The organism is Kribbella sp. NPDC006257 (genome assembly GCF_040613535.1).
Taxonomy (GTDB): Bacteria; Actinomycetota; Actinomycetes; order Propionibacteriales; family Kribbellaceae; genus Kribbella.
This window is the reverse complement of record NZ_JBEXSJ010000006.1, coordinates 57,672-171,436: the sequence shown is the minus strand read 5'-3', so window position 1 is coordinate 171,436 and position 113,765 is coordinate 57,672. Positions and strand designations below refer to the sequence as shown.

Sequence of the window (113,765 nt, the reverse complement as noted above, 5' to 3'; positions counted from 1 at the left end):
CGGACGCGGCGGACGCGCTGGCCTTGGCGATCTGCCATGTCTGGCGCGGCGGGGTGACGAGCCGGCTGCAAGAGGCGGCCGGCACCCGGGCGGAGCTGGAGGCGAAGGCGCAGGCACAGTCCCGCCTGCAGGTCGCCCGGTTGCGAGCAGCAGTCGCCGCACAAGGCGGCAAGCGATGAGCGCCGCGGTGGCGGTGAGCGCTCCGCAGTACGGGGTGAAGATGACGGCGGCGGCGCGGGTGCGTCGTAGTACGGGGAGGTCTTGATGATTGCGTTCGTGCGCGGGCCGGTGGCGGCGATCGGGCTGGACAGTTGTGTGATCGAGGTCGGGGGAGTGGGCCTGCAGGTCTACTGCCATCCGGGGACGCTGGCGACGCTGCGGCCGGGGCAGGAGTTCAAGCTCGCCACCTCAATGGTCGTGCGGGAGGACTCGCTGACGCTGTACGGCTTCGCCGACGTTGACGAGAAGGAGCTGTTCGAGCTGCTGCAGACCGCCTCGGGGGTCGGCCCGAAGCTGGCGCAGGCGGCGCTCGCCGTACTGAGCCCGGACCAGCTGCGGCAAGCAGTCGCTGCGGAAGACCTGGCCATGTTGGTGAAGATTCCCGGCGTCGGCAAGAAGGTCGCGCAGCGCCTCGTGCTGGAGCTGAAGGACAAGATCGGGGCGCCGTCGCGAACGGTTTCCGGACGCCCGCTGCAGCCGGCCGAGGCCTGGCGCGAGCAGGTGCATGCCGGTCTGGTCGGCCTCGGCTGGTCCGCGCGGGACGCCGAAGACGCCGTGATCGCCGTGTCCCCGTTGGCTGCGGGCAGCGCCGAACCGTCGGTGCCTGACCTACTCAGGGCCGCGCTCCGCGCGTTGTCGAAGGCCTAGCGATGGACGACAACGTCAGACCACTGGTGTCGGCGGACCTGGCGGATCTCGAGGAACGCAAGATCGAGTCCGCGCTCCGGCCGCGCACCCTCGCGGAGTTCGGTGGGCAGCGCCGGGTCAGCGAGCAGCTGGAGTTGGTGCTGCACGCCGCCCGCGGGCGGAACCGAGCGCCCGATCACGTGCTGCTGTCCGGTCCGCCCGGACTCGGCAAGACAACACTGGCGATGATCATCGCCAGCGAGCTGGCCGCGCCGCTGCGGATCACCAGTGGTCCGGCGATCCAGCACGCGGGCGACCTGGCTGCGATCCTGTCCGGGCTGAACGAGGGCGAAGTGCTCTTCCTGGACGAGATCCACCGGATGTCACGGCCGGCCGAAGAGCTGCTCTACATGGCGATGGAGGACTTCCGCGTCGACGTGATCGTCGGCAAGGGGCCGGGCGCAACTGCTATTCCCCTGGAGATTCCGCCGTTCACGCTGGTCGGCGCGACGACCCGGGCGGGTCTGCTGCCGGGGCCGCTGCGGGACCGGTTCGGGTTCACCGGGCATCTGGAGTTCTACGAGGCGGCCGAGCTGGAGAAGATCATCAAGCGGTCGGCCGCGCTGCTCGAGGTCGACATCACCAACGAGGCGGCGGCCGAGATCGCGTCCCGGTCCCGCGGCACACCCCGGATCGCGAACCGGCTGCTCCGCCGGGTCCGCGACTTCGCCGAGGTGCGTGCCGACGGCATCGTCACGATCGCGCTGTCCAAGTCCGCCCTGGAGCTCTACGAGGTCGACAAGATGGGCCTGGACCGCCTCGACCGCTCGGTCCTGGAGGCCCTGTGCCGTCGCTTCGGCGGCGGCCCCGTCGGCCTGTCCACCCTCGCGGTAGCGGTCGGCGAGGAACGCGAAACAGTCGAAGAGGTCGCCGAACCGTTCCTGGTCCGCTCGGGTTACCTGGCCCGTACGCCGCGCGGCCGGGTCGCCACCCCGGCGGCGTGGCGTCACCTGGGCCTCAGTGTCCCCAAGGGCGCCACTTTCGCCGACACCCTCTTCGACACCGACGACGAGTGAGCCGGGCACGATTCGGCCGGCAGGGGCGTTGGAATGGGTGACGAGTAACGCAAACGTGACCCCCTGTTATGAGGTACTTATCGTCCCTCAGGGTTAGACTCCCCGGTGGCCTGACCTCGGGCCATCCCGCCGTATCCTGCGCGCTTGAGCAGAGCGTGCGGAACACCCGTACTCTCGACGAAGGATTCTGAGCCCCGATGCAACTGATCGCCGTACCGATGGCCTCCTCCGGCGGAGGGGGCATCACGCTCCTGCTTCCGCTGATCCTGATCGTCGGGATGATCTGGTTCATGAGCCGGACCCAGAAGAAGCAGCGCCAGAAGCAGGCCGACACCGTGGCGATGCTGACGCCGGGCACCAAGGTGATCACCACCAGCGGCATGGTCGGCATCGTCGAGGAGGTCGACGACGAGTACGTGACGCTGGAGATCTCCGAGGGCGTCCTGATCCAGCTCGTGAAGGCCGCGGTCGGCCGGGTCATCCCGGACGACGCCGAGGAGCCGGCCGATGAGGCTGCCGACGCCGAGGAGCCGGTGGTCGACGAGGCGCGGGACACCGTCGACGTGCCCGAGACCGGCGACAAGGTGCAGGACAAGGCGAAGCTGCCGCCCACGCACACCGAGAACTGATTTCCCGTCCTATCGGCGTGCGGCGCGCTGGCGTCCTGGTGACTCTGCGGCGCGCCCAGTAACGCAAAGGTTGAATCTGACGTGGCAACGACGACGACATCCCGCCCGGGACGGCTACTGATCGTCCTGGCGGTCATCCTGGTCCTGCTGTTCGGGATCATGGGACTCACCAAGTCCTGGAAACCCAAGCTGGGCCTGGATCTGCGCGGTGGTACGACCATCACGCTGACCGCGAAGTCGCTGGCCGGCGGTGGGAAGGTGACCGCGGAGCAACTCTCCGAGGCGAAGAACATCATCTCCGACCGGGTGAACGGTGCCGGTGTCGGCGAGTCCGAGATCACCACCTCCAGTGGTGAGCACATCAACGTGGCCGTGCCGGGCTCGAACCGGGACGACCTGGTCAAGCAGGTCGGCCAGACCGCGTTGCTGTACTTCCGGATCGTGTACGACGCGCAGCCGGGTGGCCCGTTGCCGCCGGCGCCGACCACTACGCCGAGCAGCACGCCGTCGTCGAAGCCGAGCACCACCCCGACGAAGCCGGGTTCGACCATCAAGCCGCCGTCGACACCGGCCTCGACGCCGAAGGGCCGGGCCTGGAGCAGCGCCCTGGGCAACGCCACCCCGACCCCGACGCCGAAGCCGAGCACCACCCCGACGCCGACGGCCAAGCCGAGCACACCGGCCACACCGGGTGCCGAGCTGCCCAAGGTCACCGGTGACCCGCTGAAGTGGACCCCGGACGCCACCACCACCGCGGCCTTCGCGGCGGCCCAGTGCGCGACGGTCAAGAAGGACACCGACCCGAACCGGGACGCGCCGGACAAGCCGCTGATCTCCTGCGACCAGGCCGGCCAGTACAAATACCTGCTCGGCCCCGCGATCCTCAAGGGCACCGACCTGTCCGACGCCAGCGCGGGCATCCCGCAGGGCGGGTTCGCCTGGCAGGTCGACCTGAAGTTCACCGGTGACGGCGGCCGGAAGTTCCTCGACGCCACCACGAACATCTCCGCGCGGCCGTCCGGCCAGAACCTGTTCGCGATCGTGCTGGACGGGGTCGCCATCTCGACCCCGAGCGTGACGAACCCGATCCCGGGCGGCGCGGCGCAGATCACCGGCTCGTTCACCGAGACCGAGGCGCGCCAGCTGGCGAACGTCCTGAAGTACGGCGCCCTGCCGGTCTCGTTCGAGGTCTCCACGGTCGACACGGTCTCGCCGCAACTCGGTGGGGATCAGCTCTCGGCAGGTATCACCGCCGGTCTGATCGGCCTCGCGCTGGTCGTCATCTTCTCGTTCCTGTACTACCGCGGGCTGGGCCTGGTCGTCGTCCTGTCGCTGGCCGCGTCCGCACTGCTGACCTACTCGTCGGTCGTCCTGCTCGGCAAGTCGATCGGGTTCACCCTGACGCTGGCCGGTATCGCGGGTCTGATCGTGGCGATCGGTATCACCGCGGACTCGTTCGTCATCTACTTCGAACGGCTCCGCGACGAAGTCCGGGAAGGCCGCAGCCTGCGGTCGTCGGTGGAGACCGGCTGGACCCGGGCCAAGCACACCATCATCGCGGCCGACTCGATCTCGCTGCTCGCCGCCGTGGTGCTGTACGTCCTCGCGGTCGGCGGCGTGAAGGGCTTCGCGTTCACGCTCGGCCTGACCACGCTGATCGACCTCCTGGTGGTGTTCATCTTCACCAAGCCGCTGGTCACCCTGCTGGCCCGGACCGACTTCTTCGGTCACGGTCACAAGCTGTCCGGTCTCGACCCCGAGCATCTCGGGGTGGAACGGCTGCCAGGTCAGCTGAAACCGGGCGGCCGCGGTCCGGCCAAGCCGTCGACGCGTAAGCCGGTTGGAGGCGAGGTCTGATGTCGAAGCTCGGAAGCATCGGTGCCAAGTTGCACCGCGGTGAGGTCTCCTACGACTTCATCGGCAAGCGCAAGCTGTGGTTCAGCGTCTCGATCGCGCTGGTGGTCATCTCGCTCGGCGGGTTGTTCGCCAGAGGTCTTGCCCTCGGCATCGAGTTCAAGGGCGGCGTCGAGTACCAGGCAAATGTGAAGGTCACCAGCAGCACCGTCGAAGACTTCAGCGCCGCGGTGAAGGCGACGAACGCGAAGGACCTGGGCGACCCGGTCGTCACCACGGTCGGTGGCGACAAGGTGCGGATCCAGACCCGTCCGCTGAGCCAGGACGACACCGCCAAGGTGCGGTCCGCGGTCGCGACCGAGGCCAACACCACGGTCGACAAGGTCAGCACCCAGCAGATCGGTGCCTCCTGGGGCTCGCAGATCGCGAACAAGGCGATCCTGGCCCTGATCGTGTTCCTGATCGCGGTGTTCGCCGTGATCTGGTTCTACTTCCGGGAACCGAAGGCGTCGATGGCGGCCATCATCGCGCTGGTCCACGACGTCACCATCACGGTCGGCGTCTACGCCCTGGTCGGCTTCGACGTCACGCCGTCGACGGTGATCGGCGTACTGACCATCCTGGGCTACTCGCTGTACGACACGGTCGTCGTGTTCGACAAGGTGCGCGAGAACACCCGGGGCATCACCGCCTCGAACCGGTTCACCTACAGCGACGCGACCAACCTCGCCGTCAACCAGACCGTCGTACGGTCGATCAACACCACGTTGATCGCGCTGCTGCCGGTCGGGTCGATCCTGGTCGTCGGCACCGTCGTACTCGGCACCGGACCGCTGAAGGACCTGTCGCTGGCCCTGTTCGTCGGTATCGCCGTCGGTGCGTACTCCTCGGTCTTCATCGCTCCGGCGCTGCTGGCCACCTTCAAGGAGCGCGAGCCGGGCATGCAGGCGCTGCGCCGCCGGGTGCTCACCAAGCGCGGCGCCACCGTCACCACGGCCTCCGGTACGCCGGTGCCGGTGGCCGCCGGAGCCGCCGCGACGGTGGCGAACGAGCCGTCGACCCGCGTACAGGACCGTCCCGCGAAGGCCGGTACGCCGGTCACGTCGAGCCGGCCGGTGAAGTCGACGAGCGCGGCCGGACGCCCGCAGCCGACCCGCAAGCCGCGGTCCAAGCGCGGTAAGTGATGCGGTCGCTGGAGCAGGTGCTCAAGGACGGCATCCGCGACATCCCGGACTACCCGCAGCAGGGGGTGCTGTTCAAGGACATCACCCCGCTGCTGGCGGACCACGAGGGCTTCAGCATCGTGGTCCAGGCGCTGGCGGCGGCGGGCCGGGATGCCGACGGCAAGGTGGTCGTCGACAAGGTGGTCGGGATCGAGGCCCGTGGCTTCATCCTGGCCGCCCCGGTCGCGCTCGCCCTCGGCGCCGGGTTCGTCCCGGTCCGGAAGAAGGGCAAGCTGCCGGCCGCGACGTACGAGGAGTCGTATGCGCTGGAGTACGGCGAGGCCACCATCGAGGTGCACCAGGACGCGTTCGCCGAGGGCGACCGGGTGCTGGTGATCGACGACGTACTCGCCACCGGCGGGACGGTCGAGGCCTGCCTGCGCCTCGTACGCCGCTGTGGCGCCGAGGTGGTCGGTACGACGGTGCTGCTCGAACTCTCCTTCCTGCCGGGCCGCAAGCGCCTCGACGGGGAGCAGCTAGGCGCCCTTCTCACCGTCTGACCTGCGCTCTCCTCACTGTGTGAAGTCGGGCGTTACATCAATTCGGCGTGTTGTCCACAGCCCGTGTCTGCCTCGTTGGCCGCTGCCCCCTAGACTGGTGGTCTGTCGGCGGAGGGATACGAAGTGGGCGAAGACCCGGCGATGACTTCTGCGGTACCCGATGTGGTCCCGCACGAGCCTCCGCGCGCGCCCGCCGCCGTGCGCCCGGTGGCCAATCCTTCGCCGCCCACGCCCGCTCCACCCAGTGCTCAGCCGCCGCGGATCGCGCCCGCCCGGGTGCGGGCCCGGCTGGCCCGGCTCGGCGGCACCCGGCATCCGAACCGGGCGCCGATGCTGGAGCCGCTGTTTCGCGTCGTCCGGGCGACCCACCCCAAGGCCGATCTGGCGATCATCGAGCGCGCCTACAGAACGGCCGAGAAGTACCACACCGGCCAGCTCCGCAAGAGCGGTGACGCCTACATCACCCACCCGCTCGCGGTGGCGACGATCCTGGCCGAGCTCGGCATGACCGCACCGACCCTGTGTGCGGCGCTGCTGCACGACACGGTCGAGGACACCGACTACACGATCGACGAGCTGAAGAAGGACTTCAGCGAAGAGATCGCGATGCTGGTCGACGGCGTCACCAAGCTGGACAAGGTCAAGTACGGCGAGTCCGCGCAGGCCGAGACGATCCGCAAGATGGTCGTCGCGATGGCCAAGGACATCCGGGTGCTGGTGATCAAGCTCGCCGACCGGCTGCACAACATGCGCACGCTCGGCTTCCTGCGGCAGGAGAAGCAGGAGCGGATCGCCCGCGAGACGCTCGAGATCTACGCCCCGCTGGCACACCGGCTGGGTATGAACACGATCAAGTGGGAGCTCGAGGACCTGTCCTTCTCGACCCTGCACCCGAAGGTGTACGACGAGATCGTCCGGCTGGTCGCCGAACGCGCCCCGTCCCGCGACGAGTACCTGGCCACGGTGATCGAGCAGGTGCACGAGGACCTGCGCGCGGCCAAGGTGAAGGCGACCGTCACCGGCCGGCCGAAGCACTACTACTCGATCTACCAGAAGATGATCGTCCGCGGCCGCGAGTTCGGCGACATCTACGACCTGGTCGGCATCCGCGTGCTGGTCGAGTCGGTCCGGGACTGTTACGCCGCGCTCGGTGTGCTGCACGCGCGCTGGAACCCGGTGCCCGGCCGGTTCAAGGACTACATCGCAATGCCGAAGTTCAACATGTACCAGTCGCTGCACACCACGGTGATCGGTCCTTCGGGCAAGCCGGTGGAGCTGCAGATCCGGTCGTTCTCGATGCACCGTCGCGCGGAGTACGGCATCGCCGCGCACTGGAAGTACAAGGAAGACCCGAACTCGCCGGTCCCCGAGGCGGGGGCCGCGCCGACCACGGATGTCAGCACTCCGAACGAGATGCCCTGGGTGCGGCAGCTGGTGGACTGGCAGCGGGAGACCTCCGACCCGTCGGAGTTCCTCGACTCGCTGCGCTTCGAGATCAACAACTCCGAGGTCTACGTCTTCACCCCGCGCGGCGACGTGATGTCGCTGCCGACCGGCTCGTCACCGGTCGACTTCGCGTACGCCGTGCATACCGAGGTCGGGCACCGCTGTATCGGCGCCCGGGTGAACGGCCGGCTGGTGCCGCTGGAGAGCACACTCGAGAACGGCGACGTGGTCGAGGTGTTCACCTCGAAGGCCCAGGGCGCCGGACCGTCGCGCGACTGGCTCACCTTCGTCAAGAGCCCGCGGGCGCGCAACAAGATCAAGCACTGGTTCTCCAAGGAGCGCCGTGACGAGGCGATCGATCACGGCAAGGACGCGATCGCGAAGCAGCTCCGCAAGGAGGGTCTGCCGCTCCAGCGCCTGCTGTCGCACGAGACCCTGACCGCGGTCGCGAACTCGCTGCGGTATCCCGACGTGACCGGTCTGTACGCCGCGGTCGGCGAGAGCCACGTGAGCGCGCAAGCCGTCGTACGGCGTCTGATCGAGACGTACGGCGGAGAAGAGGGCGCGGCCGAGGATCTGGCCGAGGGGCTGCGGCTGCCGCAGACCCGGGAGCGACGTAAGCGCACTGCTCGCGGCGACGCCGGTGTCATCGTCAAGGGCGCGACGGACGTGCTGTCGAAGCTCGCCCGCTGCTGTACGCCGGTGCCCGGGGACGAGATCATCGGCTGGGTCACCCGGGGTGCCGGCGTCTCGGTGCACCGGGCCGACTGCGCCAACGTCGAGAACCTGCAGACCCAGCCCGAGCGGATCGTCGAGGTCGAATGGGCCCCGACCGCGCAATCGGTCTTCCTGGTCGCGATCCAGGTCGAGGCGCTGGACCGGGCACGGCTCTTGTCGGACATCACGCGCGTCCTGTCGGACTACCACGTGAACATCCTGTCGGCGGCTCTGACGACCACCCGCGACCGGATCGCCAAGTCCCGCTTCACCTTCGAGATGGGCGATCCGACCCACCTGGGCCACGTCCTGAAGGCCGTCCGTTCAGTAGAGGGCGTCTTCGACGTCTACCGAGTCACCCAGTAGCGCGTTTGCGAGCCCTGGGAGACTGCAACCATGGTCTCCTCGGGTGAGTTCGGCCGCCGGAGCCTCCTGATCGCCGGCGCCGGCCTGCTGGCCGGCTGCAGCAACGGCTCTGGCTCCACCAAGCCCTCCGCCTCCTTTGACGGGCCAACGCCAACAGGCCCGATGCCCCCTAGCTCGGCGCCTGGCTCCTCTCCGACTGTGTTGCCAACACCGCCCGCACCTTCACTGCCTGCGGTCCGCACCTGGTCACCGGGCGCCGGCGAGATCAAGCCCCAGGTGAAAGCCACCGCCGTAGCTGCGGTGGTCAAACTGCTACAGAAGGCCAACTCAACCGTCGAAGTGATCGACGCCCAGTACGGCGGAGTCTTGAGCAGCACCGCGAGCGTCCTGGTCCCGTGCCGCGTCTACACCCTCACCAACGGCAAGCTGACCACCAGCGGCACGACAGTCGACGTACGCCTCGTCCGCTCAGGCACGACCTGGCGCGTCACCGCCCTCCACCCCGCCCAACCCGGCGCCCCCGCCAAAAACCTCACCCGCGCGGCCGGTCAGGTCCTGGCGAGCGACCGCATCTCCCTCCCACCCGCCTCAGCCGCCGACATCCGCTCCGGCACCATCCACGACACCGTCCTCACCGCGATGCTCGAACTCGCGAACACCTACCGCATCGGCATCTCGGTCATCCGCTCCGGCCACCCCCTCGACGTCTTCGGCACCACCCGCCCCAGCGACCACCCCCGAGGCCGAGCCTTCGACACCTGGCAGATCAACAACCGCGCGGTCGTAGACCCTACGACCCCACGCTCCTTGATCACCGCCTACATGCGTGCGGCAGCCTCCACCGGCTCCTACAACGTGGGCGGCCCCATCCGCCTCCCCGGCCCCACCTACTTCTCCGACCAAACCCACCACGACCACATCCACACCGGCTACCGCACCTAGTCGGCATCCTCGCGTCACCCATCAAGCCTTGGGAGGGCACGGGATGACCGAGGCAAGCGACGACGGCCACGCGATCAAGCTGGCCAATGAGTCCTACCGGTGGTACCGAGACCGCGCTATTGCCTGCCGCCGCGGATACCAGATCCAGGAGAGGGTGACCCTGGTCGTCGCGGCCGCGATCCCCGCATCGGCGGTCCTCACCCACAACGACGCCCGGATCCCCGCCATCCTCGGCGCCCTGGTCGTGATCCTGCCCGGTCTCCGAGCCATCTTCCACTGGCAAGAGAACTACCTACGCTTCAGCGGCGCCCGCGAAGCAGTCAAAACCCAGCGCCGCCTGTACGAAACCGGCGCCGCACCCTACGACGACCCCACCACCCGCGACCGCGAACTAACCCGCGAAATCACCCGAATAGAACAAGAAGAAGCCGCCGGCTGGATCAAAGTAGCCGCCGAACACCCCAAACCCTGACTCACCACCAGCACCGCAGCAGCTTCCTGGGTAGCCCTGGTCTCCGTGGTGACAACTCGCCGCTAGGCGGGGCCAAACGTTGCTGGACTCAGCCCAGTACTGCGGTGGCCGCGAGGTTTGACGTCACCCCGCTCAGTGCCAACGCAGTAGCCGAGGCCAAATGGCGAAACATCTGCTTACCTGCCATAGCCACCACCTCCTTTCCGGTGCCTTCCTTGCGCGTTGCGTTCCGAAGGAGTTCGGTCGAGGCATAGAGGAATACAGCCGTTACCAGTACGTACGCCATCGCCAGGCCCGGTACTGCTACCGGGCTCAATCCAGCGAGTCAGCTTCGCATCGCGCCGCTACACAGGTCAAGGCAGAACGGCAGGCGGCGCGACGGCTCACCACCGACGAGGCAGGCGGGGTTGTTGGCAGAGGAAGGCGCCTACGGCTAGTTCTAGGGCGGGGTAGGAGCCCCAGAGGTCGGGGCGGCGGACGGAGATGATGTGCCAACCGAGGGCGCCCAGTTCCGTACGGCGTACTTCGTCGCGCTGCTCGTCCTTCGCCCGGGAGTGCCAGCGGTCGCTGTCGTACTCCAGGCCTAGCAGCCGGCCGTCTTCGGGGTGGTCGGGGTAGCCGACGTCGATCCGGTACTCGCGTCGCGGGCCCTGGACCCGTACCTGCAGGTCGGGTTTGCCGAAGCCGGCGTCGATCAGGCGGAGACGGAGCCAGGATTCACCGGGCGAGGCGGCCCGGCGGTCGGCGTACGAGAGGATCTGGCGGGCCTGGATGATTCCGGGGCGGCCGTCGTACGCGGTGGAGGCGGCGCGGACGGCCCAGCGATCGGCGATGCCGGAGCGGAGCATGGCGTCGACTGCGGACAGGGCGAACGGGCGGGGAAGCTGCATGGCGAGCTCGACGGTGGTGGCGATCGGGCTGGTCACCGGTAGTCCGGCGACCTCGACCACGTCGGTGGCCTCGCGGGTCCATTGCACGTCGATTTCCTTGCTGGCTTGGAGCGCGGTGGTCTCGATGCCGTGGATCCAGGCAGCGGTCAGGCCGCACGCGACTCCGCCTGGTGGTAGCAGGAGTCGGATTGCTTCTGCGCGGAGCTCGCGCGAGTCGGGTACCCGGACGTCGACGTACACGCCTTTGACTACCTGACGGATCTCGCCCGCACCTAGCAGCCAGCGGAGTTTGCCGCGGACCTGGTGGGCCCGGAACGGCAATCCGCAGAAGAACAAAGGAAACTCGGCAGGCAGCATCCGAGAAGGATGGCTGATTCACCCCGGACCATGCTTCGCGTTGTCCACAAGACATCTTGGGGCGCCGGCATCACGCTGGACCGGGTGCCGGGTGCCGGGTGCCGGGAGCCGGGAGCCGGGTGCCGGGGGTGACGGCGTCAGGTACGGCGGGAGGGGATGACCGCGCGGGTGTTGATTCGCCAGCCGTCTGGGGTCCGGATGACCTCGTCTTCGTAGATGACGGTGCCTGCTCGGCCGTCTGCCATTACCGAGAGGCCTTTGGAACGGACTGAGGCGCGGTCGTCGAGGTCGGGGTCGGGCGTGACGATCACGTTGGTGACGTGGTGCCCGGCGGGCTGGTCGCCGGGGGCGGAGGTGAAGAGGTCGATCAGGGCGGGCAGCCCTCGGACGATGCCCAGGCCATAGGCAGTCACGTCGTACGACGCGTCGGGTGTCAGCAGTAGTCCGAGGTCGTCGGAGCGCCGGTCGTCCGCGAGATGCCCGTGCAGCGACACCAGTTCGTGAATGGCCAGCCGGTCTTCGGTGGTCAGTGGCATCGGCACTCCTGGGCGATCGTGGGAGAGGATAAGACGATGACTGATCCTAAACGGGGCGAGCGCCCCGCTTCAACCGGGTATCGCCGACGGGATGCCGTTGCCAATCGCGCCAAGGTGGTGGCGGCCGCCCGGGAGGCGTTCGAGACGGAGGGACTCGGCGTGTCCCTCGACGAGATCGCCCGGCGGGCCGGCGTCGGCGCGGGTACGGTGCACCGGCACTTCAGGACCAAGGCGGAGCTCGTCGACACTGTCCTCGCCGCCGCGGTTGAGGACCTGGTGGTCGCGGCGAATTCCTATGCCGGGTCGGACGAACCAGGCGAGGCTCTGCGGGACTTTCTGGTGCGGCTGGTCACCGAGGGGGCCGCGGCGCACGAGCTCGCCGCGCGGCTGCAGGTCGGCGCGGGCAACGTCGAGGCCGCAGTGTCTGAACCGGTCGCCGAGCTTGACCGTGCGATGGGCCTACTCCTGTCCCGCGCCCGCGACGCAGGGGCCGTCCGTACCGACGTCGACGACCGCGACCTGGCAGCGATCGTCGCCGCCGCCCACGCGGCCTATGTCCACCCCACGGGCGGCGAACACGCACTCATGCTGGTGCTGCGTTCGCTTGAGACCTAGCTGAATTCGGAGAGGGCGTTTTGGGCTTGGGTCAGCCACTCTCGGCGGGCGGCGATGGATTCGCGGGCCTCGTTGGCCTTCTTGGTGTTGCCCTGGGCCTCGAATTTGGCGGCCTGCTTTTCGAGGTCGGCGATGAGCGACTGGAGTTGCTTGACAGTGGCCTCGGCGCGGGCCCGTGCTTCGGGGTTGGAGCGCGCCCAGACGTCGTCCTCGGCGGACTTGACGGCTTGTTCGACCGCGCGCAGGCGGGCGTCGATCGGGCGCATCGAGTCGCGCGGGATCTTGCCGATGGCGTCCCAGCGGTCGAGCAGGTCGCGGAGCTGGTCGCGGGCGACCTTGGCGTCCTTGACCGGCAGGATCGCCTCGATCTCGACCAGCAGTGCTTCCTTCTGAGCGAGGTTGGCGATCTGCTCCTGGTTCTCCTCGGCCTGTACTGCGTCGCGCGCGCCGAAGAACGCGTCCTGGGCGCTGCGGAACCGGGCCCAGAGCTTGTCGTCGACCTCGCGCGGCGCGGGACCGGCCGCCTTCCACTGCCGCATCAGATCGCGGAAGCGGCCCGACGTCGGTCCCCAGTCGGTGGACGAGGACAGCGATTCCGCCTCGGCGGCGAGCCGCTCCTTCACCACGGCCGCCTCGTCACGCTTCGAGGAGAGCTCAGCGAAGTGCTGCTTGCGATGCCGGGTGTACGTCGTACGGGCGGACGAGAAGCGATGCCACAGCTCGTCGTCGCTGGACTTGTCGAGCCGGGGGAGTGCCTTCCACTCGTCCAGCAGCTCGCGCAGCCGGGTGACGCCGTGCCGCCAGTCGGTGCCGGCCGCGATCGTCTCGGCCTCGGTGGCGATCTTGGTCTTGGCCTCGCGGGCCTCCTCGACCTTCGCCGCGCGTTCGGCCTTCTTCTTCTCGCGCTGCTGGGCGACCAGTGGGCTGAGCGCGTCGAGCCGGGACCGCAGGCCGTCCAGGTCACCGACCGCCTGGGCCTCGTCGATGGCCGCGGTCACCTTCTTCACGGCGGCGCGGGCGTCGTCGGGGGAGACGGTGCCGGCCTGGACCCGCTTCTCCAGCAGGTCGACCTCGAAGGCCAGCGCGTCGTACCGCCGGGTGTAGAAGGCGAGCGCCTCCTCCGGGTTCGCGTCCGGCCACTGGCCGACCGCTCGTTCGCCGTCCTTCGTCCGGACGAACACCGTTCCGTCGTCTGCTACCCGGCCCCAGCTTTCCTCGGCCACAACTCGCCCCTTCCGGCGGTATGTACTGCGCTCGTGCCCATTCTGGTCAGTCGCCGGTTCATCCGGGACAACAGGGTCCAGCCGGGCGCGTCGGGGAGCTGTCCCGACGCTTATCCCTGAACAATCACAAACTCGCCGCCGCTACGCAACGGGGTTGCCGTCACAATCAGGAACATCGGCGGACATTCGCGGCGGGTGCGGGCCCAATCCGGTTCGAAACCCACCGCGCCCGACCGGTAGCCTTGGCTGGTCCCGCTCTGTTCCAGGAAGGTCTGTCGTGCTCATCGCCGGGTTCCCCGCGGGTCCGTGGGGTACGAACTGCTACGTCGTCGCCACCGGCCAGGGCGCGGAATGCATCGTCGTCGACCCCGGCATGGACGCGGCCGCGGGTGTCGACCAGGTGGTGCGGGAGAACAAGCTGAAGCCGGTCGCCGTGCTACTGACGCACGGCCACATCGACCACATGTTCTCGGTCCTGCCGGTCTGCGGCACATACGACAGCACCGCCTGGATCCACCCCGACGACCGGCACCTGCTCGCAGACCCGATGGCCGGGATCAGCGCGGAGAGTGCCCAGATGCTGCTCGGCGGTGACTACACCTTCGCCGAGCCGGACGATGTCGCGGAACTCAAGGACGGCCAGAGCCTGGAGCTCGCCGGCCTGCAGTTCGTGGTCGACCACACACCGGGCCACACGAGGGGATCGGTCACCTTCACTACGCCGTACGACGGGCCGGAAGACGTGCCCGCCGTGTTGTTCTCCGGGGACGTGTTGTTCGCGGGGTCGATCGGCCGGACGGATCTGCCAGGCGGCGACCATCCGGCGATGCTGCATACGTTGGCCACCAAGATCCTGCCGATGCGCGACGAGATCGTCGTGCTCCCGGGTCATGGCGGCCAGACCACGATCGGCCGGGAAAGAGCGACCAACCCTTACCTGCAGGACCTGGAGATATCGAAATGAGCAAGGCGGCATGAGCAAGATCGGCCCCATGAGCGGGTTCCCCGAATTCCTTCCCGCGGATCGCATCGTCGAACAGCACTTCCTCGACGTCGTCCGCGAGACCTTCGAGCTGCACGGCTTCGCGTCGATCGAGACGCGCGCGGTGGAGCCGGTGGAGCGTCTCTCGAACCAGGGCGAGGACGCGGACAAAGAGATCTACGCCGTACGCCGGCTCGCGGCCGGCCCGGATGATGACGGCCCGGGCATCGGTCTGCACTTCGACCTCACCGTGCCGTTCGCGCGCTACGTGCTGGAGCACGCCGGCAAGCTGGTGTTCCCGTTCCGGCGCTACCAGATCCAGAAGGTCTGGCGCGGTGAGCGTCCGCAGGAGGGCCGCTATCGCGAGTTCACCCAGGCCGACATCGACATCGTGGACAGCGGCGAGCTGCCGAACCACTACGAGGTCGAGCTGCCGCTGGTGATCGCGGACGCGCTGCGCAAGCTGCCGGTGCCGGAGTTCGTCATCAAGGTGAACAACCGCAAGATCCCCGAGGGGTTCTACCGCGGGCTCGGCCTGGACGACGTGACCACCGTGCTGCGGATCGTCGACAAGATCGACAAGATCGGCCCGGAGAAGGTGGTCGAGCGGCTGATCGAGTCCGGCGCCACCGACAAGCAGGCCCGCCTGGCCGTCCAGCTGGCCGATATCTCCAGCACGGACACCTCGTTCGTGGAGAAGGTGCGGGCGCTCGGCGTCGAGCACGAGATCCTCGATGAAGGTCTCGAGCAGCTGAGCGCGGTGATGGCGGCAGCGGCCGAGCACGCCCCCGGTCTGCTGATGGCCGATCTCCGGATCGCCCGCGGCCTGGACTATTACACCGGCGCGGTCTACGAGATCTACCTGGTCGGCCAGGAGTCCTTCGGTTCGGTCGGCGGCGGTGGCCGGTACGACGCGCTCGCGACCGACGGCAAGACGACGTACCCGGGTGTCGGGATCTCCATCGGCATCTCGCGGCTCGTGCACCGGCTGGTCAGCCAGGGCCTGCTGAAGAGCACCCGCAGTACGCCGACCGCCGTACTCGTTGCCCTCAACAACGAAGACGAACGAAGCGACGCACTCCGTACGGCGGCTGCGCTGCGCGCTCGGGGGATCCCGGTGGAGGTGGCGCCGGCCGCGGCCAAGTTCGGAAAGCAGATCAAGTTCGCGGACCGACGTGGCATCCCGTTCGTGTGGTTCAGCACCGACAACGGCGCCGAAGTGAAGGACATTCGCAGCGGTGAGCAGGTGCCGGCCGATCCGGCGACCTGGACCCCGCCCGCGCACGACGTACGACCCAGTATCGAAACCCCTCAGGAGAACTCGTGATCCGTACCCAAACCGCCGGCTCGCTCAGGGCCGAGCACACCGGGCAGACCGTCACGCTGGCGGGCTGGGTGGCGCGGCGGCGTGACCACGGCGGCGTGGCGTTCATCGACCTGCGCGACTCCAGCGGCACGGTCCAGGTCGTCATCCGGGACGAGCAGGCCGCCAGCGGTCTGCGGTCGGAGTACTGCCTGAAGATCGTCGGCACGGTCGCGGCCCGCCCCGAGGGCAACGCGAACCCGGACCTGCCGACCGGTGAGATCGAGATCATCACCGAGGAGATCGAGGTCCTGAACGAGGCCGCGCCGCTGCCGTTCCCGGTCGAGGAGCACCACGCGACGCCGGTGAACGAAGAGGTCCGGCTGAAGTACCGCTACCTCGACCTGCGCCGCCAGGGCCCGGGGGCCGCGCTCCGCCTGCGCAGCAAGGTGAACAAGGCTGCGCGCGACGTGCTCGCCAAGCACGACTTCGTCGAGATCGAGACGCCGACGCTGACCAAGTCGACGCCGGAAGGCGCGCGGGACTTCCTGGTCCCGGCCCGGTTGCAGCCGGGGTCCTGGTACGCGCTGCCGCAGTCGCCGCAGCTGTTCAAGCAGCTGCTGATGGTGGCCGGGATGGAGCGGTACTACCAGATCGCGCGCTGCTACCGCGACGAGGACTTCCGCGCCGACCGGCAGCCGGAGTTCACCCAGCTGGACGTCGAGATGAGCTTCGTCGACCAGGACGACATCATCGCGCTGTCCGAGGAGATCCTGACCGAGCTGTGGAAGCTCGCCGGACACGAGATCCAGACCCCGATCCAGCGGATGACGTACGCCGAGGCGATGGCTCGCTTCGGCAGTGACAAGCCGGATCTGCGGATGGGCCTCGAGCTGGTCGAGTGCACGGACTACTTCAAGAACACGCCGTTCCGGGTGTTCCAGGCGCAGTACGTCGGCGCGGTCGTGATGCCGGGTGGCGCCGACCAGCCGCGCAAGCAGCTGGACGCGTGGCAGGACTGGGCGAAGCAGCGTGGTGCGCGCGGTCTCGCGTACGTGCTGGTCGGTCAGGACGGCGAGCTGGCCGGGCCGGTCGCCAAGAACCTGTCCGAGGAGGAGCGCGCCGGGCTGGCCGACCACGTCGGTGCGAAGCCGGGTGACTGCATCTTCTTCGCGGCCGGTGCGGTGAAGTCGTCGCGGGCACTGCTCGGTGCGGCCCGGCTGGAGATCGGCCGGCGCGGTGGGCTGATCGACGAGTCTGCCTGGTCGTTCGTGTGGGTCGTCGACGCGCCGCTGTTCGAGCCGGCCGACGACGCGACTGCTGCCGGTGATGTTGCTGTTGGTTCGGGTGCTTGGACCGCCGTGCACCACGCGTTCACGTCGCCGAAGCCGGACTCGATGGACACCTTCGACACCGATCCGGGGTCGGCGCTGGCGTACGCGTACGACATCGTCTGCAACGGCAACGAGATCGGTGGTGGGTCGATCCGTATCCACCGCGAGGACGTGCAGAAGCGGGTCTTCAAGGTGATGGGGCTGACCGACGAGGAGGCGACCGAGAAGTTCGGCTTCCTGCTCGACGCGTTCAAGTTCGGCGCGCCGCCGCACGGCGGGATCGCGTTCGGCTGGGACCGGATCACCGCGCTGCTGGCCGGCGCGGACTCGATCCGCGACGTGATCGCCTTCCCGAAGTCCGGCGGCGGCTACGACCCGCTGACCGCGGCCCCGGCACCGATCACCCCGGAGCAGCGCAAGGAGGCCGGCGTCGACGCCAAGCCGGAGCCCAAGGGCGAGGCTGAAGCCAAATAGCAGTGTGTGTGATCACTCAGCGTGCCGTGGCAGTTACCTGCCACGGCACGTTGCATTGCGGTGGAAAGGCTTGAGGATCAGCCGGTTTGGGCGGAAAGTAACTGTTTAGCTACTCCCAATAGACAGTTTTTCACTGAACCTTCCCAGACCGCCCCGCTCGGGAGATCTCATGCCGCATCCTAGATTCCGCCGATTGCTCACCTCAGTCCTGGCCCTGGCCGGGCTCATCGTCGGCGGCCTGGTCGCCGCCACCCCGGCCCACGCGGCCGTCTTCCAGACCTACGGCAGCGGGGTGAACGTCCGCGCCGACGCGTATCTCTCGTCGGCAGTGGTCCGGACGCTTCCCGGCCCGACCTCCATCGACGTCGATTGCCAGAAGGAAGGCGATCTCGTCACCGTCTCCGGCGGCTCCAGCAGGTGGTGGGCGCACATCCCCGCCTTCGGTGGGTACGTGACCGTCGCGTACGTGGCGATCCCCGAGGACAAGCTGCCCGGCGTACCGGAGTGCGGTACGCCGCCGCCGACCGGTGGCGACATCACGCTGGCCGATGTGCAGGCGATGTTCCCCGGCAAGATCGCGAACCCGTCGATCGTGCAGACCGGGTTGCCGTCGCTGAACCAGGCGATGCGGGACGCGAACATCAATACGCCGTACCGGAAGGCCGCATTCCTGGCGACGCTGGTGCACGAGTCGCGGCTGGAGTACAACATCCGCGAGATCGGCGACACCCGCGTGTACGGCGGTCGCGGCTATATCCAGCTGACCGGTGACTTCAACTACGGGCCGGCCGGCAACTACTTCGGCATCAACCTGCTCGGCAACCCTGACCTCGCGCTGTCGCTGCAGTGGAGTGCACCGATCGCTCGCTGGTACTGGACGGTCAACCGCAACATCAACCCGTACGCCGACGCGCTGAACATGGGCAAGGTGAATGCAGCGATCGGCTACCCGGCGGGTGCCGAGGACCAGCGTCGCTGCGACTCCTTCAAGGCCGCGATCAACTACCTGACCGGATCCATCCCGGCCGGCGTGATCTGCACCCGCTCGAAGGCCCTCGCCGGCGACACCAGCAAGCTAAGCCGCTCCCAGTTCGACGCCCTGGGCAGGGTGGGCGGCGGCCTCGGCTGACCCCCTTCCGAACCTGCCGGCCGGGCGCTACTGAGGCCCGGCCGGCTCCGCCGCTTTTCCGTACGACGGTCGCCCGGCACCGCCGCACTGCGGATCTACTGGGTGCCCTCGAAGATTTGTTTGCCTGAGGCATCGAAGGCGCGGATGTCCGTCTCGGCCCGCTCCTGGTCGTGAACGAGTTGGGACGCCTGGACGAATCCGGCGCCGCCCTTGACCGTCACGCCGTACCAGGGGGTGGCGCCGCCCGACCAGCGCAGCCGGAGCTCGACCCGTGCCACCTGCGGAAGCGCGTCGAAGGCGAAGTCGGTGTAGAAGGTCGACTTGCCGCCGCCGCTGGGATTGTTCGAGACGCTCCACTGACCATTGACCGGGAAGTCGAAGCTGGCGCTCCCGCTCGCGGGCCGGTTCTTCTCCAGCCGCTGGTAGTGGTTGTCGATGCACAGCACCCACACGCCCTTGACGGTGGTGAAGGTCTGGATCAGCGCCTGCTGGCCCGGATTGAACGTGCGGTCGTAACCAGGCAGGGTCCGCACCCAGCGTGCGTCGTGGACGGTCGCGGTGTCAGCTTCGGCCGGCACCGGCACCGCCACCCGATCCCCGCTGCCGTCCGTCACGGTCGTCTCGCCCGCGTTCGCGGCCGCCGCGTCGGCCAGGCATTCCCGCGCGTCGGCGAGCGCTATGTTCCGGCTGGCCGGTCCGAGATCCAGCGAGACCTGGGAGGAGGCGTTCGCGGGGACCTTCTGTACCTCTCGGAGGGTGGGCTGGGCGCTGCTCGGCGTCGAGGCGACGGGCGGTGCCGAACCGTCATGGCCGGACCGCGTCAGCAGGGCGATGCCGGTGGTGATGACGGCGATGCCGCAGGCGGCGGCCAGCACGGGTACCCAGGCCGGCCGGCTGCGCTGGGACAGTCGGGCGCGCCGGATCAGGTCCGCGCGGATCTCGTCGGCGCCGGCGAGGTCTTCGACCGGCGGTGGCGTGGTGAGGTTCATCAGGACTCCTCCGGTCCGGGGTGGTCGAGCAGGGCGGGCAGGCGACGGCGGGCGCGGGACAGCCGCGCCTTGACGGTGCCTTCGGCGACACCCAGTACTACGGCGGCTTCGGCGACCCGCAGTCCGGCCCAGTAGACGAGTTCGATCGTCTCCCGCTCGTGCGCCGGCAGCTGCCGCAGCGCTTGCCGTACGGCGCGGATGTGCTGCTCCGAGTCCAGCCGGGCGGCGATCGCGTCGGCGTGATCCGGCTGGTGGCCCGGTTGCGGTTGCCGACTGACGAAGTGCGTCAGGCGGCGCTTGGCCCGGGCGACGTTGCGGAGCTCGTTGCGGGCGATCGTGAGCAGCCAGGCCTTGGCGGTCTCGTGCTGGAGCGGGCCGGGGTCCGAGCGGGTGAACTGTCGCCAGGCGTTGATGAAGGTCGTCTGCACGGCGTCATCGGCGACGGCGTACGACCCGGTGTGGCGTACGGCGTACGCGTGAACCACCGCGGAGTACCGGCTGAAGAGTTCGCCGAGGGCTTCGGGGTCGCAGCGGCGCAGCGCGTCCCACAGTTCGCGGTCCGACGGCTGCGGAGGCACGGCGGGAGGCGGTCTGTCGGGCCGACTCGAAGTCATGGTCATACCCAACAGGGTCCGCAGGCCTTTGCAGGGTTGCCTACTGCGCGCGGAACCAGGTTTTGTCGGGAGTGAGATAGTCGATCAGCGTGAGGCCGGCCTCGGCGAGCTGGGCTTCGAGCTGCTGCTCAGTGAGGTTCTGGACCAGGATGTGCTGGGACCAGGTGCGGCCGTCGACCGTGTGGGTCATCGTCGCCGACTGGCGGTCGCCGGGGAGTTGCTTGGTGTCCGAGATGACGAGGCGGTGGGCCGGTCGGTCGAACGTGGCGTCCTCGGCGAACGAGGCGCGGTCGTGCTGCTGGAGGAGTACGGTGCCGCCCGGATTCAGGTGGTTGGCGCAGGTGGCGAGCATGCGCCGGCGTACGGCGTCGTCTGGGACGTTGATCAGGTAGGACATCAGCAGGACGAGATCGAACCGGCGGTTCAGCCGGAGGTCCTCGATGGTCGAGCACACGGTCTCCGCCCCGGTGACCCCGGCCAGCATTTCGGGCGACTCGTCGACCGCCACCACTTCGTGGCCGAGGGCAACCAATGGGTGGGTGATCCGTCCGGTGCCACAGCCCAGTTCGAGGATGCTCGCGCCCGGCCCGGCCGTTTCGTGGATCAGCTGCTCCTCGCCGCGAGAATCAGCCAGCAGGTACAGCTCCACCGGGCTTCCGTCGGGGGTGATGGCACCCGGGCCTGTTCCGCTCTGTCCAACACTTTTGCGCACAGTCATGCGTCTACCTCAGCCGGTGGTCCGGTCCGTCGCCAGAGTTTCGGGTCAGGCCGAAAGGTCAGGCGGACCGCCAACACTCACCAAGCTAGGGGAGTGGGCGAACGCTGAGCGTGGCGGCTGCCGGTCGGAGTGGTGTTTTCAGGTTGGTGAGTGTTGGCGGTCCGGGGATTAGGCTCGGGGGATGGTGGGTGTGCCGGTGGAGTTGCTGCCGCATCTGCGGCGGGCGCGGGATGTGGCGGACCGCGACTTCGCGGAGGCGCTGGATCTGGAGGCGTTGGCGACAGCGGCCGGCGTCTCGAAGTACCACTTCCTGCGGTGTTTCGCCGCGACCTACGGCGAGACGCCGATGCAGTACGTCAGCCGCCGCCGGATCGAGCGCGCGACCGATCTGCTCCGCGCCACCAACCTGACCGTCACCGAGGTCAGCCTGCTGGTCGGCTACTCGAGTCTGGGCTCGTTCTCGCAGCGGTTCACCGAACTCGTCGGGATCAGCCCGTCGGAGTACCAGCGGACGCAGTCGGGGGCGCGGATCCCCGGCTGCTACGTCTTCATGCTCGGGCTGAAGTCCGCAATTCCGGAGAAGCCGCCGGCGCCGGGGTCGCCGTAGCGTCGGAGCATCACTCACCGCCGAGGAGGAACCTTGATCACCAATGTCAGCCTGATCACCGTCTATGTGAACGACATCGACGAGGCGAAGGCGTTCTACACCGACAAACTCGGGTTCGTGCTGAAGGACGACATCACGCTGAGCCCGGAGTTCCGCTGGTGCACGGTGTACCAGGCCGACCACCCCGAACTCGAGATCGCCCTGCGGATCCCCGGCCCGCCGCTCGACGACGAGTCGGCCGACGCGATCCGCCGGATCGTCGCGAAGGGGATGATGCCGGGCTTCGGCATCGCCACCGCGGACTGCCACAAGACCTTCGAGGAGCTCGTCGCGAAGGGAGTCGAGTTCATCCAGGAGCCGTCGGACCGCCCGTACGGCGTGGAGGCGGTCCTCCGCGACAACTCCGGTAATTGGCTAGTTCTGGTCGAGTCCAAGCCCTACACCCCCGAAGACTTCAGTTGACCCTGACCTCGCCCCCACCCCGCCTTCCCTCCCTTGCCTGTGCTTGACCCGGACTGTTTTGTCTCAATACGGTCTGAGACAAACAGCGCGAGGAGACGTGAATGCAGATCTCGGTTGATCCGGCCGCCGCGAAACCGCCGTACGAGCAGGTGAAAGAGCAGATCGAAGGGTTGATCCGGCGCGGGGAGCTGGCGCAGGGGAGCAGGCTTCCGACGGTGCGGCAACTGGCCGGCGATCTGGGGCTGGCGGTGAACACGGTCGCCCGGGCGTACAAGGAACTCGAAGCCGACCGCCTGGTCGAGACCCGCGGCCGCAACGGCACCTTCGTGCTCGCCTCCCGCAGCCAGGTCGACGACGCGGAGACCCTGGCAGCCGCCGCCACCTTCGCCCGCACCGCCCACCAAGCCGGCCTCAGCCTCCCCGAAGCCACCAGGATTCTCCAGAACGCTTGGTGATCCGAGGGAACTCCGCCCCCGCGGCCTCCGCTGTCGCTCCCACGTCGCGACGGCTTCGCCTGCTCCCCGCCCCCAGGTCCCGCCCTCCTCCGTCGCGCCTCCGCTGCCTAGGTCTGCTGTGCCAGAGGATGCGTCTGGTTGGCTCGCGGGCAGCCCTGCTCAACCATCCCGTGCCCCTGCCAACAGCCGGCCGCGCTCTGTTGTCCCGATCGACAGGATCAATGAGGCAGATCGCCCTCCACCCGGGCCAGGCTGAGCGTGAACTCCTGCGCCCGGCATCGATTGATCCTGTCGGTCGGGACGCTCCACCCGGCGAGGCGGAAACGATTCCAAATTGCTCAGTGGACAACGTTGTCGAGGTCTCGACAGGTGGCATTGCCGTTGTTAATCTCGCCGGCATTTGACAGCGATGTCAGCGACAGGGGAGTGGTCACGATGGTCTCGAGACGAACGTTCTTGGCGAGTGGCGCGGTGGCGGCGGGTGGGTTCGGGCTCGTTCCGGCCTTCACCGACGCGGCGCAGGCTGCCACCTCATCGGCGTCCGGCAGTCCCGCCCGGCTGCTGCCGGCCTTCGGTCGCCCCAAGCACTTGCACTACGGCGATGCCAGCAAACTCAACGGCGCCGATCAGACGCTGTTGACCACCTTGCAAGGTGTCGTCAACCGCACTGAGCCCGAGCTCTACTTCAGCTTCGACACCGGCACCATGAGTACGCCGGACGCCAAGTGGCTCGCCGACATGCACTTGCCGACAACGACGTACAAGAACCCGTTGGACCTGATCGCCAAGTACCGGCATCGCGTCCGCGGCGCGATCATCCACGACCCCGCAGTACCGGACTCCTTGAACGTCGCCACAACCCTTGCAGGGTTGGAGAACGCGGTCGTCGCCGACGCCGACCAAGCCAAGGCCCACGGTCTGCGGATCGTCCAGGACCTGCGCGGAAAGTTCGACGACGACCGGGTGAAGACCTACCGGTGGCAGCTCGACAACCTGTTCCCGCGCGTCACTCACAAGCTGCTCGCGGGTCTGCCGCCGACCAAGGTGGTCGCGGTGGAGAACGTGCAATGGCAAGAGATCGCCCGCGAGACCAGGCAGATCCGCGACTCGTCGAACCGCGGCAGCTACGACCTCGACGTCTCGGCCAAGCTCGGCAAGGGCGAGGTCTTCGTCCGGTTCGCCGACTCGTTCACCGACGACGGCTGGGGCGCCTCGGTCTCCGAGATCACGGTCAAGGCGAACGGCGCCCAGATCGCACACTTCTTCCCCGGTACGCCGGAGGAGGCGCCGTACCTCTTCGACGGCGTCAACTCGTCGATCGGCGGCGAAGCCAACCGCTTCTCAGACGGCGGCGGCTACTTCATCTACCGCTTCGAACCCCCAGCCGGTACGACGTCCCTCGTGGTGACCGTGACGATGTGGAACCAGTACCTCGTCTCCGCGACCGACACCTCGCCGACCAGAATCGAGCCATTCGCATACTTCCGCGACTACGTGGTAGCCACCAAGGCCCTGGTGAGCTGGCTGCCACCCGGTGGTGAGACCGGCGAGCTGCTGGTCGAGCACTTCGCGAAGTACCCGACACTCGCGCCGTACATGGGCTGGTTCGCCAACGACGTCTCCGGCGAGTGGGACGGCGTGGACCTCGCATCGCAAGGCGGTTCGCCGGTAATCGCCGCCGACTTCTACATGAACGGGACCGTGCATGCCGGCTTCACCGCGCCAATCTCCGACAAGGTCCGGCCGGTGCGCAAGATCAGCAAGCCGAAGAACAAGGTCTATCTGACGCTGACCTTCGGTGAAGGCGACAACATCCAGTACTGCCAGCGGCACATGCGCGACCTGTGGGACGACCCGAAGCGTGGCGAGGCTCCTGCCAACTGGACGATCAGCCCGCTGCTGCTGGAAACCGGTCCGGGACTGTTCAGCCACTATCAGCGGACAGCAACAGCCAACGATCTGTTGGTCTGCGGCCCATCAGGTGCGGGCTACACCTATCCAGGCTCATGGGTAGCCAGTCAGTTCACCCAGTTCCTCAAGCTGACCGGGTCGGTGCTGCGCCGGACTGGAATGGACCTGGTCTACTCCTACAGTCACCGTGAGAACGACAAGTGGGTCCTGCTTTCGCCGGAGATCGCCAGCGGCTTCAACAAGTACACGCCGTTGAAGGGGATCATGCAGACCTGGGACGGCGACCTGCTAGCGGTCCGCCGAGGCGGCCTGCCAATCGTTGGTCAATGGGGCGCTCCCGGCAAAGCAGCGGAGTACAAGGCCGCTCTAGACGCCCGCGTAGCCCAGTGGGACGGCACGAAACCACTCTTCATCTCCGGCGGCATCAACGCCTGGTCCTGGACCCCCTCAGACATCGCCGACCTGGCAGCCCTCCTCAAAGAGCCCTACGAACTAGTCCTAGGCAACACCTTCTTCGACTTGCTCAACCGCGTGCTCTAAGCGGAGACATGGTCGGGCGGGAAGGGGCCGCGTCCTTCCCGCCGGACCGTGATTCAGCGGAAGAGTTTGCCCGCCCGAAGCAGGGTGTTGGCGGCCACTTGCTTGCTTAGGGCAACGCCGACCGTGTCGGCCGTGCGGGTTGAGAATCTGCTCGGCCGAACCGGCGTACGTGTTGTGGCCGCTCGGGTAGTCCGGGTGTGCCGTGGTGTCGTGCAGCGGGGTCCACGCCACGTCTTCCGTCGCGCGGATCGCAGGGCGGTGACATGGAACAACGCGACCACCTGGGCGCGCTCAGCCAACGGCTGCCGAGCGGTCGCGGCCAGAGCGTGCGGCGTACGAAGCAAGGCGCGAGTGGCAGCCGGCGGGCTGTATTGCTACTTGGACGCTAGACATTCAGCCCTGCCGGATCAATGGGGATGACGGTGGGCGCGGCAAGGGGCAGGATGGCGTTTGATGACTCCTGATGAGCTTCTTGAGGTGTTTCACCGTCGGATCCGGTTGCCGGACGCTGACACGATTCCGGGGTGGAAGGTCGAGCATGTCGGCCTGATCCATCGCTCGTACCTTGAAGGGCCGGGTGGTGGCGGATTCGTCGAGGCGCCGCGTGGTCTCGGTGACGACCCCGACGCGGTGATCGCCGCCGAGGTCGCGTTCTTCCGCGAGCGTGGGTTGTCGTTCGAGTGGAAGACCTACGCGTACGACGAACCCAAGGATCTCGGCGCGCGCCTGCTCGCCGCCGGATTCATCCAGGACGACCCCGAGACGCTGATTCTCGGCGAGGTTGACCGGGTCCTGGCCAGGCCGTCCGCCCTGCCGTCGAAAACGGTCCTCCGCGACGTCGAGGAGCAACACGATTTCCACCGGATCGCAGTACTCATGGATTCGCTCTGGCACAACGGCCTGGCCGGCGTCGAGGAGCGGCTCGCCGCCGAGGCCCGGATGTTCCCCGACCGGCTGGTCGTCAGCCTGATCGAGGAGGCACTCAAGGGCCCCGACGGCCCGGCCCTGACCGCCGCCTGGATCCGGTTCCATCCGGGGACGGGCTTCGCGAGTCTCTGGGGCGGCGGCACGCTGCCGGAGTGGCGCAAACAGGGCCTGTACTCCGCGATCCTGGTGCACCGTGCCCGGATCGCGAAGGCGCGCGGCTACGAGTTCCTCCGCGTGGACGCCTCGGACGATTCCCGCCCGATCCTGCAGAAACTGGGGCTGCACGCGGTCACCACGACCACGCCGTACACGTTCACTCCGCAAGGCGTGCAGGGCCACTAGACGAAACACGCGGGGTTGGTGCACGGAACGACCGGTTGAGGTTGTACGTTGCGGAGACCATGGCACTGACGAAAATCACCTCGCGCTTCCGCCGGCTCCTGCAGCGCCCCGGCTCGATCGACCTCGGCCCGTACGAGCGGCTGACCCAGTTGGTCGCCGAGGCGGAGGAGTCGGTCCAGTCCCTGTCCGACGAAGAGCTCACCGAGGTCGTCACCGAGATGCGGACGACCGGTGGGCTGGACGAGGACGACCTGATCGAGTTCCTCGCGCTGGCCCGGGAGGCCGGCAAGCGGGCGATCGGCGAGCGGGCCTTCGACGGCCAGATCGTCGGCGCGCTCGCGCTACTGCGCGGCCGGATCGTCGAGATGGCCACCGGTGAGGGCAAGACGCTGGCCGGTGCCTTCGCGGCCGCCGGATATGCGGTCGGCGGCCGGCGCGTCCAGGTGATGGCGGTCAACGACTACCTGGCTCAGCGCGACTCGGAGTGGATGGGCCCGATCTACGCCCTGCTCGGCGTCACGGTCAGCCACATCGGTCAGGCGTCGACCCCGGAGGAGCGGCGTACGGCGTACCAGGCGGACGTCTGCTACGCGCCGGTCAGCGAGCTGGGCTTCGACGTACTGCGGGACCGCCTCGTCACCGACGTCGCCGACCGGGTCACCGTGAAGCCCGACGTGGCCCTGGTCGACGAGGCCGACTCGGTGCTGATCGACGAGGCCCGGGTGCCGCTGGTGCTGGCCGGTGCGACCCGGACCGAGGAGCTCGACGACGACGTGGTGGCGCTGGTCCGCACGCTGCGCGCCGGGGTCGACTACGAGATCGACGGTGACGGCCGGACGGTCGCGCTGACCGACAAGGGCACGGACAAGGTCGAGAAGTCGTTCGGCGACATCAACCTGTACGAGGACGAGAACCTCGACCGGCTGACCCAGATCAACGTCGCCCTGCACGCCGAGGTGCTGCTGCGCAAGGACGTCGATTACCTGGTCCGCGACGGCAAGGTCAGCCTGATCAACAACAGCCGCGGCCGGATCGCCAAGCTACAGCGCTGGCCTGACGGCCTGCAGGCGGCTGTGGAGGCCAAGGAAGCCGTCCCCGTCAGCGACTCCGGTGAGGTGCTCGACAGCATCACCGTGCAGGCGCTGGTCAGCAGCTACCCGACGCTGTGCGGCATGACCGGTACGGCGGTCGTCGTCGGCGAGCAGCTCCAGGAGTTCTACAACGTCGAGGTGGCCGTCGTGCCGCCGAACAAGCCGAACATCCGGATCGACGAGCCGGACCGGCTCTACCTGACCGTCGAGCAGAAGAACAAGGCGCTGGTCGAGCACATCAAGGAGATCCACGAGACCGGGCGGCCGATCCTGATCGGGACGCACAGCGTCGAGGAATCCGAGCAGCTCAGCGACCAGCTCGAAGCCGCTGAGGTGCCGCACGTCGTACTGAACGCCAAGAACGACGCCGAGGAAGCCGCGATCGTCGCCGAGGCCGGCGTACCGGACACTGTCACGGTCTCGACGCAGATGGCCGGCCGCGGTACGGACATCCGGCTGGGCGGGCGGGACGGTTCGCACGACAAGGACCGCGCGGCCGAACTCGGTGGGCTGTACGTGATCGGCACCGGCCTGCACGCCTCCCAGCGGCTCGACGACCAGCTGCGTGGCCGGGCCGGCCGGCAGGGCGACCCGGGTGGCTCGCTGTTCTTCGCCAGCCTCGGCGACGAACTCGTCACCCGGTACTCCGTCACCAGCGGGCTGCGGCCGCAGCCGGACGAGAACGGCCGGCTGACCGACCGCAAGGCGATCGCGATGCTCGAGCACTCGCAGCGGGTGGCCGACGGCGCGAACGCGGAACTGCACCGTACGACGTGGTCCTACCACCGGCTGACCGGGCAGCAGCGAGCCATCCTGCTCGACACCCGCGAGAAGGTGCTCACCGAGGACCTCGCCGCCGAGAAGCTCGCCGAGCTGGCGAAGGAACGGTACGACGAGCTGGTCGAGGAACTCGACGAGGACACCGTCAAGGACGCGGCCCGGCGGATCGCGCTGCACCACCTGGACCGCAAGTGGACCGATCACCTCGCCTACCTGGCCGACCTGCGCGAAGGCATCCACCTGCGCTCGCTGGCCGGCGGCATCGTGCACATGAAGCCGATCGACGAGTTCAACAAGTCGGCGATCGCGTCCTTCGACCCGCTGATCGCGGACGCCTGGAAGGAAGCGGCGGAGACCTTCAAGGAAGCCGAGATCACCGCGGACGGGTTCGACGAGGAGGCGTCCGGCGTACCGCGGCCGACGGCGACCTGGACCTACCTGGTCAACGACAACCCGTTCGGCACCGAGGCGGACCGGATCCTCGGCCGGCTGCGGAATGCGATCAAGCCGGGTTCGGGTGCGCAGGCCGAGGAGATCCTGCCGGAGGAATTCGACGAGGACGAGCTGCCCGAAGAACTCCGCGACCTGGACGATTTGCCGGAAGAACTTCGGGAGTCCGATGACGACGAGGAAACGCCGGACACCAAGAAGGCCGACGACAAAGACTGAAAAGAATCGGTAAAGAATGAGGCCCCGGAGGTTTGACTCCGGGGCCTCATTCTTTGCTGGACCGGTTTTGTCAGGCGGCTGCCGCGGGGGCAGTGACGACCCGGTTGCGGCCGGCGTTCTTGGCGGCGTACGTCGCGGAGTCGGCGGCCAGCAGAAGGGCGTCGAGGCTCTGTCCCGAGGCCGGGTAGGTCGCGGCGCCGATCGAGCAGGTCAGCCCGTCCACGGTGGTCTGGCCGGTGTGGGTGGCGACGTTGATCGAGAGGGCAGCGATCCGGCGCCGGATCCGCTCGGCCGCCTGCGCGGTCTCGTCCACGCTGGTCTTCGGCAGCAGGATCGCGAACTCCTCACCGCCGAGCCGGCCGACCAGGTCGTCGGTCCGGATCTCGCGCTTCAGCTCGGCCGCGATCGCCTTGAGGATCTGGTCGCCGGCCGGGTGGCCGTAGGTGTCGTTGATGGCCTTGAAGTGATCGAGGTCCAGGTAGAGCACGCCGAGCGCTGTGTGGTCGTGCATGGCGCGCTCGAGCTCCTTGGTGGCGATCTCGTGCCAGAATACGGTGTTCGTCAGCCCGGTCTGCGGGTCGGTGCGGGCCGCGAACTGGAACTGCCCGACGAGCAGCGAACGGTGCAGGCCGAGCACGGTGATCAGCAACGTGACGGTCAGCCAGGGCTGGTCGAGCAGCAGGGCCGCGGTCGCGATCCCGAGCCCGAGGGCACCGGCAACGATGAACTGGTCCGAGAGCCGGCCGAGCACCTTGCGGGCGGGGCTGTCCGGGGTGGAGAGCATGATCGCGCCGACGACCAGCGCGTAGTTGACGAACCAGTACGCCGTCGCCGCGGCGACCACCGCGATCAGGCCGACCAGGCCACCGGTGTAGCTGGGATGGGCATCCGGGTTGATCGCGTTCAGGCAGACGGCTGCGGCGCCGGCCGCCAGCACGACGGTGGCCGCGGAGAAGACGCTGCGGTACGGCGAGATCCGGCGGAGCCGCCACCAGGAGTGCAGGAAACTCAGCGCGATGATCGCGACCGCCAGCGGTGGCGGCAGCACCAGCACCCCGGCGAAGGTCCACATCCCCTTGAGATTGACGTACGGCGTACCTTCGGCCGCGCTCCGGCGGAGTCGCTCGATCTCCCGGCCGGCCTCGATGTGGATCGCCGAGCCGACCGCCAGCACGGCGAACCGGACCCAGTCGCCACCGGCGATGTCGACCCCGATGAACGAGGCCGCCAGTACGCCCAGGGCGAGCAGATCAACGGCCAGCACGTAGCCGACGACGACGGAGGGTGCTGACCACAGCGCCCAGCGTGTCGGTGTCCAAGCGGATCCGCCATCGCTCTCGCGGCGGCGTCTGCGCTTTCGTCTCCAATGGCGGATACTCGGCATTAACGTGCCCCCAACCTCACAATTTTCCTCACGATCAGCGTAAACGTGATATCACCCATTGTCACTGCGCCGAGCAGAAATGCGTCCGGCGATCCAGCTCCGGGAAGGAGGTGCGTCGAGATGCGGAACAACGAGTGGTGATTCTTTTTCTTCGCCTCGCCGTAGCCTCACCCCACCCACCAACACATTACGCGCGTTGGTAGCCACGGGCGGCACCGGCCGCGAAGGCGACTCCCAGAACACCCGCGGCCGCGACCACCAGAGCCGGCCGCCAGTGGTCCGCCGCCGCCCCGGCGACCAGGACCCCTATTCCCTGCGAGACGATCAGCGCAGTGCGGGCCAGGCCGATGGCCTGACCCCGCTGCGCGTCAGGAACGTCCTGTACGAAGGTCGCCTGCGTGGTGACCAGGTACGACGCCGCCACCCCTGACAACGCCCAGAGCGCCACGGTCACCCAGAGGCCGGGCTCGAAGACACAGAAGATCAGTGGAGCGCACGACATGATCGCGAGCCGTCCCATCAACGACAGCCGCCGGGACGGGCTCGCGCGGGAGAACAGCAGGATCCCGACCACCTGGCCGGCCGGGTTGGCCGCGAAGAGCACGCCGACTGCCAACGAACCTTCACCGAGCGCCGCGGCGTACGGAGCGGCAAGTCCTTCGATGGTGATGTAGAAGCCCGGCACGCAGGCCAGGGCCGCCAGGTACCGCAGCTTCTTGTCCCGCCAGACGAGCCTCGCTCCGGCCGCCAGCGATCCCCACCAGCTCGGTTTGACCGCCGCATCGGTGTGCGCGGGCACCGGACGTTCCTGGACGCCGAATTGCAGCAGGACCGCCGACAACGCGAAGGAGACCGCGTTGAGAAGCAGCGCCTCGCTCGTGCCGAGGGTCGCGACCAGCGTTCCACCGGTGACGAATCCGATCAGCTGGGCGCTCTGGGAAGTGACAGTCGAAAGGCCGGTGGCTGCTTTGTACTTGTCGCCGGTCATGATCGTCGCCAGCATCGCCGACCGGGCCGACTGGAAAGGCGCCGAGAGCAGTTGTACTGCGACCAGCAGGACGCAGAGGATCCAAAGGGGCGCGCCTGGGATCGCCAGCAAGGCCACTAGTACTGCGCGGGCCGCGTCGCAGGTCACCATCACCTGTCGACGGGGGTAGCGGTCGGCCAGACCGGACAGCAGCGGGCCGCCGGCGATGTCCGGCAGGAATGTCAGTGCATAGGTCAGTGCGGACAGCCCGGCCGAGCCGGTGCGGTCGAAGACGAGAATGGCGAGTGCCACGCGGGCGAGCTGGTCGCCGATCACCGAACCCAGCAACGCCGCCCACAGCCACCGGAACTCGGCGACCGCGAAAACTTCGCGGTACGTGGCGGGCCGGTCGGCAGGGTCGGTCAAGGGCGGGTCAGTGGGGCGGACCATACCTTTCAAGTTACCCAGCGTCCCTTACTCGACGCTTACCGCTTGGTGAGCCGTTACCGCTTCGATGCCAGATCCCGAAAAAACCCACCCATACGTCAGTACAAGCTCACCCTTCACCCCCGCCCTCCCCACCCCCCACTAGCTGTCCCCACCCCCGAGTCCGGTTGCCGAGGTGACCAGAACCGGGGGTCCGGACACCGTGCCGGGACTTCGGACAGCGCGTGACGGGTGTCCACTCCCGACGAGGTGTCCCCACCCCCGAGTCCGGCTGCCCAGTGCTCCGCCTTCGTTCGCTTGGGTCTTTCTGTTTTGTCTGTGGGCGTCTGTAGGCTCGTCGGGTGAGTGATGGTCTGTTTGATCTGCCTGGAAGTCCCGCGCCTGCCAGGGGTGGCGGGAGTCTGGCGGATGTCGACCACACGGCGGCTCCGCTGGCGGTCCGGATGCGGCCGCGGAGTCTGGACGAGCTGGTCGGGCAGCAGCATCTGCTGGCACCCGGTTCGCCGCTGCGGCGGTTGGTCGAGGGTGACCAGCCGATGTCGTTGCTGCTCTGGGGCCCGCCCGGGACCGGCAAGACCACGATCGCCGCAGTCGTCTCGCACGCGACCAATCGGAAATTCGTTGAGCTGTCGGCAGTCACCGCCGGGGTGAAGGACGTTCGGCAGGTGATCGACGGAGCTCGCCGGGATCTGTCGCGCCCGGGCAACACCGTCGAGACCGTGCTGTTCATCGACGAGGTGCACCGCTTCACCAAGGCCCAGCAGGACGCGCTGCTGCCGGGCGTGGAGAACCGCTGGGTCACCCTCGTCGCCGCGACCACCGAGAATCCGTTCTTCTCCGTCATCTCCCCACTCCTGTCCCGCTCGCTCCTCCTGACCCTCGAGTCGCTGACGGACGAAGACATCGCAGTACTCATCGACCGCGCCCTCACCGACGAACGCGGCCTGAACAACGAGTACGAACTGGCCCCCGACGCCAAGGACCACCTCCTCCGCATGGCCGGCGGAGACGCCCGCCGCGCCCTCACCTACCTCGAAGCAGCCGCCGGCGGCGCGAAGGCCAAAGCAACAAGCGATGAAAGCGCTGAAGGTGCCAAGGCGTTTATTGATTTGAAGACGTTGGAGACGGCGGTTGATCGGGCTGCGGTGCGGTATGACCGGGCGGGGGATCAGCACTACGACGTGGCGTCCGCGTTGATCAAGTCGATCCGCGGGTCCGATGTCGATGCCGCGATGCACTACCTGGCGCGGATGGTCGAGGCCGGTGAGGACCCGCGGTTCATCGCCCGCCGGCTGGTGATCTCGGCCAGTGAAGACATCGGCATGGGTGACCCGACCGCGCTCGGTGTCGCGATCGCAGCCGCCGAGGCGGTCCAGTTGATCGGTATGCCGGAAGCCCGGATCAACCTCGCCCAGGCCGTCGTCGCGCTCGCCCTGGCACCGAAGTCGAACGCGGTGATCATGGCGATCGACGCCGCCATCGCCGACGTGAAGGCCGGCAAGGTCGGCCCGGTCCCGGCCCACCTGCGCGACGCCCACTACGCCGGCGCGAAAAAGATCGGCCACGGCGCCACCTACCAGTACTCGCACAACGACCCGCGCGGCGTCGTCCCGCAGCAGTACGCTCCCGACGTCGTCGACGACGCGGAGTACTACAAGCCCACCCGGCGCGGCGGCGAGGCGACGTACGCCGATCGCCTGGCCGGTATCCGCAAGATCCTCAAGGACCGCTGACGGACCCGGCCAAGGCTCACGTCGAGGCATTCAACCAGGCGGTCGCGACCGGCGACTGGGACACCTTCGCGACCCGCTTCGCCGCGGACGCGGTGATGTCGTTCCCCGGCCCGCCGATCACCTTCGACTGACCCGGATCTCAGGGAGAACCCGCTCCCGGCTCCCGACGGGCGTACCGATGGACATGAGGTGCGCGGGGGGAGGGGGTTTGCCGGTTCAGCGGGGAGCGTGGGGCAGAGGACGTCAGGCGGACACCTCATGTCCGGCGGTACGCCGGGTGCGAAATCCATGGGGTGAGCTGCGGAGAGCCCTACTCGGGCACTCCGAGTCGGGATGGCGCCCTCAAGATTTGTTCGCAGGGGAGCGGTCGCTTCTGCCGTCATCGTAGGAGGCGGTTCGTGCGTGACTGCCAAGGGGTTGGGGGAGTTTGGTGAGTGACTGTGATGTGGGGGATGGTGTCCAGTGGGGGAGCGGCCGGGAGCGCGCGATAAAGTCGGGCGGTCCACGAGGTGTCAACGGAAGGTGGATCGTTTCCCATGAGCGTCGGTGAAGTCGCGGGGCTGATAGCTGCCTGTGCGCTGCTCATCCTGGTCGGCCTGCTGGCCTACCCGATCCTGAAGCTCGGCAAGGTGCTGGACGAGACCCGGATCATGGTCAAGGGCGTCTCGGATTCCAGCGTGCCGCTGCTCGGTGAGGTGACCAACACCGTGGCCACCACGAACGCCCAGCTGGCGAAGGTGGACGTGATCACCGACAACGCGAGCACCGTGACAACCAACGCGGCCGCTCTCACGTCTTTGTTTGCGGCGACCGCCGGTGGCCCGCTGGTCAAGGCGGCCGCTTTCACGTACGGCGTACGGCGTGCGCTGGGTGAGAGTCAGCGCAAGGACGTCTCCCGCCGGGTGAAGGATGAGATGAAGGCCGAGCGCAAGGCGAAGAAGCGGTGAAGCGGATCCTGTGGTTCGTGATCGGCACCGTCGTGGGTGTCTACGTGGTGACCCGGCTGAAGAAGCGGGTCCAGGCGATCGCGCCGGAGAGCCTGCAGCAGTCGGCGGAGAAGGTGGCTGCCGCGATCCGGCACTTCGGGGACGAGGTCCGGGTCGGGATGGCCGAGCGGGAGACCGAGTTGCGGGACGCACTAGGTATCGAAAATGCAGACACTCAGCGTGAGGACTACCGGTAACACCCATGGAAACCAGTGAGATCAGGCGGCGCTTCCTCGACTTCTTCGAGGAGCGGGGCCACACCGTAGTACCGAGCGCGCCGCTGCCGTCCCCGGACCCGAACCTGCTCTTCAACGTCGCCGGGATGGCCCAGTTCGTCCCGTACTTCGTGGGCCAGCAGACCCCGCCGTACCCGCGCGCCACCAGCGTGCAGAAGTGTGTCCGGACCCTCGACATCGAGGAGGTCGGCAAGACCACCCGGCACGGCACGTTCTTCCAGATGAACGGCAACTTCTCCTTCGGCGACTACTTCAAGGAACAAGCCGTCCAGTACGCCTGGGAGCTGGTCACCAAGCCGCAGAGCGAAGGCGGCTACGGCTTCGACGAGTCGGTGCTCTACGCCTCGGTGTACTACGAGGACGACGAGGCGATCGACATCTGGAAGCGGGTCGCCGGGCTGCCCGACGACCGGATCGTCCGGCTCGGGATGAAGGACAACTTCTGGTCGATGGGGATCCCGGGTCCGTGCGGCCCGTGTTCGGAGATCCTGATCGACCGCGGCCCGGAGTTCGGCGCCGACCGCGACTGGGAGGCGGGCGACCGCTACCTGGAGTTCTGGAACCTCGTGTTCATGCAGAACATCCGCGGCGAGGGCGGCGGCAAGGAGGGCTACCCGATCCTCGGTGAGCTGCCGAAGAAGAACATCGACACCGGCCTCGGCCTGGAGCGGGTCGCGTATCTGCTGCAGGGCGTCGACAACATGTACGAGATCGACGAGATCTACCCGGTGATCGAGCGGGCGTCGGAGCTGACCGGCCGCAAGTACGGTGTGGACCAGGTCGACGACGTGCGCTTCCGGGTCATCGCCGACCACGTCCGCAGCGCGCTGATGCTGATCGGCGACGGCGTCACCCCGGGCAACGAGCAGGGCGGTTACGTACTGCGGCGCCTGCTGCGCCGCGCGATCCGTTCGGTCCGGCTGCTCGGCTACGAGGACCCGAGCCTGGTCGAGCTGCTCCCGGTCAGCCTGGAGCAGATGAAGAAGTCGTACCCCGAACTGGTCGCCGACTTCGGCCGGATCAGCCAGGTCGCGTACGGCGAGGAGGATGCCTTCCGGCGTACGCTCACCGCGGGTACGAGCATCTTCGACCTGCAGGTGAAGAACCTGAAGTCCGAAGGCAGCGCCCAGCTGGCCGGTGCGCAGGCGTTCCAGCTGCACGACACCTACGGGTTCCCGATCGACCTGACCATCGAGATGGCCGCCGAGCAGGGCCTGCAGGTGGACACCGACGGCTTCCGCGCCCTGATGAAGGAACAGCGCGATCGCGCGAAGGCGGATGCCCGGGCCAAGAAGGCCGGCCACGCGGACACCTCCGGCTACCGCGAACTGCGGGAGAAGGGCGTCACCGAGTTCACCGGCTACCAGGAGCTCTCGACCGACTCGTCGGTCCGCGGGCTGCTGCGCGACGGTGTGGTGGCCGACGCGGCCGAGCAGGGCGAGACCGTCGAGGTCGTGCTGGAGAAGACCCCGTTCTACGCCGAGTCCGGCGGCCAGATCGCCGACGAGGGCCTGATCGTGGCCGACGGCGTGCAGCTGAAGGTGCTCGACGTCCAGCGTCCGGTCAAGGGCCTGATCGTGCACAAGGTCGAGGTCGTCGAGGGCGTCCTCCGGCCAGGGCTCGACGTGCACGCGCAGGTCGACCACGAGTGGCGGGTCTCGGCCTGCCAGGCGCACTCGGGCACGCACGTCATCCACGCTGCCCTGCGCCAGGTGCTCGGCCCGAACGCGCTGCAGAGCGGTTCGTACAACAAGCCCGGTTACCTGCGGCTCGACTTCGCCTGGTCGTCGGCACTGGACCAGGCGACCCGGAGCGAGATCGAGGAGGTCGCGAACCTCGCCGTACGGCAGGACCTCGCCGTCTCCGCGCAGTACATGACCCTGCCGGAGGCCCGGGAGTGGGGTGCGCTGGCGCTGTTCGGCGAGACGTACGACGAGCAGGTCCGCGTCGTGGAGATCGGTGGACCCTGGTCGCGTGAGCTCTGTGGTGGCACGCACGTGAAGCACTCCTCGCAGGTCGGTGCGCTGACCGTGACGAGCGAGTCGTCGGTCGGCGCCGGGGTGCGCCGGCTCGAGGCGTTCGTCGGCATGGAGGCCCTGCATTACCTGGGTCGCGAGCGCGCGCTGGTCCGGCTGTTGTCGGAGAACCTGAAGACCCGGCCGGAGGAGCTGCCGGCGAAGGTGGCGGACCTGGCCGAGCGGCTGCGGGTCGCCGAGAAGGAGCTGGAGAAGGTCCGGGCCGGCCAGGTGCTGGCCGCCGGTGCCGAGCTGGCGTCGAAGCCGAAGGACGTCTTCGGGGTCGCGTACGTCGGTCACCGCGCACCCGACGGCGTGAACGGTGGGGACCTGCGCAAGCTGGCCCTCGACGTCCGCGGCCGGATGCCCGCCGACAAGCCGGCCGTGGTCGCGCTGCTCAGCGTCAACGACGGCAAGCCGGCCGTCGTGGTCGCGCTGAACGACGTCGCGCGCGAGTGGCGGCTGAAGGCCGGCGACCTGGTCCGGGTCGCGGCCGAGCAGCTGGGTGGCCGTGGCGGCGGCAAGGACGACGTCGCGCAGGGTGGCGGGACGGACGCGAGCGGTGCCGACCAGGCGCTGGCCGCGGTCGAACATTCCGTCGGCCAGCTCGTCACGGGCTGACATGCGCCGGGGGGTGCGGGTCGCACTGGACATCGGTGACGCGCGGATCGGGGTGGCCAGCTCCGATCCGCACGGCATCCTCGCCACCCCGGTGGAGACGGTCAAGCGGGGTCCGGGCGACCTGGACCGGATCACCGCGCTGGTCACCGAACTCGAGGCGTTCGAGATCGTGATCGGCCTGCCCCGGTCGTTGTCCGGGGGCGAGGGGCCGGCCGCGGCGAAGATCCGTGCGACGGCGGAACTGGTCCGGCAGAATGTCCTGACCCGAACAGTGGGGGAGACTCCCGGCGTACGGCTGGTGGACGAGCGGTTCAGTACGGTGACCGCTGAACAGCAGCTGCGGGAACGCGGGAAGAAGGGCTCCAAGCGGCGGGCCGTGGTCGACCAGGCCGCGGCGGTCGTGATTCTGCAACACGCGCTCGACTTCGAGCGCGAGACCGGCAACCCGCCTGGGAGGCCCCTGTGAACGGACCGATGGTGGACCAAGACCTCAACGAAGACCCGGACCTGAACGACCATCTGGGCCTGCGCCCGGAGAGCCGGGTCGAGCGGCGGGCGAACCGGCGCAAGGCCCGGACCCGTCGTGGCTTCGGCTGCTTCGCCGGGATCGTCTCGTTGCTGGTGGTCGGTGGGCTGATCGGTGGCCTCGCGTTCGGCTTCGGCAAGGGCCGCGACGCCCTGGAGAAGATGTTCTCGGCCCCCGACTACGAGGGCGCCGGGACCACCGCGGTGACGGTCGAGATCACCTCCGGGCAGAGTTCGCAGTCGATCGCGGACACGCTGGAGAAGAAGGAAGTGGTGAAGAGCGCCCGCGCCTTCGAGCGGGCCGCCCGGGACAATCCGAAGTCCCGCCAGATCCAGGCCGCGACGTACACGCTGAAGAAACACATGTCGGCGAAGGCAGCGCTGGAGCTGCTGCTCGACCCGGCCAAGTCGGTGCTGGTGACCCGGGTCGGGTTCCCGCCCGGCCGGACCAAGAACGAGATCATCGACATCCTGCAGAAGGCGAAGGCGGTCAAGCTGCCGCCGGGTTCGGTCGCGGCCGCGATGGCGAAGCCGTGGTCGCTCGGGCTGCCGTCGTACGCGAACAACAACCCGGAGGGCTTCCTCTACCCGGGCACGTACGATGCACCGAAGAACGCGACGGCGTACACGATCCTGAGGCTGATGACGGCTCAGTTCGCGCGCACCTCGCAGGAGATCCAGTTGCCGCAGATCGCGCAGCGCAAAAAGGTCGATCCGTACCAGGTGGTGATCATCGCCAGCATCATCGGCGCGGAGACCAACCGCGAGGAGGACTACGGGAAGGTCGCCCGGGTCATCTACAACCGGCTCCACGACGGCGCCCGGCTGCAGATGGACTCGACTGTGCACTACGTGACCGGGCGGAACGGCAAGGTCTTCACCTCCGACGCCGACCGGCAGATCGATTCGGCGTACAACACCTACAAGCACACCGGGCTGCCGCCGACGCCGATCAACTCGCCCGGCCGCGATCTGCTGAAGGCCGCGCTGAACCCGACGCCAGGCGGCTGGAAGTACTTCACGCTGGTCAACCTGGACACCGGCGAGACCGCGTTCGCGTCCACCCTCTCGGAGCACAACGCCAACGTGCGCAAACTCCAAGCGTGGTGTTCGGCCCACCAGGGTCGCTGCTGATGACTCGTTGTGCGGTGCTGGGGTCGCCGATCGCGCACTCGTTGTCGCCGGCGATGCATCGGGCCGCGTACGCCGAACTCGGACTCGACTGGACCTACGAGTCTCATGAGGTCGGCGAGGACGAGCTCCGGGGATTCCTCGCGACCCTTGGTGACGACGTGCGTGGGCTCTCGCTGACGATGCCGCTGAAGCGGGTCGCGCTGGAGCTGGTGGACACCGTCGACCCGGTGGCGGAGTTGATCGGTGCGGCGAACACGATGCTGTTCGAGCCCGACGGATCGCGGTCCGCCCACAACACCGACGTACCGGGTCTTGTTGCTGCCTTTGCCGAGCAGGGGATCACGGTTGCCGACACAGCTGTAGTGCTTGGTGGTGGGGCGACCGCGGCGTCGACGTTGGCCGCGTTGCGCGGACTCCGGGTGTCCGAGGTGACGCTGGTCGTGCGGGACATTTCGAAGGCAGCGCGGTTGCTCGATCTCGCGGCCGAGCTAGGGTTGAAGACGTCGGTCGCGGACTTCGGGCAGGTCGAGCAGATCGGTGGGTTCGACCTGTGCGTGTCGACCCTGCCCGGCGGTGCCGTCGACCCGTGGGCCGAGCACTTCGCGGCCGTCGCGCCGGTGGTCTTCGACGTCGCGTACCACCCGTGGCCGACCCAGCTGGCGATCGCCGCGCACCGGATCGGTACAGAGCTGTTGAACGGCCTTGATCTCCTTGTGCATCAGGCGACCCTCCAGGTGGAGATGATGACCGGTAGGTCGCCTGCACCGCTGGCGGCCATGAGGGCCGCCGCGCGTGAGGAGCTCGACGAACGTGAGCCAAGTTGACCGCCGCACACTTCTGAAGGCCGGCGGTGCGCTGGCCGCCGTCGCCCTGACCAGCTGTTCCGACACCAAACCGGCCAGCGCCGGACCGGACGGGCTGACCGCGGCCGCGCCGGACTGGAACGGCTTCCGCAAGGGCCTGACCGGCAAGCTCTACCGCCCGGGTGAGACCGGCTACGCGACCGCGCACCAAGTCTTCAACCCGCGGTTCGATTCGATCCAGCCGGCCGGTGTGGTCCGCATCTCGACGATCGACGACGTGCGCGAGTCGGTGCTGTTCGCCCGGAAGAACAAGCTGGTCTGCGTTCCGAAGGGCGGCGGGCACTCGTACGTCGGCGGCTCCACGGTCTCGAACGGGCTCGTCGTCGACGTCGGCTCCGCGCGCGGGATCAGCTACGCGAACAACATCGTCACGGTCGGCGCCGGGGCGAAGCTGTACGACGTCCACGTGCTGCTCGATAAGTACGGCCGCTCGTTGCCGACCGGGACCTGCCCGACCGTCGGCATCGCCGGGCTGACGCTCGGCGGCGGGATGGGGATCCACACCCGGACCTACGGGCTGACGCTCGACAGGGTGGTGTCGATGCAGGTCGTCACCGCCGACGGGGTGTTCCGGAACGTCAGCGCGACGCAGGATCCCGAGCTGTACTGGGCGCTGCGCGGCGGTGGCGGCGGCAACCTCGGGATCGTCACGTCGTTCCGGCTGGCGACGATCCCGGCGACCAAGCTCGGGTTCTTCCGGCTCACCTGGCCGGAGGCGAAGGCGGCTGCCGTCGTACGGGGCTGGCAGCGGTTCGCGCACGAGGCGCCGTCATCGTCCTGGGGCAATCTGCATATCGATGCCCAGAGCAACGGAACCTTGTCGATCCATATTCTCGGGATCTCCACCACCGGTTCCGCTGCGGCCGCCGCTGCGCAGGTGGAGTCGTTCGTCGGATCGAAGGCGACCACCCGGTCGATCACGGTGAAGACGCACATGGAGGCCGTTCGCTACCTCGGCGGTGGTACGACGAGTCCGCGCACCGGGTTCCTGGCGGGTTCCGACGTACTGCGCGGGCCGATGGACGCGGGGACGATCAACGGGCTGCTCGGTGCGGTGAAGGCGGCGGCCCGGGCGAAGGTACCGGCGGCCGCGATCCTCGACCCGCTCGGTGCCCAGGCCGCGAAGGAGCCCTCGGGCGGTACGGCGTGGCCGTGGCGATCCGCGCTCGGCGTCATCCAGTGGTACTGCGGGACCGCGGCGCACCCGTCGTCGGCACAGCTCGCCGCGGCGCAGAAGTTCATCACGTCCGGACATCACGCGGTCGCCAAGGCGTCGGCCGGCGGTTACGTGAACTATCTCGAAGCCGGCCGCTCGGTCAACTCGTACTACGGCGCTCACCTGTCGCGCCTCCGGGCCGCCAAGAAGAAGTACGACTCGACCAACTTTTTCCGGACGTCCTACACCCTTACGTAGTTACTGTTCCGCCATGAAGCTGTGGCGGTTGGTTGCGGGTGTGCTCGGGTTTGCCGCTGTGGTTGTGGGGGTGACACCCGCCTGGGCTTGTGCCTGCGGTGGCTACCTGGCGGATGCGGCGTCGCGCGCTCGTGTGTTCGGGGAGAACGCGCTGGTCCGGTTCGACGGTCAGCGCGAGGAGATCGTGCTGTCGATGGCGGTGCAGGGTGTTTCGAAGAAGGCCGCTTGGATCATGCCGGTGCCGTCCGCGGCCGAGGTGAGTCTCGGCGACCAGGACACGTTCTACCACCTCGAGACGGTGACCGCGCCGAAGGTCGTCCTCCGCAAGACCTACTGGCCGTTCCGCGGTCTCGGGAGCAGGGACGGCGCCTCCGCGGGTGCGCCTCCTCCTGGTTCAGCGGTGGACGTCCGGCAGCAGATGACGCTCGGGCCGTTCCAGGTCGTCCGGCTCGGTGGGACGAGCGCTTCCGCGGTGACCGATTGGCTGCGGACCAACGGGTACGTCGTACCGGCGACGCTGGGCACCAACCTCACGCCGTACCTGATCGAGAAGTGGGAGATCGTCGCGGTCAAGCTGGCGCCGAAGTCCGCGACCGGGCAGCTCTCCGGCGCGACCCCGCCGCTGCAGCTGAGCTTCGCGTCGTCGCGGATCGTCTACCCGATGCGGCTGAGCAAGGGCGCGACGAGCGAGCAGACGGTCACCGTCTACGTCGCCTCGGAGCATCGTGTGGACGCCTCCCAGCTGCCCGATCCGGCCGTCCAGCCGGAACTCCTGTACGCCGGGAGGGTCACGGATCGGCCGGAGCTGACCGGTTCGTCGAACTTCCTGACCGCGTACTCGGTCACCTACACCGACCCGTCGCGGATCACCAACGACTTCGGATTCACCCGGGCGCCGACCGACGACGCCTTCCAGCGAACCACCTACATCACCGAGAACGACGGCCTCCTCAGCACCATCGCCGTCGTCTTCGCAGGCCTGCTCCTCCTCGGCCTCCTCGCAGCCCTCATCGCCCGAACCCTGGTAGGACGTTCACCTCGCTGATGAGTTCGGGCAGTTGATCCACAGGCTGGGTGGATCGGAGGCGCCTGGGGGGTCGCCGATCGTCTAGGCTGCTTGCTCGTGTCGGCAGAGAACGTGGTGCTTGCCGCAGGTGCGGGCGTGGTGCTCTGCGGACCTGCGGCGTTCCTGCTCGGCCCCTGGCTGATGCGGTGGATCCCGGAGCCTGAGCTGGACGACGACGAGAAGACCAAGCCGTCGTACGCCGAAATCGCGGGGCGCGGGGCGGCGTACTGGTGTGGTGGGTCGGCAGCGATCGCCGGCGGACTGCTCGGCTGGAGCCTTGGTACGTCGGCCGGCCTGGTCGCCTGGTTGCTGCTCGCCGTCGCGGGCGCGATCCTCGGGTACATCGATGCCCGGACCCGCTTTCTCCCGTCGGCGATCATCTGGCCGACGTACGGCGTGGTCGGCGCCGCGCTGATTGCCGGAGCAGCCGTCTCAGGGGAGTGGGGCTCGCTGCTGCGGGCCGTAATCGCCGGGGTGATCGGGTTCGGCGTGTTCTACCTGTTGTGGTTCGTGGTCCCGAGCGGCGTCGGCTTCGGTGACGTCCGGCTGTCGGGGCTGCTCAGCATGGCGCTCGGCTGGCTCGGCTGGGCGCAGGTCGTCACCGGCCTGTACGGCGGATTCTTCCTCGGCGCGGTGATCGGCGTCGTGCTGATGGCGGCGAGGGTGCTCAAGCGCCGGCAGATGTTCCCGTTCGGGCCGTTCATGCTCGTCGGCGCCGTGGTCGGCGTCCTGATGGGCGGACCGCTGGAGCACCTTTATCTAGGGTGACGTGGGCGAAGAGATGCCGGTGAGACTTCCGTGAGATGCGTGCCCGGGATGGTTGTCGTACGCACCCGGTGATCCGGGATTCCACTCTTGTCGGGGGAGAACCCATGAGAATTCTTCGCGCCCATTGCGCGCTGACCGTCGTACTGGCCGGTGCCGCACTGACCCTGACGGGCTGCTCGGACAGCCCGGCCGCGAACGGGCCTGTTGCCAACGGCACCCAGCCCACGCAGCCCTCCCAGCCGACGCAGCCGGTGAAGTCGGACGATGTACCGACCGACGACGAGTCGACGCCACCGGCTGACAACGGTGGGAGCAGCGATTACTGCTCGGTGCTCGAACACAGCGGCGACACCTTCGCCAAGTGGCAGTCGGCCGGCTCCGAAGCGGGCAACGAGCGGGAGATCATCGCGAAGTCGTTCGACAACCTGGCTGCGAAGGCGCCCGCGGACATCAAGCCGGCCATGACGGATATCGCCACGGGCTACCGGCTCGTCTCGAGCGGGCAGGTCGATGAGAGCGACCAGGCCCAGATCACCAAGTTCGCGACCGCGATCCAGACGTTCAACAAGTGGCTCCCGGCGCACTGTCCGGACCTGGACCTCAAGGTCGAAGGCCCGGCCAGCTGACCATGGGCGATCGCACAGAAAGAGAAACCATGATGCGGGGAGGAAGCACGATGAGGCGGTTGGTGGCAGCCGGTCTGTCGCTCGGGTTGCTGGCTGCCGTCGCGGCCTGCGGCGATTCGAAGGACGCGGTGGCGCCGACGCCTGGAGCACAGGGGACTCCAGGCCCGACCGGTACGCCGATCATCCTCGGCGATCCGGAGACGCCGATCACGCCCGACGATTCGGAGACGCCGGGGACGCCGACCGGTACGCCGGGTAGCAACGACACTCCCGGTGAATCTGGTACGCCGGGCGCAGGCGGGTTGCCCGCCGCGTGCATCCCGCAGTCGTCGCTGGCGATCTGCCTCACCTTCGACTTCAAGGGATCCACGACGCTCAAGGGTTCGAACTGGGCGTTCGCGGGAGTGGACGATCCGGGGCTGCCGGATTCCACCTGCGCGGAGTACGGCGCGAGCATCCTGAAGTCGAAGCAGGTCGGGCTGAAACACCTCAGCAAGGTGATCGGCAGCCACCTGATCGAGGCCCAGTTCGACACCGCCTGGCCGCCGGCCAGGTCCGGCATCGTCGACTACCCGGCGACCGGTTCGATCCGGATCGACGACGTCGCGTACGAGGCGCGCAACAGCAACACCACCGGCATGCTCGAACTCCAGCCGAACGGCTCCGGCAAGTACACCCTCAACAAGCTCGTCCACACCGGCGGCGGCGACACCAACGGCACCGGCTCCATCTCCGGCACCATCACCTGGACCTGCATGGAGCCGAAGAACTGAGTCTCACCAGCCGGGGTAGCGGTAGGTCCAGTCGATCGGTAGCGGGTAACCGTCGGGAGAGACCTTGGTGAACTCCAGCGCCAGGTCGTCGGCCAATTGCAGGATCGTGGCGCGGCCTTCGACCGTGGACGCGAGCTCGGCCGGCAGCGCGGCCTCTCCGTGCAGGGCGCCGAGGATGTTGCCGCAGATCGCACCGGTCGAATCGCTGTCACCGGAATGCACCACCGCCAGCGAGAGGGCGTCGAGGAACTGCTCGGGCTCGGGATACGCCAGCGCGGCGTACACCCCGATCGCGAGCGCTTCCTCGGCGATCCAGCCACCGCCGAGCTGCTCGACCTTCGGCGGATCAGTAGCCGGCCGACGCGCGGCAGCGAGCGCAGTACTGGTTTCTTCGTGGTCCGGATACCCGGTGAGCAACTCTCCGGCCGTGTCCAGGGCTGCGTTGAGCTCAGCGCCCGCGCAGAGCTGATGAATGATCGCGGCGAGTGCGCCCGAAGCGAGCTTGCCGGTCGGATGCCCGTGGGTGAAGCCGGCGGCCTCCGCGGCGGCGTCGAACGCCCAGGCCGCGTCGAACGAGGTCGTGGGCAGCAGACCGAACGGCGCGGACCGCATCACCCCACCGCAGCCCTTCGAGTGGTTCCTCGCCTGGTCGCCGAACTGGCCGATCCGGTCCGTGCCTTTGCGGGCCAGGTAGAGCGCCGACAGGCAGGTGTTGCCAGGCGCCCGGCGAGCGTAGAGCCATTGCTCTTTCTGCAACCAGCCGTCCCGCTCGCCGCTGGGACCAGGCAGCCGCTGAGTGTCCAGCCACCGGTCGTAGGCGTGGTGCACGACCGCCATCGTGAACCCGTTCCCACGATCGGTCCGTACGCCGGCCCGTATCAGCCCCTCGACCGTGAACAACGTCATCTGGGTGTCGTCGGTGACCGTCCCCGGCGGCCAACCGGGGCCGCCGGCAACGAATTCCCGCAGCCCGCCCGGATGCGCGGCGACGATCTTCTCTCCGCTGTCGAACTCGATCGGCCCTCCGAGCGCGTCCCCGATCGCGCCGCCGAGGAGGCATCCTCGGATACGACTTCGATACGCCTCGCTGTCTGCTCGTGTCATCGGTGCCTCCCGGGTCGTTGTGGGCAGAGAGTATCCGGGGGTAGTGCTAGCGCTACCCCCAAGACGGGTCCCAAGGCCAGTTCGCCCGAGGCTGCCGACTTCTAGGTTCGTAGTACAGGACAAACGGACCATAAGGAGCACACCATGAGCACCTCCCTCCGCCGCAACGCCGCGCGACTGGCGGCCGCCGGCCTGGCCACGATCGCGCTCGGCGGTGCCGCGGTGGTCGGCGCCCAGGCAGCCCTCCCGTCCACCACCCCCTGCAGCGCCAACCCGGTCAGCAAGACCCTCGACGTCCTGCTCACCCTCCGCTCGATGGAGAACGACACCCCAGCCTGCCCCACCCGCTGACGACACACGGCGTACGGCGTCGAGCGGATGACTGGACCAGAGGTCGAGCCCGCCTTCTGACCCTGCAGCCCCGGCCCGGATTTAAGGGTTTCTGAAGCTTCCTGATCACCATCGGTGATGAGGACGTCAGAGAGGCTGGGGGCCCGGGGTATGAAGCACAGACGAGTCATCGCGATCGCGGCCGTACTACTGATGCTGCTGAGCGGCTGTGGCAAGCACAAGACGCCGAGCGCCGGCGGAGCAGGCGCACCGCAGGACAAGGACGGCAAAGCGACCGGTGCGCCGATCAAGATCTCCACTCGCGATCTCGACCAGGGGCAACCGCTGGACGGGATGCAGGCCTTCCTGGAGTCGGAGATCCGTCGGCAGTGTGGCGGAGAGCTCTGCGTGAAGGTGAAGGTGGTCCACAAGGACGACGGGTTCCAGACCTGTCAGTTCGTCAAGACCGAGCCGGCTCAGGGCAAGACGGTCAAGCGCGGCAAGACGGTGATCATCGTGGCGGGGACGAAGCCCTGCGAGGAGTCATGAGTCAAGCCCCTTCGGTCTCTTTCGCCGTTGGGCTCCCGCAACTGGGGAAGGTGGTTGGTGGCATCGTCGCACCGACCACCTTGCTGACCGCCCTGCTCTTCTACTTCGGCTGGCAACGGGGCTACTGGTTCTACGACTACCTGGGCGTGGACACGACGGTGCTGGGTTTGAGTACCGCTGACTATCTCCGGCTCGCAGTGGACGGCCTGTTCGTACCGCTGATCGTCTGTGCTTTCCTGCTGCTACTGGTGCTGTGGGTCCGTCCCCTGCTGCGCGGTAAGGCGTCCGCCAGGCTGCCACTCATCTGCCTGATCGCGGGCGCGGTACTGGGTGGCCTCGGCCTGCTCTCGGTCTTCGTCGAGCCGCTCCGTGATCGGATCGAGCTTGCGGCGCCACTCGGTCTGGCCTGCGGCGTACTGCTGCTGTCGTACCGCGTGCATCTCAGCCGGCCGCCGGCCTCGGCCGACGTCCTCGACCTGCGGCGAGTCGTTGAGTGGGCCGGGGTATTCGTGGTGGTCGGTATCTGCTTGTTCTGGGCGGCGACCGACTATTCGTCGGCAGTCGGGCGATCCCGGGCCGAGCAGTTCGTGGCAGAGATGCCGGGATACCCCGGCGCTGTCGTCTACAGCACAGGTGGGCTGAACCTGCATGCGCCTGGTGTTACCGAGACGCGCTGTGGAGGCACCGACCCGCTCTACCGCTTCCGGTACGACGGATTGACGCTGGTGCTGCAGTCGGATGACCAGTACCTGTTGTTGCCCACGGCATGGACCCAGTCCCGGGGAACAGCCGTCCTGTTGCCTCGGAACGACGCGGTGCGGCTGGAGTTCACCCGCGGCCCGGCGATCGGCGTACCGGGCTGTTGAGCGAGTTGAAGGTTTTCTGAAGATCGGTCTGGAAGATCCAGGGGGTCTGGTTCAGACGAAGGGATCGGGCCGATGTCTCTGCAGCGGCGGGGATCACGGCCACACGACGACTAGGGGGCGACATGAGTCAGGTAGAGGTGTGGTTTGTCGGTGTCGAGTGCAGGCAGCGGCAGGAAGGTGAAGACGAAATATATGGGACCGTCAACCTTGTATCGGCTGACGGCAGCCAGAAGAGCTCGATCGCGTTTCCGCGGGGGCAGCAAACGTGGGACTTCGGCCCTGACAACAAGCGGATCGGAACGCTCCAAGAACTTCTGTATCGCGGCGAACCGCAGGAGCTAGCCATCGTTGCCAGCGTCATCGAGCACGATTCCGGCAACGTCGATGGCTACAAGGCTGCGGCCGCGGGCGTTGTGACGACAGTTGCGACCAGCGCCGTCGCTGCCGTGAGTGCAGGAGCTGCGGCGCTTGCCGCACCGTTGATTGCGTTGTTGTCGAACGAGCTTGTCGATGCGGCGACCAAATTCCTCGGCGCTGCAGACGACATCTACGGCCCGAAGTCACTCGTCCTCACCCCTGCGTCGATGGAGGGTGCGAATCAACGACGCAAGACACTCCACCGGCCGGACGACCCGAAGACGCTGGACTGGACCGACGCCATCGTCCAGACAGGGACCGACGACGGCGGCGACCTCGGTGAGTACGCGATCTATCTCGACGTACGGCTGACCCCCGCAGCGCCACAACCACAACCCCGGCCCCGGCACGCCGGATCGTCGAGCGGTGCGGTCTCGGTGGTGTCGCGGATCCCGAACAGTATGGAGCTGTGGTGGATCGGCCGGGATGGCTCGGTCGAGGACGGTTTCTGGTACGAGGGTAGTAACTGGCAGCGGTTTCAGTTGGCGCCGATGGGGAGTGCGTCGTCGACTGGTGCGGTCTCGGCGGTGTCGCGGATCCCGAACAGCATGGAGTTGTGGTGGATCGGCGCGGACGGGGCGGTGGAAGCTGCTTATTGGTACGAGGGCGGCAGTTGGCAGCGGTATCAGTTGGCACCGGCGGGCAGTGCGTCGCCGAGTGGATCGGTCTCGGTGGTGTCGCGGATCCCGAACAGTATGGAGTTGTGGTGGATCGGTGCGGACGGGGCGGTGGAAGCTGCTTATTGGTACGAGGGCGGCAGTTGGCAGCGGTATCAGTTGGCACCGGCGGGCAGTGCATCGCCGAGTGGTGCGATTTCGGTGGTGTCGCGGATCCCGAACAGCATGGAGCTGTGGTGGATCAGCCCGGACGGGGCGGTGGAAGCCGCTTATTGGTACGAAGGTGGCAGTTGGCAGCGGTATCAGCTCGCCCCTGCGGGGAGCGCGTCGCCGACTGGTGCGGTCTCGGTGGTGTCGCGGATCCCGAACAGTATGGAGTTGTGGTGGATCGGTGCGGACGGGGCGGTGGAAGCTGCTTATTGGTACGAGGGCGGCAGTTGGCAGCGGTATCAGTTGGCACCGGCGGGCAGCGCGTCGCCGACTGGTGCGATTTCGGTGGTGTCGCGGATCCCGAACAGCATGGAGCTGTGGTGGATCAGCCCGGACGGGGCGGTCGAAGCGGCCTACTGGTACGAAGCTGGCAGCTGGCAGCGGTATCAGCTCGCCCCGGCGGGCAGCGCGTCGCCGAGTGGATCGGTCTCGGTGGTGTCGCGGATCCCGAACAGCATGGAGCTGTGGTGGACCAGCCCGGCCGGAGCGGTCGAAGCCGCCTACTGGTACGAAGGCGGCAGCTGGCAGCGTTACGAACTCGCCCCGCCGGGCAGCGCCTCAAGCCAGTGACCTCTTGCTGACGAGTGGATGAGGGCGTTGGGGACAGGCAGGGCTGGGTCAGCCTGCCCGTTCTCCCGCGTCGCCGGGCGGCCGCGGCTGCCGGCGAAGGCTCACGGGGTGCGGCGAGGCTCACGGAGTGCGGCGAAGGCTCACGGAGTGCGGGGAAGGCTCACGGAGTGCGGCGAAGTGAGACTGATCGCGGGTGCGGAAGGGCGGCGTGAAAGAATCGGCGGCATGCTGCGCTGGCTTACCGCCGGCGAGTCGCACGGACAAGCGCTCGTCGCCGTACTCGAAGGTCTTCCCGCTGGGGTCCAGGTCACCACTGATGATGTGGCCGATGCCCTGGCCCGTCGTCGTCTCGGCTACGGCCGGGGTGCCCGGATGAAGTTCGAGCGGGACGAGGTGACGTTCGTCGGCGGCTTCCGGCACGGGCTGTCGCTCGGTTCGCCGGTCGCCATCCAGGTCGGCAACACCGAGTGGCCGAAGTGGGAGCAGGTGATGTCCGCGGACCCGGTCGACCCCGCGATCCTGGCCGATCTGGCCCGCAACGCCCCGCTGACCCGCCCGCGGCCCGGGCACGCCGACCTGGCCGGCATGCAGAAGTACGGTTTCGACGAGGCCCGCCCGGTGCTCGAACGCGCCAGCGCCCGGGAGACCGCCGCCCGGGTCGCCCTCGGTGAGGTCGCCGCGCGGTTCCTCCAGCAGGCGTACGGCGTGACGATCGTCAGCCACGTCGTCGAGCTCGGCACCGTCAAGGCCCCGTACGGCGTGATCCCGTCCGCCGCCGACGTCGCGAAACTCGACGCGGACCCGGTGCGCTGCCTCGACGCGGACGCGAGCAAGGCGATGGTCGCCGAGATCGACGCCGCGCAGAAGGCCGGTGACACCCTCGGCGGCGTCGTCGAGGTGATCGTCGACGGCCTCCCGCCCGGCCTCGGCAGCTACGTGCACTGGGACCGCCGCCTCGACTCCAAGCTGGCCGGCGCCCTGATGGGCATCCAGGCGATCAAGGGTGTCGAACTCGGCGACGGCTTCGACCTGGCCCGTACGCCGGGTTCGCTCGCGCACGACGAGATCGTCGCCGAGGACGGTGAAGTACGCCGTACGAGCGGTCGCTCGGGCGGCACCGAAGGCGGCATGAGCACGGGGGAGACCCTGCGCGTCCGGGCCGCGATGAAGCCGATCGCGACCGTGCCGCGGGCCCTGCGCACGATCGACACGGTGACCGGTGAGGCCGCGTCGGCGCACCATCAGCGCTCGGACGTCTGCGCCGTACCGGCCGCGGGGATCGTCGCCGAGGCGATGGTCGCGCTCGTTCTGGCGGACGTCTCGATCGAGAAGTTCGGCGGCGACTCGGTGGCGGAGTCCTCGCGCAACCACAAGTCGTACCTCGCCAACCTGCCCACGACGATCACCCCGCGCGAGTGGGGCGACGAGTGACCGGTACGACGGAATCTCGCGGGCCGGTCGTCGTTCTGGTCGGGCCGCCCGGATCGGGCAAGTCGACCGTCGCCGGACTGCTGGCGGCCAAGCTCGGCAAGAAGCACCGCGACACCGACACCGACGTCGAAACCCAAGCAGGCAAGGCGATCTCGGACATCTTCGTCGACTCCGGCGAAGCCGCGTTCCGGGCGCTCGAGCGGGCCGCGATCGTCGCGGCGCTGACCGACGACGGCGCCGTACTGTCGCTCGGCGGCGGTGCGATCCTCGATCCCGACACCCGCGCGGACCTCGCCGGGCACAACGTCGTCTTCCTCAACGTCACGGTCGGCGAAGCCGCCAAGCGCGTCGGCCTCGGCGTCGCCCGCCCGCTCCTGCTCGGCAACGTCCGCACCCAGCTCCGCAACCTCCTCGAAGCCAGACGCCCGTACTACGAAGAGGTCGCCAAACTCACCGTCGACACCGACAACCGAGCCCCCGCCGACATCGCCGCCGAAATCCTGGAGCACCTCGGATGACCGAGCAGAACGTCGCCCCCGGCGCCGAGCCGCGCCGCATTCGGGTCGCGGCGGCTGCGCCGTACGACGTTGTCATCGGCAACAATCTGCTAGGTGAGCTTCCTGCTCTGCTGGGCGATGACGTGCGCCGGGTGGCTGTGATTCACCCGCGCGCTCTGCGGACGAGTGGCGACGCGATCCGTGACGACCTCACCGCGGCCGGGTTCACCGCGCATGCGATCGAGATCCCGGATGCCGAAGAGGCCAAGTCCGCCGAGGTTCTCGCGTACTGCTGGTCGGTCCTCGGCCAAGCCGGCTTCACCCGTTCGGACGCGATCGTCTCGATCGGCGGCGGTACGACCACCGATCTGGCCGGCTTCGTCGCCGCCACCTGGCTGCGCGGCGTACGGGTCGTGCACATCCCGACCACCCTGCTCGGCATGGTCGACGCGGCGGTCGGCGGCAAGACCGGGATCAACACCGCCGAGGGAAAGAACCTCGTCGGCGCGATCTGGGAACCGGCCGGCGTGCTCTGCGACCTGGCAGCTCTGGAAACCCTGCCCCGCAACGATTACGTGAGCGGCCTGGCCGAAGTGGTGAAGTGCGGGTTCATCGCCGACCCGGCGATCCTGGACCTGGTCGAGAAGGACCCGGCCGGCGCGTCGACACCGGCGTACGAGCACACCGAGGAACTGATCGCGCGCGCCATCCAGGTGAAGGCCGACACCGTCGGCGGCGACCTGCGGGAGCGGACCACCGCGATCGGCGGAGCGATCGGCCGCGAAGCGCTGAACTACGGCCACACGCTCGGCCACGCGATCGAGCGCCTCGAGCGCTACAAGTGGCGCCACGGTGCCGCGATCAGCATCGGCATGGTGTTCGTCGCCGAACTCGCCCGGGCCGCCGGCAAACTCGACGACCCGACCGCCGACCGGCACCGCGTCGTACTGGACTCCCTCGGCCTGCCGACGTCATACCGGGCCGACGCCTGGTCGCATCTGCAGGACGCGATGAAGCTGGACAAGAAGACTCGCGCCGATCGCCTGCGCTTCGTCGTACTGGACGGCCTGGCCAAGCCCACCATCCTCGAAGCCCCCGACCCGAGCCTCCTCATCGCTGCCTACGCCGAGATCAGCTGACGGTCATTTCTCGAAGTCCAGCGTGGTGTAGCCGTCGCCGGAGGTGCCCTTGACGACGACCCGGCGGTCGATCACCACGGGGCCGACCACGTTGCCGTCCTTGTCGAGCCGCCGGGTCTCGACCTGCGCCTTGTCGCCCAGCCTGAGCGTGGCGGAACTCCAGGAGCGGATGTAGGCGAGACCATCGACCACGTCGGTGGTGAACCACGGCCCCGGCTTGCCCTTCATGATCATCCGGCGCTGCACGGTGGTGACACCAGGCACGACCGTCACCCACCGGCTGGACGAGAAGCCGGTCAGGGTGCCGTCCGGTTTGCCGATGTTTCCGGGGTGGTCGCCTGAACCCCCGAGGCCGTCGGGATATTTCCGGCTGAAGGTGCCGAAGTCGTAGTTGCGCCGGACGCGTCCGTCGGGGTCCTTCGTGGTGATCGTGCCGACGCAGGCATAGGTACGGCCGCCGGAGTCCACCGCGACTGTCCAGTCCGTGCTGCGATCGGAGTCGGCGACCTTGGTCGCGTGCCGGATCTTGTCGACCTTGGCGCCCATACCGGGCCAGTCGAGCGGCGCGGTTTCGTAGGTCTGCCCGGGGACGTCGTGCGAGCCGACCCACTTGATGCACTCGGTCGCGAACGCCTTCGCCTGGGTGGCGGTCAGCTGGCCCCGGTCGACCGAAACGGTGTTCTCGGCGGGCTTGCTCGTTGTCTTTGTATTGGTACTGGCCTGGCCGGCGGGCGGCGGGGTGTGGTCGGAGGTGAGCAGCTGGGGGACGGTGAGGGCGCCGGTGGCGACGACCGCGATCGCGGCCGCGGCGGCGACCGGGAGGGCCCAGCTCGGGCGGTGCCGATCGGCGCGGGGATCGGAGCCGGATTCTTCCAGGATCCGGTCGAGGACGAGTTGCTTGTTGGGAAGCGGACGCTCCGCCGGGATCTGGCTGGTCATGCGAGGCCCTTCACGGTGTCGAGATCGAGGAGGCCGGCCAGCCGCGTACGGGCCCTGGACAGCCGGGATTTGACGGTGCCTTCCGGTACGCCGAGGGCCGCGGCCGCTTCGGCGATCGAGCAGTCCGCCCAGATGACGAGTTCGACCGCTTCGCGCTGGTTGGCCGGGATCCGGTCCAGCGACCGGCGGATCTCGCTCATCGCGCGTTCGTCGTCGACCCGGGCGGCCGCCTCGGACGACGGGTCGGGCACGGTGCCGGGGGCATCGATCAACTCGATCCGGTTCGTCAACGCTGCTTGCCGCCGGGTCGACCTGAGGACGTTGCCGCACTCGTACCCGGCCATCACCAGCAGCAGCGGGCGGGCCGAGTCGAGGGTCAGCCGGTCGATCCGGCCGGTGCGCGCCCGTCGCCAGAGCGCGACGAAGGTTGCCTGGACGACGTCCTCGGCGCTCGACCAGGACGTCGTACGGCGGAACGCGAAGTTGTAGACCGCGTCGCTGTGGCGGTGGAACAGGCCGGCGAGTGCCTGTTCATCGGCAGCACGGAGCCGTTCCCACAGATCACGGTCGTCGACCGCGTACCCGGGTCTGGCCTCCATCCGCCGCACTCCCATCGTTGCTGGATATGTGCTCACACCGGGAAGAGTCCGGCACCCACGGCCTGGGTTCCCGTTCAGCTCATCTCGGCCGGCAGCGGACGGCTGTGCAGAACGTCCAGGCGGGAGACCGCTCTGGTCAGCACAACATAGAGCCGGTTCAGTCCCCGCACCTCAGCCTCGACAATGGCAGCCGGCTCCACCGCAATCACATGGTCGTACTCCAGCCCCTTGGCCGACCCCGCCCCGACCACAGCAACCCGCCCGTCGCCGTCCGCGGCTACTGGGTCGATGCCGTCGCGGCGGAGGGCTTCGACGAGAGCCTCGACGGCGTTGTCAGCGGCGATCACCCCGATCGAGCCCTCTTCCTTGAGGGCAGCCCTGGTGGCATCGACGCAACTGCCGAGGATGTCGTTGGTTTTGGTGAGCGTGTAGCGCCCGTCGCTCCGGAACGACCGCGTCGGCGGCACCTCGGTCCCCAGCCCAGCCAGCACCCGGTTGGCGATCGCGACCACCGCCGCCGGCACCCGATACCCGGTGGTGAGCGCGATCACCTCCGCCTCGGGCTTGCCGAGCTGGGTGAGCTGCTCGACCCAGTCCCGCGCCGCCCACGCCGTCGTACCCTGCGCAAGATCCCCCAGCACAGTGATCGACCCGTGCTCGCTCCGGCGTGCGATCGCCCGGCACTGCATCGGCGACAAATCCTGCGCCTCATCCACAATCACATGCCCGTACGTCGTACCTCGTCCGAGCAATGCGCTCAGCTCGTCCTGCAACACCAGATCCGCAATCGTCCAGAGAGCGCTCCCCGCCTTTCTCGGCCGTTTCCAGGTGATGGCCGCCCGCTCCTCCTCGCTCAGGATCCCCTCGCCTGCTGATGTCGGATCGCTGAGGAATTCAGCCAGTACTTCGTCCGCCTTCACCGCCGGCCAGACTGCATCGACAGCCGGAGTCACCGCCCGAGCCATCCGCTTGAGCCAGACGCCGTTGCAGTTCTGCCCGCGCGCCTCCGCCTGCCGCTGAAGCGCCGCAACGAGCCGTGCGATCACACGTTCCCGCCCCAGCCCGTACGCCGTGGCCTCCGCCCGCGCCTCGTCGACCAGCTGCTCGAACTCGGGCTGGTCGACCCGCCACCGATAAGAACTGTCCGGTACGACGACCGCCTCTTTCGGCACCCCGAGTCGCGCATAGAGCGCTCTCCGAAGGATCTCGGCCATCCGCAGATCGTGTTTCACCAAGGCCGCCGCAGGCTCGTCGGTTGCCCTGACCTTGTGCTTCTCGTTGATCAGCAGATCGTCGACGGTGGTCTGCTCGACATCCACCTCACCCAACGTCGGCAACACCGCCGAGATGTAATGCAGGAACGCCCGATTGGGCCCGAGCACCAGCACCCCGTTGCGCTGCAACCTCGCCCGATGCGCATACAACAGGTACGCCGCCCGATGCAGCCCCACCGCGGTCTTCCCCGTCCCCGGTGCCCCCTGCACACAGATCGATGCCTCCAACTCGGCCCGAACCAACTCGTCCTGCTCCGGCTGAATAGTCGCCACAATGTCCCGCATAGGCCCCACCCGAGGCCGCTCAATCTCCGCCCGAAGAATCCCCCCGCCCCCGACCCCACCCGACGCCACGCCCTCACCCGGTGCCACGCTCTCACTCGGTGCCACGCTCTCACCCGGTGCCACGCTCTCACTCGGTGCCACGCTCTCACCCGGTGCCACGCTCTCACCCGGCGCCACGCCCCCACCCGGCGCCACGCCCTCACCCGGCGCCAGGCCTCCGCCCTCACCCGGTGCGCCCCCGGTTGTGCCCGATGCGAGGCCTTCGGCCGCAGCTGATCCCGGTGTGCCAACTGGACACCACTCCGACTCTGCGCCGTCCAGAGGTGCTTCCCCCGCGGGGGTGTTTGTTGGGTGGGTGTGGTTTTGATGGAGGTGCTCGTCTTCGTAGCTGGTGAGGGTGGTGGCGGACCAGCCGTAGCGGCGCCGGGTGGCGACGCCTTGGGGGTCTCTGATGCCGGCTCGGTAGAACGCCGTCGACACCGGTGCCCGCCAGTCGATCACCAGCGGCGGCCGGCCGATCGCGTCCGAGATGTGCCGCCGGCCGAGGTAGTACGCCTGCCCGCGATGCTCCCCAGCCGCGTCGTCCACGCCGTACTCGATCCGTCCGAAGAAGGGCGGACTGTCACCCTCGTCGCCGAGCTCACGGGCGAGGCTCTTGAGGTAGTAGCCGAGCCGTTCGGCCGTGTACCGATCTCCCCAGGTGACCTCACCGACCACCACGTTCTCCCGCGCCCCGGCGACCATCGCCTGCAACGCGTCGCGGCAGCGCCGGGCGTACTCCTGCTCCTCCTCGAGCCCCCGCATCCATCGCACCCTTCATTCACAGAAAACTTAACCCGGTTAAATCTTTGCCTAGGTTAACACTTTGCTACTCTTCACTGCATGGCCGAACTCCGCGACCGCAAGAAGCAGCAGACCCACGACGCGCTCTCCGAGGCGGCGATCGGGCTGTTCCTCGAGCACGGCTTCGACCAGGTCTCGGTCGCCGACATCGCCGCCGCCGCGAACGTCTCCAAACCGACCCTCTTCAAGTACTTCGCCACCAAGCAGGACCTGGTCATCCACCGCATCGCCGACCACACCCACGAGTCAGCCCGGCTGATCCAAGCCGCAGCCAGCTCACTCGCAGGCGAAGAAAACAAGCGCGTCGTGGTTCCGGGTTTTGAGGGGGAGGGTGGGCGGCGGGTTTGGGCGGCGGGGGTTTTGCGGGACGGGTTCTTGGATGGGTTGAAGAGGCGGGATCCGGTGACGGGGTTGAACGATCATCCGGCGGTGCTGGCGTATTACCGGCTGGTGTTCGAGACGCCGTCGCTGGCGATCCGGGTGCAGCAGTTCATCGCCGAGGACCAGGCGGCCCTCGCCGATGCCCTCGGCAACGATCTGACCGCTCAGGTCGCCGCCGCCCAGCTGATCTCGACCCAGCAGGTGCTCGCGAGGCGCAATTACGTGGCGATGGCCGGCGGGATCAGCGCCGACCAGCGGTACCCGACCGCGCGGGCCGAGGCGATCACGGCGTACCGGACGTTCCTCGGTGCGGACAACAGGTCGGGCAAGCGGCCGGACGACGGCTCGGGCAAGAATCCGGGCAAGAGGCCGGACGACAGCTCGGGCAAGAATCCGGGCAAGAGGCCCGACGACAGGTCGGGCAAGAATCCGGGCAAGAGGTCGGACAACGGGTCGGGCAAGAAGCCGGGCACTAAGGTGGGATCGTGACTGAAGCTGGTGGGCGGCGCGTGCTCGTACTGAACGGACCCAATCTGGGCCGGCTCGGCTCGCGGGAGCCGGATGTGTACGGAGCGATGACGTTCGCGGATCTGGTCGCAGACTGTGAGAAGACCGGCGCCGAGCTCGGGCTCACCGTCGAGGTCCGGCAGACCGACGACGAGGCGGAGCTGGTCGGCTGGCTGCACGAGGCCGCCGACACCAAGACCCCCGTCGTTCTCAACCCGGCGGCGTTCACGCACTATTCGTACGCGCTCCGCGACGCGTGCGCCCAGCGCACGGCCCCGCTGATCGAGATCCACATCAGCAACCCGGCCGCCCGCGAGGAGTTCCGCCACATCAGCGTCGTCGCCGCCGTCGCCACCGGCACCATCGCCGGCTTCGGCGCCGACTCCTACCGCCTCGCCCTCCGCGCCCTCACCACCCTCGACAACTAGCTCCGCGTTCCACCTAGCTGGAACAAAACTTGAAAATGGCGATTGAAAATATCCACCTGAAGTGGCCGACCCGACCCTAGGGAAGGTGGTCGTGGACCACCTCGCGCTGGTGCTGCACGCAGTTGTCCGGCGCGCGGCGGCAGGGGGAGTTGGGGGGTCACCTGGTCGGGGGTGGGGTCAGGGCAGGTGTTGTCCGGGGTCCCGGGGAGGTGTCCGGTCCCTCGGTTGTGGGTGTCTGGGTGGCTGGACTGGGGAGTGGGGCAGGCTGGCAGGCGGCTGCGTCCTCGCCGGGCTGCTCAGGTGTTGGGCCGCCCGACCCCGATGCACGGGTCGCAGGTGCCGGAGGGTGGGCTTCGCGTCGGTGAAATCGGGGTCGGCGCCGTGAAATCGGGGGGTTCGCGGGGGAGGTCGTGAGGCCAGTGGGGGAGTGGTCTGGTCGGCGTCAGGGGCCGAAAGGGACGAGAGATGGGCATGAGACGCCGGTGAAACGCGCAAGGTTCACTCTGATCGTGGGTCGGAAACCGGCCCAGGCGGTCGGGAGACCCGGACCGGATCGGCGCCCTCGCCGAGCCGGCCGCCGGTGAAAACGATCGGAATCGACGATTTTGGGGGTTCGCCATGACTGCGGATTCGATCCGTTCCGTTCAACGCTCTGGGGGAGTGACGTACATGACGCAACAACGCATACCCGTCTGGGTGAAGGCACTGGACCCGCTGTCGCAGTTCGGGTTGGTGCACGCGCTCAGGCAGCGGCCGGAGATCGTGCTGATCAGCGACGCCGAACTGGCCGAGCTGCAGCAGGGCCAGCAGACCGATCAGCGCACCACCCCGCCAGTGGTGGCTCTGATCGCCGTGGACTCGCTCGACGCCACGGCAGTGCAGGTTCTCCGCGCGGCCGCCCAGCGGGGATGTCGCCGGACCGTGCTGATCGGCAGCACGATCGACGACGACGCACTGATGACCGCGGTCGAACTCGGGGTGTCCGGCGTGCTTCGGCGTACCGATGCCACGGCCGACCGGATCGTGCACCTTCTGCAGGCCGCCGCAGCGGGAGACGGCAGCCTGCCGCCGGACCTGCTGGGCCGGTTGCTGGGCCAGGTGTCGCGCATGCAGCGGCACGTGCTGGCTCCGCGGGGTCTCTCCCACACGGGGCTGTCCGACCGTGAGACGCACGTGCTGCGGCTCGTTGCGGACGGCAAGGACACCCAGGAGATCGCTCGCGAGCTGTCCTACTCGGAGCGGACGGTGAAGAACGTCCTGCACGACGTGACGAGCCGCCTGCAGCTGAAGAACCGCTCGCACGCCGTCGCCTACGCACTCCGCGAGGGCTTGATCTAGCCACAAAGAAGGAGAACCGCCGGACCGACTCACTCGGTCCGGCGGTTCAGGTCAGTGGTTGGCTAGGTAAGCCGTGACGACCGGGGCCAGTGGGACGTCCTGGGATCCAGCGGTGATGGTTTTGAACTCGTCAGGCGTAAGGGCGGCGCGGGCTGCGGTGAGGGTGGCTTCGATGTCGGCGACCTCGTCGGGGACCTGGACCGGTGAGCCGATCCGGACCCGGTGCTGCGCGGTGATCGTCAGTACGCGCAATGCCGAAGCTGGTTCGCCGGTCATCGCGTCCAGGTGAGCGAGCGCCTCCAACGCGCCGCAGACTCCGGACCCGAAATCGTTCTCCCATGCGATCCGCAGGCTCTCCCCAGCCAGTTCGCGGGCCCGTTCCAGCTCCCCGCGACGACGCACCACGGTGCTGAGATTCTCCAGCCCGATGGATGCCCCGGCGAGATCACCGTTCTGACGGTACTGCCCGATCGCCACGCTGAACAGATCAGCCGCCTTCGTCAGATCGCCGCCGATCCGGTGCGCGATCCCGAGATAGATCAGCGCCGCGGCCCGGGCATAGCCGGAGACCCGGTCGTTCGCGCGAGACCGCTCCTCGGCCTCCTCCGCATACTCGATCACCGCCGGAATGTCGTTCTGTGCAAGGCTGATCCGGATCAGCGTCATCAGGGTGACGGTCACCCGGTCTTCGTTGCCCAGGGTTCGGTACGCCGTGAGACAGCGCTCGGCGAGACCACGTGCCTCGGCGTACAGGCCGCGGTTGCGGGTCAGGCTGGCCAGCGTGCTGAGCCCCGCGGCGTACTCCTCCGAGTCCTCCGGCAGAGCCTCGATCGAACGCTCCAGCCAGCCGGACACCTCGGTCGCCAGACCGCGCCCCGGCCAGTACCACCAGGCGGGAGCGAGGATCGGGCTGACCTTCTCCGGCGCCTCACCCGCACCGAGACACCACTCGACGGCGCTGAGCAGGTTCGCCTCCTCGAGGCTGACCGTCCGATCCGTCAGCGCCCGCGGCGACCGCCCACTGACCGACCGGAACTCGCTCATCAGATCGATGCACCAGCCAACATGCCGCTGCCGTACGACGGCCTCTTCGCCGGCCGCCCGGAGTTGTTCGAGGGCGTAGTCGCGGACCGTCTCGAGCAACCCGAATCGCTGTCCCTCGGGCGTGTTCACGACGGTCAGCAAGCAGCGATCGGACAGTTCCGCGAGCAGCCCGGCGATCGTCTCGGCCGGGAAATCATCGTCGGCCAGGACCTGTTCGGCCGCCTCCACGGTGAAGCCGCGAGCGAAGACGGCGAGCCGGCGAAGGGCAAGCCGGGCCGGTTTCTCGAGCAGTTCGTGACTCCAGTCGAGCGCGGCCCGCAGACTTGTATGCCGAAGGCCGGCGTCGCGCGGGCCGCGGACGAGCAGCCGGAGCCGGTTCTCGATCCGGGCGGCCAGTTGGGCGATCGACAGCGTCCGGGTCAGACCGGCGGCCAGCTCGATTCCGAGCGGGAACCGGTCGACGGCCGCGCAGATCGCATCGACCGCGGGTCCCGGCTCGGCGTCGCTTCGTGCGCAGAACAGTTCCGCTGCGGCTTCCGCAGGCAACGGACCCAGCCGGCGGTCTTCTTCGCCGGCGATCCGGAGCGGCCGCTGCGAGGTGACCAGGATCGAGATCTGGTTGGTCTGCCAGTCGAGATCGCTGACCAGCAAGGCGGCAGCCTCGACCAGATGCTCGGCGTTGTCGACGACGAGGAGCGCGCCGCGCAGCGCCTCCGTGCACTGACCGAGCGGATCGGCGGCGCTACCGTCCTCGCCGACCGCGGCGGCCAGCGCGGAAACCAGATTGTCGCCGGGGCCGAGTGGAGCGAGGTCGAGCCAGCAGACCAGCCGGTCGCGCTCCTGCTCGGTCGCCGCGAGTTCCCGGGCGAGCCGCGTCTTGCCCGCGCCGGGACCGCCGATCAAGGTGATCTCGCCCGGCTCGGCCAGCCGGGTCAACAGCTCGGCGTACTCCTCGCTCCGGCCGATGAAGCTTTTGGATGCCTGAGGCAACGAGATCTTCGGCTTGGCGGCGGCCGGCACCGGATCGGCCCGGAGCCGTTCCTCGAGCGTGACGGTCTCCGGCGACGGGTCGATCCCAAGTTCGTCGGCCAGGGTTTCGCGCAGTCGGTCCAGCTGGGAGAGCGCTTTCTCGGTGTTCCCGGCGGCGGCCAGCGCGGTCGCGGAGAGGCCGATCAGCCGTTCGTGCAAGGGGTGGAGCTCGACCAGTCGATCGAGTTCCGCCTGGACGTCGTCGCGGCCGAGTGCCAGACCGGCCTGGATCCAGGCGAGCTGGAGTTCCAGACGGAGGGACTCGAGACGCTGTTGTTCCACAGCAGCGAACGGAATCTCGCTCACGTCGGAGAGCGGTTCCCCGCTCCACTGGGCGAGCGCGGTCTGCGCAGCGGCGTACGTGCCGGCCTGGTTGCCGTCGCGGCGGGCCTTGTCGAGGGCGGCCATCGCTTCCTCAACGGCGATGAGATCGACCGGGAGCGCGTTCAGGCAGAACCCCGCAGCGGTCCGGCTCAGTGCGGCTCCGTGGTCGCCCAGGGCGCCCCGCAAGCGAGAGGCGAGTACACGCAGGCGTGCGGTCGGGCGGGCGAGTTCGACATCGCCCCACAGGTCGCGGATCAAGATGTCATCGGCAACGGCTTCGCCTCTGGCCAGTCCCAGCCGGACGGCCAGCGCCCGGGCGAGCGGCTGCTTCACCACCAACTCCGCACCAGCGGACGAATCCGATCCGGCGTCGGAGGTCAAGCGGGCCGGTCCCAGCACGTGCAAGGAGAGCGATCGGTCAGGTACTTGCGACGTCGTTCCCACCCCCAGTGCGAAGAGCTGCCTACCGGCGGCATCTTCGCACGAATACCCTTTCGGGAACTGCGGAGGTCCCTCGGTTCGAGCGCCTCGGCGCGGGTGCATCTTTAATCGGCAGCGCGCCCCGATGAACCACACGTAGCCAACCGCCCAACAGGAACAGCTGGTACGCCGTGCGCCGGGAGTGCCGGAGTCCTCTTCAGTTGGGCGGTGATGAGGGCTGCCAGGACGATCAGGCCACCTATCAGCTGGGCGGTGGTGAGGTGTTGGTCCAGGGCCAGCCAGCCGAGGAGAGTGGCGACGACCGGGCTGAGTAGGCCGAGGAAGGTGACGTCGGTGGGGGACAGGGCGCGCAGTCCGCGGAACCAGAGGGCGTAGGCGACCGCCGACCCGATGATCGTCAGGTACGTGTACCCAGCAAGGTTCGCAGCCGTGAGAGACGAAGGCAGTCGGCCCTCGACGATCAACGCCACAGGAAGCAGCAACAGGCCACCAGCCACCAACTGCCACCCAGTCATCGCGAGCAACGGCGCCGGCGACTTCCACCTCTTGCTGAGAACGACACCAGTTGCCATCACCATCGCACCGCCGACCGCGGCCATGACACCCCAGCCATCCAGCCGTGCACCCGCCCGCAGTACGAGCAGACTCACACCAGCAACACCTGCCAGCGCAGCCACCGTCGTGCGCGTGGTGAGCCGCTCGGCGAGCAGTCCAGCAGAGAGAACCGCGACCAACAGCGGCTGCAGAGCGCCGACCGTCGCGGCGACACCTCCCGGCAGCCGGTACGCCGCGACGAACAGCAATGCGAAGAAGGCGCCGATATTGAGCGCACCCAGCACGAACGCCCGGAACCACCAGATCCCCGTCGGAAGCCGGCGAGTGAGCGCGACCAGCAGAAGCCCGGCCGGGAGAGCGCGGATCACACCGGCGAGCAGCGGACGCCCGGGCGGAAGCAGCTCCGTCGTCACCAGGTAGGTGCTGCCCCAGAGGGCAGGCGCGATCGCGGTGGTCAGGACGAGGCCGAATCGATTGCTTAGCACTAAGGCAATGTATCTCAGTGCTAAGCAATTTCCTAGATCTCTCACCGCTAAGTGATCTACCTCACCGCTAAGAGATCAACTAGGCTGGCCGAATGGCAGATCACGTCGACCTCGTGCTCGCGCAGTGGGGCGAGCGGCGCCCGGACCTGGACGCTTCGCCGATGGCGGTGATGGGCCGGCTCAAGCGGCTCGGCCAGCTGATCGACACCGAGCTCCGGCGCAACTTCGCCGCGCACGATCTCGACTCGGCCTCGTTCGACGTCCTCGCCACGCTCCGCCGCAGCAACGCCGAGCACAGCCTCACCCCGGCCGGCCTGATGCGCTCGTCGATGGTGACCTCCGGCGCGATCACCCAGCGCCTCGACCGGCTGGAGGCACGCGGCCTGGTGACCCGGAAGCCGAGCGAAACCGACGGTCGCGGTGTCCAGGTGACGCTCACCAAGGCCGGACTGGACCTGATCGACGCCGTCCTGCCGACCCACGTGGCGACCGAGGACCGGCTGCTCGCGGGGTTGTCGGCCGACGAGCGCACCAAGCTGGCCGACAGCCTCCGCGCCTTGCTCGAATCTCTCGGCGACAAGACGGACTGAGTTCATGGATGCCCAGGGCAACCAGTACGCCGAGTCGCTGCGTACCGCCCTGGTCGCCCGGATGGTTGCCGAAGGCGCCCTTCAGGACGAGCGGGTGACGGCCGCTTTCCAGCGGGTGCCGCGGCATGAGTTCGTGCCGTTGGTGCCGCTCGAGGTCGCGTACGCCGACGACGTCGTACTGATGAAACGTGACGAGGACGGGGTGGCGATCAGTTCGGTGTCGCAGCCGTCGGTGGTTGCGTTGATGCTCGAGCAGGCGGCGATCGAGCCGGGGCACCGGGTGCTCGAGATCGGCTCCGGTGGGTACAACGCCGCCTTGCTGAGCGAACTGGTCGGGCCCGGGGGAGCCGTCACCACGATCGACATCGACCCGGACGTGATCGAGCGGGCTCGGCGTGGGTTGGCGGCGACTGGGTACGACGAGGTTCGGGTCGTGCTTGCCGATGGGGAGTTCGGATCGCCGGAGAGCGCTCCCTTTGACCGGATCGTCGTCACCGTGACGGCCTGGGACATCGCGCCGGCCTGGGTCGAGCAGCTCGCCGAGCACGGGCGGATCGTCGTACCGCTGCGCCTTCGTGGTCAGACGCGGTCGGTGGCGCTCGATCTGGTGGACGGGCGGTTGGAGAGCCGGTCGATGAGGCTCTGCGGATTCGTCTGCATGCAGGGCGCCGGTGCGAGCTACGAGCGGGCGGTCCTGCTGGAGAAAGACACCGTGCGGCTCAGCTTCGACATCGACCAGGAAATCGCCGAACCGCCTGCCGACATCCTCCGCCAACCTTCCACTGTGATCTGGTCCGGAGTCTTCGCAGATCGCGAGGAACCGCTCGCCGACCTGAACCTCTGGCTGGCAACCACGCTCAACCAGTACTGCGTACTCGCCGCCGACCGATCCGCCGTCAAGAAACGCCGAGTCTCACCCACCCCACGCTGGGGCACCTCGGCCACCTTCGCCGACAACACCCTCACCTACCTGACAGCCCGCCCCGCCGGCACCAAGAACACCGTCGAACTGGGTGCCCTGGCCCACGGCCCCGCCGCCGCAGTCCACGCAACCCAAATGACCCACCAAGTCCAAGCCTTCGCCACCGCCGGCCGGCCGGCTCCCACACTCACGATCTGGCCGTCCGGCGCCGTCGGCCCGGACTACGCCTCGGGCCCAGGCTCCAGGCCGGACTCAGCGTCCGGGCCCGGCCCAGGATCCGGCCCGGGGGACGGTGGTTTCGGGTGGTTGGAGGTTGGGCGGCGGCATAGTTGGGTTGTGGTGGGGTGGTGACGGGTTAGTTCTGGGGTGGGGGTTTGGGGCGGCCGGCGTTCTGGACTGTTTGCCAGAGTTCGTCCATGTCGGTGCGGTCCTCGGGTTCGGGTTTGTCGACCCAGCCGCTGGCCCAGCTGTTCTCGTCGCCTCCGGTGTCGAAGAGCGACTCGGCGAACGCGGCGGAACCGACGTACCGGAACTCCTCGTCCTTCCGGGGCTCCGTGCTGTCCGGATCTGAGGCGGCGGCTGCGGTACTGCGTGCTTTCTCCGGACCGGCGACCAGGGAGCGGGCGTACTTCTGGGCTTCGATGATGCCCAGATCCCGCTCGTCGCTCAGCAGCCGGACTGCCGTCACCTCGTTGCCGGTCGACATCAGTTGGCGGACCCGGGCCTCCAGATCGCCCTTGCTCTGCTGTGGACGCCTGGCCTGCGGGGGCTGCTGATAAGCCGGAACCCACGGCGGCGGTTGTGGCGGTTGGAACTGCCCCTGGTACTGCGGCGGCTGGAACTGCCCAGGAGGCGCGTAGCCGGTCTGCGGTCCCGCGTACTGCGGCGACCCCGACTGCATCGGACCTGCCTGGATCGGACCGGGCTGCAGCGAGCCGGTTTGGCCTGGGCCGGTGATCGGCTGGCTGAAGTGGCCGGTGGTCTGGCCGGCCTGCATCAATTGCTGGATCATCCCGGCGAGCTGAGCTGATGCCTGGGCGCGGCCGGAGTTCTGCACCGGTCCGGCCGGGCGGACGACCTGGCCGGCCGAGTTCGTCACCTGTCCCTGCATCGGCGGCCCGGAGGTCGGCTGGGTGAACTGGCCCTGGAACTGGATCGGCCGGTTGGTGCCCTGCTGGGCCTGGAGCCGCTCGATCACCTTCTGCATCCGCGGACTCGGCGTACCGGGATTCCGCCCGCCACCCTGAGCCGCCTTGTTGTTCGCCTTCTTCGCGAGGAACGCGATGATGAAGAAGACCGCGACGATGACGAGCCCCGACATTTTGCCTCCTGGTATTCCCTGGACCTCAGCGTAGAGGGCGTCGGGGCGAGCGAGTCACCTGTAAGGTGCGTCGACCGCTACAATTCGGCGTACCGCTGATCACTTTGTAAAGGAATCTTCGCGTGGCCTCGACGAACGACCTCAAGAACGGCATGGTGCTCAACCTGGATGGGCAGCTGTGGTCCGTCGTCTGGTTCCAGCACCACAAGCCCGGTAAGGGCGGTGCCGTGATGCGCACCAAGCTGAAGAACGTGCTGTCCGGGAAGGTCGTCGACAAGACCTTCAACGCCGACGTCAAGGTCGAGGTGGCCAACGTCGACAAGCGCGACATGACGTACCTGTACAACGACGGCGGCTCCTACGTCTTCATGGACAGCTCCACCTACGAGCAGGTCCACATCACCCCCGAGGTGGTCGGAGACGCGTCGCACTTCCTGCTGGAGAACCAGGACGCCGTCGTTGCCGTGCACGACGACCTGCCGCTGTACATCGAGCTCCCGGCCTCGGTCGAGCTGCTCGTCGAGTACACCGAGCCCGGCCTGCAGGGCGACCGCTCCACCGGTGGCACCAAGCCGGCGAAGCTGGAGACCGGCTACACGATCCAGGTTCCGCTGTTCCTGACCACCGGCGAGAAGGTCAAGGTGGACACCCGTACCGGTGACTACCTCGGCCGCGTCACGTCCTGAGCCCGTACGCCGACACAGGAGAGCTGACAACCGAACATGTCTGCCCGGAGCAAGGCCCGCAAACGCGCCCTCGACGTGTTGTACGAGTCGGAGGTGCGGGGGCTGCCGGTCGGCGGCACGCTGGCCGACCGGGTAGCTGACGGCGACCCGCCGGTGAACGAGTTCACCGTGGCGCTGGTCGAGGGCGTCTCGAAGCACATCGACCAGATCGACGAGCTGCTGAGCGCCCACTCGGTCGGCTGGACGCTGGACCGGATGCCGGCCGTGGACCGCAACATCCTGCGGATCGGGGCCTACGAACTGCTCTTCGACGAGCAGGTGCCGGACGTGGTCGCGGTGAGCGAGGCGGTCTCGCTGGCCCGGGACCTGTCGACCGACGAGTCGCCGGCCTTCGTCAACGGCCTGCTGGCCCGGCTGCTACAGCTCAAGCCGACCCTCGGGGTCTGAGACCCCGGCTGAAACTCAAATAGGCCCGGTACCGCCACGGTGCGGTGCCGGGCCTTCTCAGGCGTCCCCGTTCGTCGGCGCGGGGGGAACGGCCCCGGCCTGGTGGTGCTCATTCAGTTGTTCTCGACCTTCTCTGCGGCCCGTCCCTGTGAAGAGGGGCGGGCAGGCGGCCGCGGGCAAGCTGCTACGAGCCCCGGCCGTCTCTCATTCCCGCGGACTCAGGCGCCGGCTGCTTCGGCGTCCTCGACCTCTCCACGGGCCTCCGGGTTCAGAACTCCCCAGGAGATGAAACGCTCGGTCAGGGTGGTCGGCGACTCGTCGTAGATGACCGCCAGAGTGCGGAGGTCGTCCTGACGAATCGAGAGCACCTTGCCGTTGTAGTCGCCGCGCTGGGCCTGGATGGTGGCCGTGTAGCGCATCAACGGGCCGGCCTCGCTGGTGTCGAGGTGCTGAAGCGCCTCCAGGTCGAGGATCAACCTGGGCGGTGCCGCAGCGGCCGCGGCCGCACTGGCCGAGCCGGGCAGCAGCTCACGCATCGGCACACCGAAGAAATCGGCGAGCTCGGCGAGCTTCTGAACGGTGACGGCACGGTCGCCACGCTCGTACGAGCCGACGACGACCGCCTTCCAGCGACCCTTGGACTTCTCCTCGACCCCGTGCAAGGACAGGCCTTGCTGTTGACGGATGGCGCGTAGTTTGGCGCCGAGTGACTTCGCGTATTCGCTAGGCACGCTGGATCTTCCCTCCAACTTTGTCTTGTCCGGGCCCGTTTGAAACGGGCCGGTTGGTGAAACCCCCCACGATTACACAGAGTAACAATATTCTGGTCCGGAGGCCAGCGTCAAGACGGCGTGTCACTTCCGATACGATGTCAAGCGGTCCGAACGTCCTTTAAAGACCCGTCCAGAGAGGCGGGAAAGGAGGAACGGTAGCGATGAGCCCTGCCTCGGTACCTGTACCGCGCACAGTGCTGGATGCTTCCGACATTTCCCGGGCACTGACCCGGATCGCGCACGAGATCCTCGAGCGCAACCGGGGTGCCGACCCGGTGGTACTCCTCGGCATCCCCACCCGTGGGGTAGGCCTGGCGGCCCGCATCTCCGAGCGGATCGCCGCAGTCGAGGGGCAGAGTGTGCCCACAGGGTCACTCGATGTGACGATGTACCGCGATGACATCGGCCTCAAACCGGCCCGTGCGCTCGAGCACACCGACATCCCGCCCGGCGGGATCGACGGCAAGGTCGTCGTCCTGGTCGACGACGTGCTGTTCTCCGGCCGGACGATCCGCGCCGCACTGGACGCGATCGGCGACATCGGCCGGCCGAAGGCGGTCCAGCTGGCCGTCCTGGTCGACCGCGGGCACCGGGAACTGCCCATCCGGGCGGACTACGTGGGCAAGAACCTGCCCACCTCCCTGGTCGAGCGGGTCACCGTGCACCTCACCGAGTACGACGGCGCCGACGCGGTGCTGATCGCCGACAAGACGGGAGCGTCGGTCTGATGCGCCACCTATTGAGTGCCGGCGACCTCAGTCGCGACGAGGCCAACCTGATCCTGGACACCGCCGAGGAGATGCGCTCGCTGGCGGACCGGCCGATCAAGAAGCTGCCCGCCCTGCGCGGCCGGACCGTGGTGAACCTCTTCTTCGAGGACTCCACCCGGACCCGGATCTCGTTCGAGGCGGCGGCCAAGCGGCTGTCGGCCGATGTGATCAACTTCTCCGCCAAGGGCTCCAGCGTGAGCAAGGGCGAGAGCCTCAAGGACACCGCCCTGACCCTGCAGGCGATGGGCGCCGACGGCGTCGTCTGCCGGCACGGTTCATCCGGCGCCCCGCACCTGCTGGCGACCTCGGGCTGGATGACCGGCTCGGTCGTCAACGCCGGTGACGGCACGCACGAGCACCCGACCCAGGCGCTGCTCGACGCCTTCACCATGCGCCGCCACCTCGGCTCGCTGGACGGCCGCCGGATCACCATCGTCGGTGACGTCCTGCACAGCCGGGTGGCCCGGTCGAACGTGCTGCTGCTGGCAACGCTCGGCGCCGAGGTCACCGTGGTCGCGCCGCCGACACTGCTGCCGGTCGACATGTCCGGCTGGCCGTGCGCCACGTCGTACGACCTGGATGCGACGCTGCCGAAGAGCGACGCGGTGATGATGCTGCGGGTCCAGCGCGAGCGGATGGGTGACGCGTTCTTCCCCAGCGCCCGGGAGTACACGAGGCGGTACGGACTCGATGTGCACCGGATGGCGCAGCTGCCCGACGAGGCGATCGTGCTGCACCCCGGCCCGATGAACCGCGGCATGGAGATCAGTGCCGAGGTCGCCGACTCCACCCGCTCGGTGATCGTCGAGCAGGTCACGAACGGCGTGGCCATTCGGATGGCCGTCCTTTATCTGCTGCTCTCAGGTAGCAACGACACGAACCCGAACGAGGAGCCCAAGGCATGACCGCCTACCTGATCACCGGAGCATCGATCCTCGGCGGCGAGGTCGCGGACATCCGGATCGACAACGGCGAGATCGTGGCCATCGGCAACGACCTGGCGCACGACGGTGCCGAGGTCGTCGACGGCAGCGGCAAGATCGCGCTGCCCGGCCTGGTCGACCTGCACACCCACCTGCGCGAGCCGGGTCGCGAAGACGCCGAGACCGTGCTCACCGGCACCCGGGCCGCCGCGATGGGCGGCTTCACCGCGGTGTTCGCGATGGCCAACACCGACCCGGTCGCCGACACCGCCGGCGTCGTCGAGCAGGTCTGGCGGTTGGGCCGCGAGGCCGGGTACGCCGACGTGTACCCGATCGGCGCGGTCACCGTCGGCCGGCAGGGTACCCAGCTCGCCGAGCTGGGCGCGATGGCCGACTCCGCGGCGCGCGTGCGGGTGTTCTCCGACGACGGCGACTGTGTCTGGGACGCGGCGCTGATGCGGCGCGCGCTCGAGTACGTGAAGGCCTTCGACGGCGTCGTCGCCCAGCACGCGCAGGAGCCACGGCTGACCCAGGGCGCGCAGATGAACGAGGGAGCGCTCTCCGGCATTCTCGGCCTGACCGGCTGGCCGAGCGTCGCCGAAGAGTCGATCATCGCCCGCGACATCCTGCTGAACGCGCACGTCGGTTCCAGGCTGCACATCTGCCACCTGTCCACCAAGGGCTCGGTCGAGATCGTCCGGGCCGCCAAGAAGCGCGGACTCGAAGTCACCGCCGAGGTGACGCCGCACCACCTGCTGCTGACCGAGGACCTGCTGACTTCCTACAACCCGGTCTTCAAGGTGAACCCGCCGCTGCGGACGAAGGCCGACGTCGAGGCGGTCCGCGAGGGGCTGGCCGACGGCACGATCGACATCGTCGCCACCGACCACGCGCCACACCCGGTCGAGGACAAGGACTGCGAGTGGAGCGCGGCGGCGTTCGGGATGACCGGCCTGGAGACCGCTCTCTCGGTGGTCCAGCACGCGATGATCGACACCAAGCTGATGACCTGGGCCGATCTCGCCGACCGGATGAGTTACCGGCCGGCCGCGATCGGCCAGATCGGCGAGCACGGCCGGCCGCTCGAAGTCGGTGCGCCGGCGAACGTGACCCTGGTCGACCCGGCCGTCGAGCGCACCGTCGTACCGGGGGAGTCGAAGTCGCTGTCCCGGAACACGCCGTTCGACGGCATGAAGTTGCCGGGTCAGGTCGTTGCCACCTTCCTGAGGGGTACACCGACCGTTCTGGACGGGAAGCTGACCCGGTGAAGACTGTTCTCGCAATCCTCGGCACGCTTCTGGTGATCGGAGGTGGCTGGTACGGCATGTACCGCGGCTGGCGCAATCGCCAGGCGCGGCAGTCCGACCTGGCCCCGCTGCCACCCGTGCCGCCGACCGACAAGATCACCGGTGTCGAAGGCGTGTACGTCGCGACCACCGCGGCCGGCGACTGGATGGACCGGATCGCCGTGCACGAGCTCGGTGTCCGCAGCAACGCCGACCTGGACGTCAGTCCGGCCGGCCTGATCTTCCACCGGCAAGGTGCCGCCGACGTCTTCATCCCGGTCGACCGGCTGACCGGCGTACGGACCGACCGGGGCATCGCAGGCAAGGTGACCGCCGAGGCCTCCGGGCTGGTGGTGGTCACCTGGAACCACGACGGTCACGCACTCGACACCGGGTTCCGCCCGCGCCGCAAGGCCGACACCGCCGCTTTGACCGATTCCATCTCGACCCTGATCGGAGCCGAGCAATGAGCCAGGCAGCCCTGCTGGTCCTCGAAGACGGCCGCGCGTTCGCCGGTACGTCGTACGGTGCGACCGGTGAGACCTTCGGCGAGGCGGTGTTCACCACCGGGATGACCGGCTACCAGGAGACGCTGACCGACCCGTCGTACCACCGCCAGATCGTCACCCAGACCGCGCCGCACATCGGCAACACCGGGGTGAACGACGATGACGACGAGTCGGGCAAGATCTGGGTCGCCGGGTACGTCGTGCGCGACCCCGCCCGGGTGCCGTCGAACTGGCGCGCCAAGCGCTCGCTCGACGAGCAGCTCAAGAACCAGGGCGTGGTCGGGATCTCCGGCATCGACACCCGCGCGCTGACCCGGCATCTGCGCGAACGCGGTGCGATGCGGGCCGGGATCTCGACCGAGATCCTCGACCCGGCCGCGTTGCTGGCGAAGGTGCTCCAGCAGCCGCAGATGGCGGGCTCGGATCTCGCCTCCGAGGTGACCGCGACCGAGGCGTACGTCGTACCGGCTGAAGGTTCGAAGAAGTTCACCGTGGTGGCGCTCGACCTGGGGATCAAGTCGATGACGCCGAAGCGGATGGCCGAGCGGGGCATCGAGGTGCACGTGCTGCCGGCCACGGCCAGTCTCGAGGAGGTGCTCGCGGTCAAGCCCGACGGCATCTTCATGAGCAACGGCCCGGGTGATCCGGAGACCACCGAGCACCCGACGACACTACTGAAAGCCCTGCTGGAGAAGGGGGTTCCGTACTTCGGGATCTGCTTCGGGAACCAGGTCTTCGGGCGCGCGCTCGGGCTCGGGACGTTCAAGCTGAAGTACGGGCACCGGGGGATCAACCAGCCGGTGCTCGACCGGGCCACCGGGAAGGTCGAGATCACTGCTCAGAACCACGGGTTCGCTGTGGATGCGCCGCTCGAGGGCACCGTCGATACGCCGTACGGAACCGCTGAAGTCAGTCACATCTCGCTCAACGACAACGTCGTCGAAGGGCTGAAGCTGACCGGTCGCGACGGGAAACCGCTCGCGTTCTCGGTCCAGTACCACCCGGAGGCTGCCGCCGGTCCACACGACTCGGCGTACCTCTTCGATCGTTTCGTCTCGTTGATGGAAGGGCAGAGCTGATGCCACGCCGTACAGATATCGAGTCGGTGCTGGTGATCGGCTCCGGCCCGATCGTGATCGGCCAGGCCTGTGAGTTCGACTACTCCGGCACCCAGGCCTGCCGGGTGCTCAAGGAGGAGGGCTTCCGGGTCATCCTGGTGAACTCCAACCCGGCCACGATCATGACGGATCCGGAGTTCGCCGACGCGACCTACGTCGAGCCGATCACCCCGCAGTTCGTCGAGAAGGTGATCGAGAAGGAGCGTCCGGACGTCCTGCTCGCCACGCTGGGCGGTCAGACCGCGCTGAACGCGGCGATCGCGCTGCACGAGAACGGCGTGCTGGAGAAGTACGGTGTCGAGCTGATCGGCGCCTCGGTCGACGCGATCCAGCGTGGTGAGAACCGCGAGTCGTTCAAGGCGATCGTGGACAAGCTGGGCGCCGAGACCGCGCGCTCCCATGTCTGCCACACGATGGACGACGTGCTCGCCGCGGCTGCCGAGATGGGCTACCCGCTGGTCATCCGGCCGTCCTTCACGATGGGCGGCGTCGGCTCCGGGATGGCGTACGACGAACCGGACCTGCGCCGGATCGCCGCGGCCGGCCTGACCGCCAGCCCGACCACCGAGGTGCTGATCGAGGAGTCGATCGTCGGCTGGAAGGAGTACGAGCTGGAGGTGATGCGCGACAAGGCGGACAACGTCGTGATCATCTGCTCGATCGAGAACGTCGACCCGATGGGCGTGCACACCGGCGACTCGGTCACCGTCGCGCCGGCGATGACGCTGACCGACCGCGAGTACCAGACGATGCGGGACCTTGCCATCGGCATCATTCGCGAGGTCGGCGTCGACACCGGCGGCTGCAACATCCAGTTCGCGGTGAACCCGGCCGACGGCCGGCTGATCGTGATCGAGATGAACCCGCGGGTCTCCCGGTCGTCCGCGCTGGCCTCGAAGGCGACCGGCTTCCCGATCGCCAAGATCGCGGCGAAGGTTGCCATCGGCTACACCCTCGACGAGATCCCGAACGACATCACCAAGCAGACCCCGGCCAGCTTCGAGCCGACGCTGGACTACGTGGTCGTGAAGGTGCCGCGGTTCGCGTTCGAGAAGTTCCCGGCCGCCGACGCGACGCTGACCACGCACATGAAGAGCGTCGGCGAGGCGATGGCGATCGGCCGCAACTACACCGAGGCGCTGCAGAAGGCGCTGCGCTCGCTGGAGAAGCCCGAAGCCCGGTTCTCCTGGGCGGAGGCGCCGGCCTCGGAGCTCGAACCGTTGCTGGAGGCAATCAAGACGCCGCACGACGGCCGGCTGCGGACCGTGATGGACGCGATCCGGGCCGGCGCGACGCCGGAGCAGATCTTCGACGCGACCAAGATCGACCCGTGGTTCGTGGACCAGATGTACCTGATCCACGAGACCGCAGGTGCCGTCGCGGCGGCTCCCCGGCTGACTCCGGAGATTCTGAGGCTGGCCAAGCGGCACGGTTTCTCGGATCTCCAGCTGGCCGAGATCCGCGGTCTGACCGAGGACGTCGTACGGGGTGTCCGGCAGGCGCTCGGGATCCGGCCGGTCTACAAGACGGTGGACACCTGTGCGGCCGAGTTCGCGGCGGCCACGCCGTACCACTACTCGTCGTACGACGAAGAGTCCGAAGTCGCTCCTCGGGAGCAGCCGGCCGTGCTCATCCTCGGCTCCGGGCCGAACCGGATCGGGCAGGGGATCGAGTTCGACTACTCCTGTGTGCACGCGTCGATGGCGCTGCGCGAAGCCGGCTACTGCACGGTGATGGTGAACTGCAACCCGGAGACGGTCTCGACCGACTACGACACCTCCGACCGGCTGTACTTCGAGCCGCTCACCTGCGAGGACGTCCTCGAGATCGTGTACGCCGAGATGCAGGCCGGCCCGGTCGCCGGCGTGATCGTGCAGCTCGGCGGCCAGACCCCACTCGGACTCGCGCAGCGGCTCGCGGACGCCGGCGTACCGATCGTCGGGACGTCGCCCGAGGCGATCCACCTCGCGGAAGAGCGTGGTGCCTTCGGCAAGGTGCTCGCGGACGCTTCGCTGCCCGCTCCCAAGCACGGTACGGCGATGTCGTTCGACGAGGCGCAGGAGATCGCGGCTGAGATCGGTTTCCCGGTGCTGGTGCGCCCCTCGTACGTGCTCGGCGGTCGCGGCATGGAGATCGTGTACTCCGAGTCGGAGCTAACCGCTGCTCTCCGGCGGCTCAGCGGCGACGCGCTCGCTGCCAACTGGGAGCACCCGGTGCTGATCGACCGGTTCCTGGACGACGCGGTGGAGATTGACGTCGACGGGCTGTTCGACGGGACCGAGCTGTTCCTGGGTGGCGTGATGGAGCACATCGAGGAGGCCGGGGTGCACTCGGGCGACTCGTCCTGCGCGCTGCCGCCGATCACCTTGGGGAACGCAGACATCGAGAAGATCCGGGTTTCCACCGAGGCGATCGCTCGGGGCGTCGGCGTACGAGGTCTGCTGAACGTGCAGTACGCGCTCGCCGGTGATGTACTCTACGTGCTGGAGGCGAACCCGCGGGCATCGCGGACGGTTCCCTTTGTGTCCAAGGCAACGGCCACGCCGCTGGCGAAGGCTGCCGCCCGGGTGATGCTCGGGGCAACGATCGCCGTACTGCGCGAGGAAGGCATGCTGCCCGCGGTTGGTGACGGTGGCACCCTGCCGGTCTCGACGCCGATCGCGGTGAAGGAAGCCGTGATGCCGTTCAACCGGTTCCGGACCATCGACGGTTCGTCGGTCGACACCGTGCTCGGGCCGGAGATGCGCTCCACCGGCGAGGTGATGGGCATCGACGAGACCTTCGGTACGGCGTTCGCCAAGTCGCAGGCCGGCGCGTCGCAACCGTTGCCCAGCTCGGGCAAGGTGTTCGTGTCGGTCGCCAACCGGGACAAGCGGCACATGATCTTCCCGGTCAAGCGGCTGGCGGATCTCGGCTTCCAGATCTACGCGACCGAAGGCACTGCCGACGTACTGCGGCGCAACGGCGTCGAGTCGGTCACGGTTCGCAAGAGCAGCCAGGGTCCGGGGCCGAACGGTGAGCCGACGATCGTGCAGATGGTCCAGGACGGTGAGCTGAACCTGATCGTCAACACGCCGATCGGGATCACCCAGGGTGGGTCGCCGCGAATCGACGGCTACGAGATCCGGAGCGCGGCGGTGGCCCGGAACATCCCGTGCATCACTACCGTGCAGGGATTGGCGGCCGCGGTGCAGGGGATCGAGGCGCAGCAGGCCGGAGACATCGGAGTGCGCTCTCTGCAGGACTGGGCTTCGCGCATCCGCGGGATCGCTGACACTGCGGTCGTCGACGCTGCGGCAGTCGACACTGCGGTAGGCGACGGAGCGGTTGTCGGCGGGGTGGTGGAGAGCTGAGCGCCGTGGATGCGTTTTCCCTGTACCGCAAGGTGATCCGGCCGGTGCTGTACCGGCTGGGCAAGGGTGATGCCGAGATCGCGCACGAGCAGACGCTGCACGGGTTGCAGCGGCTGAGCCGCGTTCCCGGCGCAGTGAGCGCTCTCTCGCGGTCGTACGGTTCGTTGCCGGCGGGTCTGGCCCGGACGGTCTTCGGGGTGCGTTTCCCGGGGCCGATCGGGCTGGCCGCCGGGATGGACAAGAACGGGATCGCGCTGCCGGCCTGGCGGGCGCTCGGGTTCGGCTTCGTCGAGGTCGGCACGGTCACGGCGCAGGCGCAGCCGGGGAATCCGCAGCCCCGGTTGTTCCGGCTGGTCGAGAGCGAAGCCGTGATCAACCGGATGGGGTTCAACAACCTCGGCTCGGCCGCGCTCGCCGACCGGCTGGCGGCGTACGGGCCGCTCGGTTATCCGCTCGGGATCTCGATCGGCAAGTCCAAGGTGACGGCGCTCGAGGACGCGGTCGAGGACTACGTGACCTCGCTGCGCCGGCTCTACCGGTACGGCGACTACTTCGCGGTCAACGTGAGCTCGCCGAACACGCCGGGATTGCGCTCTCTGCAGGACTCCGGACATCTCCGCGAACTGCTGACTGCCCTGCATGCCGAGGCGTCGTCGCTGGCCGTCGGTGGTCTGGCGCCCAAACCGATCCTGGTCAAGATCGCACCGGATCTGACCGAGCCGGCGATCGACGAACTGCTCGGTGTCTGCACCGACGTCGGCGTCGCCGGGATCATCGCCACCAACACGACCATCGGCCGCTCCGGTCTCGCCGCGGTCGATGAACGGCTGGCTTCGGAGTCCGGGGGCCTGTCCGGCCGGCCGCTGACCGAGATCGCGGCCAAGGCCGTCGCGCACATTCACTCCGAGACCGGGGGAGCGCTGCCGATCATCGGTGTCGGCGGGATCCTCGATCCGTCCGACGCCGCGCGACTGATGGATGCGGGCGCCAGCCTGGTCCAGCTCTACACCGGCCTGATCTATCGCGGTCCCGGCCTGGTACGCCGGTCGAACCGTCTCCTGGAGCATCGATGAGAGAGCGAGTACGTCCCATGAGCGACCAGCCTTTCGGTACCCGTCTGCGCGCGGCGATGGACGCGCGCGGCCCACTCTGCGTCGGGATCGACCCGCACCAGCACCTGCTCGACCTCTGGGGCCTGCCGGACACCCCCGAAGGCCTGGCGACGTTCACCTTCGGGGTCGTCGATGCGCTGGCCGACCAGGTCGCCGTGTTCAAGCCGCAGTCGGCCTTCTTCGAACGCTTCGGGTCGGCGGGCATCGCCGTACTGGAGCAGGCGACGATCCGCCTCCGCGAGGCCGGCGCCCTGGTGATCATCGACGCGAAACGCGGTGACATCGGTAGCACGATGGCCGGCTACGCGGCCGCCTACCTGTCCGAGAAGGGCCCGCTGGCCTGCGACGCGCTGACCGTCAGCCCGTACCTCGGCTTCGGCTCCCTCCAGCCCGCGATCGACGAGGCACGCGCAGCCGGCGCCGGCCTGTTCGTCCTCGCGCTCACCTCGAACCCCGAGGGCCCGCAGTTCCAGTCCGCCCGAACGACGGCCGGCCCGACCGTCGCCGGCGCCGTCCTCGACGGCCTCCGCGACCTCAACGCCGACGCCGACGACCTCGGCTCCTTCGGCGCCGTCGTCGGCGCCACCATCGCCCCGACCGACGAGAACCTCGACATCCGCGGACCTCTCCTCGCCCCCGGCATCGGCGCCCAGGGCGCAACCGCCGAAAGCCTGACCGCGATCTTCGGCGCCGCCGCCCGCAACGTCGTCCCCTCCAGCTCCCGCGAAATCCTCGCCGCCGGCCCGTCGGCGACCTCTCTCCGCGACGCCGCCACCCGCACCAACGACGCCTTCCGCACAGCCCTCGGCTACTGAGCTCTGGCCGAGATGCGTGCCTCAGCTCTCGCCGTTGATCCGATCGATCGCGACGTCGGCATCGCCACGCGCCTCGGCCGCGCGGGCTCGCCCGAAGGGGTCCGCTCCTCCCGGCGGGGTTCACCCCCTCCCATAGCAGGGGGTGAACCGGCAGATCAGGAGTTGGCCACCGTCTTCGCCGCACTGGCCGCCATCGCGAAGGCCTGCCGGATCCGGCGTACGAGGCGCTCGGGGTGGTCGAGGTCGTCCCAGTCGACCCTGATGACCAAGTAGCCGGCGGCACGCAGCTGGTTCTCCCGACGCTTCTCGCGCATGACTACATCGATCGCCTGGTCGCGGTACTTGACCAGTCCGTCGAACTCGACGATCACCCGCTGCTGCCGAAACAGGAAATCAACTCTCGCGACGATGCCGTCGTCGAGGTGGACGACGACTTGAAGTTCGGGCGTGGGCAGGCCATGGGTGTCCATCAACACCCGGAGCCGCGACTCGCCCACGGACTCGGCCCGCTGATCAGCGAAGGCGACCGCCGCAAGCGCAGTACCCGACCCGGGCCAGCCCGACATCCAGTCGAGTACTTCCTGTAGCTCGGCCTTCGTCACCAGCTTCTGCCGCAGCGCGGCGTCGCAGAGCACAACTGCAGCCTCGTACTGCGCTGTGCACGCCGACTCGATCACCGCTCTGGCAGCCGTCGTCGTGATGAGCCCTTCGGTCGTGGTCATCGCCGTCTTCGGCAAGGCACCGACATGATGGCTCGTGCCCGCAAGGATCCGGCCTCGGCCGCGCTTCGTGCGAGTGACATGAACGCGGCCAAGATCCAGTCCCCAGGTCGGCAGTTTGTGGAGGACTACCGCGGATTGATGGCTGATCACCACCGCGCTCCCCGAGAGTGCCCGGGCGGCGGCGTGCACAGCGAGCCGGTGCCGGGCAGCTTCTCGCACCCACGGTGGACTACCGGCAAGGCTCGCCGGCTCGGCGTACAGGCCTCTCCTGAGAGAGATCCATCGCCCACACCGGAGCCGTTCACGAATCTGGCTAGCTGTGTAACCGGAGGCCAACGCATCTTGACGAGTGAATGTGTCGCCGTACTGGGAGGCGCGGTGTCGAAGTTTTGGGTTCATACCCCACAACTTGCCGAGACTCACCCCGCCGGCCCCCACAACTTCGCCCCCTGTGGACAACCTCCCCCATCCCCACCCGTCCCGCCCCATCCCCACCCGTCCCGCGCTTCGCCCACCCGTCCCGCGCTTCGCCCCCGTCCCCGTGCTTCGCCCCCGTCCCCGTGCTTCGCCCCCGTCCCCGTGCTTCGCCCCCGTCCGCGGGGTTCGCCCCTGCTGGTGGGGTTCGCTCCTGGTGTGTGGCTTAGCCCCCTGCTATAGGAGTGGGCTAAGCCCGCGAGGGGGAGCGGAGCACACTCGAGGCGGTGTGCGGAGGCGAGCGGTGGGGTGGGAGTGGGGGTTGGGGCGGTGGGGTGCGCCGGGGGGCGACGGGGCGGTGGGGATGCGTTGGGGATGGGGCGGTGGGGATGGGGTGGGGTGGGGCGGCGGGGTGGGTCAGGAGTTGTAGAGCTCCGTGGCTAGGGCTATGGCGGCGTGGGTGGCTGGGTGGGGGTCGTGGCGGCGCCAGGCTAGGTGGACGGGGACGGGTGGGGCGTCTCGGACGGGGCGGTAGACGATGCCGTCGCGGCGGTACTGGGTGGCGGTGGATTCGGGGGTCATGCCGACGTAGCGGCCGGTGGCGATGGCGGCTAGCCAGTCGTCGATGTCCTGGATGTATTCGAGCCGCGGCCGCAATCCCTCCGGCCAGAGGTCGACGCTGGTGGTGCCGGTGCGACGGTCGATCAGGAGGGTGCGTTCGCGGATCTCGTCGAGGGTGAGGGATCGCCGGCGCGCCCAGGGGTCGTCGGCTGCGAGTACGCAGTACCGGCGTTCGTCGGCGATGGTGACGTGGGCGAACCGGTGGCTGTCGATCGGGACTCGCACGATCGCGAGGTCGCAGAGGCCCTCGGCGAGGCCGCCGGTCGCGGTGTTGGTGCGGACCAGGAGGAGTTCGACGTCGGGATAGCGGGTCGCCCAGATCCGCTGGAACTCGGCGGTATACGATCCCAAGGCCGACCAGGCGTGCCCGATCCGCAGTCGCGCATGCCCGGTCGTTGCCTCCCGCACCAGATCGTCGGCCTCGGCGAGCAGATGCCGGGCCCGATTGAGCACCTGTACGCCGGCCGTGGTCGGCGTGATCGTCCGGCTGGTCCGATGCAGCAGCCGGACGCCGAGCACGCGCTCGAGGCCGAGCAGATTGCGCGAGACGGCCGCCTGCGAGACGCCGAGCTCGATGGCGGCATCGGTGAACGTGCCCGCGTCGACGATCGCGACCAGGCAGCGCAGTTGCCGCAGCTCCAGATCCATGACTTCAGCGTATAGATGGCCGCAACGATGCATTTTGCGCATAGCCAAGGCCGGTGGACGCTCAGCAGGTGAGGCACAACGAGAACAGGCCAGTAGGCGTGGCGATGATGCTGGGAAGCGGTCTGTCGACGCAGGTAGGTGCCGCGACGGCCGCACTCGCCTTTCCCGTGATCGGCCCGGCCGGCGTGGTCGCGATCAGGCAATGGGTGGCCGGTGTGGTGCTGCTCGCGATCGGGCGACCACGGTTCCGCTCCTTCACGGCCAGACAGTGGCGCCTGATCCTCGGCCTCGCAGCCGTGTTCGCGACCATGAACCTCTGTCTCTACACGTCCATCGATCGCATAGGCCTCGGGTTAGCGGTCACGCTCGAGTTCCTTGGCCCACTGGGAGTCGCACTAGCCGGCTCACGACGAAAGCTTGACCTGTACTGCGCACTCGTGGCCGCCCCGGCTGTCGTAGTACTGACTCGTCCGCAGGCAAGCACTGACTACCTCGGCATCGCACTGGGAGTCGTAGCGGCCGCGTGCTGGGCTTGCTACATCCTGCTCAATCGAGCGATGGGCAGAGAGCTACCCGGCGTACAGGGCTCTGGTGCCGCAGCTGCGGTCTCTGGACTCGCCTATATGCCGATCGGGATCGTCATGCTGATCAAGCATCCGCCGACGCTTGCCACTGTCGCCTATGCGTTGACAGCGGGAGTGCTGTCGTCAGCGGTCCCGTTTCTGATGGACGTACTTGTGCTGCGGCGAGTCCCGGCGCAGTTCTTCGGGGTCTTCATGAGCGTGAACCCAGTACTGGCCGCGCTGGTCGGCCTGGTGATGCTGCACCAGCGGCTGGATCACTGGTCCTGGGCTGCCATCGGTGTGATCGTCACAGCGAACGCTGTGGCGGCCTCCACGAACGGGCGACGCGGGAGGTTACGGGGTGGTTCCAGTCCGGCGGTGCGACGTTCTTCACGGCGTGGCCTCCGGGCAGTTGACCCCGGAATTCGGAATGGTTGCCGCGACGGGGAGAGAAGGTCTCCCCGCGGGCAGTTAGGAACGGAATGCGTAAGGTTGCGGCCCTCGCGGCGGTAGTGACAATGAGCGTCGGCACGTTGACGGCGTGCTCGGGCGGCAACTACTGCAGCGAGCTGCAGAACTATGCCGAGGCGGTCAAGGGCCTCGACATCAAGGACACCGCCGCGGTCGACAAGATGCGCAACGAGGCGAAGAAGCTGTCCAAGTCGGCGCCGGACGACCTGAAGGACGACTGGAAGATCGTGCTCGACTACGCCGACAAGGCGAAGGACGCCAAGGGCGACACGGCCAAGCTGACCGAGCTGGCCAAGAACGACGGCACCAAGATCGCGGCCGCGTCGGCGGCGATCACCAAGCAGGCCAAGGACACCTGCAAGGTGAACATCCAGGACAACTGATCCCACCGGACCCCGCGGGCAGCAACTGAGCCCGCGGGGTTGATCGCGCCAGGTAGCGTCGTGGGTTCACGCCCCCGACCACTGACAGCGAGGACGAGAACCTGATGCGCAAAGTAGTGATGACCGCCGTGCTGATGACGACGGCAGCCGGACTGACCGCGTGCACCGAGGAACAGGCCTACTGCGTCGATCTCGCCGGGTACGCCGCGAACGCGGTGAACGTCGATCCGCAGAACCCGGCCGACTACGTGAAGATCCTGGCCGACGCCAAGAAACTGCAGGACTCCGCGCCGCAGGAGATCAAGGACGACTGGGCCGCGATCGTGACGTTTGCGGAGAAGGCCCAGAAAGCCGGGTCGGACCGGGTCCAGCTCGCCCGGTTGAGCAAGGAAACCGGCGCCGTGACGACCGCTTACAAGGAAATCGCCACGCACGCCAAGGATTCCTGCAAGGTGGATGTTCCGGCGTTGAACTGACCCGGTCCGCTGCGGTGTGCGGCCCTTATCATCACCCGGCTTCCGGCCGCCCTCCTGAGCCTGTCCCGAGGCCGTCGTGAGCCGTGTTAGGTTCACGTTCGAAGCCACATAACGGGACAGGTGAAACGGTGCCACTTCCTTCTTTGACCCCGGAGCAGCGTGCGGCGGCTCTGGACAAGGCCGCGGCGGCGCGGCGTGAGCGTGCGGAGATCAAGAACCGGATCCGGCACTCCGGAGCGTCCCCGACGCAGGTTCTGCACGAGGGGCAGGTCAACGACGTGATCGGCAAGATGCGGGTGAGCGCGCTGCTGCAGTGCATCCCCGGCGTCGGCAAGGTGCGCGCGCAGCAGATCATGGAGCGGGCCGGCATCTCCGAGACGCGCCGGGTGCGTGGTCTGGGCACGAACCAGATCGCCGCGCTCGAGCGCGAATTCGCCGAGTGATGTCCACGGAGCTGATCGAGAACCAGGTGGGAACGGACCGGGAGATGGATTCGGGCACGGGGAACGCGACGGGACACGAGACCGGTACGGCGACGCCGCGCGGCAACCCGTCCGGCCGGACCGGCCGCGGACTCGGCGGCGCCCGGCTGACCGTGCTGGCCGGCCCGACCGCGGTCGGCAAGGGCACGGTCGCCGCGGACATCCGGGAGCGGTTCCCCGATATCTGGATCTCGGTCTCGGCGACCACCCGCAAGGCCCGCCCGGGCGAGGTGCACGGCGTGCACTACCTGTTCGTCAGCGACGCCGAGTTCGACCGGATGATCGCGAACGACGAGCTGCTCGAGTGGGCCGTCGTGCACAAGGCGGCCCGCTACGGTACGCCGCGGCAGCCGGTGCTCGACAAACTGGCCGAAGGCAGGCCGGCGTTGCTGGAGATCGACCTGCAGGGCGCCCGGCAGGTCCGGGAGACGATGCCGGACGCGCATTTCGTCTTTCTGGCCCCGCCGAGCTGGGACGAACTGGTCCGCCGACTGGTCGGCCGGGGCACGGAAACGGCCGAGGAGCGGGAGCGCAGACTGGAGACGGCTACTCTGGAGCTGGCGGCCGAGAAGGAATTCGACGTCACGATCGTGAACGCCTCCGTTCGGGAAGCGGCCGATCAGTTGGTAAAGTTGATTCGATAACCCTCTCCATCTCTGGAAAGAGCTGAACTTGTCTGGCAACCAGCCCGTCGCCATCGGTATCACGTCCCCGCCGATCGACGACCTGCTCACCCGTACCGACTCGAAGTACAAGCTGGTGCTGTACTCGGCCAAGCGGGCGCGGCAGATCAACGCCTACTACTCCCAGCTCGGCGAAGGCCTGCTGGAGTACGTCGGACCGCTGGTCGAGACCCACGTCCAGGAGAAGCCCCTCTCGATCGCCATGCGCGAGATCAACGAGGGCGTGCTGACCTGCACGGACATCGACCCCGAGGCCGAGGCGGAAGCCGCCGCAGCCGCGGAGAAGTCCCAGTAGTACCGGTCGATGACGCAGCCACCTCCGACCCCCGGCGAAGCTTCGGCCCCGGGGGGTTCGGTCGTTCCCGCCGCCAAACCGAATGTGGTGCTCGGCGTCGGTGGTGGCATCGCGGCGTACAAGGTCTGTGATCTGCTGCGGCGGCTGACCGAGTCCGGGCATCGGGTCCGGGTGGTGCCGACCGCGGCCGCGCTGGAGTTCGTCGGCGCGGCCACCTGGGCGGCGCTGTCGGGTCAGCCGGTGACGGCCGACCCGTTCGGCGACGTGCACGAGGTCCCGCACGTCCGGATCGGTAAGGGCGCCGACCTGGTCGTCGTCGCGCCCGCCACCGCGAACCTGATCGCCAAGGCCGCGCACGGCCTGGCCGACGACCTGCTCACCAACACGCTGCTGACCGCGCGCTGCCCGATCCTGTTCGCGGCCGCGATGCACACCGAGATGTGGGAGCACCCCGCGACGCAGGCCAACGTGGCCACCCTGCGGTCGCGCGGTATCACCGTGCTCGACCCCGCGGTCGGCCGGCTGACCGGCGCCGACACCGGCCGCGGCCGGCTGCCCGAACCCGCCGAGATCTTCGCGATCAGCCAGCTGATGCTCGCCGACGAGACCGCCCGGGCCGCGGGCCAGTCGGTCGCCGATCTGACCGGCAAGCACGTCCTGGTCAGCGCGGGTGGAACTCGCGAGCACCTCGACCCGGTGCGCTACCTGGGCAATTCGTCGTCCGGCAAGCAGGGCTACGCGCTGGCCCGGATCGCGGCCGCCCGTGGTGCCAAGGTGACCCTGGTCGCGGCGAATTCGGAGCTGGCCGATCCGGCTGGTGTCCAGGTCGTCCCGGTGACCAGCACCCGCGAGCTGTACGACGAGATCACCGGCCGCGCCGTCGACGCCGACGCGATCGTGATGGCCGCCGCACCCGCCGACTTCCGGCCGGCCGACGTCGCCGGGCACAAGATCAAGAAGACCGCCGACGGTTCGGTGCCCGCGGTCAACCTGGTGCAGAACCCGGACATCCTGGCCACCATCTCGCACGACCGGCAGCGCACCGATCAGGTGATCGTCGGCTTCGCCGCGGAGACGGGCGATGCGGAGCACAGCGTGATCGAGCTGGCCCGCGCCAAGCTCGAACGCAAGGGCTGCGACCTGCTGGTGGTGAACGACGTCTCCGGCGGCAAGGTCTTCGGCAGCGACACCAACGAGGCCGTCATCCTGGACCGCGACGGTGGCGCTCTGCCCTTCCCCTCCGGCAGCAAGGACGCGCTCGCCGGCGTCATCTGGAACTTGGTCGCCACCCACTGGAAATGAGGCCAGATCCTGGCCGCTTCTCGCTCTAGCGTTCTGGTCATGAGCGAGTTGGCGTGGGAAGCGATCGTGGCGCGGCGAATGCGGCGGCACCACCTGGACGTACCAGCGGCGGGTAGCCCGGCGGACGTCGTACGGGCGATGTGTGGGGCGCATGCGCAGGTGCTGTCCGCTGCTGAGATATCCGTCGCGCTGCGGCTCGAGCAGGCCACGCGGGTTGATGTGCAGCGGGCGTTATGGGACGACCGGACGTTGGTGAAGACGTTCGGTCCACGAAGCACCGTCCACCTGCTGCCGGCCGATGAGCTGCCTTTGTGGATGGCGGCGTTGTCGGCCTTGCCAAGGACAGGTGGTCAGCCTGCGCCGGACGCGCGGATGACGGCGGATCAGATCGCCGAGGTGATCGAGGCCATCGGGGCAGCGCTGGCCACCGACGATCTGACGATCGACGAGCTCAGCGAACAGGTGGTGGCCCGGACCGGTTCCTGGGCTGGTGACCTGGTGATGCCGGCCTTCCAGGAATTCTGGCCGCGGTGGCGGCAGGCGATCTCGGCCGCGGGCCAGGCCGGTGTCCTTTGCTACGGACCAAATCGTGGCCGCAAGACCACCTACACGAATCCCCAGCGGTTCGTGGCGTTCGCGTCTGCTCTGAGCGGTGAGGACGCGCTGTCCGAGCTGCTGCGGCGATTTCTGCACTCGTACGGCCCGGCGACTCCGCAGCAGTTCGCGAAGTGGCTGAGTACGCCGCCGCGGTTCATCACGGAGCTGTTCGCGGCGACTCCCGGCCTCGAGCAGGTCGAGGTGAACGGCGATGCGGCGTGGGTGGTCGCGGGGGACACCGAGTTTTCGGATGAGCCGGTCCGCGGCCTACGGCTGCTTCCGTACTTCGATGCGTACGCCGTGGGCAGCCATCCGCGCGAACTGCTCTTCCCTGGTGCCGCCGCCACCCGCGCGCTGGCCGGAGGCCAAGCCGGCAACTTCCCCGTGCTCCTTGTCGACGGCATCGTCGCCGGCGTCTGGCACCAGAAACGCACCGGCCGCCGCCTCCAGGTGACGGTCGAACCCCTCCATGACCTGACAGCAGCCAACCTGCGTGCGCTCGACGATCAAGTAGCGCGTCTCGGCGAAATCCTTGGCGCGACGCCCGCCCTGACCATCGGCACCGTCACCGTCGGCGCCCACGCCTGATGGACCTCATTGGGGGAAGCGGGCGGCCCAGGGTTCCAGCGGGATCTTGGCGGCATTGATCAGCGTGGACAGGGTTCGGTACCAGCCGGTCAGCAGGATCAACTCGATCAGCCGGGCGTCGTCGTACCGGACTCGCAGCAGTCGCCATGTCTCATCCGACACCGTGGCGGTGTCGTGCAACTCGTCCACCACGGTAACTAGCAGCAGGTCGTCGTCATCGAAACCTGTGCGGTCTGGATCAGCCAATCTGTCGACGATGTCGCGCTCGATCACTTCGGCGAAGAACACCGCATGGACACCCCATTCGTACTCCGCGCCCGCGCGAGCCGTGGTCCGGCCGATCAGCACTTCGCGGTCGCGGGCGGGCAGCAACCCCTTGTTCAGCAGGCCGGAAGCCATCGGATGGGCTCGGCTCGCCAGCTCCGGGTTCAGCGCGAGAACCCGGAACAGCAGCAACGGTTCAAGCTCGGTACCAGGCGGCATCATCTTCGCCAGCAACCGCTCCACCGCATCGCTGTACGGCGGTTCGACGGGCTGCAATCTCGGGGGCATCCGGATCTCCCTGCTACGGTTTTGGTAGCGAACGATGTTCAGCATGCCGCTACGGATTCAGTAGCGCAAGACCTGGAGGTGTGATGACCCCGATTCCCGGGCGGCCGGTGCGCGGGTCGCAGAGCGGGCGGCCGATCATGGCCGCGTTCGATCTGCTCGGCCGGCGGTGGGTGCTGCGGATCCTCTGGGAGCTCCGCGACGGTCCGGTCGGATTTCGTGCCCTGCAACAGCAATGCGACGACATCTCGCCGACCGTGCTGAACACGCGCCTGGGTGAATTGCGGGCGGCGGGGCTGATCTGGCAGGACGACGCCAAGGCGCATGCGCTGACCGCGCTCGGCCAGGATCTCCAACGGGCGCTCAAGCCACTGCAGGCCTGGTCGGAGCGGTGGTCAGCACAGACCTGATCTCAGCATCTGGGTGTGAAGTCCGTGATGTGGACGGATTGGGGATGTCGACCTGACCGTTGACCGTGAGCCTGGCATACTGCCCAGGAGCGTCGCTGGAGTCGATGCGAGGTGGGGTAGGCCGCCGATGGTGTGGCCGGTCCGCTCATTTGGAGACCAGAAACCTGAGGGAGAACCGTGGCGAGGCGCCTTTTCACGTCCGAGTCGGTGACGGAAGGTCACCCGGACAAGATCGCTGACCAGATCAGCGACTCCATCCTCGACGCTCTGCTGGCCGAGGATCCGAAGAGCCGCGTCGCGGTGGAGACCCTGGTCACGACCGGCCTGGTGGTCGTGGCCGGCGAGGTCACCACCTCGGCGTACGTGGACATCCCCGGGATCGTGCGCAAGCGGATCCTGGAGATCGGCTACGACTCGTCGCTGAAGGGCTTCGACGGTGCCTCCTGCGGCGTCTCGGTCGCGATCGGCAGCCAGTCGCCGGACATCGCCCAGGGCGTCAACACGGCGTACGAGACCCGCGCGGACTCCTCCGTCGACGAGCTCGACCTGCAGGGCGCCGGCGACCAGGGCCTGATGTTCGGCTACGCGACGAACGAGACCCCGGAGCTGATGCCGCTCCCGATCACCATCGCGCACCGGCTGTCGCAGCGGCTGTCCGAGGTGCGCAAGGACGGCACGATGGCGTACCTGCGTCCCGACGGCAAGACCCAGGTCACGGTCGAGTACGACGGTGACAAGGCGGTCCGGATCGACACCGTGGTGGTCTCCAGCCAGCACGCCGCCGACATCAGCCTCGACTCGATGCTGACCCCGGACGTCAAGAAGCACGTCGTCGACCCGATCCTCGAGCAGTTCGACATCGACTCGGCCGACTACAAGCTGCTGGTGAACCCGACCGGCCGGTTCGAGATCGGCGGCCCGATGGGCGACGCCGGCCTGACCGGTCGCAAGATCATCATCGACACCTACGGCGGCATGGCCCGCCACGGTGGTGGCGCCTTCTCCGGCAAGGACCCGTCGAAGGTGGACCGCTCCGCGGCGTACGCGATGCGCTGGGTGGCGAAGAACATCGTCGCCGCCGGGCTCGCCGCGCGGGTCGAGTGCCAGGTCGCGTACGCGATCGGCAAGGCCAGCCCGGTCGGCTTCTACGTCGACACCTTCGGCACCGAGACGGTCCCGGTCGACAAGATCAGCGACGCCGTCCTCGAGGTCTTCGACCTCCGCCCGGCCGCGATCATCCGCGACCTGGACCTGCTCCGCCCGATCTACACCCAGACGGCCGCGAACGGCCACTTCGGCCGCACCGGCGAAGACTTCACATGGGAACGCACCGACCGAGTAGAAGCCCTCAAGGCCGCTGCCGCCAAGTAGTCCTCACGACTGCCCGCCACCCTTTCCGGGGTGGCGGGCAGTGTGTTGTCCACAGGCCTGCGGGTAAGTGTCGTTGGGCGGGACTAGAGTTCAGCGGTGGCATTGAACGGGGAGTCTCCGGAGCAGTTGACGCTGCTTCGGGAGACTGTTCGCCGGTCGCGGACGAAGGAGCCGGCGGGGATCACGTCCGAGCTGCCGGTGGCGCGGGTGGCGGTGGATGTTTCGTTGCCTCATCTGGATCGGCCTTTTGACTATTTGGTGCCGGATGATCTGGCCGAGGCGGCGCAGCCTGGGGCTCGGGTGAAGGTGCGGTTCGCGGGCAAGGATCTGGACGGGTTCGTGCTGGAGCGGCTGGCGGCGTCGGATCATGACGGGAAGCTGGCTCGGATCCGGAAGGTCGTCTCGCCTGAGCAGGTGCTGACTCCGGAGGTGGCGGAGCTCTGTCGGGACGTCGCCGATCGGTACGCCGGGGTGCTGGCCGACGTGACCCGCCTCGCCGTACCGCCCCGCCATGCGAAGGTCGAAGCCGAGGCGCTGCGGTGCACGTTGCCCCCCAAGCCAGTGGTCTCGTCCTCCGTCTCCGAGTGGGCGCCCTACCCGCAAGCCCCGGGCTTCTTGGAGGCGCTGGGGCGGGCTGAAGGGCCGCGGGCTATCTGGACTGCGGTGGCCGGTGCGGACTGGGCGTTGGCGTTTGCCCAGGCTGCTGCGGTCTGCGCATCGGCTGGGCGTGGTGCGCTGCTGCTGGCGCCCGACGCGCGGGATCTCGAGCGGCTCGCCGCCGCCTGCGCCGCAGTACTGGGGTCTGACGGGTATGTCACCTTGTCGGCCGACCTCGGCCCAACCGCCAGGTATCGCGCGTTCCTCGCCGCACTGCGCGGTTGCACGCGCGTCGTCATCGGCACGCGCGCGGCCGCTTTCGCACCCGTCACCGATCTCGGACTGGTCGCGCTGTGGGACGACGGCGACGACTCGTACGCCGAAGCGCGCGCGCCTTATCCGCATGCGCGCGAAGTGCTTCTCCTGCGGGCGTACCGGCAGAAATGCGCCTTCCTCCTCGGCGGTTTCGCGCGATCGGCCGAGACTGCCGCGTTGCTGGAATCCGGGTGGGCCGGTGAGCTCATCGCGGATCGCCCGGTGATCCGGGCGGCGGCGCCGGCCATTCATATCGCGGGGGAGTCGGATATGGATCTTGCGCGCGATCCCCAGGCTCGGGCGGCGCGGTTGCCGCACCGGGCGTTCGAGATCGCTCGAGAGGGACTTCGGTCCGGTCCGGTGCTCGTCCAGGTTCCGCGGGCCGGGTACCTGCCGAGTTTGGTGTGCCAGACCTGCCGGGCACCATCGAGATGCTCGACGTGTGGGGGGACCTTACGGCGTACGGGGGGATCGGGGCCGGCGAGCTGCAGTGTGTGCGGGCGACCTGCTGCCGACCACCGTTGTCTCGAGTGCGGCGATACCCGGATGCGGGCGGCGATCGTTGGTGCGCGGCGGACCGCGGAGGAGCTGGGGAGAGCGTTCCCCGGCGTTCTCGTCCGCACGTCGGGCGGCGACAACATGCTGGATGCGGTGTCGGACCAGCCGGCGTTGATCGTCACGACGCCGGGCGCGGAACCGGTTGCCGCTGGTGGCTACAGTGCGGCGCTGTTGCTCGACACCTGGTTGTTGCTCGCGCGGCAGGATCTCCGGGCACCGGAGGAAGCTGTTCGCCGGTGGTTCAACGCGGCGGCGCTGGTTCGGCCTGCGAGGGAAGGCGGGACGGTGATCATGGTGGGGGAGCCGTCGGCGACGCCGTTGCAGGCCGTCGTCCGGTGGAGCCCCGAGGGATTCGCGAGCCGCGAGCTGAGCGAACGCCGTACGGCGCGCCTCGCACCCGCCGCCAGGCTCGCCGAACTCACCGGCCCGACCGAAGCCGTCGCCGACCTGGTCAGGGGATTGAAGCTGCTGATGGATCCCCAAGCAGGGTTGGAAGTCCTCGGCCCGGTGGCGCTGGACGACGAGACCAGCCGCGCAGTCGTCCGTACGCCGCGCGCGGCCGGCTCGGCTCTCGCTCGCACGCTCAAGGAAGCCCAAGCCGCGCGCACCACGAAGAAGTCTCCCGGCTCAGTCCGTATCCAAGTAGACCCAGTCCACTTCGGCTGATCAGGCTGTGTCGGCTAGTTGGATGGGGGTTGAGGTGGTGAGGAGCTGGGTGCCTAGTGGGGTGCGGTAGTAGAGGACGGCGCGGCCGTCGCGGCGGGAGTCGACGACGCCGGCTGCGCGGAGGATGCTCAGGTGGACGCTGAGCGTTGGTGCGGAGACGCCGAGTTGGTGCGCCAGATGAGTGGTCGACATCGGCAAATCGAGATGACCCATGATCGCCGCGCGGGTCCGGCCGACCAGATCGGCCAGCGGTGACTCGCTGGCGTCCTGCTGGCTCTCCCACAACCGCCCGAGACCCCGCGGCGGATAGGTGATCGTCGGAACGTGCGGCGCAGCGGTCACCGGCAACGCGGCCGGCCAGGTGAAGACGCACGGCACGAGCAGCAGACCTTGGCCTGGCAGCGGAACGCCGTCGCAACAGTACGGCCGGTCGATCTCGATCCGGTCGCCCCTGAAACGAACCGAAGGATGCAGGTTGCGGAACAGCCGATCGACCCCACCGGCCGCGAGTTCGTCCAGCCGGAAGGCGAGATCCTCCTGCAGCAGAGCCCGCATCCGCCGCCAGTCCGGCTCGATCGTCCGTCGCCAGTAACTGTCCAGCGCGCCCGTGATCCGGTCCAGCGCCTTCGCCGGATCAGCCATCAACTCCGGCAGCATTGGGTGCGGATGTTCGTCGTGCAAGGTGCCGATCTCGCGGACCACCAGGTGATGCGGTGTCGAGGCGATCGCGGCCAGTCCGGACTCGAAGCTTGTCGATCGCCGCGGTGGAGCAGGTGTGATGAAGTCCGGGATGTAGCCGACCGGCGGGATGAGTGCCCTGAGCAACTGAAGGTCGTCGCCGTCGGCGATCGGTGCGATCTTGTGCAGCCACGGGCCGTGCACGCTGCGCGCCGAATTGTTGCTGAGCGCCCGGACACTAGTCGCGGCCTCCCAGACGGGCGAGAACGCGAACCGGATCCGGCTCACGTCGTCCGCACTGAGCCTGAGGGTGATCACCCGAGCACTCTAACCCCCAAATCGTCGATTAGTTGTGTGCCTAATATTCGACAGGTCCTCGCCGGGCGGCGAAGGTAGTCCCATGACCGTTGCCGCGCCGGAGAGCGCTCCCCGCCTGCCCCGGGCCTTCTGGGCACTCTGGGTCTGCCAGCTGGTGAACCGGCTCGGGAGCTTCGTCCAGCCGTTCCTCGTCCTCTACCTGACCCAGGACCGTCACCTGTCGGCCGGTACGGCTGGCGCGGTCGTGGCCGCCGTCGGTGCCGGCTCGGTCATCTCCCAGCTCGTCGGCGGCTGGATCGCGGACCGGTTCGGCCGGCGCCGGACGATGCTGATCGGCTTCCTCGGTACGGCGGCCGCGCTGATCCTGCTCGGTTCGGTGCGCTCGATGGCGATGATCTGGCTGGCCGCGTTCGTGGTCGGCCTGCTCGGCGACATGTTCCGCCCGGCCGTACAAGCGACTGTCGCCGACCTGCTGCAGCCCAAGGAACGCGTCCGCGCATACGGTCTGCTCTTCTGGGCGATCAACCTCGGCTTCTCGGTCTCGACGGTCAGCGCCGGGGTGCTCGCCAGCGTCGGGTACAGCCTGCTGTTCTGGATCAACGCCGGTACGGCGGTTGTCGCCGCGCTGGTGATCTGGCGGATGGTGCCCGAGACGCGGCCGGTGCTCGTCGACGGGCCGCGGCGCCAACTGTTGCCGGTGGCGTTGCGGGATACGACGTTCCTGCTGATGATCCTGCTGCAGATCGGGTACGCGACGATCTATTTCCAGGGTTACTCGACGCTGCCGCTGGTGATGGCGGACGACCACTTGACGAGTTCGACGTACGGGCTGGTGATCGCGTTGAACGGCGTGGTGATCGTCGTGGTGCAGCCGTTCGTCAACAAGCGGCTGGCGACGTTCGACCGGCCGAAGCTGCTCGCGGGGTCGATGCTGATCGTGGGACTCGGGTTCGGGCTGGGTGCGGTGGTGCACAGCTGGTGGGGATATGCGGCGTCGGTGGTGGTGTGGACGATCGGCGAGATCGGTTTCGCGGCGGTGATCGGTGCGATCTTCGCCGATCTGGCGCCGGTGGATCTGCGCGGCGGCTACATGGGCCTGGCCGGCAGCATGTCCTTCGGCCTCGGCTCGGTCATCGGCCCGCTGCTCGGCACCAACACCCTCGAACACGCCGGCCGAACCACCGCCTGGCTCGGCTGCGCAGTCCTGGGCGCCATCCTCTTCGTCGGCCAGCTCGCGCTGGCTCCCGCCCTTCACCGTCGGGCCGAAGCCAACGCGCTGGCCGAAGCCGAGGTCGCCTAACCTCGCCCGCGGCGGTTGCCTGTCATGAAGGCGGCCGCGGCGGTGGTTGCGGCGGTGAGAGCGAGGGCTGCGTAGAGGGCGGTTGTGCTGCGTGGGCTGGTCTCGCGTTGAGGAAGATCGTGCCGAGGAGAGCGATCCCCAGCGTTCCTCCGAGTTGCTGTACTGCGTTCAGCAGGCCGGCCGCCGAGCCCGTCTCGTGCGGCTGCACGCGATGCAGCGCAGCAGTGAAGAACGGTGTCGTGAACAACCCGATCCCTAGCCCACAGACCCCGAGGGCGGCGAACAACTGCCACCCGATCCACGCATTGTTGTACACGGCAACGGTCGCCAGCAGCCCCACGAACACCACCGCGACGCCGCCGAACATCACCCTCGTCCCGTACCGCGGAATCAGCACCGCCCCGGCAACCCACGAGGCGATCCCCGAGGCCGCCGACCACGGCAACAACGTCAGACTGGAACGCAGTACGCCGAGGTGCAGGCCGACCTGCAGCTGCAGCACCACGACCAGCATCAACCCGGTCGTCATCGCGAAGAACAGCGTCGACGTCACCAACGCAGGCGCGAACCCACGATTGCCGAACAGACTCGGCTCGACCAGGATCGCGCGTCCACCCCGCCGCCGGCTGCGCTGTTGCAGCGCGCAGATAGCCAGTACGACGAAGCCCGCCGGTAGGTAGAGCCAGTTCTCCGTCTGGATCAGCGGATCGAGCACGAGAACGGACCCAGCAACCAGGAGAGCGCTCCCCAACAGGTCCAGTCCAGGTCGGTACGGCGAACGGTCTTCCCGCAGCAGGGGAGTGGCAATCAGTACTGCTATGCCGAGCGGCAGGTTCACCGCGAACACCGAACGCCACGAACTGCCGAACAGGTCCGCATGAGTCAGTACGCCGCCGAGCAGTGGCCCGCAGAGGCCGGCCAGCCCCATCACCGGCCCGATGCTGCCGAGCGCCTTCGGCAACTCGGACGCGTCGAACATCGCCCGGATCAGCCCGATCGTCTGCGGGATCACCAACGCGGCGGCCGCTCCTTGGAGCGCTCTCGCGGTGATCAGCACCGAAGGGTTCGGCGCCAGCGCGCAACAGGCAGACGTCAGCAGGAATCCGACGATCCCGATCCGGAACACGCGTTGCCGACCCGCGATGTCGCCGAGACGGCCGCCGGTGATCAGGAGGACCGCGAACGGCAACGTGTACGCCGCGCTGAACCACTGGATGTCCGATTCCTGCCCACCGAGCTCCGAGTGGATCACCGGCGCCGCGACCTGCACGATCGTCGCGTCCAGCAGATTCATCGCCTCGGCAACCAGTAACACCCCCAACGCCATCCATCGCCACTTGTACGCCGTTCGCTGCTCGACAGCTGTGTTCGTCATGTGAAGCAGCTTGCGTATTCGGCGCAGCCGGATTCCACAAAGTCGCCCACGATGATCGATATCTTCCATCGCTGGCGTCTTTGAGCGAGGATTGTCACGTGTTGGACGAGATCGATCGCGGGCTGATTCATGCGTTGCGGGTGGACGGGCGGGCGCCGTTCAGTCGCATCGGAGCCGTGCTCGGGGTGTCGACGCAGACGATCGCGCGACGCTATCGACGACTGACAGCCGAGGCAGGGCTGCGCGTCGTCGGCCTGCCGGATCCGCAACGAGCGGGGCAGACGCAATGGTTGGCCCGGCTGACCGCGACTCCACATGCCGCGCAAGACCTCGCTCAAGCCCTCGCCAGACGCTCCGACACATCCTGGGTCCGCCTCGCCTCCGGTGGAACGGAGATCGTCGCAGTCATCCACACCACCGCGGCCGACGGCAACTCCCTCCTCCTCCACGACATCCCGCGCACAGCCGGCATCACCGCCGTTTCCGCCCACTGCATCCTCCACACCTACCTAGGCGGCCCCACCACCTGGCAAGCCCAAACCGCCGCCCTCACCAAAGACCAGGAGAACGCCCTCCGCGCAGCTTCCGGGCAGGGGACGGGGGCGGGCGCCACCAGCGCGACGACGGATCGCGCCGGAGATGGGGGAGGGCCAGCCGGGGCGGCAGATCGCGACAGTGAGCGGGGGAACTCGTCCGGGCAGGGGCGGACAGCGGTGGATCGCGGGCGGGTGCCGGGGATTCGTGCGGGGGATGGGGAGCTGCTTGCGGGGTTGGGGAGGGATGGGCGGATGAGCCTTGCGGACTTGGCGAAGGTGACCGGGTGGTCGGTGGGGACGGTGGGGCGGCGGCTGGCGGAGTTGCAGGGGAGTGGGGCGATCTTCTTCGATGTCGATGTGGATCCGCCGGTGCTGGGGGCGATGACGGCGGCGATGTTGTGGATGTCCGTGACGCCAGCGCATCTCGATGAGGTCGCTCGGTCGTTGGCTGAGCATGAGGAGCTTGCGTTCGTCGGTGCGACGACAGGGCCGACCAACCTCGCAGTACAGGCGCTTTGCAAGGATCCGGCAGCGTTGCACGAATACCTGACCCACCGGCTGGCGGCGTACGAGTCGATCCATGCCTTGGAGTCCGCTCCCGTACTACGGACGGTCAAGTCGGCCGCGCCGTTCGTGAGCCGCGCCGCGAGCCGTCGTACGGGGGTTTCGTAAGGTTGCCGCATGAGTGAGCAGAGGCTGGATGCGGTCGTGTTCGACATCGGCGGGGTCCTGCTCGACTGGAGCCCCACCTACTTGTACGACGAACTGATCCCGGATCCGGCCGAGCGCGAACACTTCCTGACGCACATCGCGAACGGCGAATGGAACAAGCAGCAGGACGCCGGCCGGAGCTGGTCCGAGGCGGTGGCTGAGCTCTCCTCACTGCACCCCGAGCACGCGGAATGGATCGAGGCGTACGACACGGGCTGGCTGAAGATGGCGAAGGGGATCATCGAGGACACCGCCGAGCTTGTCGTCGAGCTCCGCGAGCTGGGCATCCCGAACTACGCGCTGACGAACTTCTCCGACGAGAAATGGCAGGTGGCAAAGGCGGCGTTCCCGATCCTCGCGGGCTTCGACGGCGAGGTCGTGTCCGGCGCCGAGTTCACCCTCAAGCCGGAGGAGAAGATCTACCGGATCCTGCTGGACCGGTTCGACCTGGATCCGGCCCGCACCTTCTACACCGACGACGTCCAACTCAACGTCGACGGCGCCCGAGCCGTAGGCATCATCGCCGAGCGCTTCACCACCGCCACAACCCTCCGCCAGCAGCTGGTAGCACACGGCCTCCCGCTCACCAGCTGAGCCCGATCCCTAGGCTTCACCGCCGAACAGTTCACCAACGCCGCAACCTCCTCCAGCAGCTAGTAGCGCACCGCCTCCCGCTCACCAGCTGAGCCCCGCGGTTCTCTCCGCGTCCCCCGGAACCGTCGCCGAGGGCGACCTTCGCCTGCTCGGCACGCTGCCCGCCCGCTCCCCGCGCCTCGCCGGCTGGCGCGATGTTCGCCCAGTGGCGCGAAAATAGCCCGTCAGTGGCCGAAGTACTCGCCAGCGGCCGAGACCTGCGGCGCTGATCCTCGCGCGCCTGGTTCCGCGTTACCTGATCCCGGCGGCGGCTGGCGCGATGTTCGCCCGGTGGCGCGAAATAAGCGTGCTAGCGACGGAAGGAGGCGGCAGAGGCTGGATATCTTGTCAGCGGTGGTGAGGGCTGGAGGCCTGGTGATCGACGGGATGGGTGGCGCCGCGGCCGGTGAGGGGCCAGCGCGGCGCGGTTGGGAAGGAGGTCCGCGTCGACGGGTAGAGGGAATTCGTCAGGCGGTGGTTGCTTGGAGGGCTTCGGTGTACTTCGGGCCGGTGCCTAGGTGGGCTGCTTCGACGATGAGGGTGTTCGCCTGGCAGGTCGGGGCGGTCAGGGCGACCTCGGGGGCGGTCGAGTAGATCCGTTGCGGGCGGCCGATCCCGGGTTGCCAGCGCTGGATCTGGAAGGCCTCGGCGCCGTTCGTGACGGTCCGCACCTCCCAGTGGATCCAGTTGCCACAGGCAATGATGGTGCCGGTGACGATCTGGCCGAGTGACTCGGTCGGGCTGTCGGAACCGGAGCGCACATAGGCCTTGCTCTGGTACTGATCGGGATCCGTCGCACTGACCTCCGACCAGACGGTTGCCCCGCGCAACGACGTGCCGCTCCACTGGATGCAGTTCTTCGCGGCTGCGATCGGCCGGGCGGCGCCACCTGAGAGCGGAACCGTGAAGAGCCGCTTGCAACGTTGCGGTGTCGAGGGCGCGGTGATCTCGCTGAACGTGACCGAGTCGGCCGAAACCGCCGGGTCGGCGACATAGCCGGGGTCGGCCACGCAGGTGACATTGCGGGATTTGAGCGACGCGAGTTCGGCGATGATCAGGCAGGACCGCTTGCGGCTGTCGGTCGAGCTGTAGGCGAACACCCCGTCGTACGCGCCGATCTCCGGCTCAGAGATCGGCGGGAGCGCTCTCTGTCTCGCGAGATCGGTTCGCGCGCCGGTGGCGAGGTCGTAGCGGTAGACGCGGATCTCCGGCGACGGCCCGTCCGAGCGGATCTCCTCGACCAGCGCCCAGTTGCCGTCGATCACCACCGGCGACTGAGCGACGAACCCGGCCGGCGGAACATGCCGTACGACGGCGCGCTTGCTGGTGCGATCGGTGATGGTCGTCGTCCCCGCCTCGTCGCTGCCCCGCGTCACCAGGTACTGCGGCAGCGCCGTCACCACATGCTGCCCATCCACCGGTTGCCTCAGTAACTTCGTCCAGGCCGGTGGCCCACCCGGCTTCCCCGAACTACCGGGCGGCGTCGAAGGCGTCGACCCGGGCGTGCTGGACGGCGGCCCGCTCGGCGGCTGCTGATTGCTCGGCGACGAGGACACCGATGGGCTCGGCGGGGGAGCGCTCTCCGGTGACGAGGAGCATGAGCTGACCAGCAATCCGAGCGAGACAAGGCCAGCGGCGAGACCCGGGACCCGCCGCAAGCGAGGAGCGGCGACACGACCCGCGGCGTCGGTGGTGCGAGGCGAGACGCGGGTCGCGGTGTCGGTGGTGCGAGGCGAGACGCGGGTCGCGGTGTCGGTGGTGCCGGGGGAGGCGCGGGTTGCGGCGTTGGTGGTGCTGGGCGAGAGGTGGGGTGCGGCGTACGTGGTACTGGAGGGGGTTTTGTTCGGGTGCACTTGGTTAGAGGCCGATGTTCTTGAAGGAGTTGGCGAGGGTGGCGTTGAGCATGGCGGAGGCGGGGATGTTCTTCGGGCCGTTGGTGGTGTTGCCGCGGCTGTTGAAGCGGCGTTCGTTGAAGACCTCGAAGATGCCGATCGTGCCCTTGTTCATGTCGTAGCCGCGGCCGACCTGGTAGTGCCCGCTGTGGTTGAAGGCAAGGTACGGGAAGTAGCGCTTCAGCAGCTGGACGTGCTCGATCACCGGCGCCGGCGCGGCGTCACCGAGGTGCCGCTGGTGGACGGCGAGGAACTTCTGCGCGGTCCAGCCCTTGACGCTCTGCACGATGTACGTGCCGGCCGCGAGGTCCCACTTCGTCTTCAGGTTGGTCTGCTCGACCATCGCCGAGATCCCGGTCCCCGAGGTGGTCGAACCGAGGTCCTTCGCCCACGACGCCTGGGTGTCCTTCTGCTGGTCGTCGGCCCAGTCGATCGACTGGAACGTCGCCGGGCCACACCAGTAGCCCTTGTCCTGCGAGGTCTGGTAGCCGTTCATGATGTACGCCGAACTCGGCAACGGCTTCGGCGCAGTCGGACTCGCCGGACCCGAAGGCGTCGAGCGAGTCGGCGTCGGCCCGGTCGTGGTCGGCGGTGCGGTCGGGGTGGCCGGAATGGTCGGCGGAGTCGCGGTCGTCGCCGAAGGAGCATCGAACAGGCGCAAAGCACGAGCCTTGTCCCGCCCGTCCCACGCGGTCTGCATCTCGTCGAGCTCGGCCGCGATTCTCAGTCCCTTCGGCATGGCAGCGCGCTGCGAGACGAACGCCACAGGGGACTGGTCGCCGGTGTCGATGTCCTGCTCGACTCCCACTTCCTCAGCTACCTCAGGAGACGTCACCGCAGCGCTGATCTGCGCACCCGTCGGAATCTGGTCGACGAACCCCAGCCCGAGGCAGTAATTCTCTTCCTCGAGCTTGAAGCAGCGCATCACCTGCGCCGCCTGCTCGGCGGTGCTGACCCGAAGCATCGGGTCGCTCGGCGAGGTCTGCTCGACCTGCTGCGCCAGCTCGCTCCACGAATGCGCGACCGGCGGGTACTTGTCATCGACCGAGGTCGGCTGCGGGTCCGGCGGGACCGAGGGCGTTGACGTCGGCACAACGGTCGGTACTGCGGTAGGTGCCGAGGTCGGCGCCGTCGACGGATCCGGCGGGCTCACGACCGGAGCGGAGCGGTAGCCGGGATCGTTCGGTTGATACGCGGCAGCCAGCGGCGCCTGCGCGAGCAGAGCGCCGAGGAGGATCAGTGCTGCTGCCCCCCGTGTCGCTGTGGGCATGGTGGTCTCCCGTTGGGCGTGTGTGACTGTTGTGACTGTAGGTACGCCTGAGAACACAGTACGTGCTCACAGCAACAATCAACACCCCCATCAACCTCACCACCCCCACCCACCCCGCCGAGCACTCACCTCACTCTCGTAGCAGCCAACAGCGCACTAGACTGTCTCGGTCCCCCTGTCTGTGACTGCCGTGGAGTCTGTGTGTCGGTCCAACCCATCCGTCTGTTCGGCGATCCCGTGCTGCTCACCAAGGCCGACCCGGTCGTCGACTTCGACGCCGAGCTGCGCCGCTTGGTCGCCGACCTCACCGACACCATGCAGGCCGCGCCCGGCTCCGGCCTCGCCGCGCCGCAGATCGGCGTCGGCCTGCGCGTCTTCACGTACTTCGTGGAAGGCGAGCTCGGCCACCTCGTGAACCCCGAACTCACCCTCTCCACCGAGGACCAGTTCGGCCCCGAAGGCTGCCTCTCGATCCCCGGCCTGACCTTCGACTGCAAGCGGGCGCTGACGGTGATCGCCAAGGGCTTCAACATGTACGGCGACCCGGTGGTGATCGAAGGATCCGACCTGCTCGCCCGTTGCATCCAGCACGAGACCGACCACCTCGACGGCGTCCTGTTCGTCGACCGGCTCGACACCGTCACCCGCAAGGCCGCGATGAAGGCGATCCGCGAGGCCGAGTGGTTCGGTGCGCCGCCGCAGCTCAAGGTCTCGCCGCACCCCACGAACGGATTCGGTCTGTGAGAGTCGTCTTCGCCGGCACCCCCGAGGTGTCCGTCACCGCACTGAAGGCCATCGTTGCCAGCAGCCACGAACTGGTCGCCGTCGTGACCCGGCCCGATGCGCCGGCCGGTCGCGGCCGCAAGCTGGTCGCGTCCCCGGTCGCGCAGTACGCCGAGGAGCTCGGCGGCATCGAGATCCTCAAGCCGGTCAAGCCGAGCGACCCCGCGTTCCTCGCCCGGCTGACGGAGATCGCGCCGGACTGCTGCCCGGTCGTCGCGTACGGCGGGTTGCTGCCGCAGGCCGCGCTCGACATCCCGCCGCATGGCTGGATCAACCTGCACTTCTCCGTGCTGCCCGCCTGGCGCGGTGCCGCGCCGGTGCAGCAGTCGATCATCTCCGGCGACGACGTCACCGGCGCGAGCACGTTCCGGATCGTCAAGGCCCTCGACGCAGGACCCGTGTACGGCGTACTCACCGAACGCATCGGCCCGAAGGACACCGCCGGCGACCTGCTCACCCGGCTGTCCATCTCCGGCGCGAAGCTGCTGGTCGACACCCTCGACGGCATCGAAGCCGGCGTGCTCGAAGCCCGCGAACAACCGGCCGACGGCATCACCCTCGCGCCGAAGCTCACCGTCGAGGACGCCGAACTCGATCTGAAGGCGCCCGCACAGCGCGTCGACCGTCTCGTCCGCGGCTGCAACCCGTCACCGGGTGCGTGGACGACCTTCCGCGGCGAGCGTCTCAAGGTGCTCCAGGTCAACCTCACTGACGAGGAGCTGAAGCCGGGCGAGATCCAGGCCACCAAGTCCTCGGTGCTGGTCGGCACCGGCAGCAAGGCGCTCGAGCTGGTCACCGTCCAGCCGCAGGGCAAGAAACCCATGGCTGCCCCCGACTGGGCGCGCGGCGTACGGATCGTCGATGAAGATCGTCTGGGCTCCGAGTGAGCGACCGCACTCCCCGCAACCGCGCGCCGCAACGCCGTCCGGACCAGGTCCGCCAGCTCGCCTACAAGGTGATCCGGCAGGTCACCTCCCAGGACGGCTACGCGAACCTCGTCCTCAACAAGGCTCTCCGCGACCAGCGGATGAGGGGCCGCGACGCCGCGTTCTGCACCGAACTCGTGCACGGCACGCTGCGCTGGCAGGGCACGTACGACGCGGTGCTCGCGCGCTGCGTATCCCGTCCACTCCCCGAGTTGGATGCGAACCTGCTCGACCTGCTCCGACTCGGCACGCACCAGCTGCTCCGGATGCGCGTCGACTCCTACGCGGCCGTCAACGAGATGGTCACCCTGACCCGCGCCGAGGCCGGCCAGAGCCGCAGCGGCCTGGTCAACGCCGTACTGCGGAAGGTCAGCCAGCGCACGCTCGACCAGTGGATCACCACGATCGCGCCGAAGCCGGAAGACGACGAGTACGGCTATCTCGCGATCGCCAAGGCGCATCCGCGCTGGGTCATCGAGGCCTTCGACGACGCACTGGGTGTCCGTGGGCTCGACCGGGAGCTGGTGGACCTCCTCGACGCCGACAACGATCCGCCTCGCGTGACGCTGGTTGCCCGTCCGGGGCTTGCGGAGCTGGACGAACTGGTGGAGGCGGGAGCAACGCGCGCCCGCTGGTCGCAGTACGGAGCAGTGTTGCTGGGCGGTGGTGATCCGGGACGGATCGGAGCCGTCGCGACCGGGCGTGCTGGAGTGCAGGACGAGGGGTCTCAGCTAGTTGCTACCGCACTGGCTACTGCGCAAGTAGAAGGCGACGACGCTCGCTGGCTCGACCTGTGCGCGGGCCCTGGTGGCAAGTCGGCGCTACTGGCCGCACTGGCGAATCAGAAGGAAGCACTGCTCACCGCTGTCGAGCCCCTGGAACATAGGGCCGAGCTGGTGCGCTCCAACCTGCGGGCGATTCCTGGTGATCACCAGGTGATTGTCGGCGACGGTACGAAGCCCACGTGGGATGCCGGCTCGTACGACCGGGTGCTGGCCGACGTACCGTGCAGTGGGCTCGGAGCACTACGCCGTCGCCCGGAAGCACGCTGGCGTCGTACGCCGGAAGACGTCGCCGAGCTGCAGCCGTTGCAGCAGGCTCTGCTGTCGTCGGCGATCGACTCGGTGCGTCCTGGTGGAGTAGTGGCGTACGTGACCTGCTCGCCGCACTACGGGGAGACCCGGGCAGTGGTGGACGCAGTACTGGACAGCCGGAGTGATGCCGAGGTCGAGGACGCACGGGAGTTGTTCCCCGGAGTGCCCTCGCTCGGCGGTGGGCCGGACGTGCAGCTCTGGCCGCACCTGCACGGCACGGATGCGATGTACCTGGCGCTCATCCGTCGGACCTGATGTCAGGTGTGTGGCGGCGAACGGTCATGATAGAGGTGTGACAACGACCGCCACTCGCCCTGCCCGTAGTACGCAACAGAGCCAGCTCGTCGGGCTCACGGCTTCGTTCGGCATCGGCATGCTGGTCGCGATCCAGTCCCGGATCAACGGCGACCTCGGCAAGCGACTTGGCGATGGCGTACCGGCTGCGCTGGTCTCGTTCGGCTCAGGGCTGGTGATCCTGCTCGTGATCGCCGTGGTGATCCCGCGGATCCGTACGTCCTTCGGCAACGTGTGGCGAACGATCAGAACCAGTAGTGGCGAGCTCCGGTGGTGGCAGTGCATCGGGGGAGTGGCCGGTGCTTTCCTGGTGGCTACCCAGTCGATCACTGTGTCGGTGATCGGTGTAGCTGTGTTCACCGTCGCTGTAGTCGCAGGGCAGGCGGTGAGCAGCCTGGTAGTCGACCGGCTCGGCTTCGGCCCCGCTGGACCCCAGCCGTACACGCCGCTGCGAGTGTTCGGTGCTGTCCTCGCGCTAGTCGCCGTAGTGCTTGCAGTGTCGGACCGGTTGAACCACCCGTCCGGCCTGCTGATCGCAGTACTGCCCGCACTCGCCGGGATCGGTACTGCTGTGCAGCAGGCAATCAACGGCCGGGTAGCCCGGACAGCGTCAACGGATGCCTACGGTGCACTCGCTGCCGGACTCATCAACTTCGTCACCGGCGCGATCGCGCTCACGGTGGTCTTCGCGATCGACCTGCTGGTTCGCGGCGTACCGAACAGCCTGCCGACCGAACCCTGGCTGTACTTCGGTGGCGCGTGCGGCGTGATCTTCATCAGCTCGGCCGCCGCCGTCGTCCGGGTGGTCGGCGTCTTCCTGCTCGGCCTCGGAACAATCGCCGGGCAGCTGATCGCCAGCCTCGTGATCGACATCTTCGTGCCCGCAACCGACCAGGCAGTCACGTTCCCGGTCGTCGCCGGAACCCTGCTCGCCCTGGTTGCCGTGGTGGTCGCCGCACTCCCCAACCTCAGGCGCGCCGGCTGATACTGGCCGATCACGGTACTGCGGCTGTCGTCGGTTCGGCCGGGATTTTCGGCTTGCGGCCCCATCGGGCAGCGCGCAGGACCCCTTGGGACACGGCGACTCCGAACAGCACGATCAGCGCGCCGACCGGCTGGTACCAGGTGAGGTGCTCGTGCAGCACCAGTACGCCGACGATGATGGCGAAGATCGGCATGATGTAGGTGACCATCGAGGTCATGCTGGCGCCGACCAGCCGGATCACCCGCAGATTCAGGACGAACGCGATGCCGCTGCCGAGAGCACCGAGAGCGATGACGCTGGCGACCACCTTGAGCGAGAGGTTCCACGGCATCGGCGGGGCATGACCGGCCACGATCGGCGCGACGACAGCGAGCTGGACGGTTGCGCAGAGCAACAAGCTCGCCGACAGCGCAGTACCGGACAATTTGCTGCCGGCGATGAAACGCTTCTGGTAGGGAATGGCCACGCCGTACGAGCAGGCGGCGGCCATGCAGAGCAGCTGGCCGGTGAGATCGGAGCCACCGTGCAACTGCCAGGCACCCAGTACGACGAGCATGCCGGCGAATCCGAGCAGCAGCCCGATCACGCGCTGGGCGTTGAACCTCTCGGTCCGGAAGACGAGCACCGCGATCGGCAGGACGACGAGTGGGGTGATGCCGTTCCAGATGCCGGCCAGCAGCGACGGGACCCGCTGTTCGCCGTACCCGAAGAGGGTCCAGGGCACCGCGGAGCCGATCGCGCCGAGCACGAAGGTGTGCGCCCAGATCCGCGGCTCGCGCGGCAGCGACTGGCGCTTGAGGGCGAGGATGACGAGCAGCACGGCCGAGCCGGCCAGCACCCGGCCGAGCGCGAGGTACGCCGGATGCAGCTCGCGGACTCCGACGGAGATGAACAGGAAGCTGCAACCCCAGATCGCGGCCAGCAGCAGCATGGTCGGTAGCCAGGCGCGGAGGGGTGGCATGTCAGGAGTCGTCTGGGTGCTCACTCCTGACATCTTGCAGTACATCGCCGACGATTTCTTCTTTCTGCCCGCAATTGGGCAGTGGATCGCAGCTGCGAACACGCAGACAGCCCTGGTCGCAGGCTCAGGAGTTGGGGAGGATGAGCGGCATGGCCGGCTTCGAGGTGGATACAGTCCGCAAGCAGTTCCCCGCGCTGAACGAGGGGGCCGCGCATTTCGACGGCCCGGGAGGGTCGCAGACACCGCAGGTGGTCGCGGACGCGGTCGCCTCGACGATGGTCTCCGCGCTGGCGAACCGCGGCCGGCTGACCCCGGCCGAGCGCCGGGCGGACGACATCGTGCTCGGCGCCCGGCAGGCGATGGCGGATCTGCTCGGGACCGATCCGGGCGGCATCGTCTTCGGCCGGAGCATGACGCAGCTGACCTACGACTTCGCCCGGACGCTCGCCAAGAACTGGGGTCCGGGCGACGAGATCGTCGTGACCCGGCTCGATCACGACGCGAACATCCGGCCCTGGGTCCAGGCCGCCGAAGCGGTCGGCGCCACGGTGCGGTGGCTGGCCTTCGACCCGGCGACCTCCGAGCTCGACGATCTCGGGCCACTGCTGTCGGATCGCACCCGGCTCGTCGCCGTCACCGGCGCCTCCAACCTGCTCGGCACCCGTCCTGACACACAGGCCATCGCGGAACAGGTGCACGCGGCCGGTGCACTCGTCTATGTCGATGGTGTGCACCTGACTGCCCACGCTCCAGTGGATGCGTCGTTCGCCGACTTCTACGTCTGTTCGCCGTACAAGTTCTTCGGGCCGCATTGCGGTGTGCTCTCGGCGTCGCCCGCGCTGCTGAACGAACTGAAGCCTGACAAGTTGCTTCCAGCAACAAACGTCGTACCGGAGCGGTTCGAGTTCGGCACCTTGCCCTATGAGTTGCTGGCTGGAACCACTGCCGCCGTGGACTTCCTGGCCGGGCTCGGCGGAACAGGAGAGAGTCGGAGAGAGCGTTTGCTGAGTTCTCTGATGTTGCTGGAGATCCACGAGGACGTGTTGCGCGCCGAGTTGGAAGCGCGACTGGCCGACCTCGACGGCATCACGCTCTACGGCCATGCGCAACGCCGTACGCCGACGTTGCTCTTCTCCGTCGCCGGTCACGAGTCCCGGGATGTCGCAGCGAGCCTCGCCCAGATCGGCGTCAACGCTCCGGCCGGTTCGTTCTACGCCCTCGAAGCCTCACGGCATCTCGGCCTCGGCGACACCGGCGCGGTGCGAGCCGGCCTCGCGCCGTACACGAACCAATCCGACATCGACCGGCTGATCGAAGGCGTCACGCGCTTGATCCCATAGACCCTTGAGGAGACCGCCCCATGCTCACCAAGCTCCTGACCTGTATGACGGCCTTGCTCGTCGCCGCCCTCGTCATACCTCCAACGGCCACAGCCGCCGGTGCTCCCTCAGATCCGGCCCGCGCCGAGCTGCGCGGGATCGTCGAGAACGTCACTGGCGCGACCGGCAAGCGGTACGGCGCACACGACGATGCCGGTCACACGATGGACACCGTCAAGATCATCCAGGACACCACCGGTGGCTATCTGGCCGTCTCGCACCACATGGCGAGCGACGGTCATTTCCGGGTCAACCTCGCCACCTCGACCGACCTGCTCAACTGGCACTGGGTCCGCGAACTCGCCGGCAGCAACACCGGAGCCGCCTCGCAGCCGACCATCGCCCAAGCCTCGAACGGCGGCTTCGTGATGGCCTGGGAGCAGGAGAATCCCGGCGGCGGGAACAACCATCTCGCCTTCCGGTACTTCGCCAGCAAGGCGGACCTGCTGGCCGGCCGGGTCGGCAAGTCGTTCGACGCCGCCCGGCGGTTGTCGACTTGCGCCGAGGGAACGCCGAACATCTACAAGATCACGCTCTCTCCCGATATCGAGCACTCCACGATCGACGTTGGCGGCCATTACTACTGGAACTGCGACCGGGACCGGCAGCAGCGCGGCACGCTGAAGAACTTCAACTCCTGGACCAACTCGGCCCAGTCCGACTACGACAACGCCCTGCTCTACTGGGGCGTCGGCGGCAACATCGGCGACCGCGATCAGGTGTCGTTCCGCGGCTACAGCTTCGGCCTGATCGAAGGTCAGTACACCAAGGGCGACTTCGGCTCCTGGCGCACGTTCGTCTACGACTACCAGACCGGCAACGCCGACAAAACGGCGATCCACACCGACGCAGGCAGTACGGCGTTCGCGAACCCGACGGTGACGGCGCTCCGTGCCCCGAACGGCCAGAACGCCATCCTGGTCACCCTCTTCATTCCCAGCGAAGGCGCCGGCCCCGGCGAATCAGGCGAGTTGATCTACTACCGGACCGTCTCTTGACTGGTCAAGAACTTAATAACTAAAGTCAATGGGGAAAGTCCGCCCCGAAGGAGCTTCTGTGAGTGAACCGGCCAAGGTCTTCATCCAGGCCGGCGACTCCTTGATGGCTGCCTCCCGGACCGAAGCCGGCATCTGGACCGCGGCAGGAGTCCAAGTCACCTGGACCGACCCCGACATCCTCGTGAGCGCGACCCGCGAGATCTCGCGGGTCGCGCTGCGCTGGGAACAGACCTTGTCCGCAGAGGCTTTGATCCTCGGAGACGCCTGGGAACGCTCGTACGGCGATCTCCAGTGGCGCCACCTCCAGCCGGAGCGCCTCCTCCCGTGGTACTGGCTGGCCCACGACCGCCGTACCGGCACCACCACCGGCATGGGCGTCGACGTGCACCCGGCGGCCTTCTGCGCGTGGACCGTCGACGGCGCCGGTGCCACCCTCTGGCTCGACCTCCGCAACGGCGGCGGACCGACCCACCTCGGCGGCCGTTCATTGGTCGCCGCAACCGTCCGACACTTCACAGACGCCGGTACGCCGTGGCTCACGCTGCACGCGGCCGTCGAGTCGATGAGTTCCCGCCTACCGGCGCACCCCGAGCCCGCGCCGATCGTCGGGGCGAACAACTGGTATTACGCGTACGGCGAAGGCTTCGACCAGAAGGCCGTTCTCCAGGACGCAGCGACCGTGGTCGAGCTGGCCGACGGGCATCCGGTCAAACCGTTCTCCGTGGTCGACGACGGCTGGAACCCCGGTGGCAACGCGTCGGGCGGCCCCTGGGAGAGCGGCATCGAAGGGGTCTTCGATGACATGGCCGGCACCGCCGCGGCCATCAAAGATCTCGGTGCCCGGCCGGGGCTCTGGTTCCGCCCGTTGCTCTCGCGCGAGGACGGCCCCTGGCGGCGTACGGGACAGACCGACGGCTTCGGGCGCGCGCTCGACCCGTCGTACCCGGAGGTCCTCGACCTGGTCCGCGCCGACCTGCACCGGTTCCGCGACTGGGGCTACGAGCTGGTCAAGCACGACTTCAGCACGTACGACGTCTTCGGCCGGTTCGGCCCGGCGATGGGTGCCCGACTGACCGATGACGGCTGGCAATTCCACGACGCGACCCGTACGACGGCCGAGATCGTGCTCACCTTCTACCGGGAGATCCGTGAGGCCGCCGGCGACGTCGTACTGATCGGGTGCAACACCGTCGGCCATCTCGCGGCCGGGCTGGTCGACATCCAGCGGACCGGGGACGACACCTCCGGACGCGACTGGGAGCGGACCCGGAAGATGGGGATCAACTCACTGGCCTTCCGGCTACCGCAGCACAACCGGTTCTTCACTCTGGACGCGGACTGCGTGCCCTGCACGCCGCAGACGCCCTGGGAGCTGAACCGTCAGTTCCTGGACCTCGTCGCTCGGTCAGGGAGCGCTCTCTTCGTCTCCGTCGACCCCGCCGCGAGGACGGAGCAGACGGATCGCGATCTTGGCGACGGTATACGGTTGGCTCTCAGCGGTGGTGACGCGGCAGTGGGTGGGATCGAGCCGCTGGACTGGCTGGCGAACACGACGCCGAACGTCTGGCGGACCGGCGACGGCGAGGTCCGCTACGACTGGTCACTGGCGTGGGGCGCCGACCCAGCAAGCCGCTGAGGACAGGGGGAGTGGTGAGCACCGAGCAGCCTCCGGTGGTAGTACGCCGGGGTACCAACCTGGATCGGGTGGGCGGCTTCAACGACACCGTGGTGCTGGACGCGATCCGCCGCGCTGACGAACGCCTCAGCCGGGTCGAGATCGCGGCCGCGACCGGTCTCTCCGGCCAGGCCATCTCCAACATCACCCGCCGGCTGCTGGACGCCGGCCTGGTCCGCGAAGCCGGCCGCCAGAAGAGCGCCGGCCTCGGCAAACCGCGGACCCTCCTCGAACTCGAACCCACCGGCCAGTACGCCGTCGGCGTGCACCTGGATCCGGCCGTCGTCACCGTCGTCGTGCTCGACCTGACCGGCCAGGTAGTCGCGCGTCGGCGGACCGAAACACCTGCAAGCACCGACGATCCGGATGTCATGATCGCCGGCATCGCCGCCACTGTCGAAGAGGTCATCGTGGCGGCCGGCGCACCACGGGAGCGAGTGGTCGGTGTCGGGATCGCTGCCCCCGGTCCGATCGACGTCGAGCGCGGTGTCGTGGTCGACCCGCCGAACCTGTCGGCCTGGCATCTTGTTCCCCTTCGCGACGCCTTGCGTGACCGGACCGGGCTCCCGGTGCTGCTGGACAAGGACGTGACCGCCGCGGCGTCGGCGGAGAAGTGGGCCGGTGGACCGAACGGCCGCGGCAGCTTCGTCTTCTTCTATCTCGGCACCGGTGTCGGCGCCGGGCTGGTGATCGGCGACGAGGTGGTCCGCGGCTCGTCCAGCAACGTCGGCGAGATCGGGCATGTGATCGTCGACCCGGACGGACCGCTCTGCTTCTGCGGCCGCCGTGGGTGCGTCGGCCAGACCAGCCAGCCGCGCTACCTGGTGCAGCAGGCGATCCAGGCCGGAGTGCTTGCCCAAGGCATCGACCTCGACGATCGGCATGCGGTCGACATCGCTTTCATCGAGTTGTGTGCACGGGCCGGTGCCGGGTTCGGTGCTGCCCGGGACATCATCACGACGCTGGCCGGCCGGATCGCGAAGGTGGTCGAGGACATCGCGAACCTGCTCGACCTGGAGCGGGTGGTGTTCGGCGGCCCGCTCTGGGACCAGCTCGCGCCGTTCTTCGACGAATTCGTCCGGGCCGCGCTGGTAGAGCGCTTCCTGGTGCGTTCCGTGCATCCGTTCCAGGTGACCGGGACGTCGCTCGGCGCGGATGTCGGCGCGGTCGGTGCGGCCGCCCTGGTGCTCGACCACACGTTCTCTCCCAACCCCTCTGTCCTGCTGCTCGGACCTCCTGAGCTGGCCTCGGCCACGGTCCAGCTCGGCTCTGCTGAAAGGTGATGTGTTGATGACCGGTATCGATCGCGACGTTCTGGCTCGCGCCGTCGAGGAGGTCCGCCGGGCGACCGGCGACCCGGTGATCGCGGGGATGTTCGAGCGCTCGATGGCAGAGAACCTGCCCGCGGTCGCCGAACGGTTGCCGGACGGGACGACCTTCGTGCTGACCGGTGACATCCCCGCGATGTGGCTGCGTGACTCGGCCGCCCAGCTCCGCCCGTACCTGGTGCTGTGCGGTGACGATCCGGCCTTGCAGGACACGCTGATCGGGGTCCTGCACCGCCAGCTCGAGTACATCGCGATCGACCCGTACGCGAACGCGTTCAACCGGGCTGCCGACGGTGCCGGGCACACCGGCGACGAGACCGAGATGTCGCCGTGGGTGTGGGAACGCAAGTACGAGATCGACTCGCTCTGCTACCCGATCGAGCTGGCCTACCGGCTCTGGCGGATCACCGGACGCAAGGACGTGATCGACCACCGGTTCGTCGCGGCGGCCAACGCGACGCTGGAGCTGTGGACGATCGAGCTCGATCACGAGAACAACTCGCAGTACCGGTTCCAGCGGCATGACGACCGGCCCTCGGACACACTGGTCCGGGAGGGACGCGGGCGGCTCACCCAGCCGACGGGGATGTCGTGGAGCGCATTCCGGCCGAGCGACGATGCCACCGAGCTCGGGTTCAACGTGCCGGGCAACATGTTCGCCTCGGCGGTGCTCAGGTTCCTGCAGGTGATCGCGACCGAGGTGCTGGACGACGACTCGCTGGCTGCCCGGGCGAAGGAGCTCAAGGCGGGCATCGACGACGGGATCGCCCGGTACGGCATGGTGGACCATCCGGCGTACGGGCGGGTTTATGCCTATGAGGTGGACGGTTTCGGTGAGTACCTGCTGATGGACGATGCGAACATGCCGAGCCTGTTGTCGGCGCCGATGTTCGGGTTCACGGCGGCCGACGACCCGGCGTATCTGGCCACCCGGAAGTTGCTGCTCAGCCCGGAGAATCCCTACTACTACAGCGGATCCGCGGCGGCTGGTATTGGTAGCCCGCATACTCCGCCGGACTACGTGTGGCCGATCGCGCTGTCTGTCCAAGGTCTGACGAGCACCTCTGCCGAGGAGCGGCAGCACCTGCTGGAAGTGCTGCGCGACACCACCGGCGGGACCGGTCAGATGCACGAAGGCTTCCACACCGACGACCCCACGAAGTACACGCGGGAATGGTTCTCGTGGGCGAACGCCATGTTCTGCGAACTGGCCCTCGCCCACGCGGGTCTTCGACTTCCCGACTAAGCCACATCCCGGCGGCGGGTGGTGAAGGCGGCGAGCGCGATGAAGACGGCGGCGTACCCGAGCAGTGTCAGGAGAGCGCGATCTCCGCTCACCGCATCCCGTACGCCGGGTGGCGCGTCGCCTGCGGCAATCCCGGTGACCGCGTAGATCAGCGACCCTGCGTTCGCGCCTGGCATGGCATCGGACAGGAACTCCAGACTCGGCAGCAGGCTGCTCACCAACCCGGCCAGCAACGCCTCGATGCCGAGGACCCAGACGACGCCGAGCCCGATCGGCAGGGCAACGTTGCGGAAGGCAATGGCTAGAGCAGCCCCCGCGAGACACCACATCGTCAGTACCAACCAGCCGCCGGCCAGCCCCTGCAGCAGGTCGACGGGACTCGGCCAGTTCATCGCAGCCCCTTCTTTTGCGGCGATTCCGATGCTGCACAACGAGCAGGCGACGAAGATCCCGAGCACCCAGACGGCGACCGCTGTGAACAGTCCGAGGAACTGACCGGCCAGCAGCGAGCCGCGACCGGGGCGTTGGGTGAGGATTGTCTTCAGCGTTCCCCAGGTGTACTCGCCGCCGATGACGATCGCGCCGAGCACCAGGGCAAGCGCTCCCGCGAACACCGGGAAGCCGCCGAGGGCGTTGTCCAGCACGCGTTCGGGCAGCATGCCGCGCAGTACTTCGGCCCGTGGGATCCCGCCGGTCTGCTGGTCGCCGGTCGCATAGCCGAGGTACGGCACGATGTAGCCGAAGATGAGGCTCAGCACCAGGCCGGCACCGAACAGCACCCAGACCGCGGATCGCTTGCGAAGCTTGAGCAGCTCCGCTCGATAGCTAGCCAACATCAGCCTTCTCCTTGCTGGTGAGTTCGAAGAACACGTCCTCGAGTGCTCGTTCGGTACTGCGAAGTTCGGAGACCTCGATCCCGGCTTGCACCAGAACCCGGTTCACCTCGGCCGCGCGGGCCGGCGGCAGGCTCACTCGCAGCGTGTCGTCATAGCGATGAACGACGTCGCCGAGAGCGTTCCGTAGTACGGAGTGAGCGCTCTCCAGTGGTGCTGCGCGGATCACGAGTTCCTGTTGTTCGCGGAGCTCCTCGACGGCGTGCTCGGCGACCATCCGGCCCTCGCTGATGATGCCGACCCGGTCGCAGATCTGCTGCACCTCGCCGAGCAGGTGACTCGACAGCAGTACGGTCCGGCCGTCCGCACCGAGTTCGCGGATCAGCCGCCGCATGTCCCGCATGCCGGCCGGGTCGAGGCCGTTGGTCGGCTCGTCGAGGATCACCAGCTCGGGATCCTTGAGCAGCGCGGCCGCGACCCCGAGGCGTTGCTTCATCCCGAGGGAGTACGTCGAGAAGCGGTCGCGGGCGCGATCGGTGAGGTCGACCAGCGCGAGGACCTCGGCGATCCGGGTCCGCGGCACCTCGGCGTACTCGGCGAGGAGCCGGAGATTGTCGAGTCCGGAGAGGTAGGGATAGAAGGCCGGCGACTCGATCATCGAGCCGGTCCTGGCGAGGACCTGAGCCTGGCCCGGTGATCCGCCGAGCACCCGGACGGTGCCGCTGGTCGGCGCGATCAGGCCGGTGAGGATCCGCAGCGTGGTGGTCTTGCCGGCGCCGTTGGGACCGAGGAATCCGTACACCTCGCCGGGGTGGACGAGCAGATCGACACCATCGACCGCAAGGGTGTCGCCGTAGCGTTTGGTCAGGCCGGTGATCTCGACCAGCGGGGCAGTTTGTGTCATACGACGAGCCTGGCGGTCGGGCCGGTGTTCCCGCGTCGCCCCAACGGAGTGACCCCGGCTACCGCCGGGGGAGTACGAACCCTGGCCCAACCCCGGTCCGCGGCGTAGGAAGCTGCCGACCCTGCCGACCTGCACGCGGAGCCGAGGTCAGCCGAGCCAGCCTGGGCGGACGAGACCTGTCTGATAAGCGACGACCACCAACTGCGCGCGGTCCCGAACACCGAGCTTCACCATCGCCCTGCTGACGTGCGTCTTGGCTGTCGCCGGACTCAGCACCAACCGCGCGGCGATCTCGTCGTTCGACAACCCTTCGCCGACGAGCGCCACGATCTCGCGTTCTCTCTCCGTCAGGACGTCGAGTTCCTTGCTCGCGTGCGGCTGACGGCTCCGCGTCGCGAACTCCGCGACCAGCCGCTTGGTCACGCCAGGGGAGAGGAGCGCATCCCCGCGCGCCACCACCCGCACGGCTTGCAGAAGCTCAACCGGCTCGGTGTCTTTCACTAAGAACCCACTGGCCCCGACTCGCAGCGCCTCGAACACGTACTCGTCCAGATCGAACGTCGTCAGGATCACCACGTGCACATCGGCCAGCGCATCATCCGCGCCGATCTGCCGAGTCGCCTCCAGCCCATCGGTCCCAGGCATCCGGATGTCCATCAGCACCACATCAGGCTTCTCCGCCCGGGCAACCTCCACGGCAGCAGCCCCATCGGCCACCTCACCGATCACCGTGATGTCGTCCTCGGCATTCAGCAACGACCGGAACCCGGCCCGCACCAACGCCTGATCATCCGCCAGCAACACCCGAATCATGCGCCCACGCTAAGCCATCGTCAGGCCAGTCCCGCATCGTGCGCCAGCAACGCGATCTGCGTCCTGTTGCCCAGATCCAACTTGGTGAGGATGTGCGAGATGTGCGCTTTCACCGTCGCCACACTCATGTACAACTCGGTCGCGATCTGCGCATTCGCCTTGCCCTGCGCAACGGCCAGCATCACGTCGTACTCCCGCGGACTCAGCTGCTCCAGCGCCGCCCGTGCTTTGGTATGCGCATCCGCCTCGGTCGCCGCCCGATCCATCAACCGGCGCGTGATCGCCGGTGACAGGATCGGATCGCCCGCCGCCACCCGGCGTACGGCCTCCACGATCTGTGCCGGCGGCGTGTCCTTCAGCAAGAACCCGCTCGCCCCGGCCCGTAGCGCGTGCAGCACGTTCTCATCGGTGTCGAACGTCGTCAGCACGACCACCTCCGGCGGATTCTTGCGCGCCCGCAGCCGCCGCGTCGCGACGATCCCGTCCACCCGCGGCATCCGCAGATCCATCAGCACCAGATCGGGGAAGTGCTTGTCGATCGCCTCTGGTACCTCGTCGCCGTCGGCCGCCTGACCCACCACGGAGATCCCGTTCGCCCCGTCGAGCATCATCTCGAGACTTGCCCTGACCAGGGCATCGTCGTCCACGACCAGGACCCTGATGGACTCGCTCATGCGGGCCACGGTAGCGAGGCATGCAGGCGGAACGCGTCACCGGC

Annotated in this window: 109 protein-coding genes and 1 pseudogene (2 of these 110 cut by a window edge); 78 read left to right on the top strand and 32 right to left on the bottom strand. The window is 68.1% G+C overall.

Features of this window, described 5'->3' with window-relative positions; translation table 11 throughout:
* The 10 genes from ruvC to ABZ004_RS10025 all read left to right on the top strand — a co-directional run.
* On the top strand, nt 1–179 hold the final stretch of the coding sequence (gene ruvC, locus ABZ004_RS10070) for a crossover junction endodeoxyribonuclease RuvC (protein WP_355679441.1). The gene continues 418 nt to the left of window position 1, outside the view; only the last 179 of its 597 coding nucleotides appear in the window; its start codon lies beyond the left edge, outside the window; the stop codon is at nt 177–179.
* Nucleotides 180–264: 85 nt separating this feature from the next.
* Nucleotides 265–867: a Holliday junction branch migration protein RuvA gene (ruvA, locus tag ABZ004_RS10065; protein WP_355679440.1), complete on the top strand. Its 603-nt coding sequence runs from the start codon at nt 265–267 to the stop codon at nt 865–867.
* Between the two features lie 2 nt (nt 868–869).
* The gene (ruvB, locus tag ABZ004_RS10060; protein WP_355679439.1) at nt 870–1,922 is read left to right on the top strand and encodes a Holliday junction branch migration DNA helicase RuvB; all 1,053 of its coding nucleotides are present in this window, start codon (nt 870–872) and stop codon (nt 1,920–1,922) included.
* Between the two features lie 197 nt (nt 1,923–2,119).
* Complete coding sequence (gene yajC / locus ABZ004_RS10055) at nt 2,120–2,551, top strand: preprotein translocase subunit YajC (RefSeq protein WP_355679438.1); 432 nt, start codon at nt 2,120–2,122, stop codon at nt 2,549–2,551.
* Nucleotides 2,552–2,632: 81 nt separating this feature from the next.
* Entirely contained in the window at nt 2,633–4,408 is a 1,776-nt protein-coding gene (gene secD / locus ABZ004_RS10050) for a protein translocase subunit SecD (RefSeq protein WP_355679437.1), read from the top strand.
* Entirely contained in the window at nt 4,408–5,589 is a 1,182-nt protein-coding gene (gene secF / locus ABZ004_RS10045) for a protein translocase subunit SecF (protein WP_355679436.1), read from the top strand. Before secD ends, secF begins: the two co-directional genes overlap by 1 nt.
* Nucleotides 5,589–6,128, top strand: coding sequence for an adenine phosphoribosyltransferase (locus ABZ004_RS10040; RefSeq protein ID WP_355679435.1), 540 nt, complete (start codon nt 5,589–5,591; stop codon nt 6,126–6,128). Before secF ends, ABZ004_RS10040 begins: the two co-directional genes overlap by 1 nt.
* A gap of 330 nt (nt 6,129–6,458) precedes the next feature.
* On the top strand, nt 6,459–8,657 hold the full coding sequence (locus tag ABZ004_RS10035; RefSeq protein ID WP_355679524.1) for a bifunctional (p)ppGpp synthetase/guanosine-3',5'-bis(diphosphate) 3'-pyrophosphohydrolase: 2,199 nt from the start codon (nt 6,459–6,461) through the stop codon (nt 8,655–8,657).
* A 198-nt stretch (nt 8,658–8,855) separates the two neighbouring features.
* Nucleotides 8,856–9,599 (top strand): hypothetical protein, encoded by a 744-nt coding sequence (locus tag ABZ004_RS10030; protein ID WP_355679434.1) that lies wholly within the window; start codon nt 8,856–8,858, stop codon nt 9,597–9,599.
* A 43-nt stretch (nt 9,600–9,642) separates the two neighbouring features.
* Nucleotides 9,643–10,071, top strand: coding sequence for a DUF4231 domain-containing protein (locus ABZ004_RS10025; RefSeq protein WP_355679433.1), 429 nt, complete (start codon nt 9,643–9,645; stop codon nt 10,069–10,071).
* An 88-nt stretch (nt 10,072–10,159) separates the two neighbouring features.
* Here ABZ004_RS10025 and ABZ004_RS10020 read toward each other — a convergent pair whose 3' ends face one another.
* The 3 genes from ABZ004_RS10020 to ABZ004_RS10010 form a co-directional block, all read right to left on the bottom strand.
* The gene (locus tag ABZ004_RS10020; protein WP_355679432.1) at nt 10,160–10,387 is read right to left on the bottom strand and encodes a hypothetical protein; all 228 of its coding nucleotides are present in this window, start codon (nt 10,385–10,387) and stop codon (nt 10,160–10,162) included.
* 67 nt (nt 10,388–10,454) lie between these two features.
* Nucleotides 10,455–11,318, bottom strand: coding sequence for a hypothetical protein (locus ABZ004_RS10015; protein WP_355679431.1), 864 nt, complete (start codon nt 11,316–11,318; stop codon nt 10,455–10,457).
* A gap of 137 nt (nt 11,319–11,455) precedes the next feature.
* Nucleotides 11,456–11,854, bottom strand: coding sequence for a nuclear transport factor 2 family protein (locus ABZ004_RS10010; protein ID WP_355679430.1), 399 nt, complete (start codon nt 11,852–11,854; stop codon nt 11,456–11,458).
* Nucleotides 11,855–11,890: 36 nt separating this feature from the next.
* Between ABZ004_RS10010 and ABZ004_RS10005 the strand changes: the two genes are divergently transcribed.
* Nucleotides 11,891–12,469, top strand: a complete 579-nt coding sequence (locus ABZ004_RS10005; protein WP_355679429.1) for a helix-turn-helix domain-containing protein — start codon at nt 11,891–11,893, stop codon at nt 12,467–12,469.
* Here ABZ004_RS10005 and ABZ004_RS10000 read toward each other — a convergent pair.
* Complete coding sequence (locus tag ABZ004_RS10000; RefSeq protein ID WP_355679428.1) at nt 12,466–13,692, bottom strand: DUF349 domain-containing protein; 1,227 nt, start codon at nt 13,690–13,692, stop codon at nt 12,466–12,468. The genes ABZ004_RS10005 and ABZ004_RS10000 overlap by 4 nt on opposite strands.
* Nucleotides 13,693–13,969: 277 nt before the next feature.
* Between ABZ004_RS10000 and ABZ004_RS09995 the strand changes: the two genes are divergently transcribed.
* From ABZ004_RS09995 to ABZ004_RS09980, 4 genes are all read left to right on the top strand, one after another.
* Entirely contained in the window at nt 13,970–14,656 is a 687-nt protein-coding gene (locus tag ABZ004_RS09995) for an MBL fold metallo-hydrolase (RefSeq protein ID WP_355679427.1), read from the top strand.
* A 10-nt stretch (nt 14,657–14,666) separates the two neighbouring features.
* Nucleotides 14,667–16,001 (top strand): histidine--tRNA ligase, encoded by a 1,335-nt coding sequence (gene hisS, locus ABZ004_RS09990; RefSeq protein WP_355679426.1) that lies wholly within the window; start codon nt 14,667–14,669, stop codon nt 15,999–16,001.
* Nucleotides 15,998–17,785 (top strand): aspartate--tRNA ligase, encoded by a 1,788-nt coding sequence (gene aspS, locus ABZ004_RS09985; RefSeq protein ID WP_355679425.1) that lies wholly within the window; start codon nt 15,998–16,000, stop codon nt 17,783–17,785. Before hisS ends, aspS begins: the two co-directional genes overlap by 4 nt.
* 193 nt (nt 17,786–17,978) lie before the next feature.
* Entirely contained in the window at nt 17,979–18,914 is a 936-nt protein-coding gene (locus tag ABZ004_RS09980) for a glycoside hydrolase family 19 protein (protein ID WP_355679424.1), read from the top strand.
* Between the two features lie 95 nt (nt 18,915–19,009).
* Here the strand turns inward: ABZ004_RS09980 and ABZ004_RS09975 are convergent, their stop codons facing one another.
* The 3 genes from ABZ004_RS09975 to ABZ004_RS09965 are packed head-to-tail and all read right to left on the bottom strand — an operon-like array spanning nt 19,010 to nt 21,235.
* Entirely contained in the window at nt 19,010–19,903 is an 894-nt protein-coding gene (locus ABZ004_RS09975; RefSeq protein WP_355679423.1) for a hypothetical protein, read from the bottom strand.
* Complete coding sequence (locus ABZ004_RS09970) at nt 19,903–20,523, bottom strand: sigma-70 family RNA polymerase sigma factor (protein WP_355679422.1); 621 nt, start codon at nt 20,521–20,523, stop codon at nt 19,903–19,905. The genes ABZ004_RS09975 and ABZ004_RS09970 overlap by 1 nt, the downstream gene beginning before the upstream one ends.
* Nucleotides 20,524–20,557: 34 nt before the next feature.
* A complete protein-coding gene (locus ABZ004_RS09965; protein ID WP_355679421.1) occupies nt 20,558–21,235 on the bottom strand; it encodes a class I SAM-dependent methyltransferase in 678 nt (225 codons plus the stop codon).
* Nucleotides 21,236–21,416: 181 nt separating this feature from the next.
* Here ABZ004_RS09965 and ABZ004_RS09960 point away from each other — a divergent pair, with 181 nt between their 5' ends.
* From ABZ004_RS09960 to secA2, 6 genes are all read left to right on the top strand, one after another.
* Entirely contained in the window at nt 21,417–21,842 is a 426-nt protein-coding gene (locus ABZ004_RS09960; RefSeq protein WP_355679420.1) for an AraC family transcriptional regulator, read from the top strand.
* 33 nt (nt 21,843–21,875) lie between these two features.
* Nucleotides 21,876–22,304, top strand: a complete 429-nt coding sequence (locus ABZ004_RS09955) for a VOC family protein (protein WP_355679419.1) — start codon at nt 21,876–21,878, stop codon at nt 22,302–22,304.
* Between the two features lie 101 nt (nt 22,305–22,405).
* On the top strand, nt 22,406–22,759 hold the full coding sequence (locus tag ABZ004_RS09950; protein ID WP_355679418.1) for a GntR family transcriptional regulator: 354 nt from the start codon (nt 22,406–22,408) through the stop codon (nt 22,757–22,759).
* A gap of 435 nt (nt 22,760–23,194) precedes the next feature.
* Nucleotides 23,195–25,210, top strand: a complete 2,016-nt coding sequence (locus ABZ004_RS09945; protein ID WP_355679417.1) for a GxGYxYP domain-containing protein — start codon at nt 23,195–23,197, stop codon at nt 25,208–25,210.
* A 453-nt stretch (nt 25,211–25,663) separates the two neighbouring features.
* On the top strand, nt 25,664–26,479 hold the full coding sequence (locus tag ABZ004_RS09940) for a GNAT family N-acetyltransferase (RefSeq protein ID WP_355679416.1): 816 nt from the start codon (nt 25,664–25,666) through the stop codon (nt 26,477–26,479).
* Between the two features lie 59 nt (nt 26,480–26,538).
* Nucleotides 26,539–29,019 (top strand): accessory Sec system translocase SecA2, encoded by a 2,481-nt coding sequence (gene secA2, locus ABZ004_RS09935; protein WP_355679415.1) that lies wholly within the window; start codon nt 26,539–26,541, stop codon nt 29,017–29,019.
* Between the two features lie 70 nt (nt 29,020–29,089).
* Here secA2 and ABZ004_RS09930 read toward each other — a convergent pair whose 3' ends face one another.
* Complete coding sequence (locus ABZ004_RS09930; protein ID WP_355679414.1) at nt 29,090–30,283, bottom strand: GGDEF domain-containing protein; 1,194 nt, start codon at nt 30,281–30,283, stop codon at nt 29,090–29,092.
* 307 nt (nt 30,284–30,590) lie between these two features.
* Entirely contained in the window at nt 30,591–31,820 is a 1,230-nt protein-coding gene (locus ABZ004_RS09925) for an MFS transporter (protein ID WP_355679413.1), read from the bottom strand.
* 338 nt (nt 31,821–32,158) lie between these two features.
* Between ABZ004_RS09925 and ABZ004_RS09920 the strand changes: the two genes are divergently transcribed.
* The 12 genes from ABZ004_RS09920 (at nt 32,159) to ABZ004_RS09865 (ending at nt 44,577) form a co-directional block, all read left to right on the top strand.
* Nucleotides 32,159–33,550: a replication-associated recombination protein A gene (locus ABZ004_RS09920; RefSeq protein WP_355679412.1), complete on the top strand. Its 1,392-nt coding sequence runs from the start codon at nt 32,159–32,161 to the stop codon at nt 33,548–33,550.
* 536 nt (nt 33,551–34,086) lie between these two features.
* On the top strand, nt 34,087–34,497 hold the full coding sequence (locus ABZ004_RS09915) for a DUF948 domain-containing protein (protein WP_355679411.1): 411 nt from the start codon (nt 34,087–34,089) through the stop codon (nt 34,495–34,497).
* The gene (locus tag ABZ004_RS09910; RefSeq protein ID WP_355679410.1) at nt 34,494–34,733 is read left to right on the top strand and encodes a DUF6167 family protein; all 240 of its coding nucleotides are present in this window, start codon (nt 34,494–34,496) and stop codon (nt 34,731–34,733) included. The genes ABZ004_RS09915 and ABZ004_RS09910 overlap by 4 nt, the downstream gene beginning before the upstream one ends.
* A gap of 5 nt (nt 34,734–34,738) precedes the next feature.
* The gene (gene alaS / locus ABZ004_RS09905; protein ID WP_355679409.1) at nt 34,739–37,408 is read left to right on the top strand and encodes an alanine--tRNA ligase; all 2,670 of its coding nucleotides are present in this window, start codon (nt 34,739–34,741) and stop codon (nt 37,406–37,408) included.
* A 1-nt stretch (nt 37,409) separates the two neighbouring features.
* Complete coding sequence (gene ruvX, locus ABZ004_RS09900) at nt 37,410–37,874, top strand: Holliday junction resolvase RuvX (RefSeq protein WP_355679408.1); 465 nt, start codon at nt 37,410–37,412, stop codon at nt 37,872–37,874.
* The gene (mltG, locus tag ABZ004_RS09895; RefSeq protein WP_355679407.1) at nt 37,871–39,067 is read left to right on the top strand and encodes an endolytic transglycosylase MltG; all 1,197 of its coding nucleotides are present in this window, start codon (nt 37,871–37,873) and stop codon (nt 39,065–39,067) included. The genes ruvX and mltG overlap by 4 nt, the downstream gene beginning before the upstream one ends.
* Nucleotides 39,067–39,891 carry a shikimate dehydrogenase gene (locus ABZ004_RS09890; protein ID WP_355679406.1) on the top strand — a complete coding sequence of 275 codons (825 nt, stop codon included), beginning with the start codon at nt 39,067–39,069 and terminating at the stop codon, nt 39,889–39,891. The genes mltG and ABZ004_RS09890 overlap by 1 nt, the downstream gene beginning before the upstream one ends.
* Nucleotides 39,878–41,344, top strand: a complete 1,467-nt coding sequence (locus ABZ004_RS09885) for an FAD-binding oxidoreductase (RefSeq protein ID WP_355679405.1) — start codon at nt 39,878–39,880, stop codon at nt 41,342–41,344. The genes ABZ004_RS09890 and ABZ004_RS09885 overlap by 14 nt, the downstream gene beginning before the upstream one ends.
* Nucleotides 41,345–41,357: 13 nt before the next feature.
* Entirely contained in the window at nt 41,358–42,389 is a 1,032-nt protein-coding gene (locus ABZ004_RS09880; RefSeq protein ID WP_355679404.1) for a DUF2330 domain-containing protein, read from the top strand.
* A 78-nt stretch (nt 42,390–42,467) separates the two neighbouring features.
* Nucleotides 42,468–43,178 carry an A24 family peptidase gene (locus tag ABZ004_RS09875; RefSeq protein WP_355679403.1) on the top strand — a complete coding sequence of 237 codons (711 nt, stop codon included), beginning with the start codon at nt 42,468–42,470 and terminating at the stop codon, nt 43,176–43,178.
* A gap of 104 nt (nt 43,179–43,282) precedes the next feature.
* Nucleotides 43,283–43,804: a hypothetical protein gene (locus ABZ004_RS09870; RefSeq protein WP_355679402.1), complete on the top strand. Its 522-nt coding sequence runs from the start codon at nt 43,283–43,285 to the stop codon at nt 43,802–43,804.
* Between the two features lie 50 nt (nt 43,805–43,854).
* Nucleotides 43,855–44,577, top strand: coding sequence for a hypothetical protein (locus ABZ004_RS09865; protein ID WP_355679401.1), 723 nt, complete (start codon nt 43,855–43,857; stop codon nt 44,575–44,577).
* Nucleotides 44,578–44,580: 3 nt separating this feature from the next.
* Here ABZ004_RS09865 and ABZ004_RS09860 read toward each other — a convergent pair whose 3' ends face one another.
* Nucleotides 44,581–45,681: an ADP-ribosylglycohydrolase family protein gene (locus ABZ004_RS09860; RefSeq protein ID WP_355679400.1), complete on the bottom strand. Its 1,101-nt coding sequence runs from the start codon at nt 45,679–45,681 to the stop codon at nt 44,581–44,583.
* 144 nt (nt 45,682–45,825) lie between these two features.
* Between ABZ004_RS09860 and ABZ004_RS09855 the strand changes: the two genes are divergently transcribed.
* From ABZ004_RS09855 to aroB, 7 genes are all read left to right on the top strand, one after another.
* Nucleotides 45,826–46,032, top strand: coding sequence for a hypothetical protein (locus tag ABZ004_RS09855; RefSeq protein WP_355679399.1), 207 nt, complete (start codon nt 45,826–45,828; stop codon nt 46,030–46,032).
* Nucleotides 46,033–46,182: 150 nt separating this feature from the next.
* Entirely contained in the window at nt 46,183–46,560 is a 378-nt protein-coding gene (locus tag ABZ004_RS09850) for a hypothetical protein (RefSeq protein ID WP_355679398.1), read from the top strand.
* Entirely contained in the window at nt 46,557–47,426 is an 870-nt protein-coding gene (locus ABZ004_RS09845; RefSeq protein ID WP_355679397.1) for a hypothetical protein, read from the top strand. The genes ABZ004_RS09850 and ABZ004_RS09845 overlap by 4 nt, the downstream gene beginning before the upstream one ends.
* 122 nt (nt 47,427–47,548) lie before the next feature.
* Nucleotides 47,549–49,240 carry a hypothetical protein gene (locus tag ABZ004_RS09840; protein ID WP_355679396.1) on the top strand — a complete coding sequence of 564 codons (1,692 nt, stop codon included), beginning with the start codon at nt 47,549–47,551 and terminating at the stop codon, nt 49,238–49,240.
* Nucleotides 49,241–49,465: 225 nt separating this feature from the next.
* Nucleotides 49,466–50,671 carry a chorismate synthase gene (gene aroC / locus ABZ004_RS09835; RefSeq protein ID WP_355679395.1) on the top strand — a complete coding sequence of 402 codons (1,206 nt, stop codon included), beginning with the start codon at nt 49,466–49,468 and terminating at the stop codon, nt 50,669–50,671.
* The gene (locus tag ABZ004_RS09830; RefSeq protein ID WP_355679394.1) at nt 50,656–51,189 is read left to right on the top strand and encodes a shikimate kinase; all 534 of its coding nucleotides are present in this window, start codon (nt 50,656–50,658) and stop codon (nt 51,187–51,189) included. Before aroC ends, ABZ004_RS09830 begins: the two co-directional genes overlap by 16 nt.
* Nucleotides 51,186–52,307, top strand: coding sequence for a 3-dehydroquinate synthase (gene aroB / locus ABZ004_RS09825; protein ID WP_355679393.1), 1,122 nt, complete (start codon nt 51,186–51,188; stop codon nt 52,305–52,307). The genes ABZ004_RS09830 and aroB overlap by 4 nt, the downstream gene beginning before the upstream one ends.
* 3 nt (nt 52,308–52,310) lie before the next feature.
* Here the strand turns inward: aroB and ABZ004_RS09820 are convergent, their stop codons facing one another.
* From ABZ004_RS09820 to ABZ004_RS09810, 3 genes are read right to left on the bottom strand one after another with little or no spacing between them, the layout of a single operon-like run.
* Nucleotides 52,311–53,246, bottom strand: a complete 936-nt coding sequence (locus ABZ004_RS09820) for a hypothetical protein (RefSeq protein ID WP_355679392.1) — start codon at nt 53,244–53,246, stop codon at nt 52,311–52,313.
* Nucleotides 53,243–53,881, bottom strand: coding sequence for an RNA polymerase sigma factor (locus tag ABZ004_RS09815; RefSeq protein ID WP_355679391.1), 639 nt, complete (start codon nt 53,879–53,881; stop codon nt 53,243–53,245). Before ABZ004_RS09815 ends, ABZ004_RS09820 begins: the two co-directional genes overlap by 4 nt.
* A gap of 38 nt (nt 53,882–53,919) precedes the next feature.
* The gene (locus ABZ004_RS09810) at nt 53,920–56,208 is read right to left on the bottom strand and encodes an AAA family ATPase (protein WP_355679390.1); all 2,289 of its coding nucleotides are present in this window, start codon (nt 56,206–56,208) and stop codon (nt 53,920–53,922) included.
* Between the two features lie 78 nt (nt 56,209–56,286).
* Between ABZ004_RS09810 and ABZ004_RS09805 the strand changes: the two genes are divergently transcribed.
* The 3 genes from ABZ004_RS09805 to ABZ004_RS09795 all read left to right on the top strand — a co-directional run bounded on the left by ABZ004_RS09805 (nt 56,287) and on the right by ABZ004_RS09795 (nt 58,901).
* Nucleotides 56,287–57,117, top strand: a complete 831-nt coding sequence (locus ABZ004_RS09805; RefSeq protein ID WP_355679389.1) for a TetR/AcrR family transcriptional regulator — start codon at nt 56,287–56,289, stop codon at nt 57,115–57,117.
* Nucleotides 57,114–57,563: a type II 3-dehydroquinate dehydratase gene (gene aroQ, locus ABZ004_RS09800; protein WP_355679388.1), complete on the top strand. Its 450-nt coding sequence runs from the start codon at nt 57,114–57,116 to the stop codon at nt 57,561–57,563. The genes ABZ004_RS09805 and aroQ overlap by 4 nt, the downstream gene beginning before the upstream one ends.
* Before the next feature lie 669 nt (nt 57,564–58,232).
* Nucleotides 58,233–58,901 (top strand): response regulator transcription factor, encoded by a 669-nt coding sequence (locus ABZ004_RS09795; protein WP_355679387.1) that lies wholly within the window; start codon nt 58,233–58,235, stop codon nt 58,899–58,901.
* A gap of 51 nt (nt 58,902–58,952) precedes the next feature.
* On the opposite strand, the gene ABZ004_RS09790 is transcribed toward ABZ004_RS09795, so the two are convergent.
* Complete coding sequence (locus ABZ004_RS09790) at nt 58,953–61,631, bottom strand: BTAD domain-containing putative transcriptional regulator (protein ID WP_355679386.1); 2,679 nt, start codon at nt 61,629–61,631, stop codon at nt 58,953–58,955.
* A gap of 212 nt (nt 61,632–61,843) precedes the next feature.
* Nucleotides 61,844–62,779, bottom strand: coding sequence for an EamA family transporter (locus ABZ004_RS09785; RefSeq protein ID WP_355679385.1), 936 nt, complete (start codon nt 62,777–62,779; stop codon nt 61,844–61,846).
* A gap of 92 nt (nt 62,780–62,871) precedes the next feature.
* Here ABZ004_RS09785 and ABZ004_RS09780 point away from each other — a divergent pair, with 92 nt between their 5' ends.
* Together ABZ004_RS09780 and fxlM are read left to right on the top strand one after the other, a co-directional pair.
* Nucleotides 62,872–63,369, top strand: coding sequence for a MarR family transcriptional regulator (locus ABZ004_RS09780; RefSeq protein WP_355679384.1), 498 nt, complete (start codon nt 62,872–62,874; stop codon nt 63,367–63,369).
* Between the two features lie 4 nt (nt 63,370–63,373).
* Nucleotides 63,374–64,642 (top strand): methyltransferase, FxLD system, encoded by a 1,269-nt coding sequence (fxlM, locus tag ABZ004_RS09775; protein WP_355679383.1) that lies wholly within the window; start codon nt 63,374–63,376, stop codon nt 64,640–64,642.
* A 4-nt stretch (nt 64,643–64,646) separates the two neighbouring features.
* On the opposite strand, the gene ABZ004_RS09770 is transcribed toward fxlM, so the two are convergent.
* On the bottom strand, nt 64,647–65,612 hold the full coding sequence (locus ABZ004_RS09770) for a hypothetical protein (RefSeq protein ID WP_355679382.1): 966 nt from the start codon (nt 65,610–65,612) through the stop codon (nt 64,647–64,649).
* Nucleotides 65,613–65,734: 122 nt separating this feature from the next.
* Here ABZ004_RS09770 and efp point away from each other — a divergent pair, with 122 nt between their 5' ends.
* Both efp and nusB read left to right on the top strand, forming a co-directional pair.
* Nucleotides 65,735–66,298 (top strand): elongation factor P, encoded by a 564-nt coding sequence (gene efp, locus ABZ004_RS09765; protein WP_355679381.1) that lies wholly within the window; start codon nt 65,735–65,737, stop codon nt 66,296–66,298.
* Nucleotides 66,299–66,334: 36 nt separating this feature from the next.
* On the top strand, nt 66,335–66,745 hold the full coding sequence (gene nusB, locus ABZ004_RS09760) for a transcription antitermination factor NusB (RefSeq protein ID WP_355679380.1): 411 nt from the start codon (nt 66,335–66,337) through the stop codon (nt 66,743–66,745).
* Between the two features lie 218 nt (nt 66,746–66,963).
* On the opposite strand, the gene ABZ004_RS09755 is transcribed toward nusB, so the two are convergent.
* Nucleotides 66,964–67,476: a transcriptional regulator gene (locus tag ABZ004_RS09755; protein WP_112238083.1), complete on the bottom strand. Its 513-nt coding sequence runs from the start codon at nt 67,474–67,476 to the stop codon at nt 66,964–66,966.
* Nucleotides 67,477–67,679: 203 nt separating this feature from the next.
* Here ABZ004_RS09755 and pyrR point away from each other — a divergent pair, with 203 nt between their 5' ends.
* From pyrR to pyrF, 8 genes are read left to right on the top strand one after another with little or no spacing between them, the layout of a single operon-like run.
* Nucleotides 67,680–68,246: a bifunctional pyr operon transcriptional regulator/uracil phosphoribosyltransferase PyrR gene (pyrR, locus tag ABZ004_RS09750; RefSeq protein WP_355679379.1), complete on the top strand. Its 567-nt coding sequence runs from the start codon at nt 67,680–67,682 to the stop codon at nt 68,244–68,246.
* A complete protein-coding gene (locus tag ABZ004_RS09745; protein WP_355679378.1) occupies nt 68,246–69,193 on the top strand; it encodes an aspartate carbamoyltransferase catalytic subunit in 948 nt (315 codons plus the stop codon). Before pyrR ends, ABZ004_RS09745 begins: the two co-directional genes overlap by 1 nt.
* Nucleotides 69,190–70,479, top strand: a complete 1,290-nt coding sequence (locus ABZ004_RS09740) for a dihydroorotase (RefSeq protein ID WP_355679377.1) — start codon at nt 69,190–69,192, stop codon at nt 70,477–70,479. The genes ABZ004_RS09745 and ABZ004_RS09740 overlap by 4 nt, the downstream gene beginning before the upstream one ends.
* Nucleotides 70,476–70,967 (top strand): hypothetical protein, encoded by a 492-nt coding sequence (locus ABZ004_RS09735; RefSeq protein WP_355679376.1) that lies wholly within the window; start codon nt 70,476–70,478, stop codon nt 70,965–70,967. Before ABZ004_RS09740 ends, ABZ004_RS09735 begins: the two co-directional genes overlap by 4 nt.
* A complete protein-coding gene (carA, locus tag ABZ004_RS09730; RefSeq protein WP_355679375.1) occupies nt 70,964–72,085 on the top strand; it encodes a glutamine-hydrolyzing carbamoyl-phosphate synthase small subunit in 1,122 nt (373 codons plus the stop codon). Before ABZ004_RS09735 ends, carA begins: the two co-directional genes overlap by 4 nt.
* Nucleotides 72,085–75,477, top strand: a complete 3,393-nt coding sequence (carB, locus tag ABZ004_RS09725; protein WP_355679374.1) for a carbamoyl-phosphate synthase large subunit — start codon at nt 72,085–72,087, stop codon at nt 75,475–75,477. The genes carA and carB overlap by 1 nt, the downstream gene beginning before the upstream one ends.
* A 5-nt stretch (nt 75,478–75,482) precedes the next feature.
* Nucleotides 75,483–76,550, top strand: coding sequence for a quinone-dependent dihydroorotate dehydrogenase (locus tag ABZ004_RS09720; RefSeq protein WP_355679373.1), 1,068 nt, complete (start codon nt 75,483–75,485; stop codon nt 76,548–76,550).
* Nucleotides 76,551–76,567: 17 nt separating this feature from the next.
* Nucleotides 76,568–77,404 carry an orotidine-5'-phosphate decarboxylase gene (gene pyrF / locus ABZ004_RS09715; RefSeq protein ID WP_355679372.1) on the top strand — a complete coding sequence of 279 codons (837 nt, stop codon included), beginning with the start codon at nt 76,568–76,570 and terminating at the stop codon, nt 77,402–77,404.
* Between the two features lie 155 nt (nt 77,405–77,559).
* On the opposite strand, the gene ABZ004_RS09710 is transcribed toward pyrF, so the two are convergent.
* From ABZ004_RS09710 to ABZ004_RS09700, 3 genes and pseudogenes are all read right to left on the bottom strand, one after another.
* Nucleotides 77,560–78,345, bottom strand: coding sequence for a DUF559 domain-containing protein (locus ABZ004_RS09710; protein WP_355679523.1), 786 nt, complete (start codon nt 78,343–78,345; stop codon nt 77,560–77,562).
* A 42-nt stretch (nt 78,346–78,387) separates the two neighbouring features.
* Nucleotides 78,388–78,525, bottom strand: a pseudogene (locus ABZ004_RS09705) (type IV toxin-antitoxin system AbiEi family antitoxin domain-containing protein); the annotation flags it as partial.
* Between the two features lie 432 nt (nt 78,526–78,957).
* Nucleotides 78,958–79,809 (bottom strand): LysR family transcriptional regulator, encoded by an 852-nt coding sequence (locus tag ABZ004_RS09700; RefSeq protein WP_355679371.1) that lies wholly within the window; start codon nt 79,807–79,809, stop codon nt 78,958–78,960.
* Between the two features lie 68 nt (nt 79,810–79,877).
* Between ABZ004_RS09700 and ABZ004_RS09695 the strand changes: the two genes are divergently transcribed.
* From ABZ004_RS09695 to ABZ004_RS09660, 8 genes are all read left to right on the top strand, one after another.
* Complete coding sequence (locus ABZ004_RS09695; RefSeq protein WP_355679370.1) at nt 79,878–80,885, top strand: EamA family transporter; 1,008 nt, start codon at nt 79,878–79,880, stop codon at nt 80,883–80,885.
* A gap of 5 nt (nt 80,886–80,890) precedes the next feature.
* A complete protein-coding gene (locus ABZ004_RS09690) occupies nt 80,891–81,226 on the top strand; it encodes a hypothetical protein (protein ID WP_355679369.1) in 336 nt (111 codons plus the stop codon).
* A 104-nt stretch (nt 81,227–81,330) separates the two neighbouring features.
* Nucleotides 81,331–81,702, top strand: a complete 372-nt coding sequence (locus tag ABZ004_RS09685; protein WP_355679368.1) for a hypothetical protein — start codon at nt 81,331–81,333, stop codon at nt 81,700–81,702.
* A gap of 128 nt (nt 81,703–81,830) precedes the next feature.
* Complete coding sequence (gene mihF / locus ABZ004_RS09680; RefSeq protein WP_112238105.1) at nt 81,831–82,145, top strand: integration host factor, actinobacterial type; 315 nt, start codon at nt 81,831–81,833, stop codon at nt 82,143–82,145.
* Nucleotides 82,142–82,828: a guanylate kinase gene (gene gmk, locus ABZ004_RS09675; protein ID WP_355679367.1), complete on the top strand. Its 687-nt coding sequence runs from the start codon at nt 82,142–82,144 to the stop codon at nt 82,826–82,828. The genes mihF and gmk overlap by 4 nt, the downstream gene beginning before the upstream one ends.
* A 28-nt stretch (nt 82,829–82,856) precedes the next feature.
* Nucleotides 82,857–83,162, top strand: a complete 306-nt coding sequence (gene rpoZ, locus ABZ004_RS09670; RefSeq protein WP_355679366.1) for a DNA-directed RNA polymerase subunit omega — start codon at nt 82,857–82,859, stop codon at nt 83,160–83,162.
* A gap of 9 nt (nt 83,163–83,171) precedes the next feature.
* Nucleotides 83,172–84,464 carry a bifunctional phosphopantothenoylcysteine decarboxylase/phosphopantothenate--cysteine ligase CoaBC gene (gene coaBC, locus ABZ004_RS09665; RefSeq protein ID WP_355679365.1) on the top strand — a complete coding sequence of 431 codons (1,293 nt, stop codon included), beginning with the start codon at nt 83,172–83,174 and terminating at the stop codon, nt 84,462–84,464.
* Nucleotides 84,465–84,503: 39 nt separating this feature from the next.
* On the top strand, nt 84,504–85,649 hold the full coding sequence (locus ABZ004_RS09660; RefSeq protein ID WP_355679364.1) for a winged helix DNA-binding domain-containing protein: 1,146 nt from the start codon (nt 84,504–84,506) through the stop codon (nt 85,647–85,649).
* Nucleotides 85,650–85,655: 6 nt separating this feature from the next.
* Here the strand turns inward: ABZ004_RS09660 and ABZ004_RS09655 are convergent, their stop codons facing one another.
* Nucleotides 85,656–86,201 (bottom strand): carboxymuconolactone decarboxylase family protein, encoded by a 546-nt coding sequence (locus ABZ004_RS09655; protein WP_355679363.1) that lies wholly within the window; start codon nt 86,199–86,201, stop codon nt 85,656–85,658.
* 83 nt (nt 86,202–86,284) lie between these two features.
* Between ABZ004_RS09655 and ABZ004_RS09650 the strand changes: the two genes are divergently transcribed.
* The 3 genes from ABZ004_RS09650 to ABZ004_RS09640 all read left to right on the top strand — a co-directional run bounded on the left by ABZ004_RS09650 (nt 86,285) and on the right by ABZ004_RS09640 (nt 90,115).
* Nucleotides 86,285–86,608 (top strand): helix-turn-helix domain-containing protein, encoded by a 324-nt coding sequence (locus ABZ004_RS09650; RefSeq protein WP_355679362.1) that lies wholly within the window; start codon nt 86,285–86,287, stop codon nt 86,606–86,608.
* Nucleotides 86,609–86,785: 177 nt separating this feature from the next.
* Complete coding sequence (metK, locus tag ABZ004_RS09645; RefSeq protein ID WP_355679361.1) at nt 86,786–87,979, top strand: methionine adenosyltransferase; 1,194 nt, start codon at nt 86,786–86,788, stop codon at nt 87,977–87,979.
* Nucleotides 87,980–88,075: 96 nt separating this feature from the next.
* Nucleotides 88,076–90,115 (top strand): primosomal protein N', encoded by a 2,040-nt coding sequence (locus ABZ004_RS09640; protein WP_355679360.1) that lies wholly within the window; start codon nt 88,076–88,078, stop codon nt 90,113–90,115.
* Here ABZ004_RS09640 and ABZ004_RS09635 read toward each other — a convergent pair whose 3' ends face one another.
* Nucleotides 90,116–91,111, bottom strand: a complete 996-nt coding sequence (locus ABZ004_RS09635; protein WP_355679359.1) for a winged helix-turn-helix domain-containing protein — start codon at nt 91,109–91,111, stop codon at nt 90,116–90,118.
* Nucleotides 91,112–91,193: 82 nt separating this feature from the next.
* Between ABZ004_RS09635 and ABZ004_RS09630 the strand changes: the two genes are divergently transcribed.
* Nucleotides 91,194–92,411: an MFS transporter gene (locus tag ABZ004_RS09630; protein WP_355679358.1), complete on the top strand. Its 1,218-nt coding sequence runs from the start codon at nt 91,194–91,196 to the stop codon at nt 92,409–92,411.
* A gap of 22 nt (nt 92,412–92,433) precedes the next feature.
* Here the strand turns inward: ABZ004_RS09630 and ABZ004_RS09625 are convergent, their stop codons facing one another.
* Complete coding sequence (locus tag ABZ004_RS09625; protein ID WP_355679357.1) at nt 92,434–93,786, bottom strand: MFS transporter; 1,353 nt, start codon at nt 93,784–93,786, stop codon at nt 92,434–92,436.
* Between the two features lie 98 nt (nt 93,787–93,884).
* Between ABZ004_RS09625 and ABZ004_RS09620 the strand changes: the two genes are divergently transcribed.
* Both ABZ004_RS09620 and ABZ004_RS09615 read left to right on the top strand, forming a co-directional pair.
* Nucleotides 93,885–94,994 (top strand): AsnC family transcriptional regulator, encoded by a 1,110-nt coding sequence (locus ABZ004_RS09620; protein ID WP_355679356.1) that lies wholly within the window; start codon nt 93,885–93,887, stop codon nt 94,992–94,994.
* Nucleotides 94,995–95,003: 9 nt separating this feature from the next.
* Complete coding sequence (locus ABZ004_RS09615) at nt 95,004–95,627, top strand: HAD family phosphatase (protein WP_355679355.1); 624 nt, start codon at nt 95,004–95,006, stop codon at nt 95,625–95,627.
* A 506-nt stretch (nt 95,628–96,133) separates the two neighbouring features.
* Here ABZ004_RS09615 and ABZ004_RS09610 read toward each other — a convergent pair.
* The 3 genes from ABZ004_RS09610 to ABZ004_RS09600 form a co-directional block, all read right to left on the bottom strand.
* Nucleotides 96,134–97,084: a hypothetical protein gene (locus tag ABZ004_RS09610; protein ID WP_355679354.1), complete on the bottom strand. Its 951-nt coding sequence runs from the start codon at nt 97,082–97,084 to the stop codon at nt 96,134–96,136.
* A 52-nt stretch (nt 97,085–97,136) separates the two neighbouring features.
* Nucleotides 97,137–97,265, bottom strand: a complete 129-nt coding sequence (locus ABZ004_RS09605) for a hypothetical protein (RefSeq protein WP_355679353.1) — start codon at nt 97,263–97,265, stop codon at nt 97,137–97,139.
* A 258-nt stretch (nt 97,266–97,523) separates the two neighbouring features.
* Nucleotides 97,524–98,828 carry a hypothetical protein gene (locus ABZ004_RS09600; RefSeq protein ID WP_355679352.1) on the bottom strand — a complete coding sequence of 435 codons (1,305 nt, stop codon included), beginning with the start codon at nt 98,826–98,828 and terminating at the stop codon, nt 97,524–97,526.
* Between the two features lie 201 nt (nt 98,829–99,029).
* On the opposite strand from ABZ004_RS09600, the gene def reads away from it, so the two are divergent.
* The 4 genes from def to ABZ004_RS09580 are packed head-to-tail and all read left to right on the top strand — an operon-like array spanning nt 99,030 to nt 102,910.
* Nucleotides 99,030–99,572, top strand: a complete 543-nt coding sequence (gene def / locus ABZ004_RS09595) for a peptide deformylase (protein WP_355679351.1) — start codon at nt 99,030–99,032, stop codon at nt 99,570–99,572.
* Nucleotides 99,569–100,498: a methionyl-tRNA formyltransferase gene (fmt, locus tag ABZ004_RS09590; RefSeq protein WP_355679350.1), complete on the top strand. Its 930-nt coding sequence runs from the start codon at nt 99,569–99,571 to the stop codon at nt 100,496–100,498. The genes def and fmt overlap by 4 nt, the downstream gene beginning before the upstream one ends.
* Entirely contained in the window at nt 100,495–101,886 is a 1,392-nt protein-coding gene (locus ABZ004_RS09585; RefSeq protein ID WP_355679349.1) for a transcription antitermination factor NusB, read from the top strand. The genes fmt and ABZ004_RS09585 overlap by 4 nt, the downstream gene beginning before the upstream one ends.
* Before the next feature lie 37 nt (nt 101,887–101,923).
* Nucleotides 101,924–102,910 (top strand): DMT family transporter, encoded by a 987-nt coding sequence (locus ABZ004_RS09580; protein ID WP_355679348.1) that lies wholly within the window; start codon nt 101,924–101,926, stop codon nt 102,908–102,910.
* 10 nt (nt 102,911–102,920) lie between these two features.
* Here ABZ004_RS09580 and ABZ004_RS09575 read toward each other — a convergent pair whose 3' ends face one another.
* Nucleotides 102,921–103,895: a DMT family transporter gene (locus tag ABZ004_RS09575; protein WP_355679347.1), complete on the bottom strand. Its 975-nt coding sequence runs from the start codon at nt 103,893–103,895 to the stop codon at nt 102,921–102,923.
* Nucleotides 103,896–104,020: 125 nt separating this feature from the next.
* Between ABZ004_RS09575 and ABZ004_RS09570 the strand changes: the two genes are divergently transcribed.
* Genes ABZ004_RS09570 through ABZ004_RS09550 form a run of 5 tightly spaced genes read left to right on the top strand, consistent with a single transcriptional unit; the run spans nt 104,021 to nt 110,497 of the window.
* Entirely contained in the window at nt 104,021–105,211 is a 1,191-nt protein-coding gene (locus ABZ004_RS09570) for a cysteine desulfurase-like protein (RefSeq protein WP_355679346.1), read from the top strand.
* Between the two features lie 20 nt (nt 105,212–105,231).
* Nucleotides 105,232–106,248, top strand: coding sequence for a hypothetical protein (locus tag ABZ004_RS09565; RefSeq protein ID WP_355679345.1), 1,017 nt, complete (start codon nt 105,232–105,234; stop codon nt 106,246–106,248).
* 58 nt (nt 106,249–106,306) lie between these two features.
* The gene (locus ABZ004_RS09560) at nt 106,307–107,884 is read left to right on the top strand and encodes a hypothetical protein (protein WP_355679344.1); all 1,578 of its coding nucleotides are present in this window, start codon (nt 106,307–106,309) and stop codon (nt 107,882–107,884) included.
* 14 nt (nt 107,885–107,898) lie between these two features.
* Nucleotides 107,899–109,206 carry an ROK family transcriptional regulator gene (locus ABZ004_RS09555; protein ID WP_355679343.1) on the top strand — a complete coding sequence of 436 codons (1,308 nt, stop codon included), beginning with the start codon at nt 107,899–107,901 and terminating at the stop codon, nt 109,204–109,206.
* A 7-nt stretch (nt 109,207–109,213) separates the two neighbouring features.
* Complete coding sequence (locus tag ABZ004_RS09550; RefSeq protein WP_355679342.1) at nt 109,214–110,497, top strand: glycoside hydrolase family 125 protein; 1,284 nt, start codon at nt 109,214–109,216, stop codon at nt 110,495–110,497.
* On the opposite strand, the gene ABZ004_RS09545 is transcribed toward ABZ004_RS09550, so the two are convergent.
* From ABZ004_RS09545 to ABZ004_RS09525, 5 genes are all read right to left on the bottom strand, one after another.
* Nucleotides 110,494–111,333 (bottom strand): ABC transporter permease, encoded by an 840-nt coding sequence (locus tag ABZ004_RS09545; protein WP_355679341.1) that lies wholly within the window; start codon nt 111,331–111,333, stop codon nt 110,494–110,496. The genes ABZ004_RS09550 and ABZ004_RS09545 overlap by 4 nt on opposite strands.
* Nucleotides 111,323–112,234: an ABC transporter ATP-binding protein gene (locus ABZ004_RS09540; RefSeq protein WP_355679340.1), complete on the bottom strand. Its 912-nt coding sequence runs from the start codon at nt 112,232–112,234 to the stop codon at nt 111,323–111,325. Before ABZ004_RS09540 ends, ABZ004_RS09545 begins: the two co-directional genes overlap by 11 nt.
* 147 nt (nt 112,235–112,381) lie before the next feature.
* Nucleotides 112,382–113,047: a response regulator transcription factor gene (locus ABZ004_RS09535; RefSeq protein WP_355679339.1), complete on the bottom strand. Its 666-nt coding sequence runs from the start codon at nt 113,045–113,047 to the stop codon at nt 112,382–112,384.
* A gap of 20 nt (nt 113,048–113,067) precedes the next feature.
* Nucleotides 113,068–113,721: a response regulator transcription factor gene (locus ABZ004_RS09530; protein WP_355679338.1), complete on the bottom strand. Its 654-nt coding sequence runs from the start codon at nt 113,719–113,721 to the stop codon at nt 113,068–113,070.
* Nucleotides 113,718–113,765, bottom strand: the 3' portion of a protein-coding gene (locus ABZ004_RS09525; protein WP_355679337.1) for a histidine kinase. 1,104 nt of this gene lie beyond the right edge of the window; the window shows 48 of its 1,152 coding nt (coding positions 1,105–1,152); its start codon lies off the right edge, out of view; the stop codon is at nt 113,718–113,720. Before ABZ004_RS09525 ends, ABZ004_RS09530 begins: the two co-directional genes overlap by 4 nt.

What these genes read in the sequence shown, in the direction of transcription:
- ABZ004_RS09530 (WP_355679338.1), bottom strand. Translation starts at nt 113,721, where the DNA reads ATGAGCGAGTCCATCAGGGTCCTGGTCGTGGACGACGATGCCCTGGTC.
- ABZ004_RS09535 (WP_355679339.1), bottom strand. Translation starts at nt 113,047, where the DNA reads ATGATTCGGGTGTTGCTGGCGGATGATCAGGCGTTGGTGCGGGCCGGG.
- ABZ004_RS09600 (WP_355679352.1), bottom strand. Translation starts at nt 98,828, where the DNA reads ATGCCCACAGCGACACGGGGGGCAGCAGCACTGATCCTCCTCGGCGCT.
- ruvA (WP_355679440.1), top strand. Translation starts at nt 265, where the DNA reads ATGATTGCGTTCGTGCGCGGGCCGGTGGCGGCGATCGGGCTGGACAGT.
- ABZ004_RS09925 (WP_355679413.1), bottom strand. Translation starts at nt 31,820, where the DNA reads ATGGTCCGCCCCACTGACCCGCCCTTGACCGACCCTGCCGACCGGCCC.
- ABZ004_RS09650 (WP_355679362.1), top strand. Translation starts at nt 86,285, where the DNA reads ATGACCCCGATTCCCGGGCGGCCGGTGCGCGGGTCGCAGAGCGGGCGG.
- ABZ004_RS09795 (WP_355679387.1), top strand. Translation starts at nt 58,233, where the DNA reads ATGACGCAACAACGCATACCCGTCTGGGTGAAGGCACTGGACCCGCTG.
- ABZ004_RS09820 (WP_355679392.1), bottom strand. Translation starts at nt 53,246, where the DNA reads ATGACCAGCCAGATCCCGGCGGAGCGTCCGCTTCCCAACAAGCAACTC.
- ABZ004_RS09615 (WP_355679355.1), top strand. Translation starts at nt 95,004, where the DNA reads ATGAGTGAGCAGAGGCTGGATGCGGTCGTGTTCGACATCGGCGGGGTC.
- ABZ004_RS09965 (WP_355679421.1), bottom strand. Translation starts at nt 21,235, where the DNA reads ATGACTGTGCGCAAAAGTGTTGGACAGAGCGGAACAGGCCCGGGTGCC.
- ABZ004_RS09745 (WP_355679378.1), top strand. Translation starts at nt 68,246, where the DNA reads ATGCGCCACCTATTGAGTGCCGGCGACCTCAGTCGCGACGAGGCCAAC.
- ABZ004_RS09865 (WP_355679401.1), top strand. Translation starts at nt 43,855, where the DNA reads ATGAGGCGGTTGGTGGCAGCCGGTCTGTCGCTCGGGTTGCTGGCTGCC.
- pyrF (WP_355679372.1), top strand. Translation starts at nt 76,568, where the DNA reads ATGAGCGACCAGCCTTTCGGTACCCGTCTGCGCGCGGCGATGGACGCG.
- ABZ004_RS09840 (WP_355679396.1), top strand. Translation starts at nt 47,549, where the DNA reads ATGAGTCAGGTAGAGGTGTGGTTTGTCGGTGTCGAGTGCAGGCAGCGG.
- yajC (WP_355679438.1), top strand. Translation starts at nt 2,120, where the DNA reads ATGCAACTGATCGCCGTACCGATGGCCTCCTCCGGCGGAGGGGGCATC.
- ABZ004_RS09940 (WP_355679416.1), top strand. Translation starts at nt 25,664, where the DNA reads ATGACTCCTGATGAGCTTCTTGAGGTGTTTCACCGTCGGATCCGGTTG.
- nusB (WP_355679380.1), top strand. Translation starts at nt 66,335, where the DNA reads ATGTCTGCCCGGAGCAAGGCCCGCAAACGCGCCCTCGACGTGTTGTAC.
- ABZ004_RS09915 (WP_355679411.1), top strand. Translation starts at nt 34,087, where the DNA reads ATGAGCGTCGGTGAAGTCGCGGGGCTGATAGCTGCCTGTGCGCTGCTC.
- ABZ004_RS09870 (WP_355679402.1), top strand. Translation starts at nt 43,283, where the DNA reads ATGAGAATTCTTCGCGCCCATTGCGCGCTGACCGTCGTACTGGCCGGT.
- ABZ004_RS09660 (WP_355679364.1), top strand. Translation starts at nt 84,504, where the DNA reads ATGAGCGAGTTGGCGTGGGAAGCGATCGTGGCGCGGCGAATGCGGCGG.
- ABZ004_RS09845 (WP_355679397.1), top strand. Translation starts at nt 46,557, where the DNA reads ATGAGTCAAGCCCCTTCGGTCTCTTTCGCCGTTGGGCTCCCGCAACTG.
- ABZ004_RS10035 (WP_355679524.1), top strand. Translation starts at nt 6,459, where the DNA reads ATGCTGGAGCCGCTGTTTCGCGTCGTCCGGGCGACCCACCCCAAGGCC.
- ABZ004_RS09690 (WP_355679369.1), top strand. Translation starts at nt 80,891, where the DNA reads ATGAGCGTCGGCACGTTGACGGCGTGCTCGGGCGGCAACTACTGCAGC.
- ABZ004_RS09860 (WP_355679400.1), bottom strand. Translation starts at nt 45,681, where the DNA reads ATGACACGAGCAGACAGCGAGGCGTATCGAAGTCGTATCCGAGGATGC.
- ABZ004_RS09810 (WP_355679390.1), bottom strand. Translation starts at nt 56,208, where the DNA reads ATGCGGGGGCTCGAGGAGGAGCAGGAGTACGCCCGGCGCTGCCGCGAC.
- ABZ004_RS09770 (WP_355679382.1), bottom strand. Translation starts at nt 65,612, where the DNA reads ATGTCGGGGCTCGTCATCGTCGCGGTCTTCTTCATCATCGCGTTCCTC.
- ruvX (WP_355679408.1), top strand. Translation starts at nt 37,410, where the DNA reads ATGCGCCGGGGGGTGCGGGTCGCACTGGACATCGGTGACGCGCGGATC.
- ABZ004_RS09855 (WP_355679399.1), top strand. Translation starts at nt 45,826, where the DNA reads ATGAGCACCTCCCTCCGCCGCAACGCCGCGCGACTGGCGGCCGCCGGC.
- coaBC (WP_355679365.1), top strand. Translation starts at nt 83,172, where the DNA reads ATGACGCAGCCACCTCCGACCCCCGGCGAAGCTTCGGCCCCGGGGGGT.
- ABZ004_RS10040 (WP_355679435.1), top strand. Translation starts at nt 5,589, where the DNA reads ATGCGGTCGCTGGAGCAGGTGCTCAAGGACGGCATCCGCGACATCCCG.
- ABZ004_RS10025 (WP_355679433.1), top strand. Translation starts at nt 9,643, where the DNA reads ATGACCGAGGCAAGCGACGACGGCCACGCGATCAAGCTGGCCAATGAG.
- secA2 (WP_355679415.1), top strand. Translation starts at nt 26,539, where the DNA reads ATGGCACTGACGAAAATCACCTCGCGCTTCCGCCGGCTCCTGCAGCGC.
- ABZ004_RS09890 (WP_355679406.1), top strand. Translation starts at nt 39,067, where the DNA reads ATGACTCGTTGTGCGGTGCTGGGGTCGCCGATCGCGCACTCGTTGTCG.
- ABZ004_RS10015 (WP_355679431.1), bottom strand. Translation starts at nt 11,318, where the DNA reads ATGCTGCCTGCCGAGTTTCCTTTGTTCTTCTGCGGATTGCCGTTCCGG.
- ABZ004_RS10005 (WP_355679429.1), top strand. Translation starts at nt 11,891, where the DNA reads ATGACTGATCCTAAACGGGGCGAGCGCCCCGCTTCAACCGGGTATCGC.
- aroB (WP_355679393.1), top strand. Translation starts at nt 51,186, where the DNA reads ATGACCGAGCAGAACGTCGCCCCCGGCGCCGAGCCGCGCCGCATTCGG.
- carA (WP_355679375.1), top strand. Translation starts at nt 70,964, where the DNA reads ATGAGCCAGGCAGCCCTGCTGGTCCTCGAAGACGGCCGCGCGTTCGCC.
- secF (WP_355679436.1), top strand. Translation starts at nt 4,408, where the DNA reads ATGTCGAAGCTCGGAAGCATCGGTGCCAAGTTGCACCGCGGTGAGGTC.
- ABZ004_RS10010 (WP_355679430.1), bottom strand. Translation starts at nt 11,854, where the DNA reads ATGCCACTGACCACCGAAGACCGGCTGGCCATTCACGAACTGGTGTCG.
- ABZ004_RS09685 (WP_355679368.1), top strand. Translation starts at nt 81,331, where the DNA reads ATGCGCAAAGTAGTGATGACCGCCGTGCTGATGACGACGGCAGCCGGA.
- ABZ004_RS09625 (WP_355679357.1), bottom strand. Translation starts at nt 93,786, where the DNA reads ATGACGAACACAGCTGTCGAGCAGCGAACGGCGTACAAGTGGCGATGG.
- fxlM (WP_355679383.1), top strand. Translation starts at nt 63,374, where the DNA reads ATGGATGCCCAGGGCAACCAGTACGCCGAGTCGCTGCGTACCGCCCTG.
- ABZ004_RS09605 (WP_355679353.1), bottom strand. Translation starts at nt 97,265, where the DNA reads ATGCTCCTCGTCACCGGAGAGCGCTCCCCCGCCGAGCCCATCGGTGTC.
- ABZ004_RS09630 (WP_355679358.1), top strand. Translation starts at nt 91,194, where the DNA reads ATGACCGTTGCCGCGCCGGAGAGCGCTCCCCGCCTGCCCCGGGCCTTC.
- ABZ004_RS09970 (WP_355679422.1), bottom strand. Translation starts at nt 20,523, where the DNA reads ATGACCATGACTTCGAGTCGGCCCGACAGACCGCCTCCCGCCGTGCCT.
- ABZ004_RS09880 (WP_355679404.1), top strand. Translation starts at nt 41,358, where the DNA reads ATGAAGCTGTGGCGGTTGGTTGCGGGTGTGCTCGGGTTTGCCGCTGTG.
- ABZ004_RS09945 (WP_355679417.1), top strand. Translation starts at nt 23,195, where the DNA reads ATGGTCTCGAGACGAACGTTCTTGGCGAGTGGCGCGGTGGCGGCGGGT.
- hisS (WP_355679426.1), top strand. Translation starts at nt 14,667, where the DNA reads ATGAGCAAGATCGGCCCCATGAGCGGGTTCCCCGAATTCCTTCCCGCG.
- ABZ004_RS09805 (WP_355679389.1), top strand. Translation starts at nt 56,287, where the DNA reads ATGGCCGAACTCCGCGACCGCAAGAAGCAGCAGACCCACGACGCGCTC.
- ABZ004_RS09545 (WP_355679341.1), bottom strand. Translation starts at nt 111,333, where the DNA reads ATGTTGGCTAGCTATCGAGCGGAGCTGCTCAAGCTTCGCAAGCGATCC.
- ruvB (WP_355679439.1), top strand. Translation starts at nt 870, where the DNA reads ATGGACGACAACGTCAGACCACTGGTGTCGGCGGACCTGGCGGATCTC.
- ABZ004_RS09780 (WP_355679384.1), top strand. Translation starts at nt 62,872, where the DNA reads ATGGCAGATCACGTCGACCTCGTGCTCGCGCAGTGGGGCGAGCGGCGC.
- ABZ004_RS09565 (WP_355679345.1), top strand. Translation starts at nt 105,232, where the DNA reads ATGCTCACCAAGCTCCTGACCTGTATGACGGCCTTGCTCGTCGCCGCC.
- ABZ004_RS09550 (WP_355679342.1), top strand. Translation starts at nt 109,214, where the DNA reads ATGACCGGTATCGATCGCGACGTTCTGGCTCGCGCCGTCGAGGAGGTC.
- ABZ004_RS09740 (WP_355679377.1), top strand. Translation starts at nt 69,190, where the DNA reads ATGACCGCCTACCTGATCACCGGAGCATCGATCCTCGGCGGCGAGGTC.
- ABZ004_RS09570 (WP_355679346.1), top strand. Translation starts at nt 104,021, where the DNA reads ATGGCCGGCTTCGAGGTGGATACAGTCCGCAAGCAGTTCCCCGCGCTG.
- ABZ004_RS09850 (WP_355679398.1), top strand. Translation starts at nt 46,183, where the DNA reads ATGAAGCACAGACGAGTCATCGCGATCGCGGCCGTACTACTGATGCTG.
- pyrR (WP_355679379.1), top strand. Translation starts at nt 67,680, where the DNA reads ATGAGCCCTGCCTCGGTACCTGTACCGCGCACAGTGCTGGATGCTTCC.
- alaS (WP_355679409.1), top strand. Translation starts at nt 34,739, where the DNA reads ATGGAAACCAGTGAGATCAGGCGGCGCTTCCTCGACTTCTTCGAGGAG.
- carB (WP_355679374.1), top strand. Translation starts at nt 72,085, where the DNA reads ATGCCACGCCGTACAGATATCGAGTCGGTGCTGGTGATCGGCTCCGGC.
- ABZ004_RS09655 (WP_355679363.1), bottom strand. Translation starts at nt 86,201, where the DNA reads ATGCCCCCGAGATTGCAGCCCGTCGAACCGCCGTACAGCGATGCGGTG.
- ABZ004_RS09540 (WP_355679340.1), bottom strand. Translation starts at nt 112,234, where the DNA reads ATGACACAAACTGCCCCGCTGGTCGAGATCACCGGCCTGACCAAACGC.
- ABZ004_RS09975 (WP_355679423.1), bottom strand. Translation starts at nt 19,903, where the DNA reads ATGAACCTCACCACGCCACCGCCGGTCGAAGACCTCGCCGGCGCCGAC.
- aroC (WP_355679395.1), top strand. Translation starts at nt 49,466, where the DNA reads ATGCTGCGCTGGCTTACCGCCGGCGAGTCGCACGGACAAGCGCTCGTC.
- ABZ004_RS09960 (WP_355679420.1), top strand. Translation starts at nt 21,417, where the DNA reads ATGGTGGGTGTGCCGGTGGAGTTGCTGCCGCATCTGCGGCGGGCGCGG.
- ABZ004_RS09700 (WP_355679371.1), bottom strand. Translation starts at nt 79,809, where the DNA reads ATGGATCTGGAGCTGCGGCAACTGCGCTGCCTGGTCGCGATCGTCGAC.
- ABZ004_RS09950 (WP_355679418.1), top strand. Translation starts at nt 22,406, where the DNA reads ATGCAGATCTCGGTTGATCCGGCCGCCGCGAAACCGCCGTACGAGCAG.